At 66.6% G+C, this 108391-nt stretch carries 110 protein-coding genes, 1 other RNA gene and 1 riboswitch (1 of these 112 cut by a window edge); of the genes, 64 read left to right on the forward strand and 47 right to left on the reverse strand.

All coding sequences use genetic code 11. From position 1 onward, the window contains the following. Together ACO2Q5_RS04740 and ACO2Q5_RS04745 are read left to right on the forward strand one after the other, a co-directional pair. Positions 1-311 (forward strand): hypothetical protein (locus ACO2Q5_RS04740; RefSeq protein ID WP_423288465.1); only part of this gene is annotated, 311 nt, incomplete at its 5' end. Positions 312-359: 48 nt separating this feature from the next. After that, positions 360-674 carry a hypothetical protein gene (locus ACO2Q5_RS04745; RefSeq protein WP_423288466.1) on the forward strand — a complete coding sequence of 105 codons (315 nt, stop codon included), beginning with the start codon at positions 360-362 and terminating at the stop codon, positions 672-674. Here ACO2Q5_RS04745 and ACO2Q5_RS04750 read toward each other — a convergent pair. Further along, the gene (locus ACO2Q5_RS04750; RefSeq protein WP_423288467.1) at positions 671-850 is read right to left on the reverse strand and encodes a hypothetical protein; all 180 of its coding nucleotides are present in this window, start codon (positions 848-850) and stop codon (positions 671-673) included. The two genes, ACO2Q5_RS04745 and ACO2Q5_RS04750, sit on opposite strands and share 4 nt — an antisense overlap. A 49-nt stretch (positions 851-899) precedes the next feature. Here ACO2Q5_RS04750 and ACO2Q5_RS04755 point away from each other — a divergent pair, with 49 nt between their 5' ends. Both ACO2Q5_RS04755 and ACO2Q5_RS04760 read left to right on the forward strand, forming a co-directional pair. Continuing rightward, positions 900-1217, forward strand: coding sequence for an antibiotic biosynthesis monooxygenase family protein (locus ACO2Q5_RS04755; protein WP_423288468.1), 318 nt, complete (start codon positions 900-902; stop codon positions 1215-1217). 85 nt (positions 1218-1302) lie between these two features. After that, positions 1303-1452: an entericidin, EcnA/B family gene (locus ACO2Q5_RS04760; RefSeq protein ID WP_423288469.1), complete on the forward strand. Its 150-nt coding sequence runs from the start codon at positions 1303-1305 to the stop codon at positions 1450-1452. Positions 1453-1538: 86 nt separating this feature from the next. On the opposite strand, the gene ACO2Q5_RS04765 is transcribed toward ACO2Q5_RS04760, so the two are convergent. The 6 genes from ACO2Q5_RS04765 to ACO2Q5_RS04790 all read right to left on the reverse strand — a co-directional run bounded on the left by ACO2Q5_RS04765 (position 1539) and on the right by ACO2Q5_RS04790 (position 6622). Further along, the gene (locus tag ACO2Q5_RS04765; RefSeq protein ID WP_423288470.1) at positions 1539-2777 is read right to left on the reverse strand and encodes a mandelate racemase/muconate lactonizing enzyme family protein; all 1239 of its coding nucleotides are present in this window, start codon (positions 2775-2777) and stop codon (positions 1539-1541) included. A 128-nt stretch (positions 2778-2905) separates the two neighbouring features. Then, a complete protein-coding gene (locus ACO2Q5_RS04770) occupies positions 2906-3601 on the reverse strand; it encodes an alpha/beta fold hydrolase (protein WP_423288471.1) in 696 nt (231 codons plus the stop codon). Next, positions 3594-4379 carry a 3-oxoadipate enol-lactonase gene (pcaD, locus tag ACO2Q5_RS04775; protein WP_423288472.1) on the reverse strand — a complete coding sequence of 262 codons (786 nt, stop codon included), beginning with the start codon at positions 4377-4379 and terminating at the stop codon, positions 3594-3596. The genes ACO2Q5_RS04770 and pcaD overlap by 8 nt, the downstream gene beginning before the upstream one ends. A gap of 14 nt (positions 4380-4393) precedes the next feature. Further along, positions 4394-4717 carry a 5-aminolevulinate synthase gene (locus tag ACO2Q5_RS04780; RefSeq protein WP_423288473.1) on the reverse strand — a complete coding sequence of 108 codons (324 nt, stop codon included), beginning with the start codon at positions 4715-4717 and terminating at the stop codon, positions 4394-4396. A 118-nt stretch (positions 4718-4835) separates the two neighbouring features. Next, positions 4836-5801, reverse strand: coding sequence for a threonine ammonia-lyase (locus ACO2Q5_RS04785; RefSeq protein WP_423288474.1), 966 nt, complete (start codon positions 5799-5801; stop codon positions 4836-4838). Next, the gene (locus ACO2Q5_RS04790; protein ID WP_423288475.1) at positions 5798-6622 is read right to left on the reverse strand and encodes an alpha/beta fold hydrolase; all 825 of its coding nucleotides are present in this window, start codon (positions 6620-6622) and stop codon (positions 5798-5800) included. Before ACO2Q5_RS04790 ends, ACO2Q5_RS04785 begins: the two co-directional genes overlap by 4 nt. 191 nt (positions 6623-6813) lie before the next feature. Here ACO2Q5_RS04790 and ACO2Q5_RS04795 point away from each other — a divergent pair, with 191 nt between their 5' ends. From ACO2Q5_RS04795 to ACO2Q5_RS04805, 3 genes are all read left to right on the forward strand, one after another. Then, positions 6814-8598, forward strand: coding sequence for an ABC transporter transmembrane domain-containing protein (locus tag ACO2Q5_RS04795; protein WP_423288476.1), 1785 nt, complete (start codon positions 6814-6816; stop codon positions 8596-8598). Positions 8599-8726: 128 nt separating this feature from the next. Then, the gene (locus ACO2Q5_RS04800; RefSeq protein ID WP_423288477.1) at positions 8727-10619 is read left to right on the forward strand and encodes an acyl-CoA synthetase; all 1893 of its coding nucleotides are present in this window, start codon (positions 8727-8729) and stop codon (positions 10617-10619) included. Between the two features lie 98 nt (positions 10620-10717). Beyond that, the gene (locus tag ACO2Q5_RS04805) at positions 10718-11263 is read left to right on the forward strand and encodes a hypothetical protein (protein ID WP_423288478.1); all 546 of its coding nucleotides are present in this window, start codon (positions 10718-10720) and stop codon (positions 11261-11263) included. Between the two features lie 47 nt (positions 11264-11310). On the opposite strand, the gene dtd is transcribed toward ACO2Q5_RS04805, so the two are convergent. The 10 genes from dtd to ACO2Q5_RS04855 all read right to left on the reverse strand — a co-directional run bounded on the left by dtd (position 11311) and on the right by ACO2Q5_RS04855 (position 22087). Further along, entirely contained in the window at positions 11311-11754 is a 444-nt protein-coding gene (gene dtd / locus ACO2Q5_RS04810) for a D-aminoacyl-tRNA deacylase (RefSeq protein WP_423288479.1), read from the reverse strand. Continuing rightward, positions 11751-12674, reverse strand: coding sequence for a carbohydrate kinase family protein (locus ACO2Q5_RS04815; RefSeq protein ID WP_423288480.1), 924 nt, complete (start codon positions 12672-12674; stop codon positions 11751-11753). Before ACO2Q5_RS04815 ends, dtd begins: the two co-directional genes overlap by 4 nt. A gap of 67 nt (positions 12675-12741) precedes the next feature. Continuing rightward, positions 12742-13719, reverse strand: coding sequence for a phosphoribosylaminoimidazolesuccinocarboxamide synthase (locus ACO2Q5_RS04820; protein WP_423288481.1), 978 nt, complete (start codon positions 13717-13719; stop codon positions 12742-12744). A gap of 187 nt (positions 13720-13906) precedes the next feature. Beyond that, positions 13907-15136: an MFS transporter gene (locus ACO2Q5_RS04825; protein WP_423288482.1), complete on the reverse strand. Its 1230-nt coding sequence runs from the start codon at positions 15134-15136 to the stop codon at positions 13907-13909. 94 nt (positions 15137-15230) lie between these two features. After that, complete coding sequence (locus ACO2Q5_RS04830; RefSeq protein ID WP_423288483.1) at positions 15231-16373, reverse strand: primosomal protein N' (replication factor Y) - superfamily II helicase; 1143 nt, start codon at positions 16371-16373, stop codon at positions 15231-15233. Positions 16374-16379: 6 nt separating this feature from the next. Continuing rightward, positions 16380-17480, reverse strand: coding sequence for an SPFH domain-containing protein (locus ACO2Q5_RS04835; protein ID WP_423288484.1), 1101 nt, complete (start codon positions 17478-17480; stop codon positions 16380-16382). Positions 17481-17495: 15 nt separating this feature from the next. Then, a complete protein-coding gene (locus tag ACO2Q5_RS04840; RefSeq protein ID WP_423288485.1) occupies positions 17496-18443 on the reverse strand; it encodes a DUF2927 domain-containing protein in 948 nt (315 codons plus the stop codon). Next, the gene (locus ACO2Q5_RS04845) at positions 18440-19618 is read right to left on the reverse strand and encodes a toxic anion resistance protein (RefSeq protein ID WP_423288486.1); all 1179 of its coding nucleotides are present in this window, start codon (positions 19616-19618) and stop codon (positions 18440-18442) included. Before ACO2Q5_RS04845 ends, ACO2Q5_RS04840 begins: the two co-directional genes overlap by 4 nt. 8 nt (positions 19619-19626) lie before the next feature. Then, complete coding sequence (locus tag ACO2Q5_RS04850; RefSeq protein WP_423288487.1) at positions 19627-20523, reverse strand: 5-bromo-4-chloroindolyl phosphate hydrolysis family protein; 897 nt, start codon at positions 20521-20523, stop codon at positions 19627-19629. A gap of 217 nt (positions 20524-20740) precedes the next feature. Continuing rightward, positions 20741-22087, reverse strand: a complete 1347-nt coding sequence (locus ACO2Q5_RS04855; protein ID WP_423288488.1) for a pseudouridine synthase — start codon at positions 22085-22087, stop codon at positions 20741-20743. Positions 22088-22162: 75 nt separating this feature from the next. Here ACO2Q5_RS04855 and ACO2Q5_RS04860 point away from each other — a divergent pair, with 75 nt between their 5' ends. Continuing rightward, positions 22163-22663, forward strand: coding sequence for a nucleoside deaminase (locus ACO2Q5_RS04860; RefSeq protein WP_423288489.1), 501 nt, complete (start codon positions 22163-22165; stop codon positions 22661-22663). Positions 22664-22713: 50 nt separating this feature from the next. Then, complete coding sequence (locus ACO2Q5_RS04865; RefSeq protein ID WP_423288490.1) at positions 22714-23076, forward strand: hypothetical protein; 363 nt, start codon at positions 22714-22716, stop codon at positions 23074-23076. A 161-nt stretch (positions 23077-23237) separates the two neighbouring features. Here ACO2Q5_RS04865 and ACO2Q5_RS04870 read toward each other — a convergent pair whose 3' ends face one another. Together ACO2Q5_RS04870 and ACO2Q5_RS04875 are read right to left on the reverse strand one after the other, a co-directional pair. Then, positions 23238-23933, reverse strand: a complete 696-nt coding sequence (locus ACO2Q5_RS04870; RefSeq protein WP_423288491.1) for a metal-dependent hydrolase — start codon at positions 23931-23933, stop codon at positions 23238-23240. Positions 23934-24018: 85 nt separating this feature from the next. Continuing rightward, positions 24019-24498 carry a MarR family winged helix-turn-helix transcriptional regulator gene (locus ACO2Q5_RS04875; RefSeq protein ID WP_423288492.1) on the reverse strand — a complete coding sequence of 160 codons (480 nt, stop codon included), beginning with the start codon at positions 24496-24498 and terminating at the stop codon, positions 24019-24021. A gap of 250 nt (positions 24499-24748) precedes the next feature. Between ACO2Q5_RS04875 and gatC the strand changes: the two genes are divergently transcribed. The 6 genes from gatC to ACO2Q5_RS04905 all read left to right on the forward strand — a co-directional run bounded on the left by gatC (position 24749) and on the right by ACO2Q5_RS04905 (position 29532). Continuing rightward, positions 24749-25036 (forward strand): Asp-tRNA(Asn)/Glu-tRNA(Gln) amidotransferase subunit GatC, encoded by a 288-nt coding sequence (gene gatC, locus ACO2Q5_RS04880; RefSeq protein ID WP_423288493.1) that lies wholly within the window; start codon positions 24749-24751, stop codon positions 25034-25036. Beyond that, positions 25033-26511 (forward strand): Asp-tRNA(Asn)/Glu-tRNA(Gln) amidotransferase subunit GatA, encoded by a 1479-nt coding sequence (gene gatA / locus ACO2Q5_RS04885; protein ID WP_423288494.1) that lies wholly within the window; start codon positions 25033-25035, stop codon positions 26509-26511. The genes gatC and gatA overlap by 4 nt, the downstream gene beginning before the upstream one ends. A 66-nt stretch (positions 26512-26577) precedes the next feature. Beyond that, a complete protein-coding gene (locus ACO2Q5_RS04890; protein ID WP_423288495.1) occupies positions 26578-27282 on the forward strand; it encodes a hypothetical protein in 705 nt (234 codons plus the stop codon). Next, a complete protein-coding gene (locus ACO2Q5_RS04895; protein ID WP_423288496.1) occupies positions 27279-27947 on the forward strand; it encodes an N-acetylmuramoyl-L-alanine amidase in 669 nt (222 codons plus the stop codon). The genes ACO2Q5_RS04890 and ACO2Q5_RS04895 overlap by 4 nt, the downstream gene beginning before the upstream one ends. Positions 27948-27959: 12 nt before the next feature. Continuing rightward, an RNA gene (rnpB, locus tag ACO2Q5_RS04900) (RNase P RNA component class A) lies at positions 27960-28354 on the forward strand. A 35-nt stretch (positions 28355-28389) separates the two neighbouring features. Then, on the forward strand, positions 28390-29532 hold the full coding sequence (locus ACO2Q5_RS04905) for a hypothetical protein (RefSeq protein ID WP_423288497.1): 1143 nt from the start codon (positions 28390-28392) through the stop codon (positions 29530-29532). Positions 29533-29836: 304 nt separating this feature from the next. Here ACO2Q5_RS04905 and ACO2Q5_RS04910 read toward each other — a convergent pair whose 3' ends face one another. Continuing rightward, positions 29837-31522: an Hsp70 family protein gene (locus tag ACO2Q5_RS04910; RefSeq protein ID WP_423288498.1), complete on the reverse strand. Its 1686-nt coding sequence runs from the start codon at positions 31520-31522 to the stop codon at positions 29837-29839. 175 nt (positions 31523-31697) lie between these two features. On the opposite strand from ACO2Q5_RS04910, the gene rpmG reads away from it, so the two are divergent. Further along, entirely contained in the window at positions 31698-31865 is a 168-nt protein-coding gene (rpmG, locus tag ACO2Q5_RS04915; protein WP_023666545.1) for a 50S ribosomal protein L33, read from the forward strand. A 155-nt stretch (positions 31866-32020) separates the two neighbouring features. Then, positions 32021-32539 carry an AAA family ATPase gene (locus tag ACO2Q5_RS04920; protein WP_423288500.1) on the forward strand — a complete coding sequence of 173 codons (519 nt, stop codon included), beginning with the start codon at positions 32021-32023 and terminating at the stop codon, positions 32537-32539. A 48-nt stretch (positions 32540-32587) separates the two neighbouring features. Here ACO2Q5_RS04920 and ACO2Q5_RS04925 read toward each other — a convergent pair whose 3' ends face one another. Next, positions 32588-33325, reverse strand: coding sequence for a Bax inhibitor-1/YccA family protein (locus tag ACO2Q5_RS04925; RefSeq protein ID WP_423288502.1), 738 nt, complete (start codon positions 33323-33325; stop codon positions 32588-32590). A 136-nt stretch (positions 33326-33461) separates the two neighbouring features. Further along, on the reverse strand, positions 33462-33710 hold the full coding sequence (locus ACO2Q5_RS04930; protein WP_423288504.1) for a DUF1127 domain-containing protein: 249 nt from the start codon (positions 33708-33710) through the stop codon (positions 33462-33464). A gap of 126 nt (positions 33711-33836) precedes the next feature. Here ACO2Q5_RS04930 and ACO2Q5_RS04935 point away from each other — a divergent pair, with 126 nt between their 5' ends. Next, positions 33837-34688 (forward strand): LysR family transcriptional regulator, encoded by an 852-nt coding sequence (locus ACO2Q5_RS04935; protein ID WP_423288506.1) that lies wholly within the window; start codon positions 33837-33839, stop codon positions 34686-34688. On the opposite strand, the gene ACO2Q5_RS04940 is transcribed toward ACO2Q5_RS04935, so the two are convergent. Next, the gene (locus ACO2Q5_RS04940) at positions 34676-35650 is read right to left on the reverse strand and encodes an NADPH:quinone oxidoreductase family protein (RefSeq protein WP_423288508.1); all 975 of its coding nucleotides are present in this window, start codon (positions 35648-35650) and stop codon (positions 34676-34678) included. The two genes, ACO2Q5_RS04935 and ACO2Q5_RS04940, sit on opposite strands and share 13 nt — an antisense overlap. Positions 35651-35980: 330 nt before the next feature. Between ACO2Q5_RS04940 and ACO2Q5_RS04945 the strand changes: the two genes are divergently transcribed. The 3 genes from ACO2Q5_RS04945 to ACO2Q5_RS04955 all read left to right on the forward strand — a co-directional run bounded on the left by ACO2Q5_RS04945 (position 35981) and on the right by ACO2Q5_RS04955 (position 38729). Beyond that, positions 35981-36340 carry a helix-turn-helix domain-containing protein gene (locus ACO2Q5_RS04945; RefSeq protein WP_423288510.1) on the forward strand — a complete coding sequence of 120 codons (360 nt, stop codon included), beginning with the start codon at positions 35981-35983 and terminating at the stop codon, positions 36338-36340. A gap of 75 nt (positions 36341-36415) precedes the next feature. Next, positions 36416-37216: an inositol monophosphatase family protein gene (locus tag ACO2Q5_RS04950; protein ID WP_423288512.1), complete on the forward strand. Its 801-nt coding sequence runs from the start codon at positions 36416-36418 to the stop codon at positions 37214-37216. Between the two features lie 172 nt (positions 37217-37388). Then, positions 37389-38729, forward strand: coding sequence for an 8-oxoguanine deaminase (locus ACO2Q5_RS04955; protein WP_423288514.1), 1341 nt, complete (start codon positions 37389-37391; stop codon positions 38727-38729). Between the two features lie 14 nt (positions 38730-38743). Here the strand turns inward: ACO2Q5_RS04955 and ACO2Q5_RS04960 are convergent, their stop codons facing one another. Continuing rightward, on the reverse strand, positions 38744-39208 hold the full coding sequence (locus ACO2Q5_RS04960) for a hypothetical protein (RefSeq protein WP_423288516.1): 465 nt from the start codon (positions 39206-39208) through the stop codon (positions 38744-38746). A gap of 150 nt (positions 39209-39358) precedes the next feature. Between ACO2Q5_RS04960 and ACO2Q5_RS04965 the strand changes: the two genes are divergently transcribed. From ACO2Q5_RS04965 to ACO2Q5_RS04975, 3 genes are all read left to right on the forward strand, one after another. Next, on the forward strand, positions 39359-39943 hold the full coding sequence (locus ACO2Q5_RS04965; RefSeq protein WP_423288518.1) for a hypothetical protein: 585 nt from the start codon (positions 39359-39361) through the stop codon (positions 39941-39943). A 34-nt stretch (positions 39944-39977) separates the two neighbouring features. Beyond that, positions 39978-40295 (forward strand): hypothetical protein, encoded by a 318-nt coding sequence (locus ACO2Q5_RS04970; RefSeq protein WP_423288520.1) that lies wholly within the window; start codon positions 39978-39980, stop codon positions 40293-40295. Between the two features lie 113 nt (positions 40296-40408). Next, positions 40409-41455: a cytochrome-c peroxidase gene (locus ACO2Q5_RS04975; RefSeq protein ID WP_423288522.1), complete on the forward strand. Its 1047-nt coding sequence runs from the start codon at positions 40409-40411 to the stop codon at positions 41453-41455. 17 nt (positions 41456-41472) lie between these two features. Here ACO2Q5_RS04975 and ACO2Q5_RS04980 read toward each other — a convergent pair whose 3' ends face one another. After that, a complete protein-coding gene (locus ACO2Q5_RS04980) occupies positions 41473-43449 on the reverse strand; it encodes an AsmA family protein (protein WP_423288524.1) in 1977 nt (658 codons plus the stop codon). Between the two features lie 186 nt (positions 43450-43635). Here ACO2Q5_RS04980 and meaB point away from each other — a divergent pair, with 186 nt between their 5' ends. From meaB to ACO2Q5_RS05005, 5 genes are all read left to right on the forward strand, one after another. After that, positions 43636-44613 carry a methylmalonyl Co-A mutase-associated GTPase MeaB gene (gene meaB, locus ACO2Q5_RS04985; RefSeq protein WP_423288526.1) on the forward strand — a complete coding sequence of 326 codons (978 nt, stop codon included), beginning with the start codon at positions 43636-43638 and terminating at the stop codon, positions 44611-44613. Between the two features lie 125 nt (positions 44614-44738). Beyond that, positions 44739-45026: a 50S ribosomal protein L28 gene (rpmB, locus tag ACO2Q5_RS04990; RefSeq protein WP_423288528.1), complete on the forward strand. Its 288-nt coding sequence runs from the start codon at positions 44739-44741 to the stop codon at positions 45024-45026. A gap of 107 nt (positions 45027-45133) precedes the next feature. Then, positions 45134-45484, forward strand: coding sequence for a hypothetical protein (locus tag ACO2Q5_RS04995; protein WP_423288530.1), 351 nt, complete (start codon positions 45134-45136; stop codon positions 45482-45484). Positions 45485-45524: 40 nt separating this feature from the next. After that, the gene (locus ACO2Q5_RS05000; RefSeq protein ID WP_423288532.1) at positions 45525-46070 is read left to right on the forward strand and encodes a copper chaperone PCu(A)C; all 546 of its coding nucleotides are present in this window, start codon (positions 45525-45527) and stop codon (positions 46068-46070) included. Positions 46071-46125: 55 nt separating this feature from the next. Then, on the forward strand, positions 46126-46776 hold the full coding sequence (locus ACO2Q5_RS05005; RefSeq protein WP_423288534.1) for a pyridoxamine 5'-phosphate oxidase family protein: 651 nt from the start codon (positions 46126-46128) through the stop codon (positions 46774-46776). Here ACO2Q5_RS05005 and ACO2Q5_RS05010 read toward each other — a convergent pair. Continuing rightward, positions 46749-47480, reverse strand: a complete 732-nt coding sequence (locus ACO2Q5_RS05010) for an NAD-dependent deacylase (RefSeq protein ID WP_423288536.1) — start codon at positions 47478-47480, stop codon at positions 46749-46751. The genes ACO2Q5_RS05005 and ACO2Q5_RS05010 overlap by 28 nt on opposite strands. Positions 47481-47509: 29 nt before the next feature. Here ACO2Q5_RS05010 and ACO2Q5_RS05015 point away from each other — a divergent pair, with 29 nt between their 5' ends. Beyond that, positions 47510-47980 (forward strand): low molecular weight protein-tyrosine-phosphatase, encoded by a 471-nt coding sequence (locus tag ACO2Q5_RS05015; protein WP_423288538.1) that lies wholly within the window; start codon positions 47510-47512, stop codon positions 47978-47980. Here ACO2Q5_RS05015 and ACO2Q5_RS05020 read toward each other — a convergent pair. Both ACO2Q5_RS05020 and ACO2Q5_RS05025 read right to left on the reverse strand, forming a co-directional pair. After that, entirely contained in the window at positions 47965-48282 is a 318-nt protein-coding gene (locus ACO2Q5_RS05020; RefSeq protein WP_423288540.1) for a hypothetical protein, read from the reverse strand. The two genes, ACO2Q5_RS05015 and ACO2Q5_RS05020, sit on opposite strands and share 16 nt — an antisense overlap. Before the next feature lie 270 nt (positions 48283-48552). Continuing rightward, entirely contained in the window at positions 48553-49125 is a 573-nt protein-coding gene (locus ACO2Q5_RS05025) for a DUF4760 domain-containing protein (RefSeq protein ID WP_423288542.1), read from the reverse strand. Between the two features lie 344 nt (positions 49126-49469). Between ACO2Q5_RS05025 and lepA the strand changes: the two genes are divergently transcribed. Both lepA and ACO2Q5_RS05035 read left to right on the forward strand, forming a co-directional pair. After that, the gene (gene lepA / locus ACO2Q5_RS05030; protein ID WP_423288544.1) at positions 49470-51269 is read left to right on the forward strand and encodes a translation elongation factor 4; all 1800 of its coding nucleotides are present in this window, start codon (positions 49470-49472) and stop codon (positions 51267-51269) included. A gap of 60 nt (positions 51270-51329) precedes the next feature. Continuing rightward, the gene (locus tag ACO2Q5_RS05035; RefSeq protein ID WP_423288546.1) at positions 51330-51806 is read left to right on the forward strand and encodes a GNAT family N-acetyltransferase; all 477 of its coding nucleotides are present in this window, start codon (positions 51330-51332) and stop codon (positions 51804-51806) included. Between the two features lie 562 nt (positions 51807-52368). On the opposite strand, the gene ettA is transcribed toward ACO2Q5_RS05035, so the two are convergent. Both ettA and ACO2Q5_RS05045 read right to left on the reverse strand, forming a co-directional pair. Continuing rightward, positions 52369-54024: an energy-dependent translational throttle protein EttA gene (gene ettA / locus ACO2Q5_RS05040; protein WP_423288548.1), complete on the reverse strand. Its 1656-nt coding sequence runs from the start codon at positions 54022-54024 to the stop codon at positions 52369-52371. A gap of 86 nt (positions 54025-54110) precedes the next feature. Beyond that, on the reverse strand, positions 54111-54569 hold the full coding sequence (locus ACO2Q5_RS05045) for a GNAT family N-acetyltransferase (protein ID WP_423288550.1): 459 nt from the start codon (positions 54567-54569) through the stop codon (positions 54111-54113). 174 nt (positions 54570-54743) lie between these two features. Between ACO2Q5_RS05045 and ACO2Q5_RS05050 the strand changes: the two genes are divergently transcribed. The 5 genes from ACO2Q5_RS05050 to ACO2Q5_RS05070 all read left to right on the forward strand — a co-directional run bounded on the left by ACO2Q5_RS05050 (position 54744) and on the right by ACO2Q5_RS05070 (position 58768). Further along, entirely contained in the window at positions 54744-55343 is a 600-nt protein-coding gene (locus tag ACO2Q5_RS05050) for a nicotinate-nucleotide adenylyltransferase (protein WP_423288552.1), read from the forward strand. Positions 55344-55505: 162 nt separating this feature from the next. Continuing rightward, positions 55506-56270, forward strand: a complete 765-nt coding sequence (locus ACO2Q5_RS05055) for an ABC transporter ATP-binding protein (RefSeq protein WP_423288554.1) — start codon at positions 55506-55508, stop codon at positions 56268-56270. 11 nt (positions 56271-56281) lie between these two features. Beyond that, positions 56282-57139, forward strand: a complete 858-nt coding sequence (locus tag ACO2Q5_RS05060) for an ABC transporter permease (RefSeq protein WP_423288556.1) — start codon at positions 56282-56284, stop codon at positions 57137-57139. 75 nt (positions 57140-57214) lie between these two features. Continuing rightward, positions 57215-58267 carry an ABC transporter substrate-binding protein gene (locus ACO2Q5_RS05065; protein ID WP_423288558.1) on the forward strand — a complete coding sequence of 351 codons (1053 nt, stop codon included), beginning with the start codon at positions 57215-57217 and terminating at the stop codon, positions 58265-58267. Between the two features lie 72 nt (positions 58268-58339). After that, positions 58340-58768, forward strand: a complete 429-nt coding sequence (locus tag ACO2Q5_RS05070; protein ID WP_423288560.1) for an allophanate hydrolase-related protein — start codon at positions 58340-58342, stop codon at positions 58766-58768. 73 nt (positions 58769-58841) lie between these two features. Here ACO2Q5_RS05070 and ACO2Q5_RS05075 read toward each other — a convergent pair whose 3' ends face one another. Beyond that, a complete protein-coding gene (locus ACO2Q5_RS05075) occupies positions 58842-59504 on the reverse strand; it encodes a GntR family transcriptional regulator (RefSeq protein WP_423289246.1) in 663 nt (220 codons plus the stop codon). Positions 59505-59641: 137 nt separating this feature from the next. Between ACO2Q5_RS05075 and ACO2Q5_RS05080 the strand changes: the two genes are divergently transcribed. Then, positions 59642-60469 carry an asparaginase domain-containing protein gene (locus ACO2Q5_RS05080; protein WP_423288562.1) on the forward strand — a complete coding sequence of 276 codons (828 nt, stop codon included), beginning with the start codon at positions 59642-59644 and terminating at the stop codon, positions 60467-60469. Between the two features lie 19 nt (positions 60470-60488). Here ACO2Q5_RS05080 and ACO2Q5_RS05085 read toward each other — a convergent pair whose 3' ends face one another. Then, a complete protein-coding gene (locus ACO2Q5_RS05085; protein WP_423288564.1) occupies positions 60489-61682 on the reverse strand; it encodes a multidrug effflux MFS transporter in 1194 nt (397 codons plus the stop codon). Between the two features lie 214 nt (positions 61683-61896). On the opposite strand from ACO2Q5_RS05085, the gene dacB reads away from it, so the two are divergent. Continuing rightward, entirely contained in the window at positions 61897-63378 is a 1482-nt protein-coding gene (gene dacB / locus ACO2Q5_RS05090) for a D-alanyl-D-alanine carboxypeptidase/D-alanyl-D-alanine endopeptidase (RefSeq protein ID WP_423288566.1), read from the forward strand. A gap of 8 nt (positions 63379-63386) precedes the next feature. Here the strand turns inward: dacB and ACO2Q5_RS05095 are convergent, their stop codons facing one another. Further along, positions 63387-63806: a tellurite resistance TerB family protein gene (locus ACO2Q5_RS05095; RefSeq protein WP_423288568.1), complete on the reverse strand. Its 420-nt coding sequence runs from the start codon at positions 63804-63806 to the stop codon at positions 63387-63389. Between the two features lie 190 nt (positions 63807-63996). Here ACO2Q5_RS05095 and ACO2Q5_RS05100 point away from each other — a divergent pair, with 190 nt between their 5' ends. Beyond that, complete coding sequence (locus ACO2Q5_RS05100; protein WP_423288570.1) at positions 63997-64593, forward strand: hypothetical protein; 597 nt, start codon at positions 63997-63999, stop codon at positions 64591-64593. A gap of 139 nt (positions 64594-64732) precedes the next feature. Continuing rightward, complete coding sequence (locus tag ACO2Q5_RS05105; protein WP_423288572.1) at positions 64733-66325, forward strand: lysine--tRNA ligase; 1593 nt, start codon at positions 64733-64735, stop codon at positions 66323-66325. A 79-nt stretch (positions 66326-66404) separates the two neighbouring features. Here the strand turns inward: ACO2Q5_RS05105 and ACO2Q5_RS05110 are convergent, their stop codons facing one another. Next, the gene (locus ACO2Q5_RS05110) at positions 66405-67256 is read right to left on the reverse strand and encodes an alpha/beta hydrolase family protein (RefSeq protein WP_423288574.1); all 852 of its coding nucleotides are present in this window, start codon (positions 67254-67256) and stop codon (positions 66405-66407) included. A gap of 168 nt (positions 67257-67424) precedes the next feature. On the opposite strand from ACO2Q5_RS05110, the gene ACO2Q5_RS05115 reads away from it, so the two are divergent. Beyond that, on the forward strand, positions 67425-69716 hold the full coding sequence (locus ACO2Q5_RS05115; protein ID WP_423288576.1) for a glycosyl hydrolase family 28-related protein: 2292 nt from the start codon (positions 67425-67427) through the stop codon (positions 69714-69716). A 51-nt stretch (positions 69717-69767) separates the two neighbouring features. Here ACO2Q5_RS05115 and ACO2Q5_RS05120 read toward each other — a convergent pair whose 3' ends face one another. Then, positions 69768-70262 carry a pyridoxamine 5'-phosphate oxidase family protein gene (locus ACO2Q5_RS05120; RefSeq protein WP_423288578.1) on the reverse strand — a complete coding sequence of 165 codons (495 nt, stop codon included), beginning with the start codon at positions 70260-70262 and terminating at the stop codon, positions 69768-69770. Between the two features lie 122 nt (positions 70263-70384). Between ACO2Q5_RS05120 and ACO2Q5_RS05125 the strand changes: the two genes are divergently transcribed. The 4 genes from ACO2Q5_RS05125 to ACO2Q5_RS05140 all read left to right on the forward strand — a co-directional run bounded on the left by ACO2Q5_RS05125 (position 70385) and on the right by ACO2Q5_RS05140 (position 76971). Beyond that, positions 70385-72019: a SulP family inorganic anion transporter gene (locus tag ACO2Q5_RS05125; protein ID WP_423288580.1), complete on the forward strand. Its 1635-nt coding sequence runs from the start codon at positions 70385-70387 to the stop codon at positions 72017-72019. Positions 72020-72361: 342 nt separating this feature from the next. After that, on the forward strand, positions 72362-74326 hold the full coding sequence (gene acs, locus ACO2Q5_RS05130; protein ID WP_423288582.1) for an acetate--CoA ligase: 1965 nt from the start codon (positions 72362-72364) through the stop codon (positions 74324-74326). 3 nt (positions 74327-74329) lie between these two features. After that, positions 74330-74995, forward strand: coding sequence for an adenylate kinase (locus ACO2Q5_RS05135; RefSeq protein ID WP_423288584.1), 666 nt, complete (start codon positions 74330-74332; stop codon positions 74993-74995). A gap of 191 nt (positions 74996-75186) precedes the next feature. Beyond that, entirely contained in the window at positions 75187-76971 is a 1785-nt protein-coding gene (locus ACO2Q5_RS05140) for an MFS transporter (protein ID WP_423288586.1), read from the forward strand. A 55-nt stretch (positions 76972-77026) separates the two neighbouring features. Here ACO2Q5_RS05140 and ACO2Q5_RS05145 read toward each other — a convergent pair whose 3' ends face one another. Both ACO2Q5_RS05145 and truA read right to left on the reverse strand, forming a co-directional pair. Continuing rightward, entirely contained in the window at positions 77027-77308 is a 282-nt protein-coding gene (locus ACO2Q5_RS05145; protein WP_423288588.1) for a hypothetical protein, read from the reverse strand. Between the two features lie 380 nt (positions 77309-77688). Continuing rightward, complete coding sequence (gene truA, locus ACO2Q5_RS05150) at positions 77689-78462, reverse strand: tRNA pseudouridine(38-40) synthase TruA (RefSeq protein WP_423289248.1); 774 nt, start codon at positions 78460-78462, stop codon at positions 77689-77691. A gap of 100 nt (positions 78463-78562) precedes the next feature. Here truA and ACO2Q5_RS05155 point away from each other — a divergent pair, with 100 nt between their 5' ends. Next, positions 78563-79975, forward strand: a complete 1413-nt coding sequence (locus ACO2Q5_RS05155; protein ID WP_423288590.1) for a YcjX family protein — start codon at positions 78563-78565, stop codon at positions 79973-79975. Beyond that, positions 79972-80985: a YcjF family protein gene (locus ACO2Q5_RS05160; RefSeq protein ID WP_423288592.1), complete on the forward strand. Its 1014-nt coding sequence runs from the start codon at positions 79972-79974 to the stop codon at positions 80983-80985. Before ACO2Q5_RS05155 ends, ACO2Q5_RS05160 begins: the two co-directional genes overlap by 4 nt. On the opposite strand, the gene pth is transcribed toward ACO2Q5_RS05160, so the two are convergent. Then, positions 80982-81731, reverse strand: a complete 750-nt coding sequence (gene pth, locus ACO2Q5_RS05165) for an aminoacyl-tRNA hydrolase (RefSeq protein WP_423288594.1) — start codon at positions 81729-81731, stop codon at positions 80982-80984. The two genes, ACO2Q5_RS05160 and pth, sit on opposite strands and share 4 nt — an antisense overlap. Positions 81732-81929: 198 nt before the next feature. Between pth and ACO2Q5_RS05170 the strand changes: the two genes are divergently transcribed. Beyond that, entirely contained in the window at positions 81930-82256 is a 327-nt protein-coding gene (locus ACO2Q5_RS05170) for an antibiotic biosynthesis monooxygenase family protein (RefSeq protein WP_423288596.1), read from the forward strand. A 207-nt stretch (positions 82257-82463) separates the two neighbouring features. On the opposite strand, the gene ACO2Q5_RS05175 is transcribed toward ACO2Q5_RS05170, so the two are convergent. Next, entirely contained in the window at positions 82464-83066 is a 603-nt protein-coding gene (locus tag ACO2Q5_RS05175; protein ID WP_423288598.1) for a 50S ribosomal protein L25/general stress protein Ctc, read from the reverse strand. 287 nt (positions 83067-83353) lie between these two features. Here ACO2Q5_RS05175 and ybeY point away from each other — a divergent pair, with 287 nt between their 5' ends. From ybeY to aroA, 8 genes are all read left to right on the forward strand, one after another. After that, the gene (gene ybeY / locus ACO2Q5_RS05180; RefSeq protein ID WP_423288600.1) at positions 83354-83857 is read left to right on the forward strand and encodes an rRNA maturation RNase YbeY; all 504 of its coding nucleotides are present in this window, start codon (positions 83354-83356) and stop codon (positions 83855-83857) included. A gap of 40 nt (positions 83858-83897) precedes the next feature. Then, positions 83898-84848, forward strand: a complete 951-nt coding sequence (locus ACO2Q5_RS05185) for a transporter associated domain-containing protein (protein ID WP_423288602.1) — start codon at positions 83898-83900, stop codon at positions 84846-84848. A 4-nt stretch (positions 84849-84852) separates the two neighbouring features. Then, positions 84853-86379 carry an apolipoprotein N-acyltransferase gene (lnt, locus tag ACO2Q5_RS05190; RefSeq protein ID WP_423288604.1) on the forward strand — a complete coding sequence of 509 codons (1527 nt, stop codon included), beginning with the start codon at positions 84853-84855 and terminating at the stop codon, positions 86377-86379. A gap of 11 nt (positions 86380-86390) precedes the next feature. Beyond that, positions 86391-86440, forward strand: a riboswitch (SAM-SAH riboswitch). A gap of 6 nt (positions 86441-86446) precedes the next feature. Beyond that, positions 86447-87613, forward strand: a complete 1167-nt coding sequence (gene metK / locus ACO2Q5_RS05195) for a methionine adenosyltransferase (protein ID WP_423288606.1) — start codon at positions 86447-86449, stop codon at positions 87611-87613. A 172-nt stretch (positions 87614-87785) separates the two neighbouring features. Further along, positions 87786-88118 carry a DMT family transporter gene (locus ACO2Q5_RS05200; RefSeq protein WP_423289250.1) on the forward strand — a complete coding sequence of 111 codons (333 nt, stop codon included), beginning with the start codon at positions 87786-87788 and terminating at the stop codon, positions 88116-88118. Continuing rightward, the gene (locus ACO2Q5_RS05205; protein WP_423288608.1) at positions 88118-88663 is read left to right on the forward strand and encodes a TetR/AcrR family transcriptional regulator; all 546 of its coding nucleotides are present in this window, start codon (positions 88118-88120) and stop codon (positions 88661-88663) included. Before ACO2Q5_RS05200 ends, ACO2Q5_RS05205 begins: the two co-directional genes overlap by 1 nt. A gap of 28 nt (positions 88664-88691) precedes the next feature. Further along, positions 88692-89384 carry a tRNA (guanine(46)-N(7))-methyltransferase TrmB gene (gene trmB, locus ACO2Q5_RS05210; protein WP_423288610.1) on the forward strand — a complete coding sequence of 231 codons (693 nt, stop codon included), beginning with the start codon at positions 88692-88694 and terminating at the stop codon, positions 89382-89384. A gap of 151 nt (positions 89385-89535) precedes the next feature. Then, positions 89536-90882: a 3-phosphoshikimate 1-carboxyvinyltransferase gene (gene aroA / locus ACO2Q5_RS05215; RefSeq protein WP_423288612.1), complete on the forward strand. Its 1347-nt coding sequence runs from the start codon at positions 89536-89538 to the stop codon at positions 90880-90882. Positions 90883-90925: 43 nt separating this feature from the next. Here aroA and ACO2Q5_RS05220 read toward each other — a convergent pair whose 3' ends face one another. The 4 genes from ACO2Q5_RS05220 to ACO2Q5_RS05235 form a co-directional block, all read right to left on the reverse strand. After that, positions 90926-93217: an NADP-dependent malic enzyme gene (locus tag ACO2Q5_RS05220; RefSeq protein ID WP_423288614.1), complete on the reverse strand. Its 2292-nt coding sequence runs from the start codon at positions 93215-93217 to the stop codon at positions 90926-90928. A 124-nt stretch (positions 93218-93341) separates the two neighbouring features. After that, positions 93342-94562, reverse strand: coding sequence for a phosphopentomutase (locus ACO2Q5_RS05225; RefSeq protein ID WP_423288616.1), 1221 nt, complete (start codon positions 94560-94562; stop codon positions 93342-93344). 1 nt (position 94563) lies between these two features. Continuing rightward, positions 94564-95871 (reverse strand): thymidine phosphorylase, encoded by a 1308-nt coding sequence (locus tag ACO2Q5_RS05230; protein WP_423288618.1) that lies wholly within the window; start codon positions 95869-95871, stop codon positions 94564-94566. Beyond that, entirely contained in the window at positions 95871-96263 is a 393-nt protein-coding gene (locus tag ACO2Q5_RS05235) for a cytidine deaminase (RefSeq protein WP_423288620.1), read from the reverse strand. The genes ACO2Q5_RS05230 and ACO2Q5_RS05235 overlap by 1 nt, the downstream gene beginning before the upstream one ends. Before the next feature lie 128 nt (positions 96264-96391). Between ACO2Q5_RS05235 and ACO2Q5_RS05240 the strand changes: the two genes are divergently transcribed. The 3 genes from ACO2Q5_RS05240 to ACO2Q5_RS05250 all read left to right on the forward strand — a co-directional run bounded on the left by ACO2Q5_RS05240 (position 96392) and on the right by ACO2Q5_RS05250 (position 99429). Next, positions 96392-97381, forward strand: coding sequence for an adenosine deaminase (locus ACO2Q5_RS05240; protein WP_423288622.1), 990 nt, complete (start codon positions 96392-96394; stop codon positions 97379-97381). A 1-nt stretch (position 97382) separates the two neighbouring features. Next, positions 97383-98015, forward strand: a complete 633-nt coding sequence (gene upp, locus ACO2Q5_RS05245; RefSeq protein ID WP_423288624.1) for a uracil phosphoribosyltransferase — start codon at positions 97383-97385, stop codon at positions 98013-98015. 76 nt (positions 98016-98091) lie between these two features. After that, on the forward strand, positions 98092-99429 hold the full coding sequence (locus ACO2Q5_RS05250) for an SPOR domain-containing protein (protein ID WP_423288626.1): 1338 nt from the start codon (positions 98092-98094) through the stop codon (positions 99427-99429). Between the two features lie 100 nt (positions 99430-99529). Here ACO2Q5_RS05250 and ACO2Q5_RS05255 read toward each other — a convergent pair whose 3' ends face one another. Next, positions 99530-100579 carry a hypothetical protein gene (locus tag ACO2Q5_RS05255; protein WP_423288628.1) on the reverse strand — a complete coding sequence of 350 codons (1050 nt, stop codon included), beginning with the start codon at positions 100577-100579 and terminating at the stop codon, positions 99530-99532. 62 nt (positions 100580-100641) lie between these two features. Beyond that, positions 100642-102261 (reverse strand): AMP-binding protein, encoded by a 1620-nt coding sequence (locus ACO2Q5_RS05260; RefSeq protein ID WP_423288630.1) that lies wholly within the window; start codon positions 102259-102261, stop codon positions 100642-100644. 87 nt (positions 102262-102348) lie between these two features. On the opposite strand from ACO2Q5_RS05260, the gene ACO2Q5_RS05265 reads away from it, so the two are divergent. Further along, positions 102349-103278 (forward strand): DMT family transporter, encoded by a 930-nt coding sequence (locus ACO2Q5_RS05265; protein WP_423288632.1) that lies wholly within the window; start codon positions 102349-102351, stop codon positions 103276-103278. A gap of 10 nt (positions 103279-103288) precedes the next feature. On the opposite strand, the gene ACO2Q5_RS05270 is transcribed toward ACO2Q5_RS05265, so the two are convergent. Next, positions 103289-103870, reverse strand: coding sequence for a thymidine kinase (locus ACO2Q5_RS05270; protein ID WP_423288634.1), 582 nt, complete (start codon positions 103868-103870; stop codon positions 103289-103291). Positions 103871-104305: 435 nt separating this feature from the next. On the opposite strand from ACO2Q5_RS05270, the gene ACO2Q5_RS05275 reads away from it, so the two are divergent. Beyond that, positions 104306-104758: a hypothetical protein gene (locus tag ACO2Q5_RS05275; protein ID WP_423288636.1), complete on the forward strand. Its 453-nt coding sequence runs from the start codon at positions 104306-104308 to the stop codon at positions 104756-104758. 79 nt (positions 104759-104837) lie between these two features. On the opposite strand, the gene ACO2Q5_RS05280 is transcribed toward ACO2Q5_RS05275, so the two are convergent. After that, positions 104838-106205 carry a DEAD/DEAH box helicase gene (locus tag ACO2Q5_RS05280; protein ID WP_423288638.1) on the reverse strand — a complete coding sequence of 456 codons (1368 nt, stop codon included), beginning with the start codon at positions 106203-106205 and terminating at the stop codon, positions 104838-104840. A 233-nt stretch (positions 106206-106438) separates the two neighbouring features. Between ACO2Q5_RS05280 and ACO2Q5_RS05285 the strand changes: the two genes are divergently transcribed. Then, entirely contained in the window at positions 106439-106834 is a 396-nt protein-coding gene (locus tag ACO2Q5_RS05285) for a MerR family transcriptional regulator (RefSeq protein WP_423288640.1), read from the forward strand. 34 nt (positions 106835-106868) lie between these two features. Next, a protein-coding gene (locus ACO2Q5_RS05290; RefSeq protein ID WP_423288642.1) for an acyl-CoA dehydrogenase C-terminal domain-containing protein crosses the window boundary here: on the forward strand, positions 106869-108391 show its 5' portion. The gene runs 250 nt beyond the window's last position; the window shows 1523 of its 1773 coding nt (coding positions 1-1523); it begins with the start codon at positions 106869-106871; its stop codon lies off the right edge, out of view.

Consider the following 108391-nt stretch of genomic DNA (forward strand, 5'->3'; position numbering starts at 1 on the left):
CAGGGCCGCATTGTAGGCGGGCCAGTTCGTCGTGCGGTAGCGGGCAGAGGAAGGCTTCGGCATGGACCGAATCTAACGCTCAGGATTCACGACGTGAATCCGCATCACCGATAAGTGCAACAACGTCGGCTTCGGGCGCCGAGGACTGTGATCCGAATTACGGCGGCGTTTGTGTGCCCATTGCCTCGGACGTGGATTGTGCAGGCGGCAGCGGTAACGGCCCGGAATATGTCAGCGGGCCGCTCTATGTCATCGGAACCGATATCTACCAGCTGGATCGCGATGGCAACGGGATCGCCTGCGACAAATGATCGGGCCGCGTTAGAGTTTCCTTAACCATCCTGCCGCAGGTTGGCGCCATGGCCCGGCTGATCCTGCTTCCTGTTTTCCTGTTCCTCGCGGCCTGCGGCGCGCAGCCCACGCCGTTGATGTTCGGCGCGGCGCGGACCGAAGTCATCCGGGACGGGCGAAATTATGTGATCTATCAAAAGGGCGAGCTGGTCGAGGTCATCCGCCTGGGCTGGGCCGCGCCCGGGCAACATCAGGCGATCCGCGCCACGATGATCGCGCTGATCCCGGAAGTCACCGGCTGCCGTCTGCGCGAAACCTCTCTCACCGGCGACAGCGGCGAGATGCGGGCGAAAGTGACCTGTCCGCGCGCGAAACCCGGCTAGCGCCGGCTCAGAACCAGAATCCACAGGGCATAGAGGCCGACGGCCAGAAATCCGATCCCCCAGCCGGGCGAGCCGGACAGAAACTCGACCCCGGACCAGATCAGCGGCACAAGGATCACCGCCCAACGGACCCAGGGTTTGCGGAAAAACGGATCGTCCGGGTCCAGAAGTTTCATGATTTCCGGTGCGCTTTCTGGCAGGATAAGGGGCAGGGAGGATGAGACCATGCCGCAGATCAGCAAGGCTTTTCAAGGACAGACTGTCATCACCACCTTCGAGACCAGCCCCGCCACCGCCTTCGACCTCTTGGAGGCGCTGGAACTGGCCTATGCGCAGGTCATCTCGAAACAGCCCGGATTCCTGTCCGCGGCGCTGCATATGAACGATGCGCGCACCCGGGTCTGCAATTATTCGCAATGGCAGCGGCGCGAAGATTATCAGGCCATGCTGCGCAGTGCCGAAATGCGGGAGCGGAACCGCTATATCAACACGCTGTGCAAGGGGTTCGAGCCGGTGATGTATGAGGTCGCGGCCGCCTATTAAGGGTAAAGGGAAGGGATCGCCGGGTTTTGCGGGAACCGGCGGTCTGGACGGGACGTTGATGCGCAAAGACCAGAAGGAGTGTACGATGCGTCCCACCCTGATCCGTTTCACCCTGTCTGCCGCCGCCCTTGCGCTGCTGGCGGCCTGCAATACCGTGGCCGGCGTTGGCGCCGATATGCAGAACGCGGGCGCCGCTGTCAGCACCGAAGCGCGCAAGGCCGAAGCGGGTATGTAAGCGGACTTCCTGAATCAAAGCCGCGTCCCGCCATCCGTGCGGGGCGCGGCTTTCAACATGCAGGACGGGCCGTGCCGTGAGGGCCTTCAGTCATGCGGCGCGGGGGCGCCACCTTCGAAGCGGTTGCCATTGGTGTAATCGCAGGGCGCCTCCTGCATCTGCAGATGCAGGGCATTGCCGGTATAGGGATGGGCGCGGGCGAGATCCTCGTCGAAGTCGATGCCCAGACCGGGGCCTTCGGGGGGCAGGATATAGCCGCCCTCCCACCGGATCGAATTTCGGATCAGTCTCAGATGGAAGCTGCCGCCGGTCTCGATCGTCTCCGCGATCAGCAGGTTCGGAATGGCGGTGGACAGGTGGATGTTCGCCGCCCATTCCACCGGCCCCGCGTAAAGATGCGGCGCCATTTCGGCATTGTAGATCTCGGCAATTGCGGCCAGCTTCTTCGCCTCCCAGATGCCACCCAGACGGCCAAGCGCGGGTTGCAGGATCTTGACCCCGCCCGCCCGCAGAAGCATGCCGAATTCGGTCTTGGTCGTCAGCCTCTCGCCGGTGGCCAGGGGGATGCGGACCTGCCGCGCCACCTCGGCAAATTCCAGCAGGTTGTCGGGCGGGATAGGCTCTTCATACCAAAGCGGGTTATATGGTTCCAAAGCCTGCCCCAGCCGGATGGCGCCACCGGTGGTGAACTGGCCATGGGTGCCGAAGAGAAGGTCCGCCCGGTCGCCCACGGCCTCGCGGATGGCCTTGCAGAAGGCGACGGAGCGGGTGATGTCGCTCATCGCTGGCTGGTGGCCGCCGCGGATCGTATAGGGGCCGGCGGGGTCGAACTTCAGCGCGGTGAATCCCTGCTCCACATAGCGTGCGGCGGCTTCGGCATGCTGGTCGGGGTTCACCCAGAATTCGGCATGGTTCTGGCCCGGCTCCGGGTAGATATAGGTATAGCTGCGGATCCGGTCGTTCATCCGCCCGCCGATCAGCGCCCAGACCGGGCGGTTCCGCGCCTTGCCCAAGATGTCCCAGCAGGCGATCTCCAGCCCGGCGAAGGCGCCCATGACGGTAGGGTCGGGACGCTGGGTGAAGCCCGAGGAATAGACACGGCGATACATCAGTTCGATGTTTTCGGGGGAGGTGCCCTGCATGTGGCGGGTGAACACATCCTCGATCACCGCTTTCATCGCCGCGGGGCCGACGGTTGAGGCATAGCATTCCCCGTAGCCCGTGATCCCGCAGGCGGTGGTGATCTTCGGAAAGATCCAGTAGCGCCCGCCCCAGCCCGGCGCCGGGGGCGCGACGATGAAGATTTCAAGATCCTGAAGTTTCATGGCACGCGCCCTTGGCTGGCGGCGGCCGGGGGTTTCACACCCCCGGACCCCCGTGGAGTATTTGGATCAAGAGGAAGATGCGGCGGGATTCTGGGCAGAGAAAGCCAGAAAGCGACTTTCGGTGTCGTTTATGGCAGGGTCGCGGCGATTTCACTGATCCGGGCGGCCAGCGCGCCGGGGGCGGCGAAAAAAGGCGAATGGCCGGTCGGCAGAGCGAAGCGGTTCTGCGGCGGGACGGTTTCGGCCATGCGGCCCTGATCTTCGGGCGGAATGGCGCGGTCGTCCGTGCAGGTGATATAGAAGCGCGGCAGGCTTTGCGAGCGGCCGGTCAGGGTCAGCGGGGTTTCCTGCGGCCCGATGGGTTCCGGGCAAAGGTTTGCTGCGGCCAGCGTGCGGTCTTCTTCCGGGCAGTCATGGTAGAACAGCGCGCCGGTCTGGTCGGGGTCGAAAGTGTAGCTGCCTGTGGAGCGGTCCACGCGCAGGGCCGGGGCCAGCGGTTGCCGGATCTGTTCGCGGCGGAGGCTGGCAACCGAACTGCCGCCGCGCGGGGCATAGGCGCAGAGATAGATCAGCGCGCGGATGCGTGCGGGGTCTGCCTCGGCCGCGGCGGTGATGGGCAGGCCAGCCGCGGAATGGCCGAGGAGAACGGCGGGGCGGGGCAAAGCGTGCAGAATGGCCTGCGCCTGATCGGCCAGCGTCACCCCCGGGTGGCGGGGCAGGGTGATCGCCGTTGCGTCATGGCCAAGTGCCGCCAGCGCCGGGATCAGCCGGTGCCAGCACCATGCCCCGTGGCCGGAGCCGTGGATCAGCAGGATGTCAGCCATGGCCGATGGCGGTCAGGAAATCGCGCAGGGCCAGGGCGTAATCCCCGGGCTTTTCGGCCATGGGGATGTGGCCCGCCCCACGGATCAGGTGAAAGCGGTGACCAGGGATCAGATCGGCGGTTTCACGGACCAGATCGGGCGGGGTGGAACCGTCATTGCCCCCGGCGATGACCAGTGCGGGCAGGCGCAGGGTGGCTGTCGTTTCATAGAAATCGGTGCCGGCGATGGCGGCGGCGCAGCCCATCCAGCCCTCGGCCGACCCGGAGAGGAACATCTGCGACAGACCGGGCAGCGCGGGATTGCTGCGCCAGCTGCGGCCCAGCCACCGCTCCATCATGGCGTCATGAAGGGCGGGCAGGCCCCCTTGCCGGACGGTTTCGATCCGCTGTTGCCATTGGCTGGCATGGCCGATCCGGGCGGCGGTGTTCGACAGCACCAGCCCGCGCACCAGATCCAGCCGCTTGACCGCAAGGCCCTGCGCGATCAGCCCGCCGATGGACAGGCCGAGGACGACAGCCTCACGCATGCCGGTATGGTCCATTGCGCGTTCGGTGTCGCGGATCAGGCTGCCCATGGCATAGGGCGCGGGCGGCATGTCGCTGGCGCCATGGCCGCGCATGTCGATCCGCAGGATACGGTGGCGCGGCAGGTGCGCGACCAGCCCGTCCCAGAGCGAGAGGTTCAGGCCAAGCGCGTGAAGAAGGACCAGGGGCGGCCCGTCTTCCGGCCCGTCCAGCCGGATGTTCAGCCGCAGGTCGGGCAGGAAGATCGGGGCCATGGCATCCTTTCGCGTCAATGGCCGACCAGAAGCATCCCGCCCAGCACGAGGCCCGCGCCGAACAGCTGCTTCGGGCCAAGCCCTTCGCCGATGGCGGTGGCGTAGCACAGCACGGCCAGCGTTTCGATGCCGATGATGGCGATATAGATCACCCCCAGATGGGCATTCTTCAGGATGATGACCTCGGCCCCGGCGGCCATGACAAAGCCGGTGGCCATGATGGCAATCGCCGCGGGGCTGAGCGTGGCGGAGCCGAGCTTCATTCCGACGGTGGCGAAGGAATAGCCGGCGGCGGCAACAAGGATCAGCAAAAGGGTGGTGGTGTTGAAAAGTTGCATGAAAAGCCTTTGGCAAGGGAAAGACCCGTCGGACGCGGCGGGAAAATTCCGCCTGTCAAGGCGCCTTCGGGGGGCGGGAAACCGGACCCTGCGGCTAATTCCGCCGGGTCCGGCGCCCTTATGCCGGAGTGGCCGCCAATGCGCCAGTCAGGAGAGCCGGATCGACATTACCGCCAGAAAGGGTGCAGATCACCTGATCCGGCAGGTCGTCGCGGAACAGCGCCGCGGCAAGGGCCACGGCGCCGCCCGGCTCGGCCACGACGCGCAGGTGATGGAAGGCCAGCGCCATGGCCCGCAAAGCCTCGTCATCGCTGACGGAAAGGCCGGGGCCGGCGCGGTCGTGCAACAGGGGCAGGGTCATCTGGCCGGGGGTCGGCGTCAGGATCGCATCGCAGATGGACCCGGTGGCTGCGTTGTTGCGCATCCGTGTGCCGCTGGCCAGCGAGCGGGCCATGTCATCAAACCCTGACGGCTCTACCGTGCGGACGCGAAAGGTGGGGGCCGCCGCTTCCAGCGCCACGGCGATGCCCGCGGAAAGCCCGCCGCCCCCGCAGCAGACCAGCACATCGGCAGCATCTATCCCGGTCTCGGCGGCCTGTTCGGCGATCTCAAGCCCCGTCGTGCCCTGACCGGCGATCACCTCGGGGTGGTCATAGGGCGGGATCAGCACCAGCCCGCGCTCGGCCGAGAGCCTGGCGGCCAGCGCCTCGCGGTTCTCGGTCGCACGGTCATAAAGCACCACTTCGGCGCCATAGGCGCGGGTATTGGCGATCTTCACCTGCGGCGCATCGGCGGGCATGACGATGACCGCCTCCATCCCATGGGCGGCCGCGGCCCAGGCCACGCCCTGCGCATGGTTGCCGGAGGACATCGCCAGCACCCCCGGCGTATCCGGCGGCAGGGACGAGACGGCGGACCAGCCGCCGCGTGCCTTGAAGCTGCCCGTCACCTGCAGGCATTCCGCCTTTACCCAGATCCGCCGGCCAGCGATCCGGTCCAGCAGCGGGGCGTTCAGCAGCGGCGTGCGGCGCACGGCACCACGGACACGCTCGGCCGCGGCGGTGATGGCAGCAAGCGTCGTCATCGCATCTTCTCCACCCAGCTCCGCAGCGCCGCCACGGATTCGGGCTCATCCAGAAAGGGCACATGGGCGCGGCCCGGCACTTCGGCACGGATCATGTCGGGGCGGGTCTCCTGCATGCGGTCGGCGGTCTCCTGCGTCAGCAGGTCGGAATTCACCCCGCGGATCAGCGCCAGCGGCAGGTCGGGGCCGGGCGGCCAGATCTTCCACATGTCGAAAGGCTGCGCCGAAAAGCTGAGAAGGACGCTGTGCCGCAGGTCCGGGTCGTAGTTCAGTTCCAGCCCCTCGGGCGTTTCGCGGTAAAGCCGGGCAGCCATGGACTGCCATTGCGCCGGGGTCACCCCTTCGAAGCCGGGGTTGAAGGCGGGCAGCTTCTCGGCCAGTTCGGCCAGCGTCTTGGCTGCCGGGCGGCGGCCGACGTAATCCCTCACCCGCTCCAGCCCGGGGCGGTGCAGTTCGGGGCCGATGTCGTTCAGGCACAGGCCCAGCAGGCGGTTCGGTGCCATATTGGCAATCCCCATGCCGATCATCCCCCCGCGCGAGGTGCCCAGAAGTGCCACCTGCGACACGCCCAGATGATCCATCAGCGCCATCGCATCCGCCGCTTCCTGAGCGATCGTATAGGTTGAAGGTCCGGTAAAGGCGCTTTCGCCGCGTCCGCGATAATCCATGCGGATCACCCGGCATCCGGCCAGCGCCGGCATGGCATCGTCGAAATCCTCTTTGGTGCGGGTCAGACCGGACAGGCACAGGACAGGCAGGCCCCGCCCCTGATCGCGGTAGGCGATGCGGGCGCCATCGGCAGCGGTGAAAAACCGGGTCATCGTAAAAAACTCCCTGTCTGGCCCTGTGGGGCATCAACCAGAGGTTGGCATGGGCCGCAGCGAAGGAAAAGGCCGCACGGCAAAGGATTTGCGCTGTTGCAGCAAGAACTCCGGCAGGCCGCGGCAATCGGGCGCTTGCCCGAAAGGCCATCGCGCCGTAAACCCCGCCGGACGCCATGAGGGAGGTGCCGATGGCCCGCAGCCCGAAAACCGACGAAGACCGCGCTGCCTCGCGCCGTGTCTCGGCCCTGGGCGGGCTGGCCCCGTTCATGCGGCCCTACCGGATGATGGCGGCGCTGGCGCTGGCGGCGCTGGTGCTGACGGCGGGGGTCAGCCTTGTGCTGCCCTTGGCGGTGCGCCGGGTGGTGGACGGGTTCGGCACTGCCAATCTGGCGCTTTTGGACCAGTATTTTCTGGCGTTTCTGGCCATTGCGGCGCTTCTGGCCGGGGGAACCGGGCTGCGTTACTATGTGGTTACCCGTTTGGGTGAACGGGTGGTCGCAGACATCCGAAAGGCGGTGTTTGACAAGGTGATGGGCCTGTCGCCCGCCTTTTTCGAGAAGATCCTTTCGGGCGAGGTGCTATCGCGCATCACCACAGACACGACGCTGATCCTGTCGGTCATCGGCTCTTCGGTCTCGGTCGCCTTGCGCAACCTCCTGATGCTTCTGGGCGGGATGGTCATGCTCCTTTTGACCTCGCCCAAGCTGACGGGGCTGGTTCTGCTGATCGTGCCGGCGGTGGTTGTGCCCATCGTGGTGCTGGGCCGGCGGCTGCGGCTGCTGTCGCGGCAGAATCAGGACTGGATCGCCGCTTCCTCCGGCATGGCGTCCGAGGCGCTGACGGCGGTGCAGACGGTGCAGTCCTTCACGCATGAGCCGCAGACCCGTGCGACCTTTGGCCGCGCAACCGAGGAAAGCTTTGCCTCGGCCCGTCAGCGGATCGCGACGCGGGCGGTGATGACCGTCATCGTGATCTTCCTTGTCTTTGCCGGGATCGTCGGCGTCCTCTGGGTCGGCGCGCGCGACGTGCGCGGCGGCACGATGAGCGTGGGCGAACTGATCCAGTTCGTGATCTATGCCGTGATCGTGGCAGGATCCGTGGGCGCGCTGTCGGAGATCTGGGGGGAGCTGCAGCGCGCCGCGGGCGCGACCGAACGTCTGGTGGAGCTGTTGCAGGCGGGCGATACCGTCACCGATCCGGCGGCGCCGCGCGCGCTGCCGCGCCCGGTGCAGGGGGCCATCGGCTTTGACAATGTGAGCTTCCGTTACCCCGCCCGGCCCGCGGTGTCGGCGCTGAATGGCGTGAACCTTCAGGTTCACCCGGGTGAGACGGTGGCGCTGGTCGGCCCTTCGGGTGCGGGCAAAACCACCGTTCTGCAGCTGATCCAGCGGTTCTACGATCCGCAGGAGGGGCAGGTCACTCTGGACGGCATTCCGCTGACCCAGATGGCCCGCACGGATTTCCGCCGCGCCATCGCGCTGGTGCCGCAGGACCCGGTGATCTTTGCCGCTTCGGCCCGCGAGAACATCCGGTTCGGCCGCCCCGAAGCCTCGGACGCCGAGGTGGAAGAGGCCGCCCGTGCCGCCGCCGCGCATGATTTCATCGCCGCCTTGCCGGAAGGTTATGACAGCCCCTTGGGCGAACGCGGGGTCATGCTTTCGGGCGGGCAGCGGCAGCGCATCGCCATTGCCCGCGCCATCCTGCGCGACGCGCCGGTCCTGTTGCTGGACGAGGCGACCAGTGCGCTGGACGCCGAAAGCGAACGCGCCGTGCAGGCTGCGGTGGACCGGCTGGCCCGGGGGCGCACCACGCTGATCGTGGCCCACCGTCTGGCCACGGTGAAACGGGCCGACCGCATCGTCGTCTTCGACGGCGGCCGCATCGTGGCCGAGGGCACGCATGAGGCGCTGGTCGCCGAAGACGGGCTTTACGCCCGGCTGGCCCGGCTGCAATTCACCGAAGGCACGGTCTGACCCCACGTCCCGCCCGGGTTTTACGTTGCGTTGCCGGTGCTGAAACTGGTTGGCAAAGCCCCGGCCAGCCCCCATTTTCGTTTGAAACCCCGGGGGAGAGACGGGGGCAAGACAAACGGGAGGACATCATGGGAACCTTTGCGACCTTCGCCGAAGTGAAGGCGATCGAGGCCGAAATGCCTTGGGATCAGCGCGGCACAGCGCCGACCATGTATGACTTCCTGTCGCGCACCAAGGATGCCCATGGCGCACGCCCGGCGATCAGCTATCAACTGCTGTCGGACCCGGGCGCCCCGCGCGTCACGCTGACCTGGGGACAGCTTCACGGCAAGGTCACCCAGGCCGCGAACCTGTTTCGCAGCCTTGGCGTCGGTCCGACGGATGTTGTGGCCTATGTGCTGCCGAATACGATGGAAACCGCGGTCACCCTCTTGGGCGGTGCGGTTGCGGGGATCGTGAACCCGATCAACCCGCTTCTGGAGCCGGAGCAGATCTCCTCGATCCTGCGCGAAACGAAGGCGCGGGTGGTGGTCACACTCAGGGCCTTTCCGAAGACCGACATTGCCCAGAAGGTGGCCGAGGCGGTGCGCCATGCTCCCACTGTGAAGCATGTGGTCGAGATCGACCTTCTGACCTATCTGACCGGGGTGAAGCGGCTGATCGTGCCACTGGTGCGGCCGAAGAACCCGGCGCGCCACCATGCCGACGTGCATTCCTTCCGCCGCGCCTGTGCGGCCCAGCCTGCCGACCGGCTGACCTTTCCCGATCCGAAAGAGGACCGGGTGGCCGCCTATTTCCACACCGGCGGCACCACCGGCATGCCCAAGGTCGCGCAGCACAAGGTCTCGGGCATGGTTTACAACGGCTGGCTGGGGGCGAACCTCCTGTTCACGCCAGATGACGTGGTGATGTGCCCGCTGCCGCTGTTCCACGTCTTTGCGGCCTATCCCATCCTGATGTCGATGATCGCCTCCGGCGCGCATGTGGTGTTTCCGACGCCCGCCGGTTACCGGGGCGAGGGGGTGTTCGACAATTTCTGGAAGCTGGTCGAGCGTTACCGCTGCACCTATCTGATCACCGTGCCCACGGCGCTGGCTGCGCTGATGCAGCGCCCGGTCAATGCCGATATCTCCAGCCTGAAGAACGGCTTCTCCGGCTCGGCCCCGCTGCCGGTGGAGCTGTATAACCGTTTCAAGAAGGAAACCGGGGTCGAGATCGTCGAAGGCTACGGTCTGACCGAATGCACCTGTCTGGTGTCGATCAACCCGCCGGAAGGGGTGAAGAAGATCGGCTCGGTCGGGTTGCCCTTCCCCTATACCCATGTCCGCATCCTGAACCGCGACGGGGCAGGCGGCTTCAAGGAGGCCGGGGTGGATGAGGTGGGCGAAATCTGCGTCGCCAATCCGGGCGTCTACGAAGGCTCCACCTATACCGAGACGGACAAGAACAAGGACCTGTTCGCTGAGGGCCGCTTCCTGCGGACCGGCGATCTGGGGCGGCTGGATGCCGATGGCTATCTCTGGATCACCGGGCGGGCCAAGGATCTGATCATCCGCGGCGGCCATAACATCGACCCCGCCGTGATCGAAGAGGCGCTGGCGGGCCATCCGGCCGTGGCCGTAGTGGGTGCCATCGGCCAGCCGGACCTGCATGCGGGCGAACTGCCCTGCGCCTATGTCGAGCTGGTGAAAGGCGCCAGCGTGACGGAAAAGGAACTGCTGGAGTACTGCGCCACCCATATTGCAGAACGCGCCGCCCAGCCCAAGCGGATCGACATCCTGCCCGAACTGCCGAAAACCGCCGTGGGCAAGGTGTTCAAACCCGACCTGCGCCGACTGGCCATCACCCGCATCTATCAGGAGGCGCTGGACAAGGCGGGCCTGCCCGTCACCGTGGCCGAGGTGGTCGAGGACAAGAAGCGCGGCCTTGTCGCTCGGCTGACCCGGCAGGGCGAGGCCACCGACACGCAGGTGCAGGATGCCATCGGCGGTTTCATCCGGCCGTGGGAATGGCAGCCCTGACCTGCAACCCGCCCGGATGACAGGACTTTTCATTTGATGAATCAGGGCATGCGCGCCATTCTGCCGACAACCGAATGAACGATGCCGGGGTTATTGCCATGAAATTCATCAAATCCGTTGTTGCAGCCGTCACACTGGCGGCTGCCGTCGTGCCCGCCACGATCACGCCTGCTGCGGCCCAGCAGTCCGAAGTGCTGTTCCAGCACAAGCACTGGAAGGTAGAGCTGGTGGCCTGGGACGATGGCACGCTGGGCTGTGTCGCCCAGGTCGAGGCGCCGGGCGAAAGCTTCTCGATCTGGACCTTCCAGGATGAAAGCGTTCAGCTGCAATTCTACTCGACCGCGTGGCAATTCGGCGAGGGGCAGTCGGCCGACCTGCAGGTGCAGATCGACCGCAAGCCGCTGTGGAACCTGACAAACGCCGAACTCTATCAGAACTCGGTCCTGTTCACTTTGCCCGACAGCGATGCCGGTGTGGATTTCATCGTCGAGGTGGCGGCGGGCAACCGGCTGTATCTGCGCGACAATGGCGGCAAGGATGTGCAGAACTATTCCCTGTCCGGATCGCGCGCGTCGATTGATGCGCTGATCGAATGCGGCAATGTGATCACGTCGAAGTCGAACCCGTCAAATCCGTTCAACTGAACGGGTGACAGATTGCTGGGGCGGTCCTTCGGGGCCGCCCTTTGCATTTACAGCGTTTCGGTGTCGACCCAGATCGTGACCGGCCCGTCATTCGTCAGGCTGACAGCCATGTCGGCCCCGAAGATGCCGCGTTCATTCGGCACGCCCTCGGCAGCCAGCCTTTCGGCGAAATGCTCATACAGCCGCTTGCCCTCGTCCGGGCCGCAGGCGGTGGAAAAGCCCGGACGGTTGCCCCGCAGATCGCCGGCCAGGGTGAACTGGCTGATCACCAGCGCGCTGCCGCCGATATCCTTGACGGACAGGTTCATCTTGCCCTGATCGTCCTTGAAGATCCGCATCTTGGCGATCTTGGCGGCCAGCTTTGCGGCCTGCGCCTCGCCATCGCCCTGCATGGCACAGACAAGGATCATCAGCCCCGGGCCGGTGCGGCCGACGACCGTGCCATCCACTGCCACCTGCGCCTCGGTCACCCGTTGCAGGACTGCCCTCAAAGCTCATGCTCCCAGGGCGGGTTGGCGCCGGGGCGGCTGACGGTGACGGCGGCGGCGCGGATGCCAAGGTCAAGGCAGGCGTCCAGCACCGCATCGGACAGCGCACCGACCTGCGCCTTCGACAGCGCGCCGGCCCGGTGCAGCGCGGCCAGCACGCCCGCATTGAACGTATCGCCCGCGCCCACGGTATCGGCCACGGTCACCCGGCGGGCGGGCGCGCGGCGTTCGGTCGTGGCGGTCACCGCGCGGGCGCCGTCGCCGCCTTCGGTGACAAAAACCACCTTCGGCCCGCGCGCGACGATCCCCCGCGCCAGCGCGGTCAGGTCACCGGGACCTTCCAGCCAATGCAGGTCTTCGTCCGACAGTTTCACGATATCCGACCGCGCGATCATCCGTTCGATCCGGGCGCGGTAGCTGTCTTCCTGCCCGGCGATAAAGCCGGGGCGGATGTTCGGGTCCAGCATGATGGTGCGGGCCGCGGCCTCACGCGTCTGCAGCGCCTCATAGGTGCTGGCGGCGGGGTCGTTCACAAGGCTGATGCCACCGAAGAACAGCGCCTGCACATCCGGGGGCAGGGCGGGCAGGTCGGCCTCGGCCAACATGCGGCCCGCGGTCGCCTCGTCATAGAAAGCATAGGTCGCCTGACCGTTCACCAGCTTGACAAAGGCCACGGTGGTCGGGCGGGACGACCGCGCCAGAAAGCCGGTGTCGACCTTGGAGGCGGCCAGCGTCTCGGCCAGAATCTCGCCCAGCATGTCGGTCGAGACGCCGGAGAAGAAGGCCGAGGGCGCGCCAAGGCGGCTAAGCGCGATGGCCGTGTTGAACACCGCGCCACCCGCATAGGGCGCAAAGCAGGCCTCCCCGCTGGTCGAAACACGCGGCAGCATGTCGATCAGCGCCTCGCCACAGGACAGAATCATCGGCCGCTCCTCCCTGAATGACCCGCCGCGAGTTTACGGTGTGGCCTCTGTTAGCGCAAACATATGCTCAGCGGGTGAAGAATTGTGCCAGATTGCCCCGCACCCGGTCCAGAACGGTATCGCCCGAAGTGTCGGGCACGAAGCGCTGGCCGGTGATCCGTTCGAAAGCTTCGACATAGACGGCGGCGGTTTGGGCGATCATTTCGGCGGGGATTTCGGGGACCGGATCCTTATAGGGGTCGCAGCGGGCGACGACCCAGGACCGGATCACATCCTTGTCAAAGCTGGGCGGCCGCGTCCCGTCGCGCAGGGCGGCGGGGTAGCCGTCGGCCATCCAGTAGCGGCTGCTGTCGGGCGTGTGGATTTCATCGGCCAGCAGGATCGCGCCGGTCTCGTCCACGCCGAATTCATATTTGGTGTCCACAAGGATCAGCCCGCGGTCCGCCGCCATGGCCTGCCCGCGCGCGAAGAGTTTCAGCGCCTTGTCGGACACCTCGGCCCATTGATCCTGCGTCAGCAGGCCCTGGTCGATGATCTCGGCCGGGGTCAGCGGCTCGTCATGGCCCCCGTCAAAGGCCTTCGACGTGGGGGTGATGATCGCCTCGGGCAGGGCCTCGTTGTCGCGCATCCCTTCGGGCAGGAAATGCCCATACATCTCGCGCCGGCCGGCCTTGTATTGTGTCAGGATCGAGGTCGAGGTGGTGCCCGCCAGATAACCGCGGACGACGATCTCGACCGGCAGGATCTCGACCCGGCGGCCGATCACCACATTGGGGTCGGGATAGGCCACCACATGATTGGCGCAGATATCGGCGGTCTGTTCGAACCACCAGCGCGCGGTCTGGGTCAGCACCTGCCCCTTCCACGGGATCGCGGCAAGGATGGTGTCAAAGGCGGAAATCCGGTCCGAGGAAATCAGGATGCGCCGCCCGGCGGGAAATTCGGGCGTGGCGGGCAGGTCATAGCAATCGCGCACCTTGCCGAAATAGGGGTTCGGCAGCTCGTCTATGCGGGCATGCGGCAGGACGCGGGTCAGGTCGATCATCGGCGGCTCCGTCGGCGGTGGGGCCCGTTCTGGGGGCGGGGCGGGCGGGAGTCAACGGGAATGGCGGATCCGCGCCTGCGGAAGCGGCGGAGGGGGGCGCTGCCCCCCGCCTTCGGCCCCCCCGGGATATTTGCACCAGTATGAAAGCGGCAGCAGAGGCAAAGGATCGTCCGGGCGCGCGGGCCGATCAGCGACCGTCCAGCCGTTCGATCCGGCGCAGGACGGGAAAGGCGGTCATCCAGATGCCCACCACGGCCAAGGTGCCAAGCCCACCGATCACCCCGGCGACGACCGGGCCGAACAGGCCCGCCACCATCCCGCTTTCGAATTCGCCCAGCTGGTTGGAGGTGCCGATGAACAGGCTGTTCACCGCGTTGACGCGGCCGCGCATCTCGTCCGGGGTCATCAGCTGCACCAGCGAGGACCGGACGACCACGCTGATATTGTCCGAGGCGCCGACGATGAACAGCGCAAGGATCGACAGCCAGACATGGGTGGAGAGGGCAAAGACCAGCGTGGCCAGCCCGAAGACGGCCACTGCGGCAAACATCTTGCGCCCCGCGCCACGGGTGATCGGGCGGCGCGAGAGATAGAGCGACATGCTCAGCGCGCCGATGGCGGGCGAGGCGCGCAGCAGGCCAAGGCCGAAGGGCCCGGCCTCCAGAATATCGCTGGCATAGATCGGCAACAGCGCGGTGGCGCCGCCCAGAAGGACGGCGAAGAGATCCAGCGAGATCATGCCCAGCACCGCCGGCGTGCGGCGGATAAAGGCCACGCCGGCAAAGACATTCCTCAGCGTGACCGGCATCCGTGCGGCGGGCGGGGCAATCAGGCGGATGGTGGCCACGCTGAGGCCCGCGGCCAGAAACAGCAGGAAAGAGGCGGCAAAGGGCACGATCTCGCCAAAGCCATAAAGGATGCCGCCCATTGACGGCCCCACGATCAGCGCGGTCTGCATGAAGGAGGTGGAGGTGGCGATGGCCCGCTGCAGCATGGCGGGGCCGACGATCCCGGGCACCAGCGAGGCCATGGTCGGCCGCTCAAACGCCTGCGCGGCACCAAGGACGGTGACGGCCATCAGGATGCCCGTTGCGCTCAGGGCGCCGTTCCAGACCAGCAGGCCAAGGACCAGCACGGTTGCCCCTTCGACCCATTGGCAGACCAGACCGATGCGGCGGCGGTCGTAGCGGTCGGCCACGGTGCCGACCACGAAGGTCAGCACCAGCATCGGCAGGAACTGGAAGAACCCGATCCAGCCCAGCATCCAGGCGCTTCCGGTCAGATCGTAGATCATCCAGCCAAGCGCCACCGTCAGCGACTGGAACCCCAGCGAGGAACAGGTGCGCGAGGCAAGAAAATGCCGGTAGTTGCGGTTCGACAGGACGTGATCATCCGCGGCAGCGGAGGCGACAGTCATCTGATGGGGTCCGGGGCGGCACCGCCATGACGACCGGCGGCGGCGCCGTTCTGGACCCGGCCCCGGCCCGCGTCAAGTGGCCGCAGGCAGGGGATCAGTTGCCGATCCGGACCGAGACATTGTCCAGAAGCCCCGCGCGGTCTGCGACGTAATAGCCCCCGGCCGCCACTGCCACGGCCAGCACCACGGCAAAGGCGATCTTCCAAACCGACCACGGGCGTTCACCCTGCACCTCTCCGGTCTGGCCGTTCACGAGGAAGCGGTAGGTCTTGCCGTTGTATTTGTAGGCCGCGCTCCAGATCGGCAGGAGGATATGCTTGAAGGTCTGGTCCGAATAATCGGTGTCGACGGAATGTACCCTCTGTTCGTCACCGCCGATGTCGCGGCGCACGTCCTGCACGATCACTGCGGCCATCTTCTGCCGGGCGATGCCGTCGCCGTCGGCCAGCGCGACGGTATAGCCCTCGGCCGTGAAGCCGGCCATGTAATCCGCCGAATAGGGCACCAGCGCCGAGAGATCCCAGGGCTCCAGCCGGTCGGACATGGCCTGCGGCAGGCTGGTCGAGGCAAGGACCAGCACATCGTCGAAATCGCGTGAAACCGTGCCGCGCGCTGCGGTCCAGCGGATCTTGCGCACCTGTTCCTGCCGCCGTTCGGTCTTGCCGTTCACGTTCACCGTGACGGTCCGCGTCTCGTAATAGGCGGTGCCGCGCTCGCCGGTATAGCGCGACCGGGTGTCGGCATCGAAGGTCCAGTAGGGGACATAGATCCCCGCCATGGCGCGGCCCTTGCGGGTATAGTCCAGCAGTTTAGACGGGGCGAACCACAGGCTGCCCAGCCAGTTGACCAGCTGCGCGCGGGCCGAGCGTTCGTCATGCACGAAGGGGATCAGTGCCTGCGGCTTTATCTGCCGTGTGGCGCCGGTATCCACCGCCACGGGAGAGGCGCAGAACGGGCATTCGGTGGCATGGTCGGCGCCCTGAAATTCGATCAGCGCCCCGCAGGAGGTGCAGCGGGTGGTCCGCACCTCTTCCATGGCGCCGCGGGGCAGATCGTCGCGCAACCCGGCGGCAAGGTCATGCTCGCGCAGGGCAAGGGCGGTGCTGCGGTCATCGGTCTGCGGCAGGTCCTGCACATGGCCGCAATGATCGCAGACCAGACGGGTCTGGCCGGGGCTGAAGCGCAGCTGCGCGCCGCATTGCGCGCAGGGCCAGCGGTATTCGGCGGGGTCTGCCATGATGGCTCAGGGCGCGGGCGGCGGCGGAGGGACCATGGCGAAGAGCTTCGACAACTCGGTTTCACCCGCAGGCTTCCAGCCCTCCATCCCGGCGGACCAGACCATGCTGGCCCGGGTCAGCGCGCCCGCGCCGATCATGCCGCGCAGATCACTTTCGGCGAAGGGCCCCTTGGTCGTGCCATTCTCGGCCAGATGCCATTCCTTGCCCGCAGGAGGCGGCGGCGGTGGCGGGGCAGAGGCGGCGGCTGCCGCCGGGGCGGCGCCCCACGGTCCCATATTCTGGGCCATGCCCATCCCCATGGCCATTCCGGCCCCCGTCGCCATGGCAGAACCGGCACCGCTGGCCGGATTGCCCATGGCTTCGGCCGCGTTGAACTGCATGTATTTGTTCAGATCGCCCACCACCCCCATCGAGGTGCGCTTGTCCATCGCCTTTTCCACCTCTTCGGGCAGGCTGATGTTCTCCACATAGAATTCCGGGATCGACAGGCCGTATTCGGCCACCTTGGGGGCGATGGCCTTGGCGATGATCCCGCCCAGCTGTTCAGTATTGGCCGCCATGTCCAGCACGGGAATGCCCGATCCGGCCAGCACCTGACTGGCCTGCTGCACGATCATGTTTCGGATCTGCATCGACACTTCGTCGGTCGTGAACTCTCCGTCCGTGCCGACGATTTCCTTGATGAACAGCCCCGGATCGGTGACGCGCATCGAATAGGTGCCGAAGGCGCGCAGCCGCACCGGGCCGAATTCCGGGTCGCGTGCCATGACCGGGTTCTTGGTGCCCCATTTCTGGTCATTGAAGCGGGTGGTGTTGACGAAATAGACCTCGGACTTGAAGGGCGACTGGAAGCCGTGATCCCAGTGCTGCAGCGTGGTCATGATCGGCATGTTGTTGGTCTCCAGCATGTAGAGACCCGGGCCGAAGACATCGGCCAGCTGGCCTTCGTGGATGAAGACCGCCGCCTGTCCCTCGCGGACCGTCAGCTTGGCGCCCATCTTGATCGCCTGTCCGCGGCGTTCGAACCGCCAGACCATCGTGTCGCGCGTGTCATCCAGCCAGGAGATGACATCGATGAATTCGCCCTTGAGGAAATCGAAGACCATGTTCCGCCCCTTCGTTCAGGACTCGCCGCCCATCAGGCGGCGGGCAATCGTTTCGACGACCGGCTTCGCCTCGTCCACGGTCATCCCGGGGCGCAGGGCCGGATCATACAGGATTTTCAGCAGCAACTCGTCCATCTTCGTCAAGAGGGCGAATTCCTCATCATCGTTGAAGATCGAGGGACGCGCCCGCGGGGAATCGTTTGCCAGACCCAGCCCTTGGGCGATTTCCTCGTGGAAACAGGACTGGCGCAGCAGGTCCGGATGTTCGGCCCGGATCACCGCCACCGCACGGGTGTAGGTGCCGGTATTGCCGGGCGACAGCGCATAGACCATGCAATAGGTCGTCCGAGGCATGGCGGTCACATCGGAAATGTCCTGCGCCGACAGGCCGGGCAATTCCGATCGCAGCGCCGGGCCAAGCGCCTCGCGCTCGTCCTCGGACACGATATGCACGCTGAAATTGCCGCCGCTGTCCACAAGGCTGATCGGATGGCCGGTGGCCGCCGACAGCCGGGCCAGATAAGAGGAAATCCGTGCCCGGTCGGTCGCCTTGCGCTCGGCAGGGACCGAGGCGCCGAAGAACAGCTGCACCTTCACCGGGGTTTCCCACCGGCGCAGGATCGAAGGCACCTCGCCCCGGACAAAGCCCGCCCCGTCGCGGCCGTATTCGTCATAAAGGGCGATGCGGACGAAATTCTCGGCCAGCATCCGGGCATTGAACGGCGTGTCGCGCCCGCCGCCATCGGTGCGCAGCAGGCCCTGCGACAGGAGCGCCCGTTGCACTTCGGCGAAATAGATCCGGGCCGCGGCGCTTTTCGTCGTCTCGGGCAGGGCAGCGGCCACGGCCGGCCGTGCCGGGGCCGCCTGCGGCCGCGGCGACATGGCCACCTGTGTCTGCACGCAGGCCGCCAGCGCGGTCATGGCCAGCAAGGGCGGGATTTTATGAAGCGGGAACAGTGTCATGCCTGCGGCGCTTGGGGCGGAATCGTGCGCGCCCGGGCCGATGCCAGCGTATCGCGCAACTCGGCCTCCATCTTTTCCAGCTCCGCCTCGGCCGCGGCACGGCGGGCCTTGCCCTCATCCGCGATGGCCAGGCTTTCATTGATCGTGGCGATCAGCGTCTCATTCGCCTTCTTCACCGTGTCGATGTCAAAGACGCCGCGCTCCATCTCCTGCCGGACGGTGCGGTTGGCCTCCTGCAGGTTCTTGGCATTCGCCTCCAAGAGTTCGTTGGTCAGGTCGCTGGCCTCGCGCACGGCTTCGGCGGCTTCCTTGGACCGCTGGATCGTCACCGCCTGCGCCAGCTGGGTTTCCCACAGCGGCACGGTGTTCACGAGGGTCGAGTTGATCTTGGTGACCAGCGACTTGTCGTTCTCCTGCACCAGCCGGATCGAGGGCAGCGACTGCATGGTGACCTGCCGCGTCAGCTTCAGGTCATGGACACGGCGTTCCAGATCGTCACGGGCGGCGCGCAGGTCGCGCAGCTCCTGCGCCTTCAGCACCTTGTCATTCTCGGCCGCGGCGGTGATTTCCGCCTCTTTCGCCGGGATCACCGTGGCATCCACCTGCGCAAGCTTGGCCTCGCCGGCCGCGATGTACAGCGCCAGTTCGTCGTAGAAATTCAGTGTCTTGGCATAAAGCACATCCAGCGACTTGATATCCTTCAGAAGCTTCGTCTCATGGGACAAAAGCTCCTCGGTGATCCGGTCGATCTGGCTTTGCACATCTTCATATTGCGCGACGAATTCGGCAAAGGGCGCGGCCTTGCCCAGAAGACGCTCCCACCAGCTGGCCTCGCGGCGCAGGTCCAGTTCCTCGGTGGAAAAGCCGCGGATCGTGGTCACGATCTTGCGCAGGCTGTCCCCCGCGGGACCGGCATCCTTGTTCTTCACATCGGTCAGCATCGCCTGGCTGATGACCTGAAGCTCCGCCTGCGCCGAGGACCCGAAAGAGATGATCGACTGGGTGTTCGACAGATCCAGTTCGGCCATGCGCTTTTCGATCTCGGCCGCCTTGGCGGGGGGCGCGGCCTCCAGGGGCACGATTTCGGTTCCCGGTTCCGGCAACAGCACGGCCGAGACCTTCTCGACCTCGGTCAGCAGGGCTTCGGCATCGGTGCGGGTGGCGTCGGTGGTCATGGCAGAACTCACACTTGGGGCGGCACGGGGCCGCCGGGGGAACGGGTCTCGTATTTCAGCCGGTCGCGCAGCACGCCGATCTCGATGTCCAGATCGGTGCGGCCGCCTTCCAGAAGCGCACGCGACCGGTCGGCGAAGGTGGTTTCCAGATCGGTCAGCAGGGATTCGTAATCCGCCCGCGCCTTCGCGTCACGGGTCTGTGCCCAGAGATCGGCGAATTTCGCCGTCGCGTCCCGCGCACCCTGCAAATAGACCGACAGATATTTGCGCGCCGCGGTCAGATCGCCCGGGTCACTTTCGACCTGGCGGAACAACGCGCGGGCACTTTGGGCGAAGCGGTCCACCCGGGTTTCCAGCGCCCGGTCGCCCGCCCGCAGGATCGCATCCTTCATCTGGGCAAGGGTCTGTTCCCCCTCGGCGACGGCGCGGGCCACGCGGTCGGTCTGGAAGCGGTCCACCCCCTCCATCCCCTTGTCCGAAAACGGGTCCAGCCCGAAGGTGCCAAGGTGCAGTGCCGCCCCCGCCAGAGCGTAAAGCGCCGGGTAAAGCGACAGGCCATGCGCTGCGATCCCGCCCACGGCCAGCGCGGCGCCAGTCGCGATGGCGCCCAGCAGGATGCGCGGCACGGCGGGGCGGCGGGCGACCTTGCGCGCCTCCCACTCGGCGCGGGCGGTGATGCCCTCGCGCGAGAGCCAGGCTGCCAGCACCAGAAGCCCCCCCGCCACCAGCCCCAGCAGCATGGCATCGGGCGCATCGCCAAAGGCCGGGAACAGGAAGGCAAAGGCCGACAGGAACAGGATATTCGCCCGCCAGCGCCCGCGCGGCTTCACGACCGGCGGCGCCACGGGCGCGGGCCCGGTCGCGCTGCCCTGCGGGCTGTAGCGGCCGCCGAAACGCTGTGCCATGGCCACCCCCTCAGAGGCCGCCTGCGCCGGCGACATAGATCACCAGCGAGACGAGGAGGAAGAGCGAGAGGTTGCGCAGGCCGGTTTCGGACATGGGCGGTTCCGCTTCGACTTCGGTTCAGGATGATCCTAGCGGATGGGCTGCGGGCTTGCCAGCATCCGCAGGGGGGAATGTCGGCGAATCTGCGCCGCGCCCCGTCTCGGCTTTTGTGCGGGCTCAGCTCTTGCGCGGGCCGCGCGGCGGGGCAGGGCGGGACCGGCCCCCCGCGGGCGAGGTCGGGCCGGGCTTGGCCGTGCCGCGGGTTGCGGGCCTTCCCCCGGTCTTTCCGGCGGAAGCGGCAGTCTCGGCGGGCTTGGAGCGTGGCTTTGCGGGCGGTCTCGTGCCCCGGCCCGGCTCGTCCTTCGGCCCGGTCTTGACTTCGCTCCTTGCCCCGGCTTTCGCCTCGGCCTTCGGCGAGGCCTTGCCAGCCTTTGCCGCGGGTTTCGCGGTTGTGCCGCGGGTTGCGGGTCCGTCCGGCCGTTCCGTGCTGCGCGTGCGGGCGGGCCGGGCGGGACGTTCCGGCTCGGCATCCAGACGCGGGGTCACCGCGGTTTTCCACGCGGCGGACAGGGCGCGCACGCCGTCGCCCGGGCGGACGGGCTTTGGCAGGGTGACGCTTTCGCGTCCCTTGGCGGCGGGGCGGGCGCTGGCCGTCTTGGCCTCCGTCCGCACGGCAGGTTTCCCGGCCGCAGGCTTGCCGGAGGCAGGCTTCGCCCCCTCCCGCTCACCCGTCCGGCGGGGCGCCAGCTTGCGCGTGACCGGAGATTTGGCACGGCCCTCGCCCTCGGGCTTGTCCTCGCCCAGCTGGTCGCGCAGCACTTTCTGGCGCACCTCCTCCACCTGTCCCGGCTCCAGCTCTCCCAGCCGGAACGGGCCGTAGGAGACGCGGATCAGCCGGTTCACATAAAGCCCGAGCGCATTCATCGCGCGGCGGATCTCGCGGTTTTTGCCCTCGCGCAGGCCCACGGTCAGCCAGGCATTGGCACCCTGCACCCGGTCCAGCGTGACCTGCATCGGCTGAAACCGCTCGCCCTCGACGGTGATGCCGTCGCGCAGCGGTTGCAGCTTCACGTCATCCGGTGCGCCGTTCACCCGGACCCGGTATTTCCGCAGCCAGCCGGTCGAGGGCAGCTCCAGCCGCCGTTTCAGCTCTCCATCATTGGTCAGGAGAAGCAGGCCTTCGGAATTGAGGTCCAGCCGCCCGACCGACATGACCCGGGGCATATCCTCGGGCAGGTGGTCGAACACGGTATCGCGGCCCTTTTCGTCCGAGGCCGAGGTGACCAGCCCCTCGGGCTTGTAATAGAGCCACAACCGCGGCGGTTCCTTTTCCGGCAAAGGCTTGCCGGACACGGTGATGCGGTCCGCCTCGGTCACGTTCAGCGCCGGGCTGGTGATCACCTTGCCGTTGACGGCCACCTCTCCCGCTTCGATCAGCCGCTCCGCCTCGCGCCGCGAAGCGATGCCCCGGCGCGACAGCACCTTGGCGATGCGTTCCCCTTCGGGGGTTGATTTGTCGGCCATGAGGGGAAACCTTTGCGCGGAAGGACAAACTCCGGCGGCAGCCTGCCCCGGGTGCATGAGGGTATGTGAGCCAAGATGAAGAGGCAATCCGGCTTCCGGTCCTTCATGGAGATTGCGCTGGAAGAGGCGCAGGCTGCGGGCGCCCGGGGCGAGGTGCCGGTGGGCGCGGTGATCGTCTCTCCGGCCGGAGAGGTGGTGGCGCGCGCGGGAAACCGCACGCGGGAGATGAGCGATCCCACCGCCCATGCCGAGGTGCTGGCCATCCGCGCGGCCTGCGCGGCGGCGGGCTCCGAACGGCTGCCGGGCCATGACCTTTATGTCACGCTGGAGCCTTGCCCGATGTGTGCGGCGGTGATCTCTTTCGCGCGGATCGGGCGGCTTTATTACGGCGCGGCGGACCCGAAATCGGGGGGCGTCGCCGTGGGGCCGCGGATCTTCAGCCATCCGCAGTGCCACCACCGCCCCGAGGTTTATGACGGGCTGTCGGCCCTCCCGGCCGAGGCGCTGCTGCGCGAGTTTTTCCGTGACCGGCGTGGCGGGAACAGCGGCGCGGATGGTGACCCGGGCCAGACTTGACAGCATGCCGGGGGCGGGGTTCCCTGTAAGGCATATCCATGGAGATTCCGATGCGTGCCGCTGCCGTGCTTTTCCCCTGCGCCCTTTTGCTGGTGTCCTGCGGAACGCCGGAATACCGGGCCGAGCGGTCGATCTGCGAGGCGGAATGGGTGAAGCGCATCCCGCCGAACTACGTGCAGCAACTGGTGGAGCGGACCCGCTATGAAGAGCGGCCGACCGGGCAAAGCACCTGCGTCACCACCGGAAATGTGACGAACTGCACCAATGTGATGATGACCATCGCCATCCCCTATACCGCGGTCGAGACGGTGGATGCGAACAAGAGCCGCCGCGACGTGCAGATCAAGGCCTGCGCAGCCAAGGCCTGTCAGGCGAAATTCGGCAATGCCGAATGCGAGACCGCGGCGGGCTGACAATCCTTATTGCGGCCCTTATTGCGGCGGACCGGCATAACTGGCCTTCCCCCCTCAAACCTTCTCTTGCAGCCTTTATCTTGGGCCAAATATCCTGCGGGGAGGTCCGGAGGGGTGCAAAACCCCTCCGGCGGGTCCGGCAGGCCGGGCCGATTGCGGGATCAGAACCGGATCGGGTCCAGAACCTCCGGCTCGATCAGGGCAACGCCCGGGGGCAGGCCCGCGCGCAGCCGGTCGGCGGTCTGTTCCAGCAGCGGGAAGGTCTTGTAATGGCAGGGGATCACCCAGCGGAAGTTGAAATATTTCCGTGCCGCCCAGGCCGCCCGCGCCATATCCATCGTGTAATGGCCGCCACAGCTGAGGATGCCGATGTCGGGTTGGTGATACTCTCCCATCCAGGCCATGTCGGCCATGATGTCCGTGTCGCCCGAGACATAGATCGTGTGACCCTCGCCCGCGATCATGAATCCTGCGGCCGATCCCGCAGGCAGAAGCCCTTTGTCGCCAAAGTCGATCGAGGCGGAATGGGTCGCATTCACCATGGTCACCGCCGCGCCGGCACAGTCGATGGTGCCGCCCTTGCCAAAGCCGATGGTCTGGCTGCCCTGCGCATTCAGCCATTCCGAGACTTCATGGATGCAGGCCACCGGGGCGCCGGTCGCGGCCGAGAGGGCGGCCGCATCGCTGGCATGGTCGCCATGGGCATGGGTCAGCAAGATATGGGTCACGCCGGCCAGCACCTCGTCCCGGCGGGCGGCAGGGAACATCGGATTGCCGGTCAACCAGGGGTCCACCAGCAGCACCGCCTGTCCGATCTCGATCCGGAAGCCGGAATGGCCAAGCCAGATGATGTTCATTCGCGCTCTCCGTCCTGTGTCTGCGGCGCATAGTCTAGCGGCGGCGCATGACGTTTTTCCAGCAGAGATGCTGCTCGGGGGAGTCTCAGGCGGACTGGATCCGGTGATGGTGGCGCACCAGCCGGGACAGCAGGCCATGCAGATGGTGCCGGTCCTCGGCGCCGAGCGGGTCGAAAAAGCTGTCGTCCAGCGACAGCGCCAGATCGAACAGCGCGATGGCCAGCCGCTCGCCCTCGGCGGTCAGGCGCAGGGCATGGCCCCGGCGGTCGCCGTCGCTGGGCACGCGTTGCGCAAGGCCGCGTCGCACCAGCTTTTCCGTCAGCTTGGATGTGGCCCCGCGTGAGGTGGCCATGCTTTCCGCCAGCTGGCTGGGGGGCAGCTGCCCCGCCTCATGCATCAGCCGCAGCGCCAGCCACTCCGGCGGGTTCAGCCCGCTGTCGGCAAGACTGCGGGAAAACGACTGCGAAAGATAATTCGAAAGCTGGCGCAGGCGGACGATGGTCAAAGCGTCCATCTGCGCCTTGGACGGCATTTGGGTGAACGACGTCGGGTCTTCCTGCTGCACTGACACACCACCTCGGCACTTTGGTCAAGGCTAGGCCGGAATATCGGGATCGGCAATGTGTTTTGTTCGGATTTTCAGATGAGTAGCACTGAGTTCCCTACATTTTTCGTAGCGTTTCGGCCACAACCCAAGGTGGCCAAGGGGGCGGGAGGCGGAGGCGCGCCGCAGGGATGGCCGCGATTCGGGGCCTGCGCGGCTTGCACGCTGGCCGGGCCGCCGCTAAACGGAGGCAAACCATCAGGGGTGGCCCATGTCGATCGACACAGATACCGCGCGGAAGGTCGCGAAACTTGCCCGTATCCGGGTCGAGGAAGCGGCGCTGCCTGAGCTGGCGCAGCAGCTGTCGGGTATTCTTACCTTCATGGAGCAGCTGAACGAAGTGGATGTCGAGGGGGTGGAGCCGATGGTTTCCGTCACGCCGATGCGACTGAAGCGCCGGGCCGATATCGTGACCGACGGTGGCATTCAGGCCGAGGTGCTGAAGAACGCCCCCGAAGCCCGTGAAGGGTTCTTTGCCGTGCCGAAGGTGGTGGAATGACCGCGAATACCCTGACCATTGCCGCCGCCCGCGATGCGCTCCGCAAGGGCGAGATCACCGCGGTCGATCTGACCATGTCCTGCCTGACTGCCATTGACGCGGCCGATGCTCTGGGTGCCTTCGTGCACAAGACGCCGGAACTGGCGCTGGAACAGGCGCGGGCCGCCGATGCGCGGCTGGCCGTGGGCGAGGCGCCCGATCTTTGCGGCATCCCCCTGGGCATCAAGGATTTGTTCTGCACCAAGGGGGTGCCGTCGCAGGCCGCCTCCAACATCCTGAACGGCTTCCGCCCGGAATACGATTCCACCGTTACCTCGAAACTCTTCGGGGCAGGGGCAGTGATGCTGGGCAAGCTGAACATGGACGAATTCGCCATGGGCTCGTCCAACGAACATTCCTGCTATGGCCCTGCGGTCAACCCGTGGAAGGTGGACGATCGTCGTCTGACGCCGGGCGGGTCCTCCGGCGGCTCGGCCTCGGCGGTGGCGGCGGACCTTTGCCTTGCGGCAACCGGGACGGACACCGGCGGGTCGATCCGCCAGCCCGCGGCCTTTACCGGCATCGTCGGCATCAAGCCGACCTATGGCCGCGTCAGCCGCTGGGGCATCATCGCTTATGCCTCGTCGCTGGATCAGGCCGGTCCGATGGCCAAGACGGTGCAGGATGCGGCGATCCTGTTGCAGGGGATGGCGGGGCATGACCCGAAGGATTCCACCAGCGCCGATCTGGCCGTTCCGGATTTCGAGGCGGCGCTGACCGGCGATATCCGCGGCAAGGTGATCGGCATTCCGAAGGAATACCGGCTGGACGGCCTGTCGCCCGAAATCGCGGCCCTCTGGGACCGCGGGGTCGAGATGATGCGCGATGCAGGCGCCGAAGTGCGTGAGGTCAGCCTTCCGCATGCGAAATACGCGCTGCCCGCCTATTACGTCATCGCGCCCGCCGAGGCGTCGTCGAACCTCGCCCGTTATGACGGGGTGCGCTATGGTCACCGCGCCAAGCTGGCGCAGGGCGACGGCATCACCGAGATGTATGAAAAGACCCGCGCCGAAGGCTTTGGCAAGGAAGTGCAGCGCCGGATCATGGTCGGCACCTATGTGCTGTCGGCCGGATTCTATGACGCCTATTACAACCGGGCGCGCAAGGTGCGGGCGCTGATCAAGCGCGACTTCGAACAGGTCTTTGCCACCGGGGTGGAGGCGATCCTGTGCCCGACCACGCCAAGCGCCGCCTTCGGTCTGGGCGAGGTGTCCGAGGCCGATCCGGTCGAGATGTATCTGAACGACGTCTTCACCGTGACGCTGAATTTGGCCGGTCTGCCGGGCATCTCGGTCCCGGTGGGGCTGGACGCGCAGGGCTTGCCCCTGGGGCTGCAGCTGATCGGACGGCCCTGGGATGAGGCAAACCTGCTCAATCACGCCCATGTGCTGGAGCGGGCGGCGGGATTTGTTTCCAAGCCGGGGAAATGGTGGTAAGGCCGCGCAAAATGGCGCTCCCCTGCCTTCGGGCATGAGTCGGGGCGCGTGTTGCATGAGGCAGTGATGACGACCCGCGCCCTTTCCGTGTTCTCTCTTGTTGCGCTTGCCGCCTGTGCGCCCTCTGTGCCCGATTCCGGGGCAGGTGTCGGGTTTCAGGACTATGGCAGCTACATGAACACGCCCGCCGCCCCGGCGCCCGCGCCGGTTGCCGGTTTCGATCCTGCGGCCGCCTCTGCCGCCATCGACCGGGCCGAGGGCAAGCCCGCCGCGGCGGCCCCCGCCGCCCCTGCGCCGGTTGCAGCGGCCGGGACGGGCACCCGTCCCCGTGGCAATGCCCCCGCCGGGATCAAGGAAGAATCGGGTGAGGTGGCGCATTCCAGCCCGGAAATCTCGGACGAGAATGACTTCAGCGCCGTCTCCGCCCGTGAGACGATCGAAAGCGATGCCGAGCGGATTGCCCGCAACCGTGCCCAATATGTCGTGGTGCAGCCGAAAGACCTGCCGCAGCGACCGGGTGACACCGGGCCGAACATCGTGGAATATGCGCTGGCCACCACCCATACCCCGGGCACCCAGATGTATTCGCGGTCCAGCTTCGTCAAGAAGGACCCGAACGCGGCCTGCGCCAAATTCGCCTCGCCCGATCTGGCGCAGGCAGAGTTCCTGAAGCGCGGCGGTCCTGACCGTGACCGTCTGGGGCTGGACCCCGATGGCGATGGTTTCGCCTGCGGCTGGGACCCGCGCCCGTTCCGCACCGCCCTGCAGTGACAGAATTCCCCTCGCCGAATTTCGGCGAAAGGCGGGGGGGCGTCGTCCCCTCGCTGGTGGTGATCCACTATACTGCCATGACCAGCTGCGCCGCGGCGCGCGAGCGGCTGTGCGACCCCGCGGCCGAGGTGTCGGCGCATTGGCTGATTTCTGAGGATGGCGGGGCCGAGGCCTTGGTGCCGGAAGACGCACGCGCCTGGCATGCTGGCGCAGGCTGGTGGGCGGGCGGTGACGATGTGAACAGCCGGTCCATCGGCATTGAACTGGCCAACCGTGGCGACCATCCGTTCCCCGAGCCGCAGATGGCCGCGCTGGAGGGGCTTCTGCGCGGAATCATGGCGCGCTGGTCGATTCCCCCCGCAGGCGTGATCGGCCATTCCGACATGGCGCCTGCGCGCAAGCGCGACCCCGGTCTGCGGTTCGACTGGGGGCGTCTGGCGCGGCAGGGGCTGGCGCTGCGGCCCGCCGCCCTGCCAGCCGAGGGGGATTTCCGCGACCATCTGCTGCGGGCGGGCTATGATCCGGCGCTGTCCGATGATCTGCTTCTGACCGCCTTCCGCCTGCGGTTCCGGCCCTGGGGCGACGGTTCGCTCAGCGCCGAGGACCGGAAATTGGCCGCCCGTGTCGCGCAGGCGGCCGTTGACGCCGGGACGGGAACCGCCTAAGCCCGGCCCCGCGCGGATGGCTGGATGACCGCGGGGGGACCTGTGCCCCACGAGGAAAGTCCGGACTCCATGAAGAAAGGGTGCCGGGTAACGCCCGGCGGGGGCAACCCCAGGGAAAGCGCCACAGAGAAGAGTCTGCCCTGGTTCGCCGGGGTCAGGGTGAAACGGTGGGGTAAGAGCCCACCGCGGGACGGGCAACCGGACCGGCACGGCAAGCCCCGCCCGGAGCAATGCCGAATAGGGGCCTCGCGCGGGGCAGCGTCCGAAAGGATACCGCCGCAGGGAACTTCAGCCCGAGAGGCCCGGGTTGGCAGCTGGACCCCGTCCGCAAGGGCGGGGCTAGAGGAATGGTCATCCAGGGCAGGCAATTGCCCGGACAAAATCCGGCTTACAGGCCATCCGCGCGTTTCTTCCGGCGCCTTGCGCGCCAATCCAGCACCGCATGTGTGATGAACCCGACGACATAGGCAGCGATGGTCGTCAGCATCAACACGGCCCCGATATTGGCGGCCCAGTCCTGCATGTGATCCGGCAGTGCCTGAGCCAGCCGGTCTGGCAAGACTCCGATCACGAACGACAGCGACAACGGAATGACCAGCCCGAGGGCCAGCATGCGTGGCATCTTTTGTTCCAGCAGGCCGATGACGCCCCAGCCAGCAACGCCCATCACGGGCAGGAACAGCAGGGCCAGAAGAGCGTCGATCAGCCAGGTGCCGCCGCCTGTGCGCAGCGCCTCGTCCCGCAGCCGCCCGAGACCACCCAATGCCATGAGAAGCAGGATGATTATGGCCACCGGACTACTGCGCAGCGCCTCCAGCGTGCCGCGCCAGCCTGCCCTCTGCGGTTTCGGCGCCTCGGGGCGGCGGACGGGGCCGTGGACCCGCTCCAGCATCAGGTCCTGCAACACCTCATTCGGGCCGAAATCCCGCCGGAAAGCGCGGAAGTCGGACAGCCACTGAAACCGTGCGTCCAGCTGGCGCAGCAGGCCCGGGGTCAGCTCGCCGGACAGGAGCGGGTCGCGCTGCCCGGTGAAGGTCAGATGCCGCCGCACCCAGCCGGCCAGCCGCTTGCGCACCAGCCCTTCATGCCCGGTCATGGAGGGATGACGCAGCAGGGCGGCCAGCCGTGTCTCAGAGGACAGCAGGATATTGGGCCGCTCGAATTCGGTGAGCAGGGTCTGAATCACCTGCAGGTTCCGCGCGGCCTCCCGGTCCGCGATCAGGGCCTCGGGGCTGTGGAGGGGGTCGTCCTCTTCCTCTCCGTCGTCCCTCTGCGCCGCATCGCGACCCGGATCGCCCTTGGGCAGGATGTCCGGTTCGCCCGGATACTCCAACTGGGTCGAGGCGGGGGCGGGTGCTTCCGTATTCGATGGTCCCGCTTCGGCCGGAACTTCTGGCGAAGCGCGGATATCCGCGGCACCCTGCGCTGCGATCCCGGCAGGTGCTTGGGCCGGGGGAGGCGCGACGGGCACCATGTCGGCCGGGTCCGGCGGCGAAGCGGCACCTTCGGGCTGCGCTTCGGGGGGAAACGGCAGCGGCTGCTCCGCGGGCAGCAGAGCCGTGCCGCCCGGTTCGGGCTGCCCTGAGCGGGGCGAGAGGAGCGGCGATGGTTCCGCCGGGTCCGGGCGCGGCATGGGAAAGCCGGTCTCGCTGACGGAAAGCCTCTCCCCGGCGGGCGCCTCCGCCGTGGGCGGGGGCGGCGGGGTCCTGGGGGCGGGCTGGGCATAGCCGTGGCGCTGTGCGGCCTCATAGGCGGCGCGCAGCGCCGCGAATCCGGCGATGTCGGTGGCTTGGTCGATGGATTTCAGGCGCTTCGCATAGGCGCGCTTCACCTCGGCCAAGGTCGCGGGGCGGCCGGGCAGGCCCAGTACCTCCCACGGCCAGCCGCCCTTACCGGACATGATCCGCCTCGAACCGGTCCAGCGCGGCGTGGAGGTCCTTGCGCAGGGTATCCAGCGCGTCAGGGTCCTGCGCGTCCAGCGCCTCTTCCAGCCGCAGGATCAGCCCGGTGACCCAAGGCCGCGAGGGGCCGCGCGCCATGGCAAAGGCCGCATCCAGCCGCGCGCGCAGATGCAGGTTCGCCGCATCCTCGCGCGGGTGGTGTTTCAGCGCCTTCATCTTCTTCAGCGCCTTGGTGATCTCTGCCTCGGTCATCTCGCCGGCCAGCTGGCTGATCACAAGGCTGGCCTTCTTGCCGGTGGACAGCACGGTCACATCCACCTCCAAAAGGCCCGAGACATCATAGGTGAAGCGGACCTTCACCTTCTCATGCTCAGCCATGTTGCGGGGGACCTGCACCGTCAGCTCGCCCAGATGCAGGTTGTCGGCCACCACCGGCGCCTCGCCCTGATAGATGCCGAAGCGAAGCTCGGTCTGTCCGGGTTCGACTGTGCTGAAGGTTTCCTCGCGCGAGACGGGGATCACGGTGTTGCGTTCGATGATCGGGGCGAAATAGCCCGCATGCCAGCGATCGCCCCGGCGGTGCGCGGTGTCGATGCCAAGGGTGAAGGCCGAGACATCGGTCATCACCACATCGTCCAGCCCGGCATCACGCGCGACCAGCGCCGCCTGCACGGCCGCGCCAAGCGCCACCGCCTGATCGGGGTCCACGCCCGAGACCGGCAATTGCCGCAGCCGCCGCCCGGCATAGGCGCGGACGGGCTGCATCCGGGTGGCGCCGCCCACCAGCACCAGCCGGTCAATCTCGCCCGGCGACAGGTTCGCATCCGACAGCGCCCGGTCCAGCGGCACCGCCAGCCGGGCCAGAAGCGGGGCGGTCACCTCCTCGAACCGGTCGCGCGTCAGGGTCTGGTCGAGGGTCTGGCCGCCGACCTCGGCGGTGATCCGGGCTTCCGGCGCGGTGGACAGCGCGCACTTGGCCTGTTCGGCCAGTTTCAGCAGGGCAGGGCGCAACTCTGCGTCATGCGGGTCCAGCGCGGCGGTCTGGGCGATGTGGCGGGCCAAAGCCTCGGTGAAGTCTTCACCGCCAAGGAAGGCATCACCCGCGCTGGCGCGAACCTCCATTACGCCTTCGAACAGCTCCAGCACGGAAATGTCGAAGGTGCCGCCGCCCAGATCGAAGACCAGAATCCGGGATTCGCCCTCCCGCTCATGCAGGCCGTAGGCCAGCGCGGCGGCGGTGGGTTCGTTGATCAGCCGTGTGACGTTCAGCCCGGCGATCCGGCCCGCCGCCCGCACCGCCTTGCGCTGCAATTCGTTGAAATAGGCGGGGACCGAGATCACCGCATCGGTGACGGGCTGGCCCAGATGCGCCTCGGCATCGGCCTTGAGCGCGGAGAGGATCATCGCCGACAATTCCGGCGCGCGGTAAGCGGTGCCGCCCAGACGGTATTCCCGGTCGGTGCCCATGGACCTCTTGAACAAAGCCGCCGCCTGCGCGGGCGCGCTGCGGGCAATCTCGCGCGCGGCCTCGCCCACCACCAGCTGCCCGTCGCGGATCGCCACGACCGAGGGCGTCAGCACCTGCCCCAGAGGGTTGGGAATCAGCTCCGGCTGCCCGCCGCGGAAGACGGCGATCAGCGAATTCGTGGTTCCAAGGTCGATCCCGATGTGCAAGAGAGGCTCCGTCCGGCTGGTCCGGCCAGACTGCCCGCTTTGCCGCGGGATGCAAGTCGCGGAAACTGCGCGCAAGGCGCGGTTTCGCTGTTGACTCTCGTCCCGCCGCGCGTAAAAGGCGGGGCTCAGGATTTCGCGGGGGATCGCACGTTTCCCCGATGCAGGAGAGACGACTATGGCGAAGCCGACGACGATCAAGATCCGTCTGAACTCGACGGCGGGCACCGGGCACTTCTATGTGACCAAGAAGAATGCCCGCACCATGACCGAGAAGATGGTTGTGAAGAAATACGACCCCGTCAAGCGGGAGCATGTCGAATACAAGGAAGGCAAGATCAAGTAAGATCTGCCGATCCCGGGGTTCCCCGATCAGGGCCGTGCCGCAGGGTGCGGCCTTTTGCTTTTGCGGCGGTGCGGGTTCGGGCAGGCCGGGCAGGGGGCGCTGCCCCCGTCGCGTGCCGCGACTCCCCCGGGATATTTGGGCAAACTGGAAAGACCATGCAGCGCATCATGATTGTCGGGCAGCCCGGATCGGGCAAGTCGACCCTCGCCCGTGAACTGGGGCGGCGCGCCGGGCTGCCGGTGGTGCATATCGACCATATCCACTGGATGCCCGGCTGGGTGGAGCGGCCGCGGGACGAGAAGACCCGGCTTTGCCTTGAGGCGGAGGCGCGGGAGCGGTGGATCTTTGAGGGCGGGCATTCGGCGACCTGGGCCAGCCGGCTGGCGCGGGCGGATCTGCTGATCTGGCTGGACCTGCCGCTGGCACTGCGGTTCCGGCGGGTACTGGGGCGGACGCTGCGCTGGCACGGCCAGACGCGGCCGGACCTGCCTGAAGGCTGCCCCGAGGGCCTTGGCCGCGAGACGCTGGCCTTCTGGCGCTTCATCTGGCGGACGCGGGATTCGGCGCGGGACGGGATCGCGCGGCTGGTGGCGGGCAGTGCAAAGCCGGTGGTGCGGCTGCAAAGCCCGGCGGAGGTGGCGCGGTTTCTGGCGGATTGGCCGGCCGCGGAATGAAAAAGGGCCGGTCCTGCGACCGGCCCCTGGTCTTTATGTCCTGCCCGCTTATTCGCGGTTGCCCATGAATTGCAGCAGGAACATGAACAGGTTGATGAAGTCGAGGTAGAGGTTCAGCGCGCCCATGATGGCGGCCTTGCCCAGCCATTCCTGATCCGCCGCCATCGCGTGCTGGATATAGGTGTTCTTGATGTTCTGCGTGTCGAAGGCGGTCAGACCTGCGAAGATCAGAACACCGATCACCGAGATCGCGAAGGCCAGCGCCGAGGAGGCGATGAACAGGTTCACCAGCGAGGCGACGATCAGACCGATCAGGCCCATCAGCAGGAAGGTGCCCATCGCGCTGAGGTCGCGCTTGGTGGTGTAGCCGTAAAGCGACAGGCCCGCGAAGGCGATGGCAGTGATCAGGAAGGTCTGGGCGATCGAAACGCCGGTGAAGACCTTGAAGATCCATGCCAGAGACAGGCCCATTGCGGCGGCATAGGCATAGAAGAACAGCTGTGCGGCGGCGACCGACATGCGATTGATCAGCGCGCCGAAGGCAAAGACCATGACCAGCGGCAGGAACATGACCACCCAGCCCAGAATATTGGGCTGCAGCGTCATCGGGTCGCGGAAGATCCCGAGCAGAGCGTCCGAGGTGCCGACCGCCCAGGCCACGCCCGCGGTGATCAGCATGCCTGCGGACATCAGCCCGTAGACCTTGTTCATATGGGCGCGAAGCCCTTCGTCGATCTGGGCACGGGCGCCAGCACCGACGCCACGGACCGTTTCATATTGAGCCATTATAAGCCTCCGATGTTGTCCCTAAGGGCAACGCCGGGGGGACCGGCGCACCTAGTGCCATTGAATATCGGCAAAGCCGCGGCTCATTTCAAGGATTTCAGCCTGAAAAATGCTGTCATCCGGCAGGGTTCCCGGGTCAGCCGTGCCAGCGGGCGGGTGCGTCCCACCGCGGCGCCGGGGTGTCCGGCCGTTCGGCCGCGGCCAGCGCCTGGGCGCGGGTCACGCCGATGTCCGACAGCAGGTGGTCCTCCAGCTCGGCCAGGCGCCGGCGCGACCGGCGCTGCGCATCGCGGCGGAAAAGCCAGGTGAGCAGCGCACCGAACGAGAAACCGGCGGCAAAACGGCGGGCGGCGGCGGGGAAGGCGGCGGGGGCACGGGCAGACATGGCATTCTCCTTTCATCGGGTTCGGTGATGGTGGTTTCGGGTTCCATCAGCCGTATTGAACAGATGCCCCATTCTGATGCATGATGGAAACGAATGATTGTGATCTGTTGAATCAGGATTCGTGATATGCCGCGCAACCTCGACCTCACCGCCCTGCGCTCTTTTGTCACCGTGGCCGATGTGGGCGGGGTGACGCGTGCGGCGTCCTATCTGAACCTGACGCAATCGGCGGTGTCGATGCAGCTGAAGCGGCTGGAGGAAAGCCTTGGCCAGTCGCTGTTCCTGCGGGCCGCGCGCAAGCTGGCGTTGTCGCCGGAGGGGGAGCAGTTGCTTTCCTACGGCCGCCGCATGCTGGCGCTGAACGACGAGGCGCTGTCGCGCTTCTCCTCCACCGCCTGCGAGGGGGAGATCCGCCTCGGTGTGCCGCATGATGTGGTCTATCCGGCGATCCCCGGCATTCTGAAACGGATGGCGCAGTGCTATCCGCGGGTGAAGATCAATCTGGTGTCCTCCTTCACCATTCTGATGAAGCAGGATTTCGCCCGCGGTGAATTCGACGTGATCCTGACCACGGAACAGTCGCCCGATCCCGGGGCCGAGGTTCTGTCGTCGCGGTTGCTTGTCTGGGTGGGGGCGCCGGATGGCACGGCCTGGCAGCGGCGCCCGCTGCGGCTGGGGTTCAAGGACACCTGCATCTTCCGCCCGCGCGCGCAATCTGCGTTGGATGCGGCGGGCATTCCTTGGGAAATGGCCACCGGCGGCGAAAGCGAGCAGGCGGTGGAGGCGACGGTGGCCGCCGATCTGGCCGTCTCGGTCCGGATGGCGGGCAGCATCCCCGAGGGGGTTGAGGCTTTGTCCGGGGACAATCAGCTGCCTTCTGTCGGCGATATGAAGCTGGGCCTCTATCGTGCGAACCGCCGCAAGGATGAGGCGGTGGAAATGCTGCTGTCCGAGTTGCGGGCCGCTTACGGCGCCTGATCGCCCATGCTGATCACCACCTTGCCGGTGGCCCGGCGGCTGCGGATCATCTCCAGCCCTTCGGGCAGGGCATCGAAGGGCAGCACGGCCGAGACATGCGGGCGCAGGCGCCCGGCCTGCCACCAGTCGAAGGCCTCGGCCAGACTGCCGGTCAGCTCTTCGGGTGCGAAAGAGAGATAGCCGCCCCACCACAGGCCGATCACCGTGATGTTGCGCACCAGAAGCTGGTTCAGCGGCACTTTCGGCACCTCGCCCCCGGCAAAGCCGATGGCCAGCATCCGTCCGCCGGGCCGGGTGGCGCGCATGGCGGCATCAAAGCCGGGGCCGCCCACGGTGTCATAGGTCACGTCGATGCCGCCCAGATCGCGCAGCGCCTGTTTCAGGTCGGGCGAGTCGCTGTCCAGAACCTCATTCGCACCTGCGGCGCGCGCAATGGCGGCCTTCTCCGCGCCGCGGACCGAGGCGATGACCCGGGCGCCAAGGGCATGGCCGATCTCGACCGCGGTCAGGCCGACGCCACCCGCGGCGCCGGTAACGAACAGGGTCTCGCCCGCCCGCAGTGCAGCCTTCCGCGCCAAGGCCAGATGCGAGGTGCCGTAGGCGATCAGGAACCCGGCGGCGATGTCGGGCGGCATCTGCGGGGGCAGCGGGATCAGCCGCTCGGCAGGCACCACCGCCCAATCGGCAAAGGCGCCGCTGCGGACATGGGCGGCCACCGGCGTGCCCGGTGCCGGGCCTGCGGTGCCGGGACCAAGCGCCTCGACCCGGCCCGCAAGCTCCAGCCCCGGGGTGAAGGGCGGGGCGATCCGGTCCTGATAGCGGCCCTCGGCCATCAGAAGATCGGCAAAGTTCAGCCCGGCGGCCGCCACGCGAACCAGCGCCTCTCCGGGTCCGGGAACCGGACGGGCACCGCTGCGTTGAACCGGCATGCCACCCAGTTCATCTATTTGCCAAAGCCGCATGCCAACCCCCCCTTATTTGCGCTTGCAGCATAGAAGGCAGGGGAATTCCGGGCCAGTGGCTTTTGGTCTGGGGTGAAAAGTTTGCAAATTGCATCGCGTTTTGCACTGCAATTTGGGCTACACGCTAAGCGCGAGTTTCGCTGCTGATCGGCACTCTCTGGTTTTTCGGCCTTACAATTATACGAATGAATAATTGAGCCTGTCCAAAAGGACAGGTTTTGCGGGCCGCAGAAGGGGAGTCAATTTTTTCGTGACCATGCCAATTTTGGCACGGATCATGCTTATGTATCTGTAGGGGCAACCCACAGTAACAAAGTCCGAGGTTCCAGAATGAAGCATCCCGTAGACGCCCATGTCGGCAAGCGAATCCGTCATCGGCGGTGGATGGTCGGCATGACCCAGCAGCAGCTGGCGGATAAGGTCGGCATCAAGTTCCAGCAGATTCAGAAATATGAGACCGGGATGAACCGGGTCAGTGCCTCGCGGCTGTGGGATATTGCCGATGCCTTGGGTGTGCAGATCGCTTTCTTCTTCGAAGGCCTCGCCGAAAACCAGCAGACCGAGACGCCGCTTGGGGACATGATGGCCGACAAGGAGGCCCTGGAACTGGTGCGCTCCTATTATTCGATCCCCGAGGCGCAGCGCCGCCGTCTGTTCGATCTGGCCCGCGTCCTGTCCGACGCGGCCTGATTGCTGCGCTGCAACACCGCTTGACCGCCCGTCCGGCCCGCGTTAGCGCCGGAACGGGCGGACAGCGAGGACGGAATGACACTTTCTCAGGATGTGGCGGCAGAGCTGATCGCCACGGCGCATGAACTGGCGGATGCCGCACGGGTGGCGACGCTGGCGCATTTCCGCTCGGCCGGATTGGCGGCCGACAACAAGGAAACCGCCCGTTTTGACCCGGTGACGGTGGCTGACCGTCTGTCGGAAGAGCGGATGCGCGAGATCCTTGCCCGCCGCCGCCCGCAGGACGGCATTCTGGGTGAGGAATTCGGCAACAAGACCGGCACCTCGGGCCTGACCTGGGTGCTGGACCCGATCGACGGCACCCGCGGATATCTGTCGGGCACCCCCACCTGGGGGGTGCTGATTGCCGTGTCGGATGAAAAGGGTCCGGTCTACGGCATCGTCGATCAGCCCTATATCGGTGAACGGTTCGAGGGCGGCCTTGGCCGGGCCGAGGTCAACGGCCCGATGGGGCGCAGCCTGCTGAAGACCCGCGCCCCCCGCCCGCTGTCCGAGGCGATCCTGTTCACCACCTTCCCTGAAATCGGCACCCCGGCCGAGGGCGAGGCCTTCCGCCGCGTGGCGCCCAAGGCGCGGCTGGTGCGTTATGGCACCGATTGTTATGCCTATGCGCTGATCGCGGCGGGCCAGATTGATCTGGTGATTGAGGCCGGGCTGCATGCCTATGATGTGCAGGGGCCGATCGCCGTGATCGAAGCCGCCGGTGGTATCGTGACCGACTGGCAGGGCAATCCCTGCCCGATGGGCGGGCAGGTGCTGGCGGCTGCCAACCGGGAAATTCATGCCGAGGCCCTGGCGCTGCTGAACGGCGGCTGAGGGGGGCGCTGCCCCCCGCCTTCGGCTCCCCCCGGGATATTTCGGCCAGTATGAAAGCACTGCGGCGTTGCTGCGCGGGGGCACGGGCGCTATCCTGCATCTGCGGTGCCCGAGTCCTTCCCCCTTCTGTCGGCCCGCCGGTTCGTTCCACCGAAGGGGTTTGGGGAACGATATGTCCGATATTCTGATCCGGAAGGCGCGTGTCCTTGTGACCATGGACGGGGCGCGGCGGGAATTGGCGGGGGCCGATCTGCTGATCCGCGGCGGGGTGATTGCCGCTGTGGGCCACGGGCTTTCCGCGCCGGGGGCCGAGGTGGTGGAGGCCGCGGGCTGCGTGGTGACGCCGGGATTGGTCAACACGCATCATCACCTCTATCAGACGCTGACACGGGCGGTGCCGGGCGGGCAGGATGCGCTGCTGTTCGGTTGGCTGAAGACGCTTTATCCGATCTGGGCACGGTTCGGGCCGGAAGAAATGTTCGTCTCGGCGCAGGTCGGGCTGGCGGAACTGGCGCTGTCGGGCTGTTCGCTGACCTCGGACCATCTGTACCTTTACCCCAACGGCGCGCGGCTGGAGGACACCATTGCCGCCGCCGCCGAGGTGGGGCTGCGCTTTCATCCGACGCGCGGCGCCATGTCCATCGGCGAGTCGCTGGGCGGGCTGCCCCCGGATGCGCTGGTCGAAGGTGAGGCGGCCATTCTGGAAGACATGATCCGGGTGGTGGATGCCTTTCACGATCCGGCGCCGGGGGCCATGGTGCGGGTGGGGCTGGCGCCGTGCTCTCCCTTCTCGGTCAGCCGGGGGCTGATGCGGGATGCGGCGCTGCTGGCGCGCGACAAGGGGGTGATGCTGCACACCCATCTGGCCGAGAATGACGAGGATATCGCCTATTCCCTGGCGCAGTTCGGCTGCCGTCCCGGGCAATATGCCGAGGATCTGGGCTGGACCGGCCCGGATGTCTGGCACGCCCATTGCGTGAAGCTGGATGGTTCGGAAATTGAACTTTTTGCCCGGTCCCTGACCGGGGTTGCCCATTGCCCCTGTTCGAATTGTCGCCTTGGTTCCGGCATTGCGCCCGTGCGGGCGATGCGGGATTCCGGGGTGCGCGTGGGGTTGGGGGTGGACGGATCGGCGTCGAACGACGCGGGCAATCTGGCGGCCGAGATGCGGCAGGCGCTGCTTTTGCAGCGGGTCGCCCGCGGCGCCGATGCGATGAGCGCGCGGGAGGTGCTGGAGATCGCCACGCTGGGTGGCGCGCAGGTGCTGGGCCGTGACGATTGCGGCAGCCTTGTGCCGGGCATGCGGGCGGATGTTGCGGTCTGGGACGTCTCGGGGATCGAGGCGGCGGGGTCATGGGACCCGGTGGCGGCGCTGGTCCTGTGCGGGCCGCAGAGGGTGCGGCACCTGTTTGTCGAGGGTCGGCAGGTGGTGCGGGACGGGCAGATGGTCACACTTGATCTGGGCCGGGTGGTGCGGCGGCAGAACGCGCTGGCCGCCCGGCTGGCAAGTTAGTGTCGTCTAGCAAGTTAGCGGCGGAAGCCCGCCAACCCGGCCAGCAGCAGGATCACCGCGCCTCCGGCCCAGGCCCATGCGCCATAGCCCATGACCTCGGACAGGGCCTTTGCGGTGTCCTGAAGGCTCTGCCCTGAGGGGAGCGGCAGGCCGAGGTTCTGCACCCCTTCGCGCGCGCGCCACAGGCCCAGACCGACGATGCCGGTGGCAAGGCCGCCCGTCACCAGCGCCAGAAGGCGCGAGGGCAGGCCGACCACGGTCAGCACCAGGAACAGCGCGGCCAGCGGGAAGGTGGCCAGGAAGGCCACCAGTTCGCCCGGCGATTCGGTGACGAAGCGCTGCACCGTCTGAAGATCGGGGTTCAGCGCGCGGACCAGATCCCAGGGCACAAAGCCTGCGCCGGGCAGCGCGCTGCTGAGCCAGGGCAGGAACAGGCTGACGACCATGGCGGCAGAGGCAAGAAGGGCAAGGGCACGCATTGGCACCTCCATCTGGAAATACCGGCGGATCAGAGCCTTGCGACGCCCGCCGGTCAAGCGGATTTCCCGCGGCCCCTATGGTTTTCCCGGCCTTGCCGACAGGGGCCGGGCCGCGGCATGCAGGGGGAGCCGAACATGCGGAGACATGCGATGCGGAGTGCGACGCTTCTGATTCCCCTGATCCTTGCGGCGTTGCCGGCGGCGGCCGAGCCGGTTCTGGGTGAGGCGGGTGGCAACTGGGCCGGGGCCACGGGGCAGGGCTTTGCCTTCCGTGCGGTCCTAAGCGATCAGGAGGGCGCGGCGCGTCTGCAGATCTGGCAGGGCCTGCCGGGAGAGCCGTTGACCGGCGATCCGGCGTTCGATGCCACCGGACTGGTCTGGCGTGACAACATCATTGCAGGTGGCAGGCAGACGCTGGCGCTGCACGAAGGCCCGGCGCAGACCACGCTGCGGATCGTGACCGAAAGCGCCGATGAGATGGGTGAGGCGGTCGAGGAGCTGGGGATCCGCTTCATCGACAATCAGTTCACCGTAACCGGCTACAGCCTGCAGCTGACCGGGGCGCCAGACGGGGCCGACTATCTCTGCACGGTGGATCTGCTGGAAGATATCGCGGTGTTCAACGGCACTGCCCGCGCGCTGGAACCGCGGTCGGCCGAAGCGGACAATCTGTCGGACTGGACGCCGCAGGCCGCCTTGGACCGTGGCTATTGTCCGCCGCCGGATGCGGGGTGATTGCCCGTCCGGCCGGGGCGCGCTAGTAAAGGCCATGAGCCACGATTACGCCCGCCAGCGCCGCGAGACCTATGACACCTTCCGCCAGTCGCGCGGGGTGAAGCTGCCCGAACGCGCGGTGGTGGATTATGAATTCTTCATCGAGGAAAACGATGCCGACTGGGCCGCGCTGGAGCGTGAGCTGCGGGCCAAGGGCTTTCGCACCAAGCGGTTGAAGGATGGCGAGACGTTGGTCGCCTCCATCGGGCCGATCCCGGTCAATGCCGATGAAATCTGGCGCTGGGAAGAACTGGCCACCGGGCTGGCGCTGAAGCATGACTTCTATCCCGACGGGTGGGAGCTGGACACCTGAGCAAGGTGCATCTCGGGTCTACAATTTAGAATTGATCTAAATCATGGCGCCGCTCACGGCGGTGTGATCCTGTTCCGGGGCGCGCGAATGCCACCGATGAACGGAGAACCGCCATGCCTCGGCTGTTGTTGCTGACGCTCGCCACCACCACCGCAATCGCAGGGGCCGCCCGGGCCGATGACCTGCGCGACCTTGCGCTGGAGACTTTCAAACCGCTGCCCTCGACCGTGCCTGCGGTTGCCGGGAACCCGATCACCCCGGAAAAGATCGCGCTGGGGAAAGCCCTGTTCTTCGATCCGCGGCTCTCCGCATCCGGCGTGTTCAGCTGCTATTCCTGCCACAACCTGACGACGGGTGGTGATGACAATATGGAAACCTCGGTCGGTCATGGCTGGCAGAAGGGGCCGCGAAATGCGCCGACCGCGCTGAATGCTGTGCTGAACGAAGCGCAGTTCTGGGATGGGCGGGCCGAGGATCTGAAGGCGCAGGCCAAGGGGCCGGTGCAGGCCGGGGTGGAAATGGCCAATACGCCCGACAATGTGGTGGCCACGCTGTCCTCGATGCCGGCCTATGTGGACGGTTTCAAGGCCGCCTTCCCGGGCGAGGTGGATGCCGTGACCTTCGACAATATGGCCAAGGCGATCGAGGCGTTCGAGGCCACGCTGATCACCCCCGCGCCCTTTGATGCCTGGCTGAACGGCGACGACCATGCGCTGAGCGCGGAGGCGAAGGCGGGGCTGCAGCTCTTCATCGACAAGGGCTGCTCTGCCTGTCATTCGGGCGTGAATGTCGGCGGTCACGGCTATTATCCGTTCGGCCTGATCGAAAAGCCCGGGGCCGAGATCCTGCCGCCCGGTGACAAGGGGCGCTTTGCGGTGACCGAGACGGCGGATGACGAATATGTCTTCCGCGCCGCGCCTCTGCGCAACATCGCGCTGACCGCGCCCTATTTCCATTCGGGAAAGGTCTGGGATCTGTCGGTGGCGGTGGAGATCATGGCCGAAAGCCAGCTGGGCGAGGCGCTGGCCCCTGAGGAGACCAGACATATCGTGGCCTTTCTGGACAGCCTGACCGGCACCATGCCCGAGGTCACGCTGCCCGTGCTGCCCGCGGAAACCGCCACCACACCGCGGCCCACGCAAGAGGTGGTGCCGGACTGACCCCGGCGCTGCGGTCCTCAGTTGCCGCCAAGGATGCCTTCCAGCAGCTTGGCGGCCTCTTCGGTCAGCACTTCTTCGGCACGGCGCTTGGCGGCATCTTCAAGGCTTTCACCGGGACGGGCCTCGATCCCGGCCTCTTCCTTCAGTTTTGCCTCCAGTTCCGCCTTGGCGCGGGCTTCGGCGGCCTTGGCTTCGGCCTCCATCTTCTCGCGCGCGATGGATTCCAGATCCAGCCGGTAGGTGGGTTTCGCCCATGATCCGGTGATCCAGAGCGGCACCATCACGCCCCCGGTGCCATCTTCGCCCGGAAAGGCGGTGGGGCGGATGCGGTAATCCAGATTGCGGGCGCCAAGGCCCACTTTGCCCGCGCCGGTCGCGGTCAGGTAGGGCGCCACGAACTTCAGATCGCTGTTCGACAGCACCCCATCGGCAATGGCGAAACTGCCCGCGACGCCGTCGAAGATGGTCTTCTGCCCTTCGCCCACGAAAGAAGTGTCCAGCGTCCGCAGCATCCCCGCAATGTCCAGCCCGCGCAATTCCCCCTTGCCGAGCGAGAAGTTGCCCTCTCCCTTCAGGCTTTTCATGATGGCATCGACGGAATTGCCCACACCAAGGAAGCTGAGCGTCAGGTTGCCGGTGGAGACGAGCCGGTCCCACCCCGCCAGATCCTGCATCAGCGGCTGGATGCCGAGGTTGGCCAGCGTCAGCTTGCCACCGACCGACAGGCCACCGCGGCCGTTGACCACGAATTCCCCTGCCACGCTGCCGCCATAGGCGGCCATCCGACGGATGTCGAAGACGGCGCGGGCACGGTCCACGGTCAGCATGAGCTGGGTTTCCCCGAATTTGACCACACCAAGGTCGATGGACCCGGCCACCAGCGCCACCGCGGCATCGACGGTGCCAAGCGCGGAGACATCCATCACTCCGGTCGGCCAGCCTTCCGCCTGCATCCCGCCATCCGCGCCACCGCCTTCGCCGCCGGAAAGCCCGGCCAGCGACAGCGCGCCGGTGCTGAGCTGTGCGGACAGTTTGGGCCGCGCCTCGCCGGGCGAAAGCTCCAGATTGCCGGTCAGGGTATTGCCATCGGCCACGATCGTGGCGCCGGTCAGGGCGGCGGTGCCGTTTGCCGTGAGGGTCAGCTTGCCCGATACCTTCAGGTTTTCCGCGCCCATCCCGCGCGGCGGCGCGGTCACATCGGATCCAAGTGCGGCGGCCAGTGCCGGTATGTCCGAAAGATCGGCGGTCAGTTCCCCTTCGGCGGCCATCGGCTGCCAGCCGGCGCTGCCGCTGAAATCCGCCGTCGCGCGGCCCACGCCGGCCTTGGCGGTCAGCGGCACCACGCGGCCCTCGGTAAAGGCCGACCACAGCCCGCCCTCGGCCGTCAGGCTGACTCGCTGGCCGCCTGCGATCCCGCTGGCCTGAACGGTGAACGGGCCGGAATAGTCCGGAACCCGCAGGGTCAGGTCGATACCGTCATAGGTGACATCGGTTTTCTTGCGCCAGTCGATCACCCGCAACGACCCGCCCGTGACCAGCAGCTGCTCCAGCGTGTAGGGCGTTCCGACGCCGGGCGTGTCCGTGGTCACCTCTCCGCCGCTGCCGCCCCCGCCGAACACCCAGTTCTGCCGCCCGTCGCGCGCCTGTTCCAGAACCAATGCGGGTCGGGTGACCTCGATGGTCTCAATCTGCACGGCGCCCCCCAGAAGCGAGGCGGCATTGACGCCGATCACCAGCTTTTCGGCGGTGAACATCGGCGCGTCGGCATCGGACCAGTCGGCATTGGCAATGGTGACGGGGCCGGTTTCCACGCCAAGCACGGGCCAGAGCCGGGTCTTCACCTCACCGGTGATCTGCAGCTCACGCCCGAACAGCCGCTGGAATTCGGACGCGGCAAGGGCTGCCACCCGTTCGGACGGGATCAGTGAGATGACCGCGACCACCGCGATCACCAGAACTGCAAGCCCGGTCGCAATCCGCAAGAGCCACCGCATCGACGCCCCCTTATCGTTCTGTTTTGGAAACGATTCTATGGTGAAGCGGGTTCCCCGGGCAAGAAGGCGCTGGCCTCTCTCCCCTGCTTTGGCATCAAATGGCCGAGAGCGGCAGGCTGTCGCGGGCACTGGCCAAAAGGGCAGGGTTGCGGCAAAACCCCTGTCAGCACAACGGGAACGGGCGGAATGACGGTGCAGGATGTGCAGATGGCGGATCTGATCCGCGCGGGCGACCGCCGCGCGCTGGCGCGGGCGATCACGCTGGTCGAAAGCGCGCGGGCCGATCACCGGGCGCAGGCGGTGGCGTTGCTCTCGGACCTTGGCCGCGGGCGGCAGGCGCTGCGGATCGGACTGTCGGGCACGCCCGGGGTGGGGAAATCCACCTTCATCGAGGCGTTCGGCATGATGCTGACGGGGCAGGGGCTGCGGGTGGCGGTGCTGGCGGTGGACCCGTCCTCCGCCCGCTCGGGCGGGTCCATTCTGGGGGACAAGACCCGGATGGAACAGCTGAGCCGCGACCCCCGCGCCTTCATCCGCCCCTCGCCCAGTCAGGCGCAGATGGGGGGCGTCGCCCGCCGCACGCGCGAGGCGGTGGCTTTGTGCGAGGCGGCGGGGTTCGACGTGGTGCTGATCGAGACGGTGGGCGTGGGCCAGTCCGAGACCATGGTGGCCGAGATGTGCGACCTCTTCATCCTGCTCATGGCGCCTGCGGGCGGCGATGAGCTTCAGGGGGTGAAGCGCGGCATCATGGAGATGGCCGACATCATTCTGGTGAACAAGGCCGACGGCGACCTTGCCCCCGCGGCCAGCCGCACCGTGGCCGATTATGCGGGCGCGCTGCGCCTGTTGCGCCACCGCCCGCAGGACCCGGAGGGATTTCCCAAGGCCATGCCGGTGTCGGCCTATACCGGCGCGGGGCTGGACCGGGCCTGGGCCGACATGCGCCATCTGGCCGACTGGCGCCGCGCCAATGGCCACTGGGATCGCCGCCGGTCGGAACAGGCGGCCCACTGGTTTGCCGAGGAGGTGCGGCAGGGCCTGTTGTCGGTGCTGAACCGCGAACCGGCCCGCGGCCTGATGCGCGCCTTGTCCGAGGATGTGGCGCAGGGCCACAAGACGCCGGAAGCGGCAGCTTCGGAGCTTTTGCCGCTTCTGGGGCGCTGAGGGGGGCAGGGCCTGGGCGGTGAATCGCTTGACGCCGCCGCCGTTTCGACTTACACGCCCGCAATCGAATTCGGACGGCGGGGATTCCCCGGTCCTGTCCCGTTGACAGAACAAAGGATACCGCAATGTCGCGCGTCTGCGAACTCTCCGGCAAGGGCCCGATGTCGGGCAACACCATCAGCCATGCCAACAACAAGACCCGGCGCCGTTTTCTGCCGAACCTGAACGAAGTGACCCTCGGGTCGGACGTTCTGGGCCGTGCGTTCACGCTGCGCATCTCCTCGGCGGCGCTGCGCTCGGTCGATCACCGCGGCGGGCTGGATGCTTTCCTGGCCAAGGCCAAGGATGACGAGCTGTCGGTCAACGCGCTGAAGATCAAGCGCGAGATCGAAAAGGCGCAGGCTGCGGCCTGATCCGTCTGACAGATCCAAGATCAAAGGCCCCGCAGGCATACTGCGGGGCCTTTCGCATGCGCGCATGTGCCGCTTTCCTCTGTCGGCGCGGCGGGATAGAAGGGCGCATGCCTGTGATCCGCCTTCTTTGCCGTCTGCTCCTTGTGCTGGCCGTCGGGCTGGCCTCGGTTCATTCCGGCATCGGCCGGGCCGAGGCGGCGGGCGCGATCCGCATGGAAATCTGTGCCCAGGGCACCGTTCAGACGGTGACCATCGGGGCAGACGGCCGCCCGGTGACGCATCTTTACCCCTGTCCGGATTGCGTTCTGGGCGGAATGGCGGCGCTGCCGTCGCCTGCGATGCTGGCCCTGCCGCCTGCGGTGCCCATGCTTGCCCTGCTGCACGAGGCGGGCGCAGTGGGGCATCCGCTGTGCCACCCGCCCCATGCCCGGGCGCGCGGTCCTCCTTCCGCGGTCTGATCCCGTTCCACGATCAACCGTCTTTCCAAGGAGTGAACCGATGTCCGTGTTCCGCAATCTTCTGGCTGCTGCAACGGCTGCCCTGACCCTGACCACTGCCGCGCTGGCCCATGACGGCCATTCCCATGGCGCCGAGGCCATCCATGTGACGGACCCCTACGCCCGGTCCAGCAATGCCGTCTCCGGCGCCGTGTTCATGGTCCTGCACAATATGACCGACACCGATGACCGGCTGATCGCCGTGCGCTCGGACGTGGCGGAGCGGGTCGAACTGCACACCAATGCGATGAATGATGCGGGTGTGATGACCATGACCGAAGTGAAAGAGGGCTTTCCCGTGCCTGCCGGTGGCGAACATGCGCTGGCGCGGGGCGGTGATCATGTCATGATGATGGGGCTGAAGGCGCCTTTGGTGGAAGGTGCAACCTTCCCGCTGACGCTGGTCTTTGAAAAGGCCGGGGAAATCACCGTCGAAGTGCCGGTGGACAATGCCCGCAAGCCCGATGCTGCCGCCACGGACGGCATGGAAGGGATGGAAGGGATGGAAGGCATGGACCATTCCGGCCATACCGGCCACGGCGGCTGAGGCTGGACCTCTCCTCGGGGACGCGGCAGGATCGCGGCCCCGGAAGGAGAGACCGATGACCCCGCCCAGCCCCCGCACGCGCGTCCGGCGCATGAATGAAAAGGCCGCCTATGACCGTGCCACGGTCGAGGCGCTGCTGGACGCAATCCCGCTGGCCCATGTCGGCCATCTGGTGGACGGGTTTCCGATGGTTACCCCAACGCTGCAATGGCGGACGGGCGGACGGCTTTACTGGCACGGCTCCTCGGCCAGCCGGATGATGCGGGCCGCGGCGGGGGCGCCGGTCTGCGTCACCGTCACCGCGCTGGACGGCATGGTTCTGGCGCGGTCGGGGCTGGAACACGGGGTGCATTACCGCTCGGTCATGGTATTCGGCACGGCCGAGGCGGTGACCGATCCGGCTGCGAAAGAGGCGGCGTTGGCGGCGATGATGGAGCGGCTGTTCCCCGGCCGATGGTCCGCGCTGCGCCCGATGACGGGGCAGGAACTGAAGGCGACCGCGATCCTGTCGCTGCCGATTGACGAGGCCAGCGTGAAGACCGATGCAGGACCGCCCGCCGATCCGCCCGAAGATCAGGACTGGCCCGTCTGGGCCGGAACTGTGCCGCTGGTCACCACACCCGGCACGCCGGTGCCCGCGCCGGGGCTGGCGGCTGCTTTGGCCGCCGATCCGCCCGCCTATCTGTCGGCCTTCCGCGTGACCTGAGCCAGCAGTGACGCCACCCAATCCGGTACGGTCTGGCTGGCAGGGCCAAGGATCACCTCGTCGAAATCCTGCGTCACGGCGGAGGGTTCGGCGTTGATCTCGATGCAATGCGCGCCCGCGCGGCCTGCGTCCTGCGCAAAGGCCGCGGCGGGATAGACCGTGCCCGAGGTGCCGATGGCGACGAACAGGTCGCATTGGCGGAGCGCAAACCAGATTTCCTCCATCTGATAGGGCATCTCGCCGAACCAGACGATGTCGGGTCGGGTGGCGGGGGCGGCGCAGGCGGGGCAGGGGTCCTGCGGCGCCATCACGGCGGGCGCGGTCCAGCGGTGGCCGCAGGCGGCACACAGCGCGCCGTCCAGAATGCCGTGCATGTGGATCAGGCCCTGCGCGCCCGCGGCCTCATGCAATCCGTCGACGTTCTGCGTCACGATCAGCACATCGCCGGGCCAGTCGCGCTGCAACCGGGCCAAGGCTTGGTGCCCGGCATTCGGCTGCGCGGCGCGGGCATTGGCGCGGCGGGCATTGTAGAACTCATGCACCAGCGCGGGATTGCGGGCAAAGCCTTCGGGCGTGGCCACCTCTTCCAGATCATAGCGAGTCCAGAGCCCGTCCTTGTCGCGGAAGGTGCCCAGCCCGCTTTCGGCGGACAGGCCCGCGCCGGTCAGGATCACGATGAACTCATTGCCGCTCAGCCCTTGCATCCGCCGCTCCTGCCGATGAAAATACAGGCATGCAGCGTATTCTTTTCGTCTGTCTGGGCAATATCTGCCGCTCTCCCACGGCGGAGGGCGTGTTTCGCGTGCTGGCGGCCAAGGCCGGTCTTCGCGTGCAGGTGGACAGCGCGGGCACCGGCGGCTGGCATGCCGGAGAGCCGCCGCATCCCCCTGCGGTGGCCGCCGCGCGCAAGCGGGGCTATGATCTGTCGTCCCTGCGCGCGCGTCAGGTGCGGGCTGGGGATTTCAGCGGCTTCGACCTGATCCTTGCGATGGACCGGCAGAACCTTGCGGATCTGCAGGCCATGGCCGATGGCCCGGCGCGGCTGCGCCTCTTGATGCATTACGCGCCGGAAGGGCACCCGGCCGAGGTGCCGGACCCGTGGTACACCGGCGAATTCGACCGGGTGCTTCTGATGATCGAGGCCGCGAGCCGCGGCCTCATCCGGGAATTGCAGCGGCAGACGGCGGATCAGCCGCCGCAATAAGCCTCGGCCATGGCGCCGAACTGCTTGTAGCGTTCCCAGAACGCATCGTCGGCGGGCTTTTTCGAGATCCAGACAGTATGGGCCAGATCCGGGTCGCGGAAGAACTTGGCCGCGCGGCGCTGGTCTGCGCCTTTCAGCGTCATGTCCGCCACCTGCTGGATGCAGCCGCAGACCGCACGGTTGGCGGCGGCGCGGTCAGACCGCATGCAGGCCGATTCAATCGGGCCGGCCATGGCGGCGGGAACGGAGAGATACAGCACAGCCGCGGACAGCGCCGCGGTAACGAGAGATTTCTTCATCATCTGCCTCAGGTGCCTGCGGCCCAGGGTCATCCCCCCGCCGACGGTCATTTTTGTAAGCCAATCATGCCCGAATCCAGTGTTTTCTTCAATGCGGCAGGGCGGGTGGACGGGCGATGTCCTGAACCACCAATGATTGAGGGGTATGGGCGGGGATCATGCAATATCATGGGCTTTGGCCCACCAGGCTCCGAAGGGCTGCCGCAATCGTGATGGGGCAGGAGGAGGGTTCCGGTGCAGGTATCGGTCCCGCGGCGGCGGCGATTGATTCGGTCAGTTGAAATCCGGAATCGGGCCAAGACGGCCGCGGTACATGGGCCAGTTCACCGGATCGAATTCCGAGGCCATCCAGACCATATTGGCCCAGATCCGGGGATGCTTGCGCCGTTCGTACTGAATATATGCCTCGAACGCGGTGGAAAGGTTCAGCGTGGTCGACCGGATCGTCTGGCGCAGCAATTCGGTGTCGATGGCCCCAAGACGTGCGGCGGCGGCGATGAATTCATACTGGTTCAGCATGAAGTCGACCGCCTCGACGAAATCCCGCATGTCTTTCAACTGCGGGTCCTGCGTCGGCACGCCCGAACAAAGGTAGGAAATCAGTTCCGCCCCGGCCGGACGGGAAAAGTCTCCGCCCAGCATATCGCGCACCTGCTTGGCGCGGGACAGATAATCCTTGTCGGTGCGGAGAGTCTGCAGCGCCGCAAGGCCATTCGCCGCCCTCTCGGCGCGGTCATGGTGATAGCTGGTGTAGAGAAAGGTGATGAAGGCCGCCAAAGTGCCGAAGAAGATCACCCATGTCTGGAGCCCGGTCGGGTTTTCGCCGCTTTGCTGCAGCAGCGGCATCCTGCTGTTCAGCCACCACCCCGAGCCGGCGAAGGCCAGCGCAAACAGAAGAACGATGCATAGGAATGCGTGTCGCGCCAAGGCGGCAGGCCATCAGGTCGTCATCGCGGCCGCCATTCAGCGGGCCGCGATGATCACGCCTTTTCCGTCACGAAACATCATGGTCTGTCCTTGCCTGTTGCGTCAGAGGCCCATGGTTGATGCCAAAGCTTAACCAAAGGTTAACACGCTAGGGGAAAATAGGCGACATACGGCGCCCTGACAAGGGATTCCCGGGCGTTCCGGCGGTTTCCGGCGCTCGCGCCCCCTTCCCGGCATCCTTGCTTCAAGCTATATCCGCCGCCATGACCCAGCTTGACCGCATCCGCAATTTCTCCATCGTCGCCCACATCGACCACGGCAAGTCCACGCTTGCCGACCGGCTGATCCAGATGACGGGCACCGTCGCCGAACGGGATATGAAGGCCCAGCTTCTGGACTCGATGGATATCGAGCGGGAGCGCGGCATCACCATCAAGGCGAACACCGTCCGGATCGAATATCCGGCCAAGGACGGGAACACCTATATCCTGAACCTGATCGACACGCCCGGTCACGTCGACTTTGCCTATGAGGTCAGCCGGTCCATGCGCGCGGTCGAAGGCTCGCTTCTGGTGGTGGATGCGTCGCAGGGGGTCGAGGCGCAGACGCTGGCCAATGTCTATCAGGCGCTGGATGCCGGTCATGAGATCGTGCCCGTGCTGAACAAGATCGACCTGCCCGCCGCCGACCCTGACCGGGTGAAGGAAAACATCGAGGATGTGATCGGGCTGGATGCCTCGGACGCGATCCCGATTTCCGCAAAGACCGGCCTTGGCATCCCCGATGTGCTGGAGGCCATCGTCACCCGCCTGCCGCATCCGCAGGGTGACCGCACTGCGCCGCTGAAGGCCATGCTGGTGGACAGCTGGTATGACCCCTATCTGGGCGTGGTCGTCATGATCCGCGTGATGGATGGCGTGATCAAGAAGGGCGACCGCGTCCGCATGATTGCGACCAATGCGGTCTATGGCATCGACAAGCTGGCGGTGCTGAAGCCGCAGATGCAGGATATTGCCGAACTGGGGCCGGGCGAGATCGGGATTTTCACCGCCTCGATCAAGCAGGTGCGTGACACCCGCGTCGGCGACACCATCACGCATGAGCGCAAGCCCTGCGACACGCCGCTGCCGGGCTTCAAGCCCGCGCAACCGGTGGTGTTCTGCGGGTTGTTCCCGGTGGATGCTAATGATTTCGAGGCTTTGCGCGATGCCATCGAAAAGCTGGCGCTGAACGACGCCTCCTTCTCGACCGAGATGGAAACCTCGGCCGCGCTTGGCTTCGGCTTCCGCTGCGGGTTCCTTGGCCTTCTGCACCTTGAGGTGATCCGCGAGCGGCTGGAACGGGAATTCGATCTGGACCTGATCACCACGGCGCCGTCGGTGGTGTTCAAGCTGCACATGAAAGATGGCGAGGTGCGCGACCTGCACAACCCCGCCGACATGCCCGATTTCACCTATATCGACCATATCGAAGAGCCGCGGATCAAGGCCACGATCATGGTGCCGGACGAATATCTGGGCGACATTCTGAAGCTGTGCCAGGACCGCCGCGGCATACAGCAGAACCTGACCTATGCGGGCAACCGTGCCATGGTGGAATACGACCTGCCCTTGGCCGAGGTGGTGTTCGACTTCTATGACCGGCTGAAATCGGTGACCAAAGGCTATGCCAGCTTCGACTATCAGATCAGCGAATACCGTGAGGATGAGCTGGTGAAGATGTCCATTCTGGTCAATGACGAGCCGGTGGACGCCCTTGCCATGATGGTGCACCGCGACCGGGCCGAGATGCGGGGCCGGGTGATGGTGGAAAAGCTGAAAGAGCTGATCCCCCGCCACATGTTCAAGATCCCGATTCAGGCGGCCATCGGCGGCCGCGTCATCGCCCGCGAGACGATTTCCGCGATGCGCAAGGACGTGACAGCCAAGTGCTATGGCGGCGACGCCACGCGGAAGCGCAAGCTTCTGGACAAGCAGAAGGAAGGCAAAAAGAAGATGCGGCAGTTCGGCAAGGTCGAAATTCCGCAGACCGCCTTCATTCAGGCGCTGAAGATGGACAACTGACGGGTCTCAGGACCGGATCAAAGGGCGCCGCGGGCGCCCTTTTTCTTTGGGGGCAGGGGTATGGGGGATAGTATCGCGATCCGGCCGCTTTGCGCCGGTGACCATGCGGCGGTGGCGCAGATCTTCTTTCGCGCGGTACATGAGGGCACAAGCAGCGCCTATACTTTGGAGCAGCGTCTGGCCTGGGCCGGTCCCGCCCCCGATCCGGAGCGCTGGCGCAGCCGCCTGGCGGCGCTGACAGGCTTTGTCGCGGAAACCGGCGGTGGTCCCGTAGGCTTCATCGCCATCGACGGGACGGGCCATGTCGATCTGGCCTTCGTCCTGCCCTCCGCTTCACGTTCGGGCGTGGGCGGGAGGCTGCTTCATGCCGCGGAAGACCGGGCCCGCGCGCAGGGCACCCTCCGGATGACGACCGAGGCCAGCCTGATCGCGGAACCCTTTTTCCGCAAACACGGCTGGTTTGTTGTGGAGGGGGAGGAAGTTATCCGCGACGGCGTATCCCTGCGCCGCTTCCGCATGGCCAAGGATCTGTCCTGACCAGAGGTCGTAAGGCGCGGATCGCCTGATCCTGCAAATCCGGCGCAAGTCCGGACATCGGGTCACGGGGGCGTAAAAGCTGTAATTTCAGGGCTTTGCTGGAGGCGGCAATGGCGCATTCGCCGCATGGGATTCATCTGGATCGGTCAGGAAAGGCCCGTGCGCGCGAGCCGGCTCCAGTCTTGATGGCGGCGGGTGTCAGAGCTCGCGATCCAGAGTTCCTGCCGGTTTCTTCGGGTCATCGGGGCCGCGGTCGCCCGGCCTAGTCCACGGCGAATGCCCTGCTGGCACGCGGTAGTCCAATGGCGTGGGCGGAGGTGCAGCAGGGCCTTCCGGACAGGCAGAATGTCCCGCTGCGCTTCTATATACATCACATCCGCGATGAGGCGGATCAGATGCCCTTTTTCGCCATCGCTGGCAGAAGCCTGTTCCATATCCGGCCGGGTGCACGGCCGGTCGGCTGTTCACCCCGCCCCAGTGCAACAGGCCACAAGGGCGGACCACCCCGCAGCCCGTTCGTGGGCCGTCCGGCAAGAAGGGCGGGGTTTGCCCCGCCCTGTGATTACCGGCTGAACCGCTTGTATTTCACCCGCTTCGGCTCCAGCGCGTCGGGGCCGAGGCGGCGGACCTTGTCCTGCTCATAGGCTTCGAAGTTGCCTTCGAACCATTCGACATGGGCGTCGCCTTCGAACGCAAGGATATGCGTGCAGAGCCGGTCGAGGAAGAAGCGGTCGTGGCTGATGATGATGGCGCAGCCCGCGAAATCTTCGATGGCGGCTTCCAGCGCCTGCAGGGTTTCGACGTCCAGATCGTTGGTCGGTTCGTCAAGGAGCAGAACGTTGCCGCCGGATTTCAGCAGCTTGGCCATGTGAACACGGTTGCGCTCCCCCCCCGACAGCAGGCCGACCTTCTTCTGCTGGTCGGTGCCCTTGAAGTTGAAGGCGCCGGTGTAGACGCGGCTGTTCACCTGCATGTCGCCCAGATGGATGACTTCGGCGCCGCCCGAAACCTCTTCCCAGACGGTCTTGTTCGGGTCCAGCGCATCGCGCGACTGGTCGACATAGGACAGCTGCACCGTATCGCCCAGCGTGATCGTGCCTTCGTCGGGCTGTTCGCTGCCGGTGATCATGCGGAACAGCGTGGATTTCCCCGCGCCGTTCGGCCCGATCACGCCGACGATGGCGCCCGGCGGGATGGTGAAGGTCAGATCCTCGATCAGCAGGCGGTCGCCCATGGCTTTCTTCAGGCCGACGACCTCGATCACCTTGTTGCCAAGGCGTTCGCCGTTCGGAATGACGATCTGCGCCGTGGTCGCGCGTTCCATGACGGTCTGGCTCGCCATCTCGTTATAGCGGGCGATCCGGGCCTTGCCCTTGGATTGGCGGGCCTTGGCGCCGGAGCGGATCCACTCCAGTTCCTTTTCCAGCGCCTTCTGCTTGGACTTGTCCTCGCGCGCTTCCTGCGCCATCCGCTTGGCCTTCTGGTCCAGCCATGCGGAATAGTTGCCCTCGTAGGGGATGCCGCGGCCGCGGTCGAGTTCCAGGATCCAGCCGGTGATGTCATCCAGGAAATAGCGGTCGTGGGTGACGATCAGGATTGTGCCCTTGTAGTCGATCAGGTGCTTTTGCAGCCAGGCGATCGACTCGGCGTCCAGGTGGTTGGTCGGTTCGTCAAGGAGAAGCATGTCGGGCTTCTCCAGCAGGAGCTTGCAAAGGGCCACGCGGCGGCGTTCACCGCCCGACAGGCTTTCGACATTGGCGTCATCGGGCGGGCAGCGCAGCGCATCCATCGCCACGCCCACGGTCGCCTCCAGCTCCCACAGGTTTTCGGCGTCGATCTGGTCCTGAAGCCGGGCCATCTCATCCGCGGTCTCGTCCGAGTAGTTCATGGCCAGTTCGTTGTAGCGGTCCAGCACGGCCTGCTGTTTCGCCACGCCCAGCATGACGTTTTCCTTGGCTGTCAGGGTCGGGTCCAGATAGGGCTCCTGCGCCAGATAGCCGACCTTGGCGCCCTTGGCGGCCCAGGCTTCGCCTTTGAAGTCCTTGTCCATGCCGGCCATGATCTTCAGAAGCGTGGACTTGCCCGCGCCGTTGACGCCGACGACACCGATCTTCACGCCGGGAAGGAAGTTCAGGTGGATGTTCTCGAAACAGGTCTTGCCGCCCGGATAGGTCTTGGAGACACCTTCCATGTGGTAGACGTATTGATAGCTGGCCATCGGATGCTCCATATCTCGGGGGGAGGGCGCGGGGCGTCCTCTCGGGTTGGCCCTGATCTAGCGATCCGGGGCCGGTCCTGCAACCGTCACAACGCGCGTTCGAACCATGCTTCCGCGTAGGGATTGTCGTTGTAGCGCGGGATTTCGGTCCAGCCACGGCGGCGGTAGAAGGCAAGCGCCTCGGTCAGGGTGCCGTTGGTGTCCAGCCGCAGGGTCTGGTGGCCGAAGCTGCGTGCGCTGTCTTCGACCGCCTGCATCAGGCGCCCGGCCAGCCCCATGCCCCGTGCGGAGGGGGAGACCCAGAGCCGCTTGATCTCTCCCACCCCCGGGGCCAGCGTCCGCAGGGCGACGCAGCCATGAAGGGTGGCGCCTTCTTCGGCCAGCAGGAAGATGCCGCCGGGCGGGCGCATTTCTTCCAGCCCCTGCGGGGTGTCGGGACCGGGGTCGAACCCCGCCGGAAAGCGGGCGGCCAGTTCGGAGTAGTAGGCGGCGCGGGCGGCGGCGGCGCGGGGATCGGCGGGGTCGCAGGGCAGGATCGCGGTCATGCGCCGGACTGCACCCCGCCGGAGCGGCACTGTCAAGCGCGCCGCCGCGGCGCAGTCAAGACCCCCGCCTGTCACGGGCCCCCGCCCGTAACAGACCCCCGCCCGTCACAGACCCTTGACTTCGCCGTGATCCCGCCGCGAATGGGCCAGACACGCGGCGGGAGGGCCGGAGCGATGCGTCAGGGCTTTCCCCATGCCGAACGGGGCATGATCATCGGGCTGCTGGGCGGGTCCTTCGATCCCGCGCATGAAGGCCATGTCCATATCACGCGTGAGGCGCTGAAGCGGATGGGGCTTTCCCAGGTCTGGTGGCTGGTCAGCCCGGGCAACCCGCTGAAGGCGCGGCAGCCCGCACCCTTGGCCGACCGGATCGCCTATGCGCGGCGCCTGATGCGCGACCCGCGGGTCGTGGTCACCGGGCTGGAGGCGCAGTTGCGCACCCGCTTTACCGCCGATACGATCCGGCGGCTGCAATATATGTATCCCGGCGTCACCTTCGTCTGGCTGATGGGGGCGGACAATCTGGCGCAGTTCCACAAATGGGACCGCTGGCGCGAGATCATGGCGCGGGTGCCGGTGGGCGTGCTGGCGCGGCCCGGATCGGGCATCCGGGCGCGGCTGTCGGTGGCGGCGCAGATCTACCGCGGCAACCGGGTGGTGCGGGGCGAGAACCTGTCGCGCCGCCGCCCCCCGGCATGGGTCTTTGTGAACCTGCCGATGAACGATGCCTCGTCCAGCGCCATCCGGGCGCGCGGAGACTGGCGCCGCGGCTGATCCGGCTGCGGGCTGCACCGAAACTGTCCGTTCACCGCCGGAATACGCGCAAACTTTGGGCGCTTGCGGATTGCCGCAGCTGCATCATGGCTTTCCCGGCCCTTCCGCTTGCTGTCGACTCGGTTTGCATGCGCAATTGCATGCAACTTGCAGGAGGTCGGCATGACGGCGGATATTATCACCGGAACAAGCATCTCGAAGGTCTATGCCACGGCCACCGGGCCGCTGGTTGCGCTGGACGATGTGAGCTTTGACATCCGCGAGGGGGAGTTCATCTCGCTGGTCGGCCCCTCGGGCTGCGGGAAATCCACGCTCCTGTCCATCCTAGGGGGGTTGGAGGAGAAAAGCCTTGGCGCGCTGGAGATTGCGGGCACGCCCGCCGGAAAGCCTAGGGCCGATGTGGGGATGATGTTCCAGACCTCGGTCCTGTTTCCGTGGCGCACCATCCGCCAGAACGTGCGGCTGCCCGGTCAGGTGCTGGGGCTGGACCGCAAGCAGCAGGCCGAACGGACCGAGGAACTGCTGGATATGGTCGGCCTGAACGGCTTTGGCGACCGCTTCCCCGGAGAGCTTTCGGGCGGCATGCGGCAGCGGGTGGGGCTGGCGCGGCTTCTGGCCCATGATCCGCGCATCCTGATGATGGACGAACCCTTTGGCGCGCTGGACGAATTCACCCGCGAGACGATGAACCTTGAACTCCTGCGGATCTGGGAGGCGACGAAGAAGACGGTGATCTTTGTCACCCACAACATCGGCGAGGCGGTGTTCCTGTCGGACCGCGTCTTCGTGATGACACCGCGGCCCGGGCGGCTGGAGGGGATCGTGACGGTGGACCTGCCGCGCCCCCGCACGACCGAGGTGATGCGCGACCCGCGCTATTCCGAACTTGTCTTTGAAATCCGCCGCATGCTGGGCGTGGACCATTAAGGGGGCCTGACATGACCATGACCGACACCAGCCTTGCGATCCCTGCACAGCCCCGCGATCGGCAGGGCGACGCCATCAGCCGGTTCATTGAAACCGAACGCCGCCGCGCCCGGCGCGAGGCGCTGACAAACCGCCTGCTGGCGCTTGGCTTCGGGGTCTTTGTCATCGCGGCCTGGGCCATCGCGACCCATGGCGGTTTCGTTCATTCGCTGATCATCCCCACACCTCTGGCCACGCTGGAGGCTTCGGGCCGGGTGATGGCGGCGGATTATTTCTGGCCGAATGTCTGGGTCACGCTTCTGGAAATCTTCTGGGGCTTTGTCATCGGCATGGCCTCGGGCGCGGTGCTTGGCATTCTGGTGGCGATGTTCGCCACCGTGCGCGCCACGCTTTACCCCTATCTCGTGGCGCTGCAGGCCCCGCCCAAGATCGTGCTGGCGCCGATCTTCGTCACATGGTTCGGCTTCGACATGGAATCGAAGATCGCCATTTCGGTGGTGATGTGTTTCTTCCCGATGTTCCTGAACACGCTGACCGGCCTCTCGTCGGTCGACCCTAACGCGATCAAGCTGATGCGCTCGCTGACGGCCAGCCGCTGGCAGACCTTCCGCTATCTGCTGTTGCCCAATGCGGCGCCGATCATGATGGCGGGGGTCAAGCTGTGCTGGACACTGGCGGTGCTGGGCGTGATCGTGGGCGAATTCGTCGGCGCCTCGGCCGGGATCGGCTATCTGATCTATGCCATGAACTTTCAGCTGGATATCGCGGGGGTGTTCTTCCTGATCATCCTGCTCTCGGTCTTCACGCTGGTGGTCTATCAGCTGATCGAATGGCTGGAAAACCGGATCGTGTTCTGGAAATCGCTTTGACCGGATGACCGCTGCGGCCCGGCAAACGGCCCCAAGGGCCAAGGCCGCCTGACCCAAACCAACATGGAGACTGACATGACCATCCTGATTTCAGGGTTCGGACGGATATTGCGCGGCGGCAGCCTTGCGCTGGTGCTGGCCGCAAGTGCCGCCGGGGCCGAGGATCTGATCAAGTTCAACGGCGTGACAGCGCAGGGTGGCCCCACGGCGCAGATGTTCCCGATCTTCGTGGCGCAGGAGATGGGCTTTTATACCGAAGAAGGCCTGGATGTGACGCTGAACTATTCCAAGGGCTCGTCCGATGCCGCGCGGCAGCTGGCGGCGGGCAATGTGGACTGGGGCATCTTCTCGGCCGCGGCGACCATGCAGGCGGTGCAGCGCGGGTTCCCGCTGAAATCCATCATGCAGATCTATTACCCGGATACGTTCGACATCGTGGTGCCGAAGGACAGCCCGGTGCAGACCATGGCCGATATGAAGGGCAAGACCATCGGCGTGTCCGATCTGGCGGGCGGCGAGGTGCCTATGGTCCGCGCCTCGATCGTGGAAAGCGGGCTGGCGGAAGGGGCGGACGTCAAGATGGTCATTGCGGGCGAGGGCGACCCGACCACCATCCGCAGCTTCGAAGAAGACCGGATTCAGGCCTATGCCGGGGCCAAGCGCGACCTGCTGCTGATCCCGGCGCAGGGGATCGAGACGCGGTCGATCACCCCGGCCACCATTGCCACCTTCCCCGGCGATGCCCTGTCGGTGCGGCTGGAGACCTATGAGGCCGACCCGGAGCTTCTGGTGAAATTCACCCGCGCCACGCTGAAGGGCTGGGCCTGGGGCATGAAGCACCCGGATGAGACGTTCGAGCTTCTGAAGACCAAATATGCCTCGGCCAGCCTGGGCGACAATCCGGTGGCCGGGCCGTTCTGGGAACTGGTGCAGACCTATTACACCGCGCCCGAAAGCGTGACGCAGCACGGCACCTTCCTGCCTGCCGGGTGGGAGACCTACATGTCCTACCTGCAACTGGGCGAGGGCGAGCAGAAGGCGCTGGCCGGGCCGGTCGATCTGGGCGCGATGCTGACCGATGATATCGTGGTCAAGGCCTGGGACGGGCTGGACCTGTCCGGTCTCTGATCCTGAATGCAACAAAGGGCCCGTGCCGAATGTCCGGCGCGGGCCGCAGTCTCTCTGGGTGTTTGCCGTCACATGACCGACGTTTCCGTTCCCGAAGATTTCATCGCGCTGGCTGTGGTCGGCGCCCATCTCAGCGGCATGGCGCTGAACCATGAGCTGGTGCAGCCCGGCGGGCGGCTGGTTGCGGCCATGCGGACGGCGCCGCTTTACCGGCTGTTCCGCCTGCCGGGCACGGTGCCGCCGAAACCGGGCCTGCTGCGGGTGGGGCCGGAGGCTGGCGCGGCCATCGCTATCGAGATCTGGGCGCTGCCGCCCGCCGCTTTCGGTAGCTTCGTCGCGCGCATCCCGCAACCCCTTGGCATCGGCACGCTGAGCCTTGAGGACGGCGGTGAGGCCAAAGGCTTTCTGGTCGAGGAGATCGCCACCCGCGGGGCCGATGATATCACCCGTTTCGGCGGCTGGCGCGACTGGATCGCCGCGCAGGCGGCAACAACTGCCTGACCCTGTGACCGCCGCTTCTGTTCATGACAGGCCTGCACCCTCTGCCCCTGCGTCGCGCGGTCAGCCCCGGCCGTCAGTCGCGCAGGGCAGGGGCCACGGTGCCCACGGACCGGCGCACCACCTTGATATGGTCGCGGGCCAGCTGGAAGGCGGCATCGGCGTCGCGCGACAGGATCGCCTCGACGATGGCGGCATGTTCCTCGATGGATTTGTGCAGCCGCCCGGACGAGCTGAACTGCGCGCGGCGGAAGGGTTGCAGCCGGTTCCTGACCCCGCGCGTCACATCGGCCAAAAAGCCGTTGCCGCCAAGGCTGTAGATCAGTTCATGAAAGGCGGCATTGGCCTCGTAATAGCCCGCCACATCCTCGGCCTCGGCCCGCTGGCGGCAGGCCTCATGCGCGGCACGCAGGGCGTCTTCACATCCGGCGGGCAGGTTTTCCGCGGCCATCCGGGCGCACAGCGCCTCCATCTCGGCCATGACGGTGAACATCTCGCTCAGCCGGTCGGGGGTGAAAAGCGGCACCACGGCACCACGGTGGGGGCGCGCCTCGACAAAGCCGATGGCCTCCAGCTGGCGGATCGCCTCGCGCACGGGGGTGCGGGACACGTCGAAGCGCAGCGCCAGCGACGCCTCGTCCAGAACGACACCCGGGCCGATCTGTCCGCGCACGATTTCATCCGCAAGGGTGATGCGGATGCGTTCGGTCGAGGTCGGCTTCTTCTCGCGCTTGGTCAGGGTCCGGCCTCAGGTGTTGTTTGCGGATTGCATGCAACCCGAGCTTTAGTGACCAATCCATCCCATGTCCAGTTGGGCCGCCGCTTGCGCGACTGCGGGCGCGGGTGCAAGGTCGCCGCAACGCAAAGGGAAATGACATGCGTCTTCTGATCCACACAGGCGGCACCATCGGCATGGGCCCCGGACCGCATGGCCTGCTGCCTGCCCCGGGTGTGGTTGAGCGTGCGGTGGCCGGGCAGGCGCGGGTTGTGGCCTTCGATCCGCTTCTGGACAGCGCGGATGTGGATTTCCGCCACTGGAACCGCCTCTTGGACCAGATCGGAGAGGAAAGCGGCCCGGTGATCGTGACCCATGGCACCGATACGATGAGCTGGACCGGCGCCGCGCTGTCGCAGGCGCTGGCAGGCTGGCCGCATCCCGTGGTGCTGACCGGCGCGATGCATCCCCTTGGTTCCGGCGGTGATGCCGAGGGCAATCTGGCGCTGGCCTTGTCCTGTGCGCCCGGGCCGGGGGTCTGGCTGGCCTTTGCCGGGCGGCTGCTGCCGGCGGCGGGGCTGGTAAAGTCGGACAGCCGGCGGGACGATGCGTTCCGGGCGGTCGCGATGCCCATCCCGCATGGCCCGTTCCGCCGTCGCCGCTTTGCCGACCGGCGGCTGTCGGTCGTGACCGTGGTTCCCGGCCAGTCGCCCGCATTGCTGGAGGCGGCGCTGGCCCATCTGGAAGGGGCGGTGCTGCGGGTGTTCGGAACCGGGACGGTACCGTCCTCGCCCGCGATCACCGCGGTTCTGGCAGCGGCGGTCGCACGGGGGGTGCGGCTGCGCGCGGTCAGCGTCTGCGAAAACGGCGGGCTGGTGCCCGGCAGCTATGCCGCGGGGCAGGGCCTTTGGGCCGCCGGGGTGGAAAACGGCGGGGCCGAGACGGTGGAGGCGGCGATGGCCGCGCTGTGGCTGGAGGACGCCCCCTGATCCACAGCGCGGCGCGCGCTTAGCGCAGCGAAAGCCGCAGGCGCGGCAGCGACAGGGCCGCGGCCACCCATGCCAGTGCCGCGCAAAGCGCGATGGCCGATACCATCGACAACGCCGTATTGGACAGAAACAGCCCGGTGACGGCAATCATCGCGCCGCCGGTCAGCATCTGGATCGTGCCGCCCAGAGACGAGGCCAGCCCGGCGATATCGGGGTGGGGGTCCAGTGACATGACCATGGCCGTGGGCAGCACAAGGCCAAGGAAGGCATTGGCCATAAACAGCCCCGCCACCACGAAGACCAGCGCATCCGCCCCCGCCCAGACCAGAAGGGCCAGCGCCGCCGTCACCGCCAGAAAGCCGGTGATCGCCAGCGAGATCACCCGCTCCATCCCGTAGCGGGTGGCCAGCTTCGCCGCGAATTGCGAGGCGGAGAAGAAGCCGATGGCATTGACCGCGAAGGCGATGGAAAAGCCGGTCGGCGACAGGCCGTATTGCCGGGTATAGACAAAGCTGGCCGTGGCAAGGAACACGAAGAAGCTGGCCATGCCGAAGCCGCCGATCATGGTCAGCCCCATGAAACGGCGGTCGGTCAGCAACCGGGCCGCCCCGCGCAGCATGGCGCTGAGGCTGATGGGCTGGCGGTCCTTGGGCGCCAAAGTCTCGGGCAGGGCACAGGTGATCAGCGCAAGGCTGATCAGCGCGGCCAGAGCAAGGACCACGAAAATCTCGCGCCAGCCACCCCAGACCATGACCAGAGAGCCGGTCAGCGGCGCCAGCATGGGCGAGATGGAGATGACGATCATGATGGCCGCCATCATCCGCGCCGCATCGGGGCCGGAGGCCATGTCGCGGATCACCGCGCGGGGCACCACCATCAGCGTGGCCGCGCCAAGCGCCTGCACGCCGCGGGCGACGATCAGCCAGCCGATGTCGGGCGCAAGGCTGGCCGCCACGGTGGCGATCAGGAAGATGACGACACCCACCACCAGCGGACGCTTGCGGCCGATGGCATCGGCCATCGGGCCGTAGATCATCTGGGCGATGCCGAAGACGATGAAATAGGCGGTCAGGGTCAGGGCCGCCGTCGCTTCGGACGTTTGCAGATCGGCGGCCACCTGCGGAAGGGCGGGAAGATACATGTCGATGGCGAAAGGACCGACGGCCGACAGAAGGCCAAGGATCAAAGCCATGCGGAACAGCGGGTCACGCATCGGAAAACCTGTAGGTATATGGAAAGGGCGGCGCGGAATCGCACCTGAGGAGAAAGATCGCCACCGCCGGAAGGCTAAGTCGCACGGATGATCCGGTTTTGCAAGCCGGGCTGTAGCGTGGCCTGCGCGGCCCTGCCGCGGTCGGCCCGACTCGCCATTTCCGCCGCGGACGCTATGTTCGGACCACAGGCGCAGGGATTCTGTGGAGACGGACGTGATCACCAGACGCGGCATTCTGGGCGGGCTTCTGGCCGGGGGGGTGATCTCGGCCCTGTCACCGGCCTTGGCCGAGGTGATGGATCGTTCTCCGCGTCCGGTGCCGCGCGGCGGAAAGCCGGTTGCCGCCGCCCCGGTGGCCCAGACGGCCGAGACGCTGGTGGCCGCGGCCAAGCTGACGGGGACGGTGGCCTTCGTTCTGGCCGATGCTGCCACGGGCGCCGTTCTGGAAAGCCGCGAGGCCGCGGTGCCGATGCCGCCCGCCTCGGTCACCAAGGCGGTGACGACGCTTTATGCGCTGGAGCATCTTGGGGCAGGGCGGCGGTTCCTGACCCGGGTGCTGGCCACCGGGCCGATGCAGGGCGGGGTGGTGCAGGGCGATCTGGTGCTGGCGGGCGGGGGCGATCCCACGCTGCAGACCGATCAGCTGGGCGATCTGGTGGCCGATCTGCGCAAGCGCGGGCTGAAGGGCGTGACCGGGCGGTTCCTGTACTGGGAGGGCGCGCTTCCGCAGGTGCCGCGTGTGGCCGAGGATCAGCCGGATCATGTGGGCTATAATCCCGCGATCTCGGGTCTGAACCTGAACTTCAACCGCGTGCATTTCGAGTGGAAGAAGGCCGGCAGCGACTGGTCCCTCAGCATGGATGCCCGCGGCGAGCGGTTCGTCCCGCGGGTGGGGATGGTGGATATGAAGGTGGCCCGGCGCGAGACGCCGATCTTCACCTACAAGAAGGGTGAGGGGCACGAGGACTGGACGGTCGCCTCATCCGCGCTGGGGAAGGGCGGGTCGCGCTGGCTGCCGGTCCGGTTGCCGGGTCTGTACATGGCCGAGGTCTTCCGCACCTTGGCCGCGGCACAGGGGATCACCCTGCCCGCAGGACAGGCTGTGACATCCGTGCCGAAGGGCGACGAACTCGGCCGGGTGGAAAGCAATGCCTTGCCCGAAGTCCTGCGCGAGATGCTGCGCTGGTCCACCAATATTACCGCGGAATGCTGTGGTCTTGCCTCCAGCGGACAGGCGCGGCTGGCAGCCTCCGGTCAGGCGATGACGGATTGGGTGCGCACGACCTTCGGCGGGCAGGCCAGCTTTGCCGATCACTCCGGTCTGGGCGGCGCATCGCGTGTATCGGCGACCGATCTGGCGCAGATTCTGGTCAAGGCCCATGCGCAGGGCCGCGGGCTGAAGCCCCTGCTGCGCAATGTCGGCATGAAGGACGCCAAGGGCAAGGTGATCGACGGGCATCCGGTGCAGGTGGTGGCCAAATCCGGCACGCTGAACTTCGTCTCGGCGCTGGCGGGGCATATCACCCCGCCCGGCGGGCGCGAGATGGTCTTTGCCATCCTGACTGGCGATCCGGCCCGACGCGATGCCGTGCCGGTGGCCGACCGTGAGGATGCGCCGGGCGCCAAGGCCTGGACCGCCCGGTCACGCACCCTGCAAGGGCAGCTGATCAGTCGCTGGGCCAGCCTTTACGCCTGAGGCGGGCCTCAGGGCACCATATGCCGCACGCGGGCCGACCATTCGATGGCGGCGGCATGCAGGCGGTCGATCTCCAGCGCCTCGCGCACCTCTTCCAGCATGCGGATTTCCACGTCGGAATGGTGGCGGTCGGCGGTGACCACGTCGCAGGCCAAGGCATAGGCGGTTTCGTTCAGCCGCTCGGGCAGGGAATCCCGCACAAGGCCGAACAGTGCGTCCAGCCCGTCCTCCTCTTCGAACAGGTCAAAGACGATCTGGGCCACCCGCTGCATCCGGTCCGTGTCATAGCCCGCAAAGGCGGGCATGTGGTGGACCACGCTTTGGATCGCCACCAGCTCGGCCGTGCGGACATTCTGGTCGGCGGCCGAACAGGCGATCATCACCGCAAGAAGCGCATCCTGTGGCGACAGGGACGGGGTCTCGGGCATGGGGCAACCTCTTGGGCGGGAAGGGCGGATCGGGGGGAAAGTAGGGGCTTCGCGGTGCTGCGGCAAGGGCGCTGCCGTCGCAGCCGCGGCGGGTTCGGCGCTGTTTTCACATCGCTATTGCATATCATCACGCTTTCGGGATCGGTACCTCTGCGGCTCCGCGGGGCCGTTCATTCCACAGGGACCCGAAATGCCTTCACGCCTTTCTCTTGTTTCTGCTGCCGCACTGTCGGCCATGCTGTCGCTTGGCCTTGCCCCGGCGCTTTTCGCTCAGGACGGGGACGCCCCCGGCGACGGCGACGTGACCGATGTGAAACCCGCCGGCACCATGGTCTGGAAGCTGGGCGATCAGGTGATGAGCTACATCACCACCTCGTCCGAGGTGGACACCATACGCATCGGCTCGGTCGCGGTCTATCCGATCGAGGGGGAGGGTGGCCCTGCCAAGATGGGGCTGGAGATCGGCGGCTTTGAATCCATCGAAGGCGGCGGCAGCCTGTTCATCTATGCGGAATTCGACAAGGACCCCGCCAAGGATGCGGTGATCACGCTGGCGCAGTATCAGGCCGATCCGGGCAACCCGCCGATCTGGACCAATGACGGCACCCAGACGGACCCTGTCACGGTCTATTTCGAGACATGGCAGTTCGACGGCAAGACCGGCAAGATCGCCGGGCGCTTCGTGGGCGATCTGTGCAAGGCCGCCGATTGGGAGGCGCAGCCGGACCCGAACGATTGCGTGGCAATCGAGGGCAGCTTCGAGAGCGAAATCTTCTCGGGTCTGTAAGCTCCGCCGCCCGCGCGTCCCCGTTGGAATGGCGCGGGCGGCGCCCTTCGGCCCTGAAAACATTGACGGCGGCGGCGCCCGGCAATAAGGGACAGCGGGTCCGGGACAAGGGGTTCCGGGCGGACGAGAGGACCGTGAAATGAGCACCCTGCGCGATGCCGCGATGAAATCGAAGGCCTGGCCGTTCGAAGAGGCGCGCGCGCTGCTCAAACGCTATGAAAAAAAGGCCCCGGAAAAGGGCTATGTCCTGTTCGAGACCGGCTATGGCCCCAGTGGCCTGCCGCATATCGGCACCTTCGGCGAGGTCGCGCGCACGACGATGATCCGCCGCGCCTTCGAGATCCTGTCCGACATTCCGACCCGTCTGATCTGCTTTTCGGACGATCTGGACGGCATGCGCAAAGTGCCGGAAAACGTGCCGAACCAGGACCTTCTGCGTGCGAATATCCAGAAGCCGCTGACCTCGGTCCCCGATCCGTTCGGGGAGTATGAAAGCTTTGGCCATCATAACAACGCCATGCTGCGCCGGTTTCTGGACACGTTCGGCTTTGAATATGAATTCTATTCGGCGACCGAATTCTACCGTTCGGGCCGGTTCGACGACACGCTGAAGCTGGCCACCGAACGCTATGAAGCGATCATGGAGATCATGCTGGCGTCCCTGCGGGAGGAGCGGCAGCAGACCTATTCCTGCTTCCTGCCGATCCACCCCGAGACGGGCCGGGTGCTTTATGTGCCGATGAAGAACGTCGACAAGGTGAACCACACGATCACCTTCGATGACGAGGCCGGGCGCGAATGGACGCTGCCAGTCACCGGCGGCAATGTGAAGCTGCAGTGGAAGCCCGATTTCGGCGCCCGCTGGGCCGCGCTGGACGTGGACTTTGAAATGTACGGCAAGGACCACAGCACCAATACACCGATCTATGACGGCATCTGCGAGGTGCTGGGCGGGCGGAAGCCCAACCATTTCAGCTATGAGCTGTTCCTTGATGAAAATGGTCAGAAGATCAGCAAATCCAAAGGGAACGGCCTTACCATCGACGAATGGCTGACCTATGCTTCGACCGAAAGCCTGTCCTATTTCATGTATCAGAAGCCCAAGACGGCCAAAAGGCTGTGGTGGGATGTGATCCCCAAGGCGGTGGACGAATATCATCAGCAGCTGAAGGCCTATCCGGACCAGACGCTGGACCAGCAGGTGTCGAACCCGGTGTTCCACATCCACAATGGCCAGCCGCCGGTATCCACCATGGTGGTGCCCTTTGCGATGCTGCTGAACCTTGCCTCGGTCGCGGGGGCCAAGGATGCGGCGGGGCTGTGGGGGTTCATCCGCAAATATGCGCCCGGCGCCAGCCCCGAGGGCAACCCCGATCTGGACGCGGCGGCGGGCTTTGCAGTGCGCTACTTTGCCGATTTCGTGGCGCCGAACCGGGTGTTCCGCCTGCCCAGCGATCAGGAGCGGGCGGCGATTGAAGATCTGCGCGCGCGGCTGGTGGCCTTCACCGGAGCGGAAGAGGGCGTGAGCGAGGACGAGGCCTTGCAGAACATCTGCTATGCCGTGGGCAAGGAACATGCCTTTGACCCGCTGCGCGACTGGTTCAAGGCGCTGTATGAGGTGCTGCTGGGGGCCAGCGAAGGCCCGCGCTTCGGCGGGTTCATCGCGCTTTATGGCGTGGCCGAAACGGTGGCGCTGATCGACCGGGCGCTGGCGGGCGAGTTGGCGGGCTGATCCTGCGCGGCTGATGTCGCACCGGAGGGGTTTCACCCCTCCGGACCTCCCCAGGATATTTGGGCCAAGATAAAGGCAGTCAGCGCAGGTTTTCCGCGAGGAAGGCGGCGGTCGCGGCGATCAGCCGGTCCAGAGTTTCCGGGCCTGCACCGGCGTTGAAGGCGTGGTCCATGGCCGCGCTCCAGCGGGTGGTTTTCTGCGGATGCGCGGCGGCCAGACGGTCTGCCGCTTCGGGCGCGACGACGGCGTCGGCTGAGCCTTGGGCGAGGAAGACGGGGCCCTGGTAGCGGCCCAGTTCCGCCTTGGGGTCGAAAGCGGCAAGCCCCTGGACGAAGGCGGATTTCAGCGTCAGCCCGGCGAAGGTGAAGGTCTGGTCCGGGGCGGCGGTGAGGGCGGTTTCCACCGTGGCGGGGCCGAGGATGCCCGCGAAGGTGTCCAGCGGGTCGGCCACCGTGTTCCACAGCACCAGCGCGGCGGGTCTGCCGCTGCGTCCGGCCACGGCGATGGCTGTGGCGCCGCCAAGGCTCCACCCCAGAACGGCGATGCGGTCGGGGTCCACCGCGGGATGCGCGGCCAGCCAGTCCAGCGCGGCGAGGCCATCGGCGATCTGACCTTCGGGTGTGGTGTCGGCAAAGGCGCCGGGGCTGTCGCCCGAGCCGCGGAAGTCGATGCGGAGGGAGACATAGCCCTCGTCTGCAAGAAGGCGCGCGGTGCGGGCGAAGATACCTTCGCCGGTGCCTGCGACAGGCGCCTCATCCCTTGTGCCGGTGAAGCCGTGCAGCATCAGCACGGCAGGCGCGGTTGCGGCCGGATGGGGAACCTCCAGCGTGCCGGTCAGGGGGCCAAGCGGCGTCGGGATGGTCACCGTTTCCGCCCGGGCCGGCAGGGCGGCAAAAGCGGCGAGGATCAGGGCGGGGAAGGTCTGGGCCATGAGCCGAGGTCACCCGGCAGCGGCGGCGCTGTCAACTGCCGTTGCAGAGGGCGCGCGGGTCCGCGCGGCGGCCTGAGCGCTCGTTAATGCTTCGTTGATACTTCCGTTTGCCCAGGGCGGTGCGCGATCGGCGGCCGCAATCACGGGCGCAACGACACGAGGGTTTCCATGAGCAAGGCGATTACCGACGGGCTGGTGCTGCAACCGCCGCCGTTCGCGGCAGGGCTGGCCAACTGGTCCAGTGCGAACGGCCTTTCGGGCGATGCGTCCTACAGCGGCGCGGCGAATGCGGCGCTGGTCACCAACGATCAGGATTTCGGCGGCTGTCTGGAGCTGCAGAAGACCGCCTCGACCCAGAAGCTGCGGGCCTTCATGGACACGCCGCTGCGGCCCGACATGTATATCCGGATCACCGCGCGGGTGAAGGCGCTGTCCGGCAACCTGCCTTCGGTCAGGATTGCAGCCTGGGCGGGCAATGCCTCGGGGACGAATGTGGGCGCGGCGCCGCAGACCGGGCCTTCGGTCGCGTTGACGCAATACGGCACGGTGGTCACCGTCTCGGCCATCATCGGGGCGGGGAACCGGCAGGGCGTGGACCTGGTCTGGGGCACGGTGCCGGTGATGGCGCATGTCGGACTTGACCTGACCGGATCGAACGGCGGGATCGTGCGGATCGACGATATCGAGGTGGAGGATGTCACAAACGTCTTTCTCCGCACCATGGTGGATGTGGTGGATGTCCGCGACTATGGCGCGATTGGCGACGGCACCACCAATGACATGGCGGCGTTTCAGGCGGCGGATGCGGCGGCAGCGGGGCGGACGATCCTTGTCTCGGCCGGGACCTACCGCATTGCCGGGAACCTGACGCTGAACAATGCGGTGCGTTTCGTGGGTACGGTGACACAGCCCACGGCGAACCGGCTGGTGCTGACGCGGAATTTCGATCTGGACACCTATGCCGCGGCCTATGGCAGCGATGCCGAGGGTTTCCGCCGCGCATTGGGGGCGCTGTTCTATTTCAGCGATCACGTCACCTTTGACATGTCAGGCCGCCGGGTGGATCTGACCGGGCCGGTGGATGTGGCGGCGATGTCAGGGTTGAGCAGCTTTGCCAACCGCAGGGTCCTGCGCAACGGCAGTCTGAATGCGGTCACCTCCTCGGCCTGGGACACACAAAGCGTCTCGTCGGTGGCGACCTATACGCCCACGACGAACAGCACACGGCTGACCGGGGTGACCAATGTGGCCAATGTTCCGGTGGGTGCGCTGATCGAGGGGACGGGTGTCGGGCGTGAGGTCTATGTGCGGTCCAAGAATGTGGGGGCCGGCACGATCGAGCTGTCGCAGCCGCTGTACGGGGCGGCCGGAACGCGGACCTACACCTTTAAACGCTTCGCCTATATGCTGGATTTCAGCGGGTTTTCCCTGCTGTCTCGGTTTGAGATCCATGATGTCGAATTCAACTGCCTCGGCCTGAATTCGGGCGTGATGATGCCGATGTCGGGGTCGGTCTTCCGCTTTGACAATTGCACCTTCAACCGTCCGATGGACCGGGGCATCACCTCGACCGGGACCGGCTGTCAAGGCATGTTCATCGACTATTGCCAGTTCCTGTCGAACGAGCAGTCCTTGCCTGCGCAGAACCGGACGACGATTGCGGTGTCGGTGCAGGCCAATGACGTGAAGATGCGCAACAACCGGATCGTGCGTTTCCGCCATTTCGCCGTGATGAACGGCACCAGCCACATGATCTACAACAACCATTTCTTTCAGGGCGACGACCAGACGGCTGGCGTGCGGCTGGCGGGGCTGGTCTTCACCCAGACCAATGTGGCCACGGTGGTGCAGGGCAATTACATCGACAACTGCTTCATCGAATGGGGGAACGAGCATGACCCGGATCCGGGCTTCTCGAACGAATTCTCCTTCGGCGGGCTGAATGTGATCGGCAATATCTTTATCGCGTCGGACGTGTCCTCGGCCTTCCGCTGGGTGGTGGTCAAACCCTATGGTTCGGGTCATTTCTTCAACGGATTCAGCATGGTGAACAACACCTTCCGGGTGTTCAACGCCACGGTGGAGCGGGTGGAGATGGTGGATACGACCTTTGCCAGCCTTGATTTCACCCGGTCGCGCAATGTGCGGGTGGAGGGCAACACCTTCAATCAGGTCAGCCAGACGATTGCCAACCCCATCGTGACCGCCCACAGTCAGAGCGCGGCGGCCGATCCCTGGGTGGTCGATGCCTCGAACTACATCCCCTTTGGCGGGCGTATCCGTATGGTCGAATCGGTGCAGCCCGAAGGCGCATTGCAGAATGGCGCGAATGCGCAGCGTTACCTGAACCCTCAGGCCACGCCGGGCACGGGAACGGCGGGCAATCAGGTGCAGCTGCGCTGGGGCGAGGCGTTGCGGGGCAAGGCCATCGTCACCATGCGGATGGATGTACCGGTCTGAGCCGGACCACAGCAGAGGCATGGGCGGCCGCAGGGCCGCCCTTTTCGCATGTCAGGGGGCAAGGTCTTCGGCGGTCAGCCGGAAGGCGCGGGCAAAGCCGCCGTTCAGCGTGGCCGAAACCGCATGCAGCCGGACCAAGCTGAAATCCGGCAGGTCGACATAGACCTTGGCCTTCGGGTTCCGCTCCAGCCATCGTGCACGCAGGCCCTCGTCCCGGGCAATGAACTCGGCCCGGGCGCGGATCATCAGCCGGGGATGGTTCATCGCATCGCCGCGGTCGGCGATCTCTCCGACCATCAGGGCGCAGGCGGGCTGTGCTTTCAGTGCCGGTGTGTGCCCGGCAAGGCCGGAGACGAGAAGCAGCATGCCCGCCATCGGATCGAAGCCGAAGGCCACACGGCTGATGCCGGGCGTGCCGTCCCTGGCATCGGTCCAGGCGAGGGCGGCAAATGTGGCACCCTGCATCAAGGCACGGGCCTCGGCGCGTTCGGCGCCGGCGGCATCCTGCACCGGGTCACGGCGCGGGGGGGCGGTTTCGGTTGTCATCGGTATTCCATCCGGCTGTTGACAGCATGCGGGCTGGGGAGTCAGGTGGTGTCATTTGATGACGAACCCGATGGGCGCACCGACAGGCCGGCGTTTTCCGGCACATCCCTTGGCTGGGCCGCATGATGACCGACACAACCCCGAACCGCAATATCCCGGCAGAGTTCCTGCCGAAGATCGTCACTGTCTTCCGTGAGGGCTATAGCCGCGCCGATCTGCGGACAGATGCGCTGGCGGGACTGACCGTCGCCATCGTCGCGCTGCCCCTGTCGATGGCAATTGCCGTGGCCAGCGGCGTGGGGCCGGAGCGCGGGCTTTACACCGCCATCGTGGGCGGTTTCCTCGTCTCGGCTCTGGGCGGATCGCGCTATCAGATCGGCGGGCCTGCGGGGGCGTTCATCGTTCTTGTCGCCGCCTGCGTGATGGCGACGGGGATCGAGGGGCTGATCACGGCCACTTTTCTGTCCGGCTTCCTGCTGATTGCGGCGGGGGCTTTGCGGCTGGGAACCTATATCCGATACATCCCCTATCCGGTGACGGTGGCCTTTACCGCCGGGATCGGCGTCATCATCCTTGTCAGCCAGCTGAAGGACCTGTTCGGCCTGCATCTGCCGGGGGCGGAGCCGTCTGAGATCGTGGAGAAGCTGGGCGCCCTCTGGGCCGCGCGGGGCAGCGTGACATGGGCCGCGGTGGCGGTGGCGGCGCTGACCATGGCGCTGATCCTTGGGTTCCGGCGCTGGCGGCCGCATTGGCCGGGCATGCTGATCGCGGTCGTTGCGGCCTCGGTGCTGGCTGCGGGTCTGGCCCTGCCGGTGGAGACGATCGGCACCCGGTTCGGCCAGTTGCCCAACCTGCCGCCGGTCCCGGCGCTGCCCGTTCTGGACATGGCCACGCTGCGCGCGGCGCTGCCGTTTGCGGTGTCCTTCGCGCTCTTGGGGGCGATTGAGTCGCTTTTGTCGGCGGTGGTGGCGGACGGGATGTCGGGCGCGCGCCACCGCTCCAATGCGGAACTGGTGGGGCAGGGGGTGGCCAATATCGGATCGGCGCTGTTCGGCGGCTTCTGCGTGACCGGCACCATCGCGCGGACGGCCACCAATGTGCGGGCGGGCAGCCGGGGGCCCGTCTCGGGCATGCTGCATGCGCTGTTCCTGCTGGGGGCGATGGCAGTGGCGGCGCCCTTGGCCAGCTATATCCCCTTGGCCGCGCTGGCCGGTCTGCTGGTGGTGGTCAGCTGGGGCATGATCGAACGGGCCGAGCTTTGGGGGCTGATCCGCGGATCGCGGGGCGATGCGCTGATCGTGGCGGCCACCTTCCTGCTGGTCGTCTTCCGCGATCTGACCGAGGGGATCGTGACGGGCTTCGCCATTGCCGGGCTGGTCTTCATCCGCCGCATGTCCGATGCCGTGGGGGTGGAGCCGCGCGAAACGGAACCCGAGGCCGCACGACCGGACCGGGTGGTCTATCACCTGCACGGGCCGTTCTTCTTTGGCGCGGCGGCGCAGGTGGGGGCGGTGCTGGACCGGATCGGCGACCGGCCCAGCCTCTTTGTCATCGACTTCACCGATGTGCCGCTGATCGACAGTTCGGGGGCGCACAGCTTTGCCCTGCTGGCGCGGCGCATCGCGCGCAAGGGCGGCCGGCTGGCGCTGGCGGGCGCCCGGCCCGAGGTGCGGCGCGTTCTGCTGGCGCAGGGGCTGCATCCGCCCGCCGTGCATTACCTTGCCACGCCTGACGATCCGGTGGCGCCAGAGGGCTGAGGCCGTCGAATCATTTTCTTGCGCAAAGTCTGCACGCGGGGGCGTTTCCTTGCGCGAATTGCGCTGCGGTGCAGCATGATCGGCGGCTTTCCGCTGCCGGTTGTGTGGCTGTGAAGGCGCAGAGCGTTGAAAATGCGTGTCAAACTTGATCACAGCTTTGTCAGATTAACAATATTCACACGATTTCAGAAAATAAATTTACAGGAAAATGTTTGCGTTAAAAGGGGTTACGAGAAAATTGACGGGGTGCTAGGATGATCTGAGGGAGAGGCCGCGCCAGCTTTGGGTGCGGCGGGCGCGGACTTGGCCCGGTGCCGCGCTTTCAGATGTGGAGGAAGACCCATGAAGGACCAGCCGGATTCCCGCGGAATGTATGCCCCGTCGGCCGATTTCGTGGCCGGGGCGCATGTCACGGCGGACAGCTATGCCCGGATGTATGAGGAATCAACCTCCAACCCGTCCGCCTTCTGGGGTCGTGAGGGGCTGCGGATCGACTGGATCCGTCCCTATCGCCGCGTGAAGAACACCACGTTCGAGCCGGGCAATATCGACATCAAATGGTTCGAGGATGGCACGCTGAACGTCAGCGCCAATTGCATCGACCGCCATCTGATCAGCCGCGCCGACCAGACCGCCATCATCTTCGAGCCCGACAGCCCGACCGAACCCGCCCGCCACATCACCTATCGGGAACTGCTGGAGCAGGTCAGCCGCATGGCCAATGTGCTGAAGGCGCATGGCGTGAAAAAGGGCGACCGCGTCGTCCTGTATCTGCCGATGATCCCCGAGGCGGCTTTTGCCATGCTGGCCTGTGCGCGGATCGGGGCGATCCATTCGGTTGTCTTCGGCGGCTTCTCTCCCGACGCTCTGGCCAACCGGATCAACGATTGCGACGCGCGCATCGTGATCACCGCCGATTTCGCGCCGCGCGGCGGCAAGAAGACCCCGCTGAAGGACAACACCGACAAGGCGCTGCTGCATTGCTCGGACAAGGTGAAATGCCTTGTGGTGCGCCGCACCGGCGATGAATGCTATCTGGTGAACGGCCGCGATTTCGACCTGCTGGCCGAGATGGCCGAGGCCAAGCCCTATTGCCCCTATGTGGAAATGGGCGCCGAGGATCCGCTGTTCATCCTCTACACCTCGGGGTCGACCGGAAAGCCGAAGGGGGTGGTGCATACCTCGGGCGGCTATCTGGTCTATGCGGCGATGACGCAGCAGATGACCTTCGATTATCATGACGGCGATGTGTTCTGGTGCACCGCCGATGTGGGCTGGGTCACCGGGCACAGCTACATTGTCTATGGTCCGCTGGCCAATGGCGCGACCACGCTGATGTTCGAAGGCGTGCCGAACTACCCGGATGCGGGCCGGTTCTGGGCGGTCTGCGAAAAGCACAAGGTCAGCCAGTTCTACACCGCCCCCACAGCGATCCGCAGCCTGATGGGCATGGGGCCGGAATGGGTGGAGAAATACGACCTCTCCAGCCTGAAGCTGCTGGGCTCGGTGGGCGAACCCATCAACCCCGAGGCGTGGAACTGGTACAACACCCATGTCGGCAAGGGCGAACTGCCCATCGTCGACACCTTCTGGCAGACCGAAACCGGCGGCCACATGCTGACCCCGCTGCCCGGCGCCATCCCCACGAAGCCCGGCTCGGCCACCAAGCCCTTCTTCGGGGTCAAGCCGGTGGTGCTGGACCCGGCCTCCGGCCAGCTGCAGAACGAAACCGCGACCGAGGGCGTGCTTTGCATCGCCGACAGCTGGCCCGGCCAGATGCGCACCCTCTGGGGCGATCATGAACGGTTCGAAGAGGCCTATTTCAGCCAGTACAAGGGCTATTACTTCACCGGCGACGGCTGCCGCCGCGATGCGGACGGCTATTACTGGATCACCGGGCGGGTGGATGACGTGATCAACGTCTCCGGCCACCGGATGGGCACCGCCGAGGTGGAAAGCGCGCTGGTCGCCCATGAGAAAGTGGCCGAGGCCGCCGTGGTTGGCTACCCGCATGACCTGAAGGGGCAGGGCATCTATGCCTATGTCACCCTGATGAAGGGCGTCGAGCCCAGCCCCGAACTGCGCAAGGAGCTGGAAGCCTGGGTCCGGCAGGAAATCGGCCCGATCGCCAAGCCCGATCTTCTGCAATTCGCGCCCGGCCTGCCCAAGACCCGCTCGGGCAAGATCATGCGCCGCATCCTGCGCAAGATTGCCGAAAACGACTTCGGATCATTGGGCGACACCTCGACACTGGCCGATCCTTCGGTGGTCGATGACCTGATTGCCAACCGCATGAACAAGGGCTGAAAGATGAGCGCACCCGTCCTGATCCTGCTTGGCCCGCCCGGCGCCGGTAAAGGCACCCAGGCCCGCATGCTGGAAGAGGAATTCGGTCTGGTCCAGCTGTCCACCGGCGACATGCTGCGCGCCGCGGTTGCGGCCGGAACCGATGCGGGACGCGCCGCCAAGGCGGTGATGGAGGCGGGTGCGCTGGTCAGTGACGAAATCGTGCTGGCCATCCTGAAGGACCGGATGGCGCAGCCCGACGTGGCTCGCGGCATCATTCTGGACGGATTCCCGCGCACCGACGGGCAGGCCGCCGCGCTGGATGCGCTGCTGGCGGGCGCGGGACAGAAGGTGACCGCCGCCGTCAGCCTTGAGGTGGATGACGAGGCGATGGTGGGCCGGGTCTCCGGCCGCTACACCTGCGCCGGCTGCGGTGAAGGGTACCATGACGAGTTCAAACGTCCGGCCTCGGCCGGACATTGTGACAAGTGCGGAAGCACGGCGTTCAAGCGCCGTGCCGACGATAATGCCGAAACGGTGCGCGAGAGGCTCAAGGCCTATCACGCCCAGACGGCGCCGCTGATCGCCTATTACGACACCAAGGGCGTGCTGGAACGGATCGACGCGATGGGTCCCATCGCCGCGGTGCGCGACGCGCTGGCCGGTATCGTCGGGCGCGTCGCGGCCTGAAACGGCCCGCATCCGGGAGGGGAGGCCCGGGCGCAGGCACAATCGGAAGGGAAGGGGCGCTGACGCGACCCCCATACGCCGGTGCAGCCCGCTGCACCGATCAAGGGAGTCTTGCCCGGCGTGGTGCCGGGCAGGATCGGGAACAAAGGGAAGGCACCGCCGGCAGGGCGGGCCGAAACAGGAGGATACCGATGGCATATGCAACGCCGGACGTGCGCGACCGCTCGCGTCCCATGACCGGGGAAGAGAAGAAGGTCATTCTGGCCTCTTCCGCCGGCACGATCTTCGAATGGTATGATTTCTACCTCTACGGCTCGCTGGCCTCGATCATCGGCGCGCAGTTCTTCACGCCCTTCCCGGAAGCCACGCGCAACGTCTTTGCGCTTCTGGCCTTTGCGGCAGGCTTCATCGTGCGCCCGTTCGGCGCGCTGGTCTTCGGGATGCTGGGCGATCTGGTCGGCCGGAAATACACCTTCCTGATGACCATCCTGATCATGGGCTTCTCGACCTTCATCGTCGGCATCCTGCCCAACTACTACAGCTGGGGCATTGCCGCGCCGATCATCCTGATCGCGCTGCGCATGCTGCAGGGCCTCGCCCTTGGCGGGGAATACGGCGGCGCCGCGGTCTATGTGGCCGAACACGCGCCGCAGAACCAGCGCGGCTATTTCACCGCCTTCATCCAGACCACGGCAACGCTGGGGCTTCTGCTCTCGCTGATCGTCATTCTGATGGTGCAGGGCTATGTGAACGGCAACTTCCCCGACCAGCCGGTGCTGGACGCCGCCGGTCAGGCCGTGATCGCCGCAGACGGCACGCCCACGATGATGAAAGCCTTCAACGCCTGGGGCTGGCGGATCCCGTTCATCGGCTCGATCGCGCTGCTGCTCGTGTCGCTGTATATCCGTCTGACCATGAACGAATCCCCCGCCTTCAAGAAGATGAAGGAAGAGGGTGCCGCTTCGAAGGCGCCGCTGCGTGAAGCCTTCGGCAATTGGAAGAACGGCAAGATCGCCCTGATCGCGCTGCTGGGTCTGACCGCTGGTCAGGCCGTGGTCTGGTACTCGGGCCAGTTCTACGCGCTGTTCTACGTGCAGAACGTGATCAAGGTGGACAGCTTCTCGGCCAACGTCTTCGTGGCATGGTCGCTGATCCTCGGCACCTATGGCTTCATCTTCTTCGGTCGTCTGTCCGACAAGATCGGCCGCAAGCCGATCATCCTCGGCGGCTGCCTGATCGCCGCGCTGACCTACTTCCCGGTGTTCGGTTTCCTGACCAAAACCGCGAACCCGATGCTCTATGCGGCCCATCAGACGCCGATCACCGTGACCGCCGATCCGGCCGACTGCTCGTTCCAGTTCAACCCGGTCGGCACCGCGAAGTTCACCAAATCCTGCGACCTGATCAAATCGGGCCTGACCTCGCGCTCGGCCAATTCCGAAACGGTTGATGCGCCGGCAGGCACCATTGCCTCGGTCCAGGTCGGCGATACGGTGATCCAGGGCTATTCGGGTTCCGCCGAAAACGCCGCGGATGAGAAGAAGCGCTTCGATGCCGAGCTGAACGCCGCCCTGACCGCCGCCGGCTACCCGATCGTGGCCGCCGACAACACCACGGTGGCCAAGGCGAACCACTTCTTCGACATCTTCAAGGCGCAGAACATCACCATCATCCTGACGCTGACCTATCTGATCATCCTTGTGACGATGGTCTACGGCCCTATCGCGGCCATGCTGGTCGAACTCTACCCGACCCGTATCCGCTACTCCGGCCTGTCGCTGCCCTATCACATCGGCAACGGCTGGTTCGGTGGCCTGCTGCCCGCGACCGCCTTCGCCATCTCGGCGCAAAGCGGGAACATCTACGCGGGTCTGTGGTATGCCATTGTGGTGGCGCTGATGACGGTGGTGATCGGCACGCTGTTCGTGCCGGGCGGCACCCACAAGAAAGACATCTTCGCCGACGCCAACCAGTAAACGGCATCGCGGAAGACAACGGGCGGGCCGGGGGAAACCCCGGCCCGCTTGCGTTTCAGCCCCGCATCCGGCGGATGGCTTCCCAGATCCCGAGGATCACCCCCACCAGCACCGTGTTCGACACCAGCCCTGCTGCCACCTGCTGCCAGAACGGCACCGGAAGCTGCGCGCCAAGGGTCGAGGGGATGATCACGGCCACGAAGACCACCCCCGCCGCCAGCGGGATCAGAAGGCCGGTCTGCGCCCGCGTGCGGAACATGGTGTAGACAAGCCCGGCAAGCAGCACGATCCGGAACGGATCGGCGAATTGCGACAGGATCAGCTGGCTGAAGGTCATGATATCCTCTTCCCGGTTACCCCTCCGGGTTAAGCGATCCGGCGCGCCCGGTCTACAGCCGAACCCCCTGCCGCACCGTCGCAGGGGGGCTGTCTGCCCCCCTCGGGCTGCGCCCTCACCCCCCCGAGGATATTTGGGCAAACTGGAATGGGGCAGGGCAGAGATTCACGCGACGTTAACCTGCTTGTCGTTTCATGGGGGCACGGTACAGGCGGGGACGCCGATGACCGTCAAAGTGGAAAGGGCGCCCTGCGGCAAGGTCCGTCCTCCCGTCAGGGCGCCCGGCGCTTTGCCCCTTTCCAGTTTGTCCAAATATCCTCGGGGGGGGAGGGCGCGCCCTTTGCGCGCTCTTGGGGGGCAGACAGCCCCCCGGACGCGGCTCAGGCCGGGAAGGGCGGTTCGGGATAGGTGACGCCCGCCAGATACAGCCCCTGCGGCGGGCAGACCGGGCCGCAGGCGGCGCGGTCCTGTGCCGCCAGCGCAGCGGCCACATCCCCGGGTGCCCATGACCCCGCGCCCACCCGTTCCAGCGTGCCGACGATGGAGCGGACCTGGTTATGCAGAAAGCTGCGGGCGCGCAGGCGGAATTGCACCTCGGTGCCGCCGGGGTAGGGCTGTTCGCTGATGGTGATTTCGTCCAGCGTCTTTACCGGGCTTTTCGACTGGCAGAGGGTAGAGCGGAAGGTGGTGAAATCGTGCAGCCCGATCAGATGGGCCGCCCCTTCCCGCATTGCCGCCACATCGGGCCGGTTCAGCACCTGCCAGACCAGCCCCTTGTCATGCGTCACCGGCGCGCGGCGCGCGACGAGGCGGAAGAGATAGCGCCGCTCGGTCGCGGAGAACCGGGCGTGGAAATCCTCGGGCACCCGGGCGCAGGCGGTCACCGCCACCGGCGCGGGCTTCAGATGCCAGTTCAGCGCCTCGCTCAGCCGGAACGGGTCCCAGTCGCGGGAAAGGTCGCAATGCGCCACCTGACCCGTCGCATGCACGCCCGCATCGGTGCGGCCTGCGGCGGCGATCCGGTGCTCTCCCGGTTGCAGGCGGCCAAGCGCCTCTTCCACCGTCTGCTGGACCGAAGCCTGACCGCCCGCCTGCCGCTGCCATCCGGCGAACGGCCCTCCGTCATATTCGATCTGTAGCGCATAGCGGGGCATATGCGCGCGATAGCGCAAGGCGCGCGCGCCGTCCATGGGGCCGCCACCTTTCCAACCTGCACCTCCGCCCCTATCTTGCAGGGGAAAGAAGGGGCAGATCGTGGTTTTCACAGGGATAACCGACGGCATCGCCCGCGGGGTCGAGGGGGTGCAGGCCTCGGTCAGCGGCATCTTCGAGCCGACCGTGCGGCTTGGCGTCACCGGGCTCAGCCGGGCGGGCAAGACCGTGTTCATCACCGGGCTGATCGCCAATCTGCTGCATCGTGGCCGGATGCCGCAGCTGACGGCGGCGCGCGAGGGGCGGATCGAGACGGTCTATCTGCAGCCGCAGCCCGATGTGACGCTGCCGCGCTTTGACTACGAAGGCCATATGGCCGCGCTGACCGGGGACAACCCGCATTGGCCGGAAAGTACGCGGTCGATCTCGGAGCTGCGGCTGTCGTTCCGCACTCGGCCGGACGGCTGGTTCGCGGGCTGGCGCGGGCCGCAGGTGCTGCATCTGGACATTGTGGATTATCCCGGCGAATGGCTTCTGGACCTGTCGCTGATGGAGAAATCCTATGCGCAATGGTCGGAAGAGACTTTGGCCCGGCTGGAACGGCGGGCGATTGCGCGCGAATTTCTGGCCGCGGCGCGGGCCGCCGATGCGGGCCTGACGCTGGAGGAGCCGGTAGCGCAGGCGCTGGCCCGCAGCTTCACCGACTACCTTCAGACCGCGCGGCAGGCGGGCTGGTCCGACTGCACGCCGGGGCGGTTCCTGTTGCCCGGCGATCTGGCGGGCAGCCCGGTCCTGACCTTTGCGCCGCTGCCACGCCCGGCCGAGGCGTCGCGCAGCAGCCTTTGGCGCGAGATGGAGCGGCGCTATGACGGCTACAAATCCAAGGTGGTGACGCCGTTTTTCCGCGACCATTTCGCCCGGATCGACCGGCAGGTGGTGCTGATGGATGTGCTGGGCGCCATCCATCAGGGCCCGCAGGCGGTGGAGGATCTGCGCCGCGTGATGGCCGAGGTTCTGGGCGCCTTTCGCGTCGGGCGGACGGGGTGGCTGTCGTCCCTTCTGGGGGCGCGGCGGGTGGAGAAGATCCTGTTCGCCGCGACCAAGGCCGACCATCTGCATCACGAACAGCACCCGGCGCTGACCGACATCACCGCGGCGCTGGTGGCTGAGGCGAAGGGCCGTGCCGAATATGCGGGGGCCGAGGTGGGGGCCATGTCGCTGGCGGGCCTGCGCGCCACGGTGGAGGAGGTGGCCGCGCGTGGCGGCGAAAGCCTGCCCGCGGTGCGGGGCCGGCTGATGGAGACCGGGCGCACCGCGGTGATGTATCCCGGCGCGCTGCCGGCGGATCCCGCGCGCATCCTGTCGCCCGCGCGGGGCGGGGCGGAGGCTTGGCTGGATGCCGAATACGGGCTGATGTCCTTTGCCCCCGCCCGCGTGACCCTGCGCCCCGGCGAAGGGCCGCCGCATATCCGCCTGGACCGGGCGGCAGAATTCCTGATCGGAGACCGGCTGTGACCGAGACCCCGCCCCCCCAAGGCCCGAAACCCTATCTGTTCGAGGTGGAGGAGGAGGCCGACCCCGGCCTTGCCCCCGCCGTGCCCGAGGCGGTGGCCGACACGCAGGCCGCGCGGACGCTGGCGGCGGTGGCGCGGGCCAAGGCCTCGCCCCTGACGCGGGCGGCGTTGTGGGTGTTCGGCGCGCTGTTTTCCTTTGTGCTGTCGGTGGCGGCCTATGAATTCGTCGCGTCTCTGTTCGCCTCCAACGTTCTGCTGGGCTGGATCGCCTTTGCCCTTGTCGGGCTGGGCGTGGCCATGGCGCTTTTGCTGGCGCTGCGCGAGGTGGCGGGTTTTGCCCGTCTGGCGCGGCTGGACCATCTGCGCGAACGGGCGGTGGCCGCGCATCTGGCGGCCGATCTGAAGGCCGCGCGCGGGGTGACGGCGGCGCTGCAATCGCTCTATGCGGGCCGAGCCGCGGCAAGCTGGGGCCTGTCGCGCTTTGCCGAGGCAGAACCGCAGGTGATGGATGCCGATGCGCAGCTTCTGCTGGCCGAGGCGGAGATCCTTGTGCCGCTGGATGCGCTCGCCCGGGCCGAGGTCGAGGCAGCGGCGCGGCGGGTGGCGATGGTCACCGCGATTGTGCCGCTGGCGCTGGCCGATGTGGCGGCGGCGCTTTACTCCAACGTGGCGATGATCCGGCGCATTGCCGAAATCTATGGCGGCCGGGCCGGGACCCTGGGCAGCTGGAGCCTGTTGCGCAAGGTGTTCTCCTCGCTTCTGGCCACCGGGGCGGTGGCCCTGGCCGACGATCTGGTCGGATCGGTGGCGGGCGGCGGCATCCTGTCCAAACTGTCGCGGCGGTTCGGCGAAGGTGTGGTGAACGGCGCGCTGACCGCCCGGATCGGCGTGGCCGCGATGGAAATGTGCCGTCCGCTGCCGTTCCGGGCCGTCGAACGGCCCTCGGTCTCGGGGCTGGTCAGCCGGGCGCTGGCCGGGCTGGTGCCACGGGGCGGACGGGACGAGGGTTAACGGAAGCGGTCGGCCAGCTTTTGCAACGCGCTGCGGGTGTCCGGTTCGGGGGCGGCCTCCGGCGCAGGGCGCGGCTCCGGGGCGGGCGGTGGGGCGGGCAGTTCGGTGCCGGATTTGGCCGGCCCTGCTTTTCCGCGCATCGGGGCTTCGCTTTCGGCCTTGCCGCCCGAAGACCGCGGCGGCGCGGTGCGGAGCGAGACGGCATTCATGAACTTCTGGCCGTCGCCTTCGGCCAGCGCGGCGGCACCATCGGAAATTCCGCGCAAAAGGTCGTGCAGCCAATCCTGATCGGCCTTGGCGAAATCATGCAGCACATAGGCGGCAACGGCATCCTTGTGGCCGGGATGGCCGATTCCCAGACGGACGCGGCCATAAGCCTCGCCGATATGGCCGTGGATCGAGCGCAGCCCGTTGTGCCCCGCATGGCCGCCGCCCTGTTTCACCCGCGCCTTGCCGGGGGCAAGGTCCAGCTCGTCATGGAAGACGGTGATGTCGGCGGGGGTCAGCTTCCAGAAATCCACCGCCGCCCGGACCGACTGGCCCGAGAGGTTCATGAAGGTCTCGGGTTTCAGCAGTGCCACCTTCTGGCTGCCCAGACGGCCCTCGCTGATCAGCCCCTGAAACGCCTTCTTCCACGGGGTAAAGCCGTGGTCGGCGGCGATCCGGTCCAGCGCCATGAACCCGATGTTGTGACGGTTCCCGGCATATTTCGGACCCGGATTGCCCAGACCGACGAAAAGTTTCATGGCGGCGCTCCGTTTCGGGCCGTGGCTTCGTCTTTCGTCCTAACGGAAGCGGAGCGCCGCCTCAATCTTCCGCGGCCACAAGGCGCAGCGGCGGGCGGTTGACGCGACAGGCGGCAGGCCGCAAAGAGGGATCAGCCAGATTGCGCCCCTCCCTCCGGTGCCTCCAGCCAGGTCGATCACAGGAAAAGGGAGTGTGGCATGTATCTTACGATGAACCGGTTCAAGGTGAAGGCCGGACAGGAAGCGGCGTTCGAAGCGGTCTGGCGCGACCGCGACAGCCATCTGACCGAAGTTGCGGGCTTTGTCAGTTTCGACCTGTTCAAGGGGCCAGAGGCCGAGGGCGTCCGGCTTTACGCCTCGCATACGGTCTGGGAAAGCGAAGCGGCGTTTCGCGGCTGGACCAAATCCGAAGCCTTCCGCGACAGCCATAAGGGCGCCGGGGCTGCCACCATGCGCGATATCATGGCAGGCCCGCCGCAGCTTGAAGTCTTCGAATCGGTGCAAAGCCTGAAGATCACGGCCTGAAGGTCCTTTAGCTCTGCGGCAGGCCGGGCCGGATCTTGGATCCGGCCTGTTGTCCGGGGGGGGGCAAAGGCCCGGCATGCCCGTGGCCGGTCTGGTCCCGGACGGCGGCACTCTGCCCGGCGGAGGTCCGGGACAGAATGAAAACGGGGGACCCGAAGGCCCCCCGCTTCCCGTTCCGGTCCGCCGCCCGCAAGGGGCGGCAGGGGATCACTCGGCCGCTTCTTCGCTGGACGCCGCCAGGCCCGAGGGGGCGGCGATGTTCGCGATGGCGAAGTTGCGCGCCACGGTCGGACGGGCACCCTTCGGCAGGACCACGTCGCTGATGTGGATCACATCGCCGATCTGCTTGCCGTCCAGATCCACGGTGATGTGGTCCGGGATGTCGCCTGCAACCACTTCCAGTTCGACTTCGTGGCGCACGATGGTCAGCGTGCCGCCGCGCTTCAGGCCCGGGGCCTTGTCCGCGTTGATGAAATCGACATGGATGAACAGGTTGATGCGCGATTCGTCGTGGATGCGCATGAAGTCGACGTGGGTCGGCAGGTCCTTCACAACGTCACGCTGGACGCCGCGGCAGATCACATGCACGTCGGGCTGGCCTTCAACCTTCAGGTTGAACAGCGTCTGCAGGAAGCGGCCGGCCTTCAGGCGCTTCAGCAGGTAGTAGTAGTTCAGATTGATGGCGACCGGCTCTTTGCCGTCGCCATAGATGATGCCGGGTACGTTGCCTTCACGACGGGCTTGACGGGCGGCCCCCTTGCCTGTCCCCGTCCGCACCACGGCCTGAAGATCGGGGATCTCGCGTGCCATTGGGTCTCTCCTGAGTTTTTCCGCCGTCCTCCAAGGGTGCACGGCGGATGCGGGCGGATAGCGGGGATGGGAGGGAAAGGCAAGCGGATTCGCCGCGGGGCCTGCGATGCGGAGCGTCCGCGCAGGGGCGCGGCCGCACGCTTTTTGTCTCGCCTCTGGCGCCTGGGGGCGCCAACCGGCTCGGGCTGGCCTCCGGCGGGGATATTTCAGCCAGTATGAAGCTGCAACAGCGGGATTGCCGGGCAGGGGGCGGCTGGGCTAGGCCCGGGCTGCACGGGGATTTGGGGATGAACATGCTGGTTGACACGGTGATCGAGGATGAGCGCTGGTCGGCGTTCGGGCTGGAGGCTTTGGCCGAACGGGCGGCGCAGGCCACGCTGGCGGGGCTGGGACTGGCGGAGGCGGGATTCCAGATCGTGGTCATGGGCTGCGACGATGCGCGGATCGCCACGCTGAATGCCGATTTCCGGGGGAAGCCGCGGCCGACCAATGTGCTGTCCTGGCCTTCCGAGGAACGCGGGCCCGAATTCGTGGGCGAGGCACCGGAGCTGCCCGAGGCGGGGACTGCGGAAGACCCGGAGGAACTGGGCGATCTTGCGCTGGCCTATGAGACCTGCATGGCCGAGGCGGCGGAGCAGGAGAAGTCCGCAGAGGCGCATGTGACCCATCTGATTGTGCACGGGATCCTGCATCTTCTGGGCTATGACCATGTCGAAGACGACGACGCCGCGCTGATGGAAGGACATGAGGTGCGGATACTTGCGTCTATGGGTATTTCCGACCCATATTGACGGGGCACCCGCAGGACGGGTGTTTCTTGGACAAGGACCCATGGGCAGTAGCAGCGACGGGCTGGCCGCAGCGCAGGAAGCGCGGACCGGATCGGGTGACGAGGCGGTGCAGGATGCAGCGCCCCGCGGTTTCATCGGGCGGATCCTTTCCGCCTTTTCCCCCACCGTCGAAAGCGCCGCAGGCGCGCCGGCGCCGCTGAGCGGATCTGCCGCGCCGGGGCTTGGTGCGCTTGGCCGGTTGCGGGTCGATGATGTGGCGATCCCCAAGGCCGAGATCGTGGCGGTGCCCCTGGACATCGGCAAGGATGAGCTGGTCGAGACCTTCCGCACCCATGGGTTTTCGCGCCTGCCGGTCTACAAGGGCACGCTGGACCATCCGCAGGGTCTTGTCCTCTTGAAGGACCTTGCGTTGCAGCACGGCTTTGGCGCGGGCGGGCGGTTCAGCCTGAAGCGCCTGTTGCGGCCGATTCTCTTTGCACCGCCCTCGATGCCTTCGGGTGTCCTTTTGCAGAAGATGCAGAAGGAACGGGCGCATATGGCGCTGGTCATCGACGAATACGGCGGCGTGGACGGTCTGGTGACGATCGAGGACCTGATCGAGACGGTGATCGGCCAGATCGACGATGAGCATGACGAGGAAGAGGGCGCGCTGTGGAAAGAGGCGGCGCCCGGGATCGTGCTGGCGCAATCCACCGCGCCTCTGGATGAGATGGAGCGTGCCCTGGGCCTGCGCTTGCGCAGCGAAGAGGATGATGAGGAGATCGACACGATCGGCGGTCTGGCCTTCCTGCGGATGGGCCGGGTGCCCGCGCGGGGCGAGGTGGTGACGCTGGAGAACGGGGCCGAGATCGAGATCGTCGATGCCGATGCCCGCCGGATCAAGCGGCTGCGGCTGCGGCTGCCCGGTGCGGCCCTGCCGGAGCCTGCGCCGGTGGCCTTGCTGACCGCGCCGGAGCCGGAGGCCGAGACGAAGCCCGCAGGGGCCGCCTGATCCGATGACCGCCGCCGCCCGTTCCCCGGCCCGGGTGCGGGCGCGCGCCCTTGCGCAGGATCTGGCGCTTGGGTTGGCCGCCGCCGCGGGGCAGGCGCCGCTTGGCCTTTGGCCGGTCGCGCTTGCGGGCTTTGCACTGGCGCTGCGGCGGATCGCCGCGGCGGAGAGCCCGACCGCGGCATTCCGGCGCGGCTGGGGCATCGGGGCGGGCTATTTCGGCTTTACCCTCTCATGGATCGTGCAACCGTTTTTTGTGGACCCGTGGCGGCATGGCTGGATGGCGCCCTTTGCGGTGCTGGCGGTGGCGGCGGGGTTCGGCCTGTTCTGGGCGGTGGCGGGCTGGGTTGCGCGGCGCATGGGCGGCGGGGCGGTGACGCTGGCCCTTGCGCTGTCCGGGGTGGAACTGGCGCGGGGCCATCTGCTGACCGGCTTTCCCTGGGCGCTGCCGGGGCATATCTGGCTGGACACGCCGCTGATCCAGATGGGCGCGCTGACCGGCGCCTATGGGATGACGGCGCTGACGCTGCTGGCGCTGGCCGCGCCGCTGAGCCTTGGCCGACGTGGGCTGGTTGTTCCGCTGCTGATTGCCGGGGTGGCAGCGGGCTGGTCCTGGCACCGGCTGGCGCTGCCGGAGCCGGCGGCCCGGCCGGGGCTGGTGCGGCTGGTGCAGCCCGACATTGCGCAAAGCCTGAAATGGGACCCGGATCAGGCGCGGGCGAATTTCGACACGCTGCTCTCGCTGACCCGCGGGTCAGGGGCGGATCTGGTGATCTGGCCGGAGACCGCCGTGCCCTATCTGATCGAGGAGGGGCAGGGGGCCGCATTGAGCATTGCCGAGGCGGGCGGGGCGGCGACCGTGGCCACCGGCATCCAGCGCGATGAGGGCGAGCGGGCGTGGAACACGCTGGCGGTCTTTGGCCCGGGCGGCACGATCAGCCAGAGCTTTGACAAGAACCATCTTGTCCCCTTCGGCGAATATATCCCGATGGGCGATCTGGTCTTCCGCTGGACCGGGCTGCGCGCCTTTGCCAGTCAGGCGGGGGCGGGCTACACGCCCGGCACGGACCGTCGCCTGCTGGAGTTCGGCGCGCTTGGCCGGGCGCTGCCGGTGATCTGCTACGAGGCGATCTTCCCCGAGGACCTGGTTACGCCGGAGCGTCCGGACTGGATCATTATGGTCACGAATGACGCCTGGTTCGGCACTTTGACCGGGCCCTATCAGCATTTCGCGCAGGCCCGGCTGCGGGCCGTGGAGCTGGGCCTGCCGCTTTTGCGCGCGGCCAATACCGGGATTTCCGCCGTGGTCGATGCCCGCGGCCGGATCGCTGCGGCCGCGGACGGAAGTCCCGCGCTGCTGGGGCTTGGCCTGCGCGGCGTGATCGACGCCGCCGTGCCGGGTGCCCTGCCGCTGACCCCCTATGCCCGCATCGGCGACGTGCCGCTGGCGGGGCTGTTGCTGGCGGGACTCGCCCTTGGCGTGATCCGGGCACGGCGGCGGCAGGGCCTTGAAACTTGCCCCCCCGGGGCGTAAGCCGGGCCATCGAACCGCTACAACGGCTTCCTGGCGTGGCGGGGATCATCCCAATGGAGCACTTCCCATGAGCCGACTTGACTATGTCTTCACCTCGGAATCGGTCTCCGAGGGGCACCCGGACAAGGTGTGCGACCGCATTTCCGATGCGGTGCTGGACGCCTTCCTGACCGAAGAACCGAACGCGCGTGTCGCCTGCGAGACCTTTGCCACCACGAACCGCGTGGTCGTCGGCGGCGAGGTGGGCCTGTCCGACAAGGACGCGACCAAGGCGATGATGGGCCGCATCGACGGCATCGTCCGCGATTGCGTCAAGGACATCGGCTACGAGCAGAAGAAGTTCCACTGGGACAAGATCAAGGTCCACAACTATCTGCACGAACAATCCGCCCATATCGCGCAGGGCGTGGACCGCGACGGCGCCGGCGATCAGGGCATCATGTTCGGCTATGCCACGCGCGAGACGCCGGATTTCATGCCCGCGCCGATCCAGTATGCCCATGCCATCCTGCGCCGTCTGGCCGAGGTGCGCAAATCCGGGCAGGAGCCGACGCTGGGCCCGGATGCCAAGTCGCAGCTGTCGCTGCGCTATGCCGATGGCAAGCCGGTCGAGGTGACCTCGATCGTGCTGTCGACGCAGCACACGTCCAAGCGGCAGACCTCCAAGGTGATCCGCGGCATCGTGGAGCCTTATATCCGTGAGATCCTGCCCGAGGGCTGGATCACCAAGAAGACCGAATGGCATGTGAACCCCACCGGCACCTTCGTGATCGGCGGGCCGGATGGCGACGCGGGCCTGACGGGGCGCAAGATCATCGTGGACACCTACGGTGGTGCGGCCCCGCATGGTGGCGGCGCGTTCAGCGGCAAGGACCCGACCAAGGTCGACCGTTCTGCCGCCTATGCCGCGCGCTATCTGGCGAAGAACGTGGTGGCCGCCGGTCTGGCGGACCGCTGCACGCTGCAGGTCTCCTATGCGATCGGGGTGGCCAAGCCGCTGTCGATCTATGTGGACACCCACGGCACCGGGCAGGTGCCCGATGCGGTGATCGAAAAGGCCGTGGCCGAGGTCATGGATCTGACCCCGCGTGGCATCCGCACCCATCTGGACCTGAACAAGCCGGTCTACCAGCGTACCGCAGCCTATGGCCACTTCGGGCGCCAACCGACCGAGGACGGCGGCTTCAGCTGGGAAAAGACCGATCTGATCGAGGCACTGAAGGCCGCGGTCTGACCGGCTTCTGATCCGCTGCTGAGCCGGAGATTCGACGCCCCCTGCCACCGCAGGGGGCGTTTTTCTTTGCACACCCCGCTGTGAAGCGGTGGGGCAGAAAATCCGCTTGAAAGAAACCGACTGGTCGGTTTTATTGGGCGGGCAATTCCACAGGTGCCCCATGTCTCCGATGATCGCAACCTATGCCATGCTTGCCCTGGCCATCGTGGCCGAGGTGGCGGGTTCCTCCTTCCTCAAGGCTTCGGACGGGTTCACCCGGCTTTGGCCCAGCCTTGCGGTGGTGGGCTTCTACCTTGTGTCCTTCTACCTTTTGGCGATGGTGCTGAAGGTCATTCCCTTGGGCGTGACCTATGCGATCTGGTCGGGGCTTGGCATCGTGGCGACGGCGCTGGTGGGCCTGTGGATCTTTCGCCAGTCTCTGGACCTTGCCGCCATGGCGGGGATTGGCCTGATCCTTGCGGGCGTTCTGGTGATGAACCTGTTCTCCAAATCCACCGGCCACTGATGGGGCGCCCGAAACAGCCCGAGGCGCTCAGGCAAAGCCTGCTGGACCATGCCATTGCGCTGGTTCTGACGCAGGGGCTGCACGGGCTGACCACCGATGCGGTGGCGCGGGCGGCGGGTGTGTCGAAGGGCGGCCTATTCCACCATTTCGCCAGCAAGCCCGCGCTGGTCGAGGCGGTTGCCGCCGAGGCGGTGGCCCGGATGGCGCAGGCGATCGACGCCCGTCTGTCGCCCGATCCCGCCCGGCCCGGCCGGTTTACCCGGGCATATGTGGGGGCGGTGGTCGAAGACACCGGCAGCGCATGGTCGCTCCTGTCGCTGCTCCTTTTGGCTGAGCCGTCGATGCAGCGGCTGTGGGACGACTGGATCGCCGCGCAGCTGGAGCTGCATGCCGCCACCGATGCCGGGCCGGATCTGGCGATCTTGCGGCTGGCGGCGGATGGCATCTGGCTGGGGCAAACCGCCGCCATGGCGCAGGGCCTGCCGCGCGCGGCGCTGCTGGACCGGCTGGCGCATTGGCTTGACCGGGCCGCGCCAGAGGGCTAAGGCGCGCCGTCATTCCGAAGGGCCCCCCATGACCGAAGCCGAAGCCCCCCGCCGCAATTTCTATGGCCGCATCCATGGCAAGACCCTGCGCAACTCGCAGAAGGATGCCCTTGCCCATGATCTGGAGGCGTTGCGGCTGAAGGGCGTGACCGCCGAGGAAAACCCCGGCCGCGCCACGCTGGACCTGTCCTTTGCTGGCGGCCTGCCGCTGTGGCTGGAGGTGGGCTTTGGCGGTGGCGAGCATATGGTCCATATGGCCGCCCGGAACCCGCAGATACACCTGATCGGGGCGGAGCCTTTCGTGAACGGCATTGCCATGCTCTTGGGCAAGATCAAGGCTGCGGGCGTCACCAACCTGTCGATCCACCCGGGCGATGTGCGCGACCTGTTCGATGTGCTGCCCGCGGGCATCTTGCAGAAGGTGTTCCTGAACTACCCCGATCCCTGGCCCAAGGCGCGCCACCACCGCCGCCGTTTTGTGACGCCGGACTACCTCTCCGCCCTCCACCGCGTCATGGCGCCGGGGGCCGAGTTCCGGGTGGCGACCGACATCCCCGATTACGTCCGCCAGACTTTGGAAGAAGTGCCCCCCGCCGGGTTCACGCTGGAACGGCAGGCGGGGCTGGACGGGCATTGGGAGGACTGGCTCTCCACCCGCTATGAGCAGAAAGCTTTGCGCGAAGGGCGGTTGCCCCATTACCTGACGTTCCGCCGGGCCTGACCGTCGCATGAGTATTTGGATCAAGAGGAACGGGACTTCCTCTTGACTTAAATACTCCCCGCGGAGCGTCCTCGTCTCCGGCGGGGCGGTGCCGCTGGACCCCTTGAGCTGCTTGCGCTATCAGGCCTGCGATTGCCTCAGGGAGAAGCGCATGTCCGGCCATGGTGAAGCCCAACCGATGATCTCGTCCAGATCCGGCCCGCTGAATGGCACGGCCTCGGTGCCGGGCGACAAGTCGATCAGCCACCGCGCGCTGATCTTCGGGGCCATGGCCGTGGGTGAGACGAAGATCACCGGCCTTCTGGAAGGGCAGGACGTGCTGGACACCGCAAAGGCGATGCGGGCCTTTGGCGCGACCGTCACCCGGCACGGGCAGGGTGCGTGGAGCGTGAACGGCGTGGGCGTGGGCGGGTTTCAGGAGCCCGCCGATGTGATCGACTGCGGCAATTCCGGCACCGGCGTGCGGCTGATCATGGGGACCATGGCGACGACGCCGATCACCGCGACCTTCACCGGCGACGCCTCCCTTCGCAAACGGCCGATGGGGCGGGTGACCGATCCGCTTGGCCTATTCGGCACAGAGGCCTATGGCCGCAAGGGCGGGCGCCTGCCGATGACCGTGGTAGGCGCGGCGAACCCGGTGCCGGTGCGCTATGCCCTGCCGGTGGCCAGCGCGCAGGTGAAATCCGCCGTCCTGCTGGCCGGGCTGAACGCGCCGGGTGAGACGGTGGTGATCGAGCGCGAGCCGACGCGCGACCATTCCGAGCGGATGCTTCTGGGCTTTGGTGCCGAGCTTTCGGTGGAAAAGGGCGCCGAGGGCCATATCATCACGCTGAAGGGCCGCCCCGAACTGCGGCCGCAGACCGTGGCCGTGCCGCGCGATCCGTCCTCGGCCGCGTTCCCGGTCTGTGCGGCGCTGATCGTCGAAGGCTCTGACATCATGGTGCCGGGGGTCAGCCAGAACCTGACGCGCAACGGGCTTTACCTGACACTGACGGAGATGGGCGCCGAGATCGACTTCCTGAACCCGCGCGAGGAGGGGGGCGAGCCGGTGGCCGACCTGCGCGTGCGCTTTTCGCCGTCGATGAAGGGGATCGAGGTGCCGGCAGACCGCGCGCCCAGCATGATCGACGAATATCCGATCCTGTCAGTGGTGGCGACCTTTGCCGAGGGCATCACGGTGATGCGCGGGGTCAAGGAACTGCGCGTCAAGGAATCCGACCGGATCGACGCCATGGCCCGGGGCCTTGAGGCCTGCGGCGTGCGGATCGAGGAGGATGAGGATACGCTGATCGTCCACGGCATGGGGCCGGGTGGCATGCCGGGCGGGGCGACCTGCGCCACCCATCTGGACCACCGCATCGCCATGAGCTTCCTTGTGGCGGGTATGGCCGCGAAGGCCGAGATCGCGGTGGATGACGGCAGCCCGATCACCACCTCTTTCCCGATCTTCGAAGGGCTGATGAACGGGCTTGGTGCCGCGATCCGCCGGGGCTGAGGGATTGGCCGGAGGCGCTGGTGGCGCCTCCGGGTCAAGGGTCTCAGCCGTAAGCCGCGACGGGCGTTCCGGCGATGGCCGACATGTTCAGAAGGCCCCGCGCGGTGATCGCGGGCGTCACCACATGGGCCTTGTTGCCCATGCCCATCAACAGCGGCCCGACTTCAAGCCCGCCCGCCTTCATCTTCAGGATGTTGCGCACGCCCGAGGCGGTGTCGGCCGAGGCGAAGAGCAGCACATTTGCCGCGCCTTCGAACCGGCCGTTTGGCAGGTGACGGTCGCGCAGGCTCTGGTCCAGCGCGGAATCCACGTTCATCTCGCCCTCATAGGCGAAATCGGGTTCGCGCGCGTCCAGAAGCTCCAGCGCGGCCCGCATCCGCTCACCCGAGCCCACGTTCATATTGCCGAACTGGCTTTGCGAGCAGAAGGCGATCTTCGGCTCCAGCCCGAAGCGGCGGACGTGCCGGGCCGCGCCGATCGCGGTATGCATCAGCTGTTCGGGCGTGGGTTCGGCGTTCACATGGGTGTCGGCGATGAACAGGGGCCCGTCTTCCAGAATCATCAGGCTGAGCGCACCGGTCGGGTGCAGCCCGTCGCGCGCCAGCACCTGCCGGATATAGTTCAGGTGCCAGTGATACTGGCCGAAAGTGCCGCAGATCAGGCTGTCGGCCTCGCCCCGGTGGACCATGACGGCGCCGATGGCGGTGGTGTTGGTGCGCATCACCGCGCGGGCGATGTCGGGGCTGACGCCGCGGCGGGCCATCAGCTGGTGATAGGTTTCCCAGTAGTCGCGGTAACGGCTGTCGCTTTCGGGGTTCACGATTTCAAAATCGCGGTCCGGGCGGATCGGCAGGCCGGCGCGTTCGGCGCGGGCGGCGATGACCTCGGGGCGGCCGATCAGGATCGGCACGTCGGTGGTTTCCTCCAGCATCGCATTGGCGGCGCGCAGCACCCGCTCATCCTCGCCCTCGGCAAAGATGATGCGGCGGTCGGCCCGGCGGGAGGCTTCGAAGACCGGCTTCATCAACATGGCCGATTTGAAGACCGAGCCGTCCAGCCGTGCCTTATAGGCGTCAAGATCGGGCAGGGGGCGGGTCGCCACCCCGGTTTCCATCGCGGCGCGCGCCACTGCGCTGGCCACCACGCCCATCAGCCGGGGGTCGAACGGCTTTGGGATCAGGTAATCGGGCCCGAAGCTGAGCGTTTCGCCCCGGTAGGCGGCGGCGGCCTCGGCGCTGGTGGTGGCGCGGGCCAGGGCCGCGATCCCGTCGATGCAGGCCAGTTCCATCTGGTCGTTGATCGTGGTGGCACCCACATCCAGCGCACCGCGGAAGATGAAGGGGAAGCAGAGGACGTTGTTGACCTGATTGGGAAAATCGCTGCGGCCGGTGGCGATGATGGCGCCGGGGGCGGCGGCGCGCACCTCATCGGGGGTAATCTCGGGGTTGGGGTTCGCCAGCGCAAAGACGATGGGATTGGGCGCCATCTTCTGCACCATGGCGGGGGTCAGCACGCCGGGACCGGACAGGCCAAGGAACAGATCCGCCCCGCCGATCACATCGTCCAGCGTGCCGGGGACGGCGCCCTGGGCAAAGTTCGCCTTCTGCGGCGTCATCTGGTCGGCGCGGCCGTTGTAGACCAGTCCTGCCAGATCGCAGAGCCAGATGTTCTCGCGCTGGACGCCCAGCTTCACCAGCATCTCAAGGCAGGCGATCCCCGCCGCCCCGCCGCCGGTGGAGACGACCTTGATATCTTCGAACTTTTTGCCCGCCACGATCAGCGCATTGGTGGCCGCGGCGCCGACGACAATGGCAGTGCCATGCTGGTCATCGTGGAACACCGGGATGTTCATCCGCTCCCGGCACAATTGTTCAACGATGAAACAATCGGGCGCTTTGATGTCTTCAAGGTTGATCGCGCCGAAGGTCGGCTCCAGCGCGCAGACGATTTCGGCCAACTTCACCGGGTCCGGTTCGTTCAGCTCGATGTCGAAACAGTCGATATTGGCGAATTTCTTGAAGAGGACGGCCTTGCCCTCCATCACCGGTTTGGAGGCCAGCGCGCCGATATTGCCAAGGCCCAACACGGCGGTGCCGTTGGACACCACGGCCACAAGGTTGCCGCGGCTGGTATAACGGCTGGCGGTGGCGGGATCGGCCTTGATTTCAAGGCAGGCCTCGGCCACGCCGGGCGAATAGGCGCGGGACAGGTCGCGTCCGTTGGCCAGCGGCTTTGTCGCCCGGATCTCCAGTTTCCCGGGCTTGGGGAATTCGTGATAGGCCAGCGCCTCGGCCCGCGCCGCCTGTGCCGCTTCGTCCTGCAATGCCTTGCTCATTCGGTCCTCCACCAGATTGTTCAGCCTTAAACCAGTTTTGGTAAAAGGCCAATCCGCCGTCTCTGCAGATGTCTCTTGCATCGGCTGCAACTCGCCAGCCGGTGCAGCATGCCGCGGTCTGGCGTCAGGCGGATGACGGGGCAGCGGCGGGCAGAAAGCTGCGGCCGGGCCCGTGGGAGGCCACGCCCAGATGTGCCGCGACCGAGGCGCCGACATCGGTGAAGGCGCAAAGCCCGATCCGGCGTTCACCTGCGCCCCAGCCGACGACGGGCACCCGTTCGCGCGTGTGTTCGGTACCGCGCCAGGTGGGATCGTTGCCGTGGTCGGCGGTGAAGATCGCCAGATCGCCGGGTCGCAGCCGGTCCAGGAAGCGGGGCAGGGCGGCGTCGAACCCTTCCAGCGCGCGGGCATAGCCCGCCACGTCACGCGGATGGCCCCAGAGAGTGTCGAACTCGACAAAGTTCGCAAAGGTCAAGGAGCCATCCTCAGCCTGATCGCCGAGCCGCACCAGATGTTCGAAAAGGTCTGCATCGGATTTGCCCTTCCAGAGCTTTCCGATCCCCCGCATCGAGAAGATGTCGCCGATCTTGCCCACGGCATGGGTGGCGCGCCCCGCCCTTTGCACCCAGTCCAGCAGGGTGGGGGCGGGCGGCGCGATGGCAAAATCCTTGCGGTTGGGGGTGCGGCGGAAATCGCCGCAGGTGCCGGTGAAGGGCCGGGCGATCACGCGGCCGACCTTGCGGGCATGCAGCATCGGCGCCAGATCGGCGCAGAGCTTCAGCAGCCGGTCCAGTCCGAACGCCTCTTCATGGGCGGCAATCTGGAACACGCTGTCCGCACTGGTATAGCAGATCGGCCAGCCGGTCCTGAGGTGTTCCTCGCAATGTTCGGCGATGATCGGCACGCCGGAGGCATGGCAATTGCCCAGAATGCCCTCGGTCCCGGCCAGACGGCAGACCTCGGCCACGATGTCGGGCGGAAAGGCGGGAACCGTGTCGGGGAAATAGGTCCAGTCCCAAGGCACCGGCACCCCGGCCAGTTCCCAATGCCCGGACGGGGTATCCTTGCCGGGCGAGACCTCCTGCGCGGCGCCCCAGAGGCCATGCGGGCGGGCATCCAGCCCCGGCGTCTCGGCCCCCGAGGCCAGCCGGATCGCCGCGCCAAGGCCAAGCGTATCGAGATTGGGCAGATGCAGCGGACCCTTGCGCCCCTGATCCGCGCGGCCCGTGGCACAGGCCTGCGCGATATGGGCCAGCGTGTTGGACCCGGCATCCCCGAAGGCGGCCGCATCGGGTGCGCCGCCGCAGCCGACGGAATCCATGACGATCAGAAAGGCGCGTCCCATCTCAGCCAATCCTTTTCAGAACAAGCGGCGGTTCTTCGGGTGCCGCGGGGCCGATCACATAGGCGGCCTGCACGGCACGGACCGCAGCCTCGGCCGCATCCACGGTGGCGGCATGGACCATGGCAAGGGGCACACCCGCGCCCGCCTCTTCGCCGATGCCCGCCAGATCGGCCAGCCCGACCGAGGGGTTCACCCGGTCACCTTCGCGCAGGCGTCCGCCGCCCAGATGCACCACGGCATGGCCCAAAGCCTCACCATCAATGGCGGTCACAAAACCGCTGGCGGGGGAGGGCACCTCACGCACCACGGGCGCTGCGGGCAGACGGTCGGGCCAGCGTTCCACGAAATCCGCAGGCCCGCCCTGCGCCGCGACCATGCGGCCGAACCATTCCGCCGCGGCACCGGATTCCAGCGCCTGTTCCACCCGGGCGGCGCCGTCATCTGTGTCGCGCGCCAGTCCCGCCAGCGCCAGAACCTCGCCCCCCAGAAAGGCGGTCAGGTCCCAGAGCGCGGGATTGACCGAGGTGCCGGTCAGCGTCTCCATCACCTCGATCACCTCCAGCGCATTGCCCGCGGCGGTGGCAAGGGGCTGCGTCATATCGGTGATCAGGGCCGCGGTCATGCAGCCCGCGCCCTTGGCCGTGTCAACCAGCGCGCGGGCCAGCACTTCGGCCTGGGCTTCGGTCTTCATGAACGCGCCAGAGCCGCATTTCACATCCAGAACCAGCGCCTCCAGCCCGGCGGACAGCTTTTTGGACAGGATCGAGGCGGTGATCAGGTCCACGCTTTCCACCGTGCCCGTCACATCGCGGATGGCGTAAAGCCTCCGGTCGGCGGGGGCGAGGTCGGCGGAGGCGGCGACGATGGCGCAGCGCACCTCATCCAGCTGACGGCGGAGTTGTTCCTCGCTCATCGCGGTGCGGAAACCGGGGATCGCCTCCAGCTTGTCCAGCGTGCCGCCGGTATGGCCCAGACCCCGGCCCGAGATCATCGGCACATAGGCACCGCAGGCGGCCAGCGCAGGGGCCAGCAGCAGCGAGATGCAGTCGCCGATGCCGCCGGTGGAATGCTTGTCCACCACGGGGCCGTTCAGGTCCCATTCCAGCACGCGGCCGCTGTCGCGCATGGCGCGGGTCAGGGCGACGCGGCCGGGATCGTCCAGCCCCTTCAGCAGCACGGCCATGGCAAAGGCCCCGGCCTGCGCATCGGTGACGGCCCCGCTGGCCAGCCCGGCGGCGAACCAGCGCAACTCGTCAGCCGTGGGCTGCCCGCCATCGCGGATTTTCGCGATGATCAGGCGGGCATCCATCAAGCGCGGTCCATATGGGCGGCGGTAAAGACGCCGGGCAGCAGCTCTGCCACGGTGACGGTCTTGGTCTTGCCGTCCACCGTGGCCATGGTGACCTGCACGCCCGGTTCGGCGAATTCGGCGATCTTCTGGCGGCAGCCGCCGCAGCAGGGCACGGGTTCCGGGCTGTCGGCGATCACGAAGACCTCGGCAATCTTGTAGTCCCCGGCGGCGCACATGGCGGCGATGGCGCCCGCCTCGGCGCAGGTGCCTTCGGGATAGGCCACGTTTTCCACGTTCACGCCGGTGTAGACCGTGCCCGAGGTGGCCCGGATCGCAGCCCCCACCTTGAAGCGCGAATAGGGTGCATAGGCCATATGCCGCACTTGGGTTGCGGCGTCCTTCAGGCTCATGTCGGATCTCCTTGACGGCCTCCCGTCCCTGACTGTGGCGCAAGGGCAGGGCATCCGCAAGTGCAGGGCGCGGCTGGTCCCGGCGGCGGCTTGCCGTTACTCTGGCGCGAAACGGACGGGAGAGAACGGTGGATCAGACGATTGCGGCCTTGCCGAAGGTGGAACTGCACCTGCATCTTGAAGGCGCGGCACCCCCCGCGTTCATCCGCGGGCTGGCGGCAGAGAAGAAGGAAGACATCTCCGGCGTGTTCGATGCGCAGGGGAATTACAGCTACACCGATTTCTGGCATTTCCTGAAGGTCTATGAGGCGGCGACCTCAGTCCTGCGCACGCCCGAGGATTACAAGCGGCTGACGCTGGCGGTGCTGGAGGAAAGCGCCGCTTCGGGCGTGGTCTATTCCGAAACCTTCCTGTCCCCCGATTTCTGCGGCGGCCGCGATGTGGGGGCGTGGAAGGAATATCTGCATGCCATCCGTGAGGCCGCGGATCAGGCGGAGCGGACCATGGGCATCACGCTGCGCGGGATCATCACCTGCATCCGCCATTTCGGCCCGGAAAAGGCGCGGGAGACGGCGCTGTGTGCCGCGGAAACCGCGGGCGACTGGATCACCGGCTTCGGCATCGCGGGGGATGAGAAGGTACTGGAGCCGAAGGATTTTCTGTGGTCTTTCGACTGCGCGCGTGAGGCGGGGCTGCGGATTACCGCCCATGCGGGCGAATGGCAGGGGCCGCAGGGCATCCGCGACACGCTCCGCGCGCTGAACCCCGAACGGCTGGGCCATGGCGTCCGCGCCATCGAGGATCTGGCGCTGGTCGATGAGCTGGCCGAGCGCGGCACCGTGCTGGAGGTCTGCCCCGGCTCGAATGTGGCGCTGGGGCTCTACAAGGACACCCGTGCCCATCCGATCAACGAACTGGACCGGCGCGGGGTCAAGGTCACCGTCTCGACCGACGATCCGCCGTTCTTCCACACCACCATGGCGCAGGAATATGCCGCGCTGAACGCCGCTTTCGACTGGGATGGCGGTCAGTTCCGCCGGATCGCGCGGCAGTCGCTTGACGCGGCTTTCTGCGATGCCGATACGAAAGCGAAGATCGCGAAAAAGCTGGAGGCCTGACATGCTGGATCATCTGACCGTCGTTTCCCACCCGCTGGTCCAGCACAAGCTGTCGATCATGCGCGACAAGGACACCTCGACAGCGTCCTTCCGCAAGCTCTTGCGCGAGATCAGCCTGCTCCTGGCCTATGAGGTCACGCGCGAACTGCCGATGACGACGAAGCGGATCGAAACCCCGCTGGAGCCGATGGACGCGCCCTCGATCGAGGGGAAGAAACTGGCGCTGATCTCCATCTTGCGGGCGGGGAACGGGTTGCTGGACGGTATTCTGGAGCTGATCCCGGCGGCGCGCGTGGGGTTCGTGGGGCTGTATCGTGACCCGGAAACCCTTCAGCCGGTTCAGTATTACTGCAAGCTGCCCGATCATCTGGAAGAGCGCGTCTCCATCGTGGTGGACCCGATGCTGGCCACCGGCAATTCCAGCGCGGCGGCGGTGGACCTGCTGAAGAAGGCCGGGGCAAAGAACATCCGCTTCCTGTGCCTCCTGGCGGCGCCCGAAGGGGTGGCCCGGATGAAGGCCGCGCATCCCGATGTGCCCATCGTCACCGCGGCGGTGGACAGCCATCTGAACGACCACGGATATATCGTGCCGGGACTAGGGGATGCGGGCGACCGCATGTTCGGTACGAAATAGAGGGTGTTTTCAAGGCTTTCCCTTTGACTTGGAAACAGTCTTGTTCCACTATCGCCCAAGCTGCTTGGGGGTAGTGATGTCTGGAAAAGTGATTTCTGCCGCGATCCTCGCGGCGGCGTTCGGGGCTTTGCCCGCGTTTGCCGATCTGCGTGGCCCGGCCGAACTGCCGCCTGCCAGCTACAAGGGGCAGCAATATGTCGACAGCCGCGGCTGCGTCTTCCTGCGCGCGGGCTATGGCGGGCAGGTGACCTGGGTGCCGCGCGTGACGCGCGACCGCCAGCAGCTTTGTGGCTATGGTCCTTCGGGTGGAGAGGTCGCCGTGGCCGAGGCGCCCGCACCTGCCCCCGCGCCGAAGCCCGCCCCGGCCCCGGCCCCGGCGCCCAAAGTGGCCGAAGCGCCCGCCCCGGCCCCCAAGGTGGTGACAGCCCCGGCGCCGAAAGTGGCCGCGGCCCCCGTGCCTGAAGTGGTGCGCCCGGTGACCCCCACCGAAAAGGCCGCCACCAAGACCGCCACCGCGAAAGGCACCGTCGTCACGCCCACGGGCGGCGCGGGTTATTCCATCGCCTGCCCGGCGGATACCCCGGTGGCCGAACGGTTCGAGGTGCGCGGCGGCGGCAGCAAGATCATGTGCACCCGTGGCGACGGTTCGCTTCACGGCGCGAATTTCCCGCGTCTGGTGGCGGGCAGCACGGCGGGCCATGCCGTGGGCTATGACGCCCATGTCGCCGCAGGCGGCAGCGCCGTCTCGCCGTCCGGGGTGGCCGCGGCTGTTGTGCCGGGGACGACCAAGACCACGAAATCCACCAAATCGGCCAAATATCCGTCGCCCGTGCCGCCGCCCGGCTACAAGATGGCGTGGAAGGATGACCGGCTGAACCCGAACCGCGGCAAGCAGACCGTCGAAGGCTTCATGGCCATGGACGATATGTGGACCCGCACCACGCCTTCGGAACTGCGCGAGGACAGCAAGGTCGTCCGCAAGAAGGTGAAGATCATCGTCCGCAAATCCGACGGGTCCGAGGTTCTGCGCGAAGGCTATGTCGTGACCGGGCCGGACGGTGGACGCAAGGTTGAGGTGATCGGCGGGACGGGCGTTTATGCCTCGACCAAGAACGCCCCCGATCCTGTGGCCACGGCCAAGAAAACCGAGGCGGCGAAAAAGCCGGTGAAAGAGGCGCCGAAGGCGGTGTCGGGGAAGCTTTTGGTGCAGGTCGGAACCTTCGGCGTGGCGTCGAATGCCGATGGCGCTGCGGGCAAGCTGAAGTCGATGGGCCTGCCTGTGGCGCGCGGCAAGGCAAAGGGCGGCAGCCTGCAGGTGATCTATGCCGGGCCCTTCGCCTCGGCCGCGGAGGCCAAGACGGCGCTGGCCGCGGCGCGCCGCGCGGGCTTTTCCGATGCGGTGATCGTTCAGTAACCGGGGCAGGGGCGGCTCAGGCCGCCCTGACCCGTGGCCACTATGGCAGGCCTCTGATCCTGCCACGGGCGGTTGTGTAGTCCGTTCGGCTTAGGACGGCCTAGCCGGAGCAGACGGATTGCAGCGCGATCCAGTCATCGTCCGGCATCAGCGGACTGGGGATCAACCCCTTGAACGGATCGCCCTCGATCAGCCCCTTCACGCTTTCGCCCGAGGGATCGCGCCAGCGGGCATAGGGCGACAGCGGCACCTGTGCGGCCTCGAATGCGGCGATCATTTCGGCATCGGGGACCGTCACGGGCAACTGACGCAGGAATTCCTCGCCATAGCCGTCCAGCGCATCGGCAGGCAGTTCGCCCGAGGTCAGAAGGTCGAAGCTGGCTTTCAGTCCGGCATGGTCCAGAATATCCAGCAGCGGATCGCTGCCCTGCGCGGCCACGGACTCGGCCAGCGCGGCCCCGGCCAGCGCATCGGGGGATTCCTCGTCGATCAGGCTTTTCGGCAGCAGGATCAGCCCGCCGGGCAGATGCGCCGGCCGCGACAGCCCCTCGGGCAGGACATAGAGGATCGGCGTATTCTCGGCGCCGAAGACCCGCTCGGCCAGCGAGGCAAGCGCAGGCAGGCCCAGATCACCGTCGCAGGGGGCGCCGGTCAGGCGGGTGATGTCATCCAGCGCCCGCTGGCCGATCTCGGCCCGTTTGGCCGCAGGCACCGCCTTTGCCGTATGCGAGACCAGAACCCCCGGCACCACGAAAGCCGCCACCGCCAGAATGGCCGTCAGCGTGCCGCCGATCAGGACGCCGCGCAGCCGCCCGGGATGGGGCTTGGCCGCCCGTACCGCCGCCGCCACCGTCTTCAGCGCGGCGATCATATCCTCGTCTTCGATTTCGACCGTTTCCAGCGCATCTTCGCCGGGGCCGAACAGCGCAGGCCGCTGACCTGCATTCAGCCGCCGCACGGCGGGCAGCGACCAGTGGCTGAGCACCTCTTCGGACCGCGGATCGGTCAGCATCAGCGTGGCCTCGCCCATGCGGACCACGACTTCGCGCCGCTGCGCTTCGGGCGTGTCGCGCCAGAGGCCGGTGCATTCCAGCCGCTGATAGCGCGCCAGCGCGGTGCCCGTTGCCTGCCTGCCTGCCCGTCTCTTCATGGCGGGGACCTTATCCTTCCCGCGCGGCCGCCACAACAGACCGCGGGGGCGGGGGACGGAAATCAGATCAGTTTGGCCACTGCCCGCAATTCATACTTCTGGATCTTCCCGGTGGAGGTCTTCGGGAGTTCGGAAAAGACCACGTGTTTCGGCGTGGCAAAGCCCGCCAGCAGGCCGCGGCAATGGGCGATCAGCTCCGCCTCGGTGGCGGTGGCGCCGGGCTTCAGCTCGACAAAGGCGCAGGGCACCTCACCCCATTTGTCATTGGGCTTGGCCACCACGGCACAAAGGCTGACCGCCGGGTGCCGCATCAGCGCGCCCTCCACCTCGACCGAGGAGACGTTTTCGCCGCCCGAGATGATGATATCCTTCGCGCGGTCGGTGATCTTCAGATAACCGTCCGGGTGCTGGAATGCGATGTCGCCGGACCGGAACCAGCCATCCTTGAATGCCTCGGCCGTCGCTGCCGGGTTCCGGTAATAGCCCTTCATCACCATATTGCCGCGCAGCGCGATCTCGCCCAGATGGGCGCCGTCGCGGGGCACGGGCTCGCCCTTGGTGTCATGGACCGTGGCGCCGTCCAGCATCGCCATGGCCACCCCGGTGCGCGCCTTCAGTGCGGCGCGGTCATCGCCTTGCGCGCCATCCCAGTCCGGTTTCCACAGACATTCGGTGGAGGGGCCATAGGTTTCGGTCAGCCCGTAAACCTGCGTGACGTTGAACCCCAAGGGTTCGAACGCGGCCAGCGTGGCGGCGGCGGGCGGGGCGCCGGCGGTAAACACCTCCACCCGATGCGAGAACGGGCGGCGGTCTTCGTCCTTTGCGTTCACCACCATGTTCAGAACGATCGGCGCACCGCCGAAATGGGTGACGCCTTCGTCGGCGATGGCATCGTAGATCGCCTTCGCGGTGATGTCGCGGCAGCAGACTATGGTGCCGCCCATCATCGGGACCAGCCAAGGCTGCACCCATGCGTTGCAGTGGAACAGCGGCACGATGGTCAGGAGGACCGGGTAAAGCTGCATCCGCCAGGCGATGACATTGCCCATGCCGGAGAGGTAGGCGCCGCGGTGGCTGTAGACCACGCCCTTGGGCCGCCCGGTGGTGCCGGAGGTGTAGTTGATGGCAAGGCTTTCCCATTCATCTTCGGGCATCAGCCAGGTGAAGTCCGGGTCGCCGCTGTCCAGAAGCGCGTCATAGGTCAGATAATGGCCCGAGGGGGTGAAGCCGTGGTCGGTCACCTCGATGATCTGGGGCGCGGGGCCGTCCATCGCCTTGATCGCCGCCTCGGCCAGGGGGATCAGCGCGGTGTCGCAAAGGACGATCTTTGCCCCTGCATGGCCAAAGATATAGCCCACGGTATCGGAGTCCAGCCGGGTGTTGATGGTGTTCAGCACCGCGCCGCAGGCGGGCACCCCGAAATGCGCCTCGGCCTGCGCGGGAATGTTCGGCAGCAGCGTCGCCACCACATCGCCCGGCCGGATGCCCCGCCGCTGCAGGCCAGAGGCAAGGCGGCTGACCCGCTGACGGTATTCGGCATAGGTCGTGCGGGTGGATTTCCAGACCAGTGCCGGGCGGTCGGCGTGAATGTCGGCCGCGCGCAGAAGGTGCGACAGGGGCGTCAGCGGCACGTAATTCGCCGCACATTTCTCCAGCCCCGACTCGTCAGCCAGCCAACCCATGAAACCTCTCCCTCATGTCGCCTTTGGGCGCGCAGGGGGCAGAGTATCAGGGTTCAACTGCATGAAAAGAGACGAAGTGACAGGCCCATGACGACATCTGACCGCACCCTTGCCGCCGCCGGGCTGATCCTTGGCTATGCCGCGCTGATCGGGTTCACCGACAATTATGTCCGCGTCATCGCGGTTGAGGCGGGGCTGTGGCAGTTCCATCTGATGCGCAGCCTTATGGTGGCGGTGCTCTTGGCGCTGGCGGTGCCGCTGTTCCGGCTGCAGCTGCGGCCCCTGCGCTGGAAAGGGGTGGCGGCACGGTCGGCGATCCATGGGCTGGCCATGCTGATCTACTTCGGCGCGCTGGCCTTTCTGCCGGTGGCGGTGGTGGCGGCGGGCCTGTTCACCGCGCCGATCTTCGTCCTGCTGATCTCGCGCCTTGCCTATGGCCATGCCCTGGGGCCGGTGCGGATTCTGGCGGTGGTCACCGGCTTTCTGGGTGTCCTTCTGGTGCTGGGGCCTGAGGCCCTTTCGGGTGCCTCGCTCGCCGCGGTGCTGCCGGTGGCGGCGGGGGCGCTCTATGCGCTTGGCAATATCGCCACCCGCGAATGGTGCGCGGGCGAGGCGGCCGAGACACTGCTGGCCGGGTTCTTCGCCGCGCTTGGCGTGCTTGGCGCCATCGGGCTGGCGGTCCTCAGCCTCTGGCCGCTGCCGGTGGCCGAAGGGGCGGATGGCTTCGTGATGCGCGGCCCGGTCTGGCCCACGGCAAGCGTGCTGTTCTGGACCTTCGTACAGGCGGCGGGGTCGCTGGTGGGCGTGGGGCTGATGATCCGGGCCTATCAGATCGCCGATGCGGGCCGGGTGTCGGTGCTGGAATATGTGATCCTGCCCGCCTCGGCCCTGTGGTCGTGGATCATCTGGGGAGAAATGCTGTCATCCCGGGCCTGGGCGGGCATGGCGCTGATCGCGGTGGCGGGGGCGATGATCGCGCTGCGCGCCCGCAGTCAGGAGGCGCTGCCCGCGGCCTGACCTTGGAGGGTCAGAGGTCGCCCACTTCTTCGCGCCAATGGCGGCGGCACAGGCTCTGATAGGTTTCGTTCCCGCCGATCACCACCTGCTCCCCCTCTTTCAGCGCGCGGCCGTCGGGGCCTTTGCGCACCACCATCGTGGCCTTCTTGCCGCAATGGCAGATGGTGCGGACCTCGCGCATCTCATCGGCCCAGGCCAGAAGCGCGGCCGAACCGGGGAACAGGTTGCCCTGAAAATCCACCCGCAACCCGTAGCACATGACCGGCACCCGCAGATCGTCCACCGCGCGCGCCAGCTGCCAGACCTGATCTTTGGTCAGAAACTGCGCCTCGTCGATGAAGACGCAGGCCAGAGGGGCCGCCGCCTGCCGTGCGGCGATCAGGGCGAACATGTCATCCGCGGCGGTAAAGCTGTCGGCCGCGGCGCCAATGCCGATGCGGCTGCCGATCCGGCCCGCGCCCGCGCGGTCATCCAGCCGCGCGGTGATCAGATAGGTGCCCATGCCGCTTTCCGTATAGTTGTGGGCGGCCTGCAAGAGCAGGGTCGATTTCCCCGCATTCATGGTTGAGTAGTGGAAATAGAGCTTGGCCATGGCGATGCCCTAACGGGGCCTTGCCTTCCTGACAAGTCCGCAGGTGAGGGCCGGGCGGCAGGGTCCGTGTGGCAGAAACAGGCGGGCAGGGGGTCCGGTCCCAGTGTGGTGGCATTCGCGGACGCAGACGCGCCATGAATTCCCCCGGGACGGGGCTGAACCTGTCCGTGACTGTTTACCACGGTTTCCCGCACACTCACCTTTGGACGGGTCCGCCGCCTGGCCAGACCTTGAAACCGGCGTCCCCGCCCGGAAGCGGCGCGACGGACCCCCCACCCAAGCCGGTGCTGGGGGCACCGGCCACTCGCTACAGTCCCGGTTCCCCGGGACACCTTTATTCATGACAAAGGTTTGCCAGCCGATTAATGGGAAAGGATGTGATGATTTCCCCGGCCCGGTTTTGCACGTCTGGCCGGGGCCTTTGGGGAACAGGGCATGTCGGCGGCAAGCTATCTGAAAAAACACACCGAAGCGCTGGTGAAGGATGTGGGCATCGAAGCCGCCTGCGCCATCACCGGCAAGTCGAAGGCGACGCTCGGGCGGTATTATTCCGACAGTGACGAGCATGAGGACCGCTTCATGCCCATCGACGTGGTTGCCGATCTGGAGGCTGCCTCGCGCTTTCCCCATGTGACCGCTGCGCTGGCCGATCTGCGCGGGATCACGATGTCCTATGACGCGGACCGCACCAATTCCACCTCGACCGGGGTCAATCAGGATGTGGTCGCGCTGGCGCAGCGGTTTGCCATGCTGATGAGCGAATACAATCAGGCGATCAGCGACGGCAAGATCAGTGTGAACGAGGCCAAGCGCATGCTGCGCGAGACGCTGGCGCTGCAGGAGGTGCTGTTGCAGATGAAGCTGAACCTTGAGGATGAAGTCAGCTGACCGCTGAAAAAGCGTAGGGCGGGGATGTCCCCGCCCGGTGGTTCTGACTGGTGGTTCTGCCCGGAAATTCTGGCGGGGATCAGCCGCCGCTTTTCGGGCGCGGCGCGCGGCGCGGGGCCTGTGCGCCGCCCTGCGGCCGCGGCTTCTGGCCCTGCGGGCGGGCGCCGCCGGGTTTCCCCGCGGGCTTGCCGCCCGGCGCGCCGGCTGCGGCGGCAGGGCGCGGGTTCTTCGTCAGCTTCTGGCCCTGACGCCCGCCATTCCCGGGCTTTTGCCCGCGGTTCTGGCCCGGACGGGGTGCGGCGGCCACCACATCGGCGGCCCAAGGCGCGCCGCCGATCACCGGCAGCGCCTTCTTCAGCAGCTTTTCAATGGCCTGAAGCTCCGACATCTCGGCCGGGGCGCAGAAGCTGATGGAGGAGCCTTCGGCCCCCGCCCGCGCGGTACGCCCGATACGGTGGACGTAGTTTTCCGGCACATTCGGCATGTCGTGGTTATAGACATGGCGCACGGTGGGAATGTCGATCCCGCGCGCGGCCACATCGGTGGCCACCAGCACATCCAGCGCCTCGCCCTTGAACTCGGCCAGAATGCGGTCGCGCTGGTTCTGGCTGCGGTTGCCGTGGATGGCGCCCACCTTGAAGCCCCACTGGTCCAGCACCTTGGCCAGCTTGTCCGCGCCATGCTTGGTGCGGCAGAAGACCAGCGCCTGCTCACCCGGGTGCTTTTTCAGATATTCTTCCAGCAGGCGTGCCTTGTCGCCGTTCGGGATGAAATGGACGCCCTGCGTCACCTTCTCGGCCGGTTTGCCGGGAGGGGCCACCTGCACCTTCACCGGATCACGCAGATAGGTGTCGGCAATCTCGGTAATGTCTTTGGGCATGGTGGCCGAGAACATCAGCGTCTGCCGCCGCAGCGGAATGTGCTTGGCGATCCGGCGCAGCGAATGGATGAAGCCCATGTCCAGCATGTGGTCGGCTTCGTCCAGCACCAGATAACCGCATTTCTCAAGGCTGACATTGCCCTGTTCGATATGGTCGATCAGGCGGCCCGGGGTGGCGACCAGAACATCGGCCCCCTTGACCAGTGACTGCGCCTGCTTGTTGACCGAGGCGCCGCCCACGACCAGCACGATCTTGACCGCGGTGCCCGCGGTGAACTGGCGGAAGTTGTCGATGATCTGGGTGGCCAGTTCGCGCGTGGGCACAAGGATCAGCGCGCGCACGTTCTTGGGTCCCGGCGGATGGCCAAGGTCCAGAATGCGGTGCAAAAGCGGCAGGCCAAAGGCCGCGGTCTTGCCGGTGCCGGTCTGGGCCAGACCCATCAGGTCACGCCCCTGCATGATATGCGGGATCGCCTGCGCCTGAATGGGCGTGGGCTGCTGAAGCTTGGTCTTTTCCAGAGCTTTCAAAATGTTGGGCGACAGGCCCAGTTCGGCGAAGGTGGTCATGGTCATTCCGGGAAAGGGGGCAGGGGCGCAAAGGCGCCCGGTTGCCCCCCCGATGCGCAGGAAATGCCGCCGATGTCAACCGGCGCAGGCCGGAACCGCCTGTCCCCGGCGGGGTTGGTCCGTGACGTGACGTTATGGTGACGTGCACGTCAACTTCTCTGCTAACCTGCGCGAAAAGGCCCATATGCGGCAGAACCCCGCCGCCCCCTGCGCCCGAACCGCCCGAGTGTCCGATGACCGCAACCGACCTGATGACCATCCGCGAGATGTGCGACGCCTTCGACGTGACGCCGCGCACCCTGCGCTTTTACGAAGCGAAAGAGCTGATCGCCCCGCACCGTCAGGGCGCACGGCGGCTTTATACCCGCAAGGACCGCGCCCGGCTGAAGCTGATACTGCGCGGCAAGAGGTTCGGCTTCAGTCTGGAAGACATCCGCCAGATCCTGAACCTGTATGAGCGGGAAGGCTCCAACCTCCAGCAGATGCAGCGGACCTATGACCTCGCGCAGGACCGGCTGCGGATCATGGAGGCGCAGCGCGACGAGCTGACCGTCGCCATCACCGAATTGAGGGCCGAACTGGCTGCGGGGGCCGATCTGATCGCCACCGTGCGCAAGGCCGCCGAATAGCGCCACGGCGCAGAGAAGACCAAGGGAGAGAGAGATGACCAGCTACACCGCCCCCCGCAAGGATATGCAGTTCCTGTTGCAGGAGGTGCTGAACGTCGCCGCTTCGGACATTCCGGGGTATGCCGATCTGGACGAAGGCTTCACCTCGGCCGTGATCGACGAGGCGGGCAAGGTCGCCGAAGAGGTGCTGGCCCCCCTGAACGCCGTGGGCGATGCCGAAGGCTGCGTGCTGGAAAACGGCGTGGTGCGCACGCCCAAGGGTTTTGACGCGGCCTTCCGCGCGATGAAAGAGGGTGGCTGGACCGCGCTGGACTGTGACCCGGACTATGGCGGGCAGGGCCTGCCCTATATCATGGGCACCGCCGTCGGCGAGATTTTCGTATCCGCCAATATGGCCTTCAACATGTATCAGGGCCTGACCCACGGCGCCTATTCGGCGATCCATGCCCATGGCACACCCGATCAGAAGGCGAAATACCTGCCCAAGATGGTGTCCTGCGACTGGACCGGCACCATGAACCTGACCGAACCCCATTGCGGCACCGACCTTGGCCTGTTGCGCACCAAGGCCGAACCGCAGGCGGATGGCAGCTACCTGATTACCGGCCAGAAAATCTTCATCTCGGCTGGTGAGCATGATCTGGCCGAAAACATCATCCATCTGGTGCTGGCCAAGGCGCCCGGCGGCGGCGAGGGGACCAAGGGCATCTCTCTCTTCATCGTGCCGAAGTTTCTGGTGAACGACGACGGCAGCCTTGGCGAACGCAACGGCGTGTCGGTCGGCAAGATCGAAGAGAAGATGGGCATTCACGGCAATGCCACCTGCGTGCTGAACTACGACGGGGCCAAGGGCTGGCTGCTCGGCGATCTGCACAAGGGCATGCGCGCCATGTTCACCATGATGAACGAGGCGCGGCTTGGCGTGGGCCTGCAGGGCTATGCCGTGGCCGAAGCCGCCTATCAGAACGCGTTGTCCTATGCCAAGGACCGCCTGCAGGGCCGCGCGGTGACCGGCACCCAGAACGCCGCAGGCCCCGCTGACCCGCTGATCGTGCACCCCGACATCCGCCGCGCGCTGATGGACCAGAAGAGCTTTGTCGAAGGCGCCCGCGCGCTGACCTTCTGGGGCGCCAGCCTGATCGACCGGGCGCATCACGGCGATGCGGCGGCGGACGGGCTGATCGGCCTCCTGACCCCGGTCATCAAGGGCTTCCAGACCGACCGCGGGTTCGAATCCGCCGTGCAGGCCCAGCAGATCTGGGGTGGCCATGGCTATATCGAGGAACAGGGCATGTCCCAGTTCGTCCGCGATGCCCGCATTGCCATGATTTACGAGGGCGCGAATGGCGTGCAGGCGCTGGATCTGGTGGGCCGCAAGCTGGCACAGGACGGTGGCAAGCATGTCATGGCCTTCTTCGAGATGGTGAAGGCCGAATGCAAGGCGCATGACGGCGACGACCGGATGAAACCCTTCACCGAGCCGTTGAAGGCCGCGTCCAAGCAATTGCAGGCGGCGGGGATGTTCTTCATGCAGAACGGCATGAAGAACCCCGATGC

Source organism: Neotabrizicola sp. VNH66 (genome assembly GCF_049445895.1).
Lineage (GTDB): Bacteria > Pseudomonadota > Alphaproteobacteria > Rhodobacterales > Rhodobacteraceae > Pseudogemmobacter.

Excerpts from the sequence above, each read along its gene's own strand:
- ACO2Q5_RS04745 (WP_423288466.1), top strand. The coding sequence starts at position 360 with ATGGCCCGGCTGATCCTGCTTCCTGTTTTCCTGTTCCTCGCGGCCTGC.
- ACO2Q5_RS04750 (WP_423288467.1), bottom strand. The coding sequence starts at position 850 with ATGAAACTTCTGGACCCGGACGATCCGTTTTTCCGCAAACCCTGGGTC.
- ACO2Q5_RS04755 (WP_423288468.1), top strand. The coding sequence starts at position 900 with ATGCCGCAGATCAGCAAGGCTTTTCAAGGACAGACTGTCATCACCACC.
- ACO2Q5_RS04760 (WP_423288469.1), top strand. The coding sequence starts at position 1,303 with ATGCGTCCCACCCTGATCCGTTTCACCCTGTCTGCCGCCGCCCTTGCG.
- ACO2Q5_RS04765 (WP_423288470.1), bottom strand. The coding sequence starts at position 2,777 with ATGAAACTTCAGGATCTTGAAATCTTCATCGTCGCGCCCCCGGCGCCG.
- ACO2Q5_RS04770 (WP_423288471.1), bottom strand. The coding sequence starts at position 3,601 with ATGGCTGACATCCTGCTGATCCACGGCTCCGGCCACGGGGCATGGTGC.
- pcaD (WP_423288472.1), bottom strand. The coding sequence starts at position 4,379 with ATGGCCCCGATCTTCCTGCCCGACCTGCGGCTGAACATCCGGCTGGAC.
- ACO2Q5_RS04780 (WP_423288473.1), bottom strand. The coding sequence starts at position 4,717 with ATGCAACTTTTCAACACCACCACCCTTTTGCTGATCCTTGTTGCCGCC.
- ACO2Q5_RS04785 (WP_423288474.1), bottom strand. The coding sequence starts at position 5,801 with ATGACGACGCTTGCTGCCATCACCGCCGCGGCCGAGCGTGTCCGTGGT.
- ACO2Q5_RS04790 (WP_423288475.1), bottom strand. The coding sequence starts at position 6,622 with ATGACCCGGTTTTTCACCGCTGCCGATGGCGCCCGCATCGCCTACCGC.
- ACO2Q5_RS04795 (WP_423288476.1), top strand. The coding sequence starts at position 6,814 with ATGGCCCGCAGCCCGAAAACCGACGAAGACCGCGCTGCCTCGCGCCGT.
- ACO2Q5_RS04800 (WP_423288477.1), top strand. The coding sequence starts at position 8,727 with ATGGGAACCTTTGCGACCTTCGCCGAAGTGAAGGCGATCGAGGCCGAA.
- ACO2Q5_RS04805 (WP_423288478.1), top strand. The coding sequence starts at position 10,718 with ATGAAATTCATCAAATCCGTTGTTGCAGCCGTCACACTGGCGGCTGCC.
- ACO2Q5_RS04815 (WP_423288480.1), bottom strand. The coding sequence starts at position 12,674 with ATGATTCTGTCCTGTGGCGAGGCGCTGATCGACATGCTGCCGCGTGTT.
- ACO2Q5_RS04820 (WP_423288481.1), bottom strand. The coding sequence starts at position 13,719 with ATGATCGACCTGACCCGCGTCCTGCCGCATGCCCGCATAGACGAGCTG.
- ACO2Q5_RS04825 (WP_423288482.1), bottom strand. The coding sequence starts at position 15,136 with ATGACTGTCGCCTCCGCTGCCGCGGATGATCACGTCCTGTCGAACCGC.
- ACO2Q5_RS04830 (WP_423288483.1), bottom strand. The coding sequence starts at position 16,373 with ATGGCAGACCCCGCCGAATACCGCTGGCCCTGCGCGCAATGCGGCGCG.
- ACO2Q5_RS04835 (WP_423288484.1), bottom strand. The coding sequence starts at position 17,480 with ATGGTCTTCGATTTCCTCAAGGGCGAATTCATCGATGTCATCTCCTGG.
- ACO2Q5_RS04840 (WP_423288485.1), bottom strand. The coding sequence starts at position 18,443 with ATGACACTGTTCCCGCTTCATAAAATCCCGCCCTTGCTGGCCATGACC.
- ACO2Q5_RS04845 (WP_423288486.1), bottom strand. The coding sequence starts at position 19,618 with ATGACCACCGACGCCACCCGCACCGATGCCGAAGCCCTGCTGACCGAG.
- ACO2Q5_RS04850 (WP_423288487.1), bottom strand. The coding sequence starts at position 20,523 with ATGGCACAGCGTTTCGGCGGCCGCTACAGCCCGCAGGGCAGCGCGACC.
- ACO2Q5_RS04855 (WP_423288488.1), bottom strand. The coding sequence starts at position 22,087 with ATGGCCGACAAATCAACCCCCGAAGGGGAACGCATCGCCAAGGTGCTG.
- ACO2Q5_RS04860 (WP_423288489.1), top strand. The coding sequence starts at position 22,163 with ATGAAGAGGCAATCCGGCTTCCGGTCCTTCATGGAGATTGCGCTGGAA.
- ACO2Q5_RS04865 (WP_423288490.1), top strand. The coding sequence starts at position 22,714 with ATGCGTGCCGCTGCCGTGCTTTTCCCCTGCGCCCTTTTGCTGGTGTCC.
- ACO2Q5_RS04870 (WP_423288491.1), bottom strand. The coding sequence starts at position 23,933 with ATGAACATCATCTGGCTTGGCCATTCCGGCTTCCGGATCGAGATCGGA.
- gatC (WP_423288493.1), top strand. The coding sequence starts at position 24,749 with ATGTCGATCGACACAGATACCGCGCGGAAGGTCGCGAAACTTGCCCGT.
- gatA (WP_423288494.1), top strand. The coding sequence starts at position 25,033 with ATGACCGCGAATACCCTGACCATTGCCGCCGCCCGCGATGCGCTCCGC.
- ACO2Q5_RS04890 (WP_423288495.1), top strand. The coding sequence starts at position 26,578 with ATGACGACCCGCGCCCTTTCCGTGTTCTCTCTTGTTGCGCTTGCCGCC.
- ACO2Q5_RS04905 (WP_423288497.1), top strand. The coding sequence starts at position 28,390 with ATGTGTGATGAACCCGACGACATAGGCAGCGATGGTCGTCAGCATCAA.
- rpmG (WP_023666545.1), top strand. The coding sequence starts at position 31,698 with ATGGCGAAGCCGACGACGATCAAGATCCGTCTGAACTCGACGGCGGGC.
- ACO2Q5_RS04920 (WP_423288500.1), top strand. The coding sequence starts at position 32,021 with ATGCAGCGCATCATGATTGTCGGGCAGCCCGGATCGGGCAAGTCGACC.
- ACO2Q5_RS04925 (WP_423288502.1), bottom strand. The coding sequence starts at position 33,325 with ATGGCTCAATATGAAACGGTCCGTGGCGTCGGTGCTGGCGCCCGTGCC.
- ACO2Q5_RS04930 (WP_423288504.1), bottom strand. The coding sequence starts at position 33,710 with ATGTCTGCCCGTGCCCCCGCCGCCTTCCCCGCCGCCGCCCGCCGTTTT.
- ACO2Q5_RS04935 (WP_423288506.1), top strand. The coding sequence starts at position 33,837 with ATGCCGCGCAACCTCGACCTCACCGCCCTGCGCTCTTTTGTCACCGTG.
- ACO2Q5_RS04940 (WP_423288508.1), bottom strand. The coding sequence starts at position 35,650 with ATGCGGCTTTGGCAAATAGATGAACTGGGTGGCATGCCGGTTCAACGC.
- ACO2Q5_RS04945 (WP_423288510.1), top strand. The coding sequence starts at position 35,981 with ATGAAGCATCCCGTAGACGCCCATGTCGGCAAGCGAATCCGTCATCGG.
- ACO2Q5_RS04950 (WP_423288512.1), top strand. The coding sequence starts at position 36,416 with ATGACACTTTCTCAGGATGTGGCGGCAGAGCTGATCGCCACGGCGCAT.
- ACO2Q5_RS04955 (WP_423288514.1), top strand. The coding sequence starts at position 37,389 with ATGTCCGATATTCTGATCCGGAAGGCGCGTGTCCTTGTGACCATGGAC.
- ACO2Q5_RS04960 (WP_423288516.1), bottom strand. The coding sequence starts at position 39,208 with ATGCGTGCCCTTGCCCTTCTTGCCTCTGCCGCCATGGTCGTCAGCCTG.
- ACO2Q5_RS04965 (WP_423288518.1), top strand. The coding sequence starts at position 39,359 with ATGCGGAGTGCGACGCTTCTGATTCCCCTGATCCTTGCGGCGTTGCCG.
- ACO2Q5_RS04970 (WP_423288520.1), top strand. The coding sequence starts at position 39,978 with ATGAGCCACGATTACGCCCGCCAGCGCCGCGAGACCTATGACACCTTC.
- ACO2Q5_RS04975 (WP_423288522.1), top strand. The coding sequence starts at position 40,409 with ATGCCTCGGCTGTTGTTGCTGACGCTCGCCACCACCACCGCAATCGCA.
- ACO2Q5_RS04980 (WP_423288524.1), bottom strand. The coding sequence starts at position 43,449 with ATGCGGTGGCTCTTGCGGATTGCGACCGGGCTTGCAGTTCTGGTGATC.
- meaB (WP_423288526.1), top strand. The coding sequence starts at position 43,636 with ATGACGGTGCAGGATGTGCAGATGGCGGATCTGATCCGCGCGGGCGAC.
- rpmB (WP_423288528.1), top strand. The coding sequence starts at position 44,739 with ATGTCGCGCGTCTGCGAACTCTCCGGCAAGGGCCCGATGTCGGGCAAC.
- ACO2Q5_RS04995 (WP_423288530.1), top strand. The coding sequence starts at position 45,134 with ATGCCTGTGATCCGCCTTCTTTGCCGTCTGCTCCTTGTGCTGGCCGTC.
- ACO2Q5_RS05000 (WP_423288532.1), top strand. The coding sequence starts at position 45,525 with ATGTCCGTGTTCCGCAATCTTCTGGCTGCTGCAACGGCTGCCCTGACC.
- ACO2Q5_RS05005 (WP_423288534.1), top strand. The coding sequence starts at position 46,126 with ATGACCCCGCCCAGCCCCCGCACGCGCGTCCGGCGCATGAATGAAAAG.
- ACO2Q5_RS05010 (WP_423288536.1), bottom strand. The coding sequence starts at position 47,480 with ATGCAAGGGCTGAGCGGCAATGAGTTCATCGTGATCCTGACCGGCGCG.
- ACO2Q5_RS05015 (WP_423288538.1), top strand. The coding sequence starts at position 47,510 with ATGCAGCGTATTCTTTTCGTCTGTCTGGGCAATATCTGCCGCTCTCCC.
- ACO2Q5_RS05020 (WP_423288540.1), bottom strand. The coding sequence starts at position 48,282 with ATGATGAAGAAATCTCTCGTTACCGCGGCGCTGTCCGCGGCTGTGCTG.
- ACO2Q5_RS05025 (WP_423288542.1), bottom strand. The coding sequence starts at position 49,125 with ATGCCGCTGCTGCAGCAAAGCGGCGAAAACCCGACCGGGCTCCAGACA.
- lepA (WP_423288544.1), top strand. The coding sequence starts at position 49,470 with ATGACCCAGCTTGACCGCATCCGCAATTTCTCCATCGTCGCCCACATC.
- ACO2Q5_RS05035 (WP_423288546.1), top strand. The coding sequence starts at position 51,330 with ATGGGGGATAGTATCGCGATCCGGCCGCTTTGCGCCGGTGACCATGCG.
- ettA (WP_423288548.1), bottom strand. The coding sequence starts at position 54,024 with ATGGCCAGCTATCAATACGTCTACCACATGGAAGGTGTCTCCAAGACC.
- ACO2Q5_RS05045 (WP_423288550.1), bottom strand. The coding sequence starts at position 54,569 with ATGACCGCGATCCTGCCCTGCGACCCCGCCGATCCCCGCGCCGCCGCC.
- ACO2Q5_RS05050 (WP_423288552.1), top strand. The coding sequence starts at position 54,744 with ATGCGTCAGGGCTTTCCCCATGCCGAACGGGGCATGATCATCGGGCTG.
- ACO2Q5_RS05055 (WP_423288554.1), top strand. The coding sequence starts at position 55,506 with ATGACGGCGGATATTATCACCGGAACAAGCATCTCGAAGGTCTATGCC.
- ACO2Q5_RS05060 (WP_423288556.1), top strand. The coding sequence starts at position 56,282 with ATGACCATGACCGACACCAGCCTTGCGATCCCTGCACAGCCCCGCGAT.
- ACO2Q5_RS05065 (WP_423288558.1), top strand. The coding sequence starts at position 57,215 with ATGACCATCCTGATTTCAGGGTTCGGACGGATATTGCGCGGCGGCAGC.
- ACO2Q5_RS05070 (WP_423288560.1), top strand. The coding sequence starts at position 58,340 with ATGACCGACGTTTCCGTTCCCGAAGATTTCATCGCGCTGGCTGTGGTC.
- ACO2Q5_RS05080 (WP_423288562.1), top strand. The coding sequence starts at position 59,642 with ATGCGTCTTCTGATCCACACAGGCGGCACCATCGGCATGGGCCCCGGA.
- ACO2Q5_RS05085 (WP_423288564.1), bottom strand. The coding sequence starts at position 61,682 with ATGCGTGACCCGCTGTTCCGCATGGCTTTGATCCTTGGCCTTCTGTCG.
- ACO2Q5_RS05095 (WP_423288568.1), bottom strand. The coding sequence starts at position 63,806 with ATGCCCGAGACCCCGTCCCTGTCGCCACAGGATGCGCTTCTTGCGGTG.
- ACO2Q5_RS05100 (WP_423288570.1), top strand. The coding sequence starts at position 63,997 with ATGCCTTCACGCCTTTCTCTTGTTTCTGCTGCCGCACTGTCGGCCATG.
- ACO2Q5_RS05105 (WP_423288572.1), top strand. The coding sequence starts at position 64,733 with ATGAGCACCCTGCGCGATGCCGCGATGAAATCGAAGGCCTGGCCGTTC.
- ACO2Q5_RS05110 (WP_423288574.1), bottom strand. The coding sequence starts at position 67,256 with ATGGCCCAGACCTTCCCCGCCCTGATCCTCGCCGCTTTTGCCGCCCTG.
- ACO2Q5_RS05115 (WP_423288576.1), top strand. The coding sequence starts at position 67,425 with ATGAGCAAGGCGATTACCGACGGGCTGGTGCTGCAACCGCCGCCGTTC.
- ACO2Q5_RS05120 (WP_423288578.1), bottom strand. The coding sequence starts at position 70,262 with ATGACAACCGAAACCGCCCCCCCGCGCCGTGACCCGGTGCAGGATGCC.
- ACO2Q5_RS05125 (WP_423288580.1), top strand. The coding sequence starts at position 70,385 with ATGATGACCGACACAACCCCGAACCGCAATATCCCGGCAGAGTTCCTG.
- acs (WP_423288582.1), top strand. The coding sequence starts at position 72,362 with ATGAAGGACCAGCCGGATTCCCGCGGAATGTATGCCCCGTCGGCCGAT.
- ACO2Q5_RS05135 (WP_423288584.1), top strand. The coding sequence starts at position 74,330 with ATGAGCGCACCCGTCCTGATCCTGCTTGGCCCGCCCGGCGCCGGTAAA.
- ACO2Q5_RS05140 (WP_423288586.1), top strand. The coding sequence starts at position 75,187 with ATGGCATATGCAACGCCGGACGTGCGCGACCGCTCGCGTCCCATGACC.
- ACO2Q5_RS05145 (WP_423288588.1), bottom strand. The coding sequence starts at position 77,308 with ATGACCTTCAGCCAGCTGATCCTGTCGCAATTCGCCGATCCGTTCCGG.
- truA (WP_423289248.1), bottom strand. The coding sequence starts at position 78,462 with ATGCCCCGCTATGCGCTACAGATCGAATATGACGGAGGGCCGTTCGCC.
- pth (WP_423288594.1), bottom strand. The coding sequence starts at position 81,731 with ATGAAACTTTTCGTCGGTCTGGGCAATCCGGGTCCGAAATATGCCGGG.
- ACO2Q5_RS05170 (WP_423288596.1), top strand. The coding sequence starts at position 81,930 with ATGTATCTTACGATGAACCGGTTCAAGGTGAAGGCCGGACAGGAAGCG.
- ACO2Q5_RS05175 (WP_423288598.1), bottom strand. The coding sequence starts at position 83,066 with ATGGCACGCGAGATCCCCGATCTTCAGGCCGTGGTGCGGACGGGGACA.
- ybeY (WP_423288600.1), top strand. The coding sequence starts at position 83,354 with ATGAACATGCTGGTTGACACGGTGATCGAGGATGAGCGCTGGTCGGCG.
- ACO2Q5_RS05185 (WP_423288602.1), top strand. The coding sequence starts at position 83,898 with ATGGGCAGTAGCAGCGACGGGCTGGCCGCAGCGCAGGAAGCGCGGACC.
- lnt (WP_423288604.1), top strand. The coding sequence starts at position 84,853 with ATGACCGCCGCCGCCCGTTCCCCGGCCCGGGTGCGGGCGCGCGCCCTT.
- metK (WP_423288606.1), top strand. The coding sequence starts at position 86,447 with ATGAGCCGACTTGACTATGTCTTCACCTCGGAATCGGTCTCCGAGGGG.
- ACO2Q5_RS05205 (WP_423288608.1), top strand. The coding sequence starts at position 88,118 with ATGGGGCGCCCGAAACAGCCCGAGGCGCTCAGGCAAAGCCTGCTGGAC.
- trmB (WP_423288610.1), top strand. The coding sequence starts at position 88,692 with ATGACCGAAGCCGAAGCCCCCCGCCGCAATTTCTATGGCCGCATCCAT.
- aroA (WP_423288612.1), top strand. The coding sequence starts at position 89,536 with ATGTCCGGCCATGGTGAAGCCCAACCGATGATCTCGTCCAGATCCGGC.
- ACO2Q5_RS05220 (WP_423288614.1), bottom strand. The coding sequence starts at position 93,217 with ATGAGCAAGGCATTGCAGGACGAAGCGGCACAGGCGGCGCGGGCCGAG.
- ACO2Q5_RS05225 (WP_423288616.1), bottom strand. The coding sequence starts at position 94,562 with ATGGGACGCGCCTTTCTGATCGTCATGGATTCCGTCGGCTGCGGCGGC.
- ACO2Q5_RS05230 (WP_423288618.1), bottom strand. The coding sequence starts at position 95,871 with ATGGATGCCCGCCTGATCATCGCGAAAATCCGCGATGGCGGGCAGCCC.
- ACO2Q5_RS05235 (WP_423288620.1), bottom strand. The coding sequence starts at position 96,263 with ATGAGCCTGAAGGACGCCGCAACCCAAGTGCGGCATATGGCCTATGCA.
- upp (WP_423288624.1), top strand. The coding sequence starts at position 97,383 with ATGCTGGATCATCTGACCGTCGTTTCCCACCCGCTGGTCCAGCACAAG.
- ACO2Q5_RS05250 (WP_423288626.1), top strand. The coding sequence starts at position 98,092 with ATGTCTGGAAAAGTGATTTCTGCCGCGATCCTCGCGGCGGCGTTCGGG.
- ACO2Q5_RS05255 (WP_423288628.1), bottom strand. The coding sequence starts at position 100,579 with ATGAAGAGACGGGCAGGCAGGCAGGCAACGGGCACCGCGCTGGCGCGC.
- ACO2Q5_RS05260 (WP_423288630.1), bottom strand. The coding sequence starts at position 102,261 with ATGGGTTGGCTGGCTGACGAGTCGGGGCTGGAGAAATGTGCGGCGAAT.
- ACO2Q5_RS05265 (WP_423288632.1), top strand. The coding sequence starts at position 102,349 with ATGACGACATCTGACCGCACCCTTGCCGCCGCCGGGCTGATCCTTGGC.
- ACO2Q5_RS05270 (WP_423288634.1), bottom strand. The coding sequence starts at position 103,870 with ATGGCCAAGCTCTATTTCCACTACTCAACCATGAATGCGGGGAAATCG.
- ACO2Q5_RS05275 (WP_423288636.1), top strand. The coding sequence starts at position 104,306 with ATGTCGGCGGCAAGCTATCTGAAAAAACACACCGAAGCGCTGGTGAAG.
- ACO2Q5_RS05280 (WP_423288638.1), bottom strand. The coding sequence starts at position 106,205 with ATGACCACCTTCGCCGAACTGGGCCTGTCGCCCAACATTTTGAAAGCT.
- ACO2Q5_RS05285 (WP_423288640.1), top strand. The coding sequence starts at position 106,439 with ATGACCGCAACCGACCTGATGACCATCCGCGAGATGTGCGACGCCTTC.